Below are 102,248 nucleotides of genomic sequence, written 5' to 3'. Positions count from 1 at the left end.
CACGCCGCGCCCACTACCGTGGGCTAGCTGCCCCCCGAAGGGGCGGTTTCCCCTTGGGGCGGCCCGGCGGGGAAACGGTGAGCCCCCACGCCGCGCCCACTACCGTGGGCTAGCTGCCCCCCGAAGGGGCGGTTTCCCCTTGGGGCGGCCCGGCGGGGAAACGCTTTAATGCCTGGTCCGCAAAGAAAAAGCCCCTTGAGCGATCAAGGGGCTTTTTTCCATCAGAACGCTCGCCGGCGACGGTTACTTGTCGGCGGCGTTGGTGATGGCGTTACCGGCCTTGGACATGTCCTTGCCCATGCCCGCGACGGTGTTGCAACCGGCGAGGACAAAGCCGAACACGACGAAGGCGGTCAGCACGATCTTGCTGCGCATGCTGGCGCTCCTGTAGTGATAAAAACGGATCCGGCCCGTACTTTAGACGATTTCGACGCGAAGTTCGCCCAGCCCTTCGACGCCGCCGGTGATGACGTCCCCCTGCAACACCGCGCCCACGCCTTCGGGCGTGCCGGTGAAGATGATGTCGCCGGGCTGCAGTTCGAACAGGCCGGACAGGTAGGAAATGCTCTCCGGCACATTCCACAGCATTTGCGAAATGTCACTGGACTGCTTGCGTTGGCCGTTCACGTCCAGCCAGATGGCGCCCTTGTCCAGGGTGCCGACCACGCTGCGCGGGTGGATCGGACCCAGCGGCGCGGACAGGTCGAACGCCTTGCCGATTTCCCAGGGACGCCCCTGCTTCTTCATTTCGCCCTGCAGGTCGCGGCGGGTCATGTCCAGGCCCAGCGCATAGCCCCACACGCATTCGTTGGCCTCTTCGACCGGAATGTCGCGGCCGCCCTTGCCCAGCACCACGACGAGTTCCATCTCGTAGTGCAGGTTGGAGGTCTTGGGCGGATACGGCATCTTGCCGGTTTCGCCGTCGGCCACATGAAGCACCGCGTCGGCGGGCTTGCAGAAGAAGAACGGGTCTTCACGGCCGGTGAAGCCCATTTCCTTGGCGTGTTCGGCGTAGTTGCGGCCGACGCAATAGACGCGGCGCACCGGGAACAGCGCGGCGCTGCCGGCAACGGGAACCGCAACGGGCGGCTGGGGGGGCAATACGTAGTCCATGTTGAATCAACCTATGACGAATACGTGACCGGAAACCGGCAAAAGAGCTGGCTGCCCCCGCCGAGGGGGCAGTTTCGTCCTGGAGCGGCCAGGAGATAAAAACCATTCGCGAGTTTATCCCTTTCCGCGCGGCCAGGCGCGATCGCCGGGCGTTCAGGCGAACGTAGGGATTTCGCCGTCGAACACCACCAGGCGCTCGATGAAGCCGGCCATGTAGGCCTTCATTTCCTGGTGCGCCGCAGACACCTGGTAGCGGTCGTGCGCGGGGCTATCGGCGAATGCCGCCACCACGGCGTGGGTCAGGCCGTCCGAGCGGCTGGCTGCGTTTTGCCGGAAGGCATACCCCGCGACGCCGTCGCACTCCGCCAGGATCCGCTGGCAATAGGCCTGGACGCGGCCGTGGAAACGCGCGTCGGCGGCGTCGGAGAGTTGCAGCATTACGACATGCAAGAACATCAGGATTCCTTTTTTGCTCGGGTAAGGGCCAGCCAGGCTCGCGCGATCAGTCCCATGATGCCGTCGCGGAACAGCAGCACGCACAGAACGAAAATCGCCCCCTGGACGATGAGCACCCAGGATCCCAGCGGCGCCAGGTAATTCTGCAGCGACACGAAGGTGAAGGCGCCGGCCAGCGGGCCGAACACCGTGCCGATGCCGCCCAGCAGCGCCATCAGCACCACCTCGCCGTTGGCGTGCCAGTGCACGTCCGTCAGCGACGCCACGCCGAACACAAGCACCTTCAGGCCCCCGGCCAGCCCCGCCACCGAGGCCGACAGGGTAAACGCCATCAGCTTGTACCGCGACGTGGAGTAGCCCAGGGACCGGGCGCGCTGCTCGTTGTCGCGCACCGAACGGATCACTTCCCCGAAAGGCGAATTCAGCACGCGCAGCACGAAGGCATAGCCCAGCGCGAAGACCAGCAGCGTGAAGTAATACATGGGCATCACACCTTGCAGGTCGAAAATGCCGAACAGCTTGCCGCGCGGCACGCTCTGCAGGCCATCTTCCCCGCCGGTGAAGCCGGCCTGGACCGCGATGAAGTACACCAGTTGCGACAACGCCAGCGTGATCATCGCGAAGTAAATGCCCTGGCGCCGGATGGCGATGGCGCCGAACGCCAGGCCCAGCAGGCCGCCGGTCAACACCCCCGCCAACAGGCCGAGCTCGGGCGTGGCGCTCAACAGCTTCATCACGATGCCGGTCGCGTAGGCGGCCGCGCCGAAGAACGCGGCATGGCCGAACGACAGCAAGCCCACGTAGCCCACCAGCAGGTTGAAAGCCGCCGCGAACAACGCGAAGCACAGCACCTTCATCAGGAAGGTCGGATAGATGAACCAGGGCGCGACGAGCGCCGCGACCGCCAGCGCCGCCATCGCCACGCGCATGCCGCGGCGGCCCAGTTGAACGGGCTCGCGGGTCGCCTCGGCGGCCAGCACGTTCTGCACCTGCAGGGGCTTGCCGAACAGCCCCGCCGGCTTGCACAACAGCACCAGCACCATGATGACGAAGATCGCCAGGTTGGCGGCCTCGGGGTAGAACACCTTGGTCAGGCCTTCGATGATGCCCAGGCCGAAGCCGCTGACGATGGCGCCCATGATGGACCCCATGCCGCCGATCACCACCACCGCGAACACGACCACCACCAGGTTGGAGCCCATCATCGGACTGACCTGGTAGATGGGCGCGGCGATCACGCCCGCCACGGAAGCCAGGGCCACGCCGAGCGCATAGGTCAGCGTGATGAGCAGCGGCACGTTGATGCCGAACGAACGCACCACCGTCGGGTTTTCCGTGGCGGCGCGCAGCATTGCGCCCACGCGGGTCTTCTCGATCAGCACCCAGACGGCCAGGCACAGCACCAGCGACACGGCCACGGCCCAGCCGCGATACCACGGCAGGAACATGAAACCCAGGTTGACGCCGCCCATCAGCGCCTTGGGTATGGTGTAGGGCAGCCCCGACACGCCGTACGCCTGGCGCAGGCCCCCTTCGATCAACAGGGCGATGCCAAAGGTCAGCAGCAACCCGTACAGGTGGTCCATGCGGTAGGTGCGCGAGATCAACGTACGCTCGACCACGATGGCGAACACCGCCATGATGAGCGGCACCAGCACCAGCGCCGCCCAATAATTCACGCCCAGGTAGTTCAGCAGCATCCAGGCCAGGAATGCGCCCGCCGTGTACTGCGCGCCATGGGCGAAATTGATGATGTTCAACAAGCCGAAGATCACCGCCAGCCCGATCGAGAGCAAGGCGTAGAACGAACCGTTGATCAGGCCGAGCAGCAGCTGGCCGAATAGTGCCGTGGACGGCACGCCGAAAATTTCGAACACGTGGATTCTCCCTCAGACACCCAGGCGGCGCATGATCCGCTCGGGATCGTTGCGCGCCTCTTCCGCCGACAGCTGGTCGACCACGCAGCCGTGCTCCATCACATAATGGCGGTCGGCCACTTTGCTCGCGAACCGGAAGTTCTGTTCGACCAGCACGATGGTGAAGCCCCGCTCTTTCAAGGTACGGATGGCATGTCCGATCTGCTGCACGATGACCGGGGCCAGGCCCTCGGTAGGTTCGTCCAGCAGGATGAGCTGGGCGCCTGTGCGCAGGATGCGCGCGATCGCCAGCATCTGCTGCTCGCCGCCGGACAGGTTGCCGCCGGAACTGGCGCTGCGTTCGCGCAGGTTGGGAAACAGGGTGTAGATCTCGTCCAGGGACATGCCGCCGTCGGCCAGACGCGGCGGCAGCATCAGGTTTTCGGTCACGCTCAGGCTGCGGAACACCGCCCGCTCCTCGGGGCAATACACGACGCCCAGCCGTGGAATGCGGTGCGGCGCCATATTCACCGTTTCCCGTCCGTTCAGGAGGATCGAGCCGCGGCGCCTGTCGAGGATGCCCATGATCGCGCGCAGCGTCGTCGTCTTGCCCGCGCCGTTGCGACCCAGGATGGTGACCAGTTCGCCGCGCGTCACTTCCAGGTTCACGCCGTGCAGCACATGCGATTCGCCGTACCAGGCATTGAGGTCTTTGATCGCCAGCATCTCAGTGCGCCTCCTCGTCCGAACCCATGTAGGCCGTGATGACGCGCTCGTCGCGCGACACGGTGGCGTAGTCGCCCTGGGCCAGCACCGCGCCGCGCGCCAGCACCGTGATCGTGTCGGACAGGTCCGCCACCACCGAGAGATTGTGCTCGACCATCAGGATGCTGCGGTTGACCGACACGCTGCGGATCAAGGCGGCGATGCGGGTCACATCCTCCTGGCCCAGCCCCGCCATCGGTTCGTCCAGCAGCATGATTTCCGGTTCCAGCGCCAGGGTCATGGCGATTTCCAGCGCGCGCTTGCGGCCATAGGGCAGCAAGGCGGCGGTGGTGTCCGCCAGCGCGGCCAGGCCGACCGCATCCAGCAATTCCATCGCGCGCCCATTCAGGCGGTCGATGCTGCGGCGGCTGCGCCAGAAGCGCCAGCCGTCGCCATGCTGGCGCATCAGCGCCACGCGCATGTTCTGCAGGACCGTAAGCCCCAGGAACACCGCGGAGATCTGGAAGGAGCGGACGATCCCCAGCCGCGCGATCTGTTCCGGCGCCAGCGACGTGATGTCGCGGCCGCGGTAGTGGATGACGCCCGCATCCGGCGCCAGGAATTTGGTCAGCAGGTTGAAACAGGTGGTTTTGCCTGCGCCATTGGGGCCGATGAGGGCATGGATGGAGCCTTCGCGCAGGGACAGGGTCACGTCGTCGACGGCATTGAAGCCGCCGAACCGCTTGACCAGCCCCCGGGCGGACAGGACCGCTTGGGTATTCATGGAAGCGCTCCTACATGCGGGCCAGCAGGCCGCCGTCGATCGCCAGGACGTGCCCGTTGACGAACGACGCGCCCGGCGACGCCAGATAGACCACCGCCGGCGCGATGTCTTCCGGCGCGGCCCAGCGGCCGACCGGCACCGCCGTGGACAGGAAGGACTGGAACTGTGGGTTGTCTTGCAGACCCTGGGTGAAATCGGTGCGCACGAAGCCCGGAGCCAGCGCATTGCAGGTGATGCCGCTGGCGCCATACTCCACCGCCAGCGCGCGGGTAAAGGCCGCGACCGCGCCCTTGGCCGTCGCGTAGGCCGCGATATTCGGCATGGTTGCCTGCCCCGCCACGGACGACATCAGCACGATACGGCCGAAACCGCGCTTGCCCATGGCGGGCAGCACCGCCCGCGCGCAATGAAACGCGCCATTGACGTGGACGTTCTGCAGCGCCTGCCATTCGGCGGGGCTCATTTCCACCACGGGCTTGCGGTTCTGGTTGCCCGCGTTGCTGACCAGCACGTCGATTGCCAGGCCGGCGGCCTCCAGACCGGCCACGGCCTCGGCCACCGCCTCGCCGTCGGCCACGTCGAACGGCGCGCCGTGGGCCTTGATGCCCTCCTGCGCCAGTCGTTCGCAGGCCGCCGCGCAGGCCTCCGGGGAAAGGTCGTTGACCACCACCTGCGCCCCCGCCCTGCCCAATGCCTGCGCAATGGCATAGCCCAATCCCCGTGCCGAGCCGGTCACCAGCGCGACGCGCCCCGCCAGACCGAACGTCCGGTCCAGATAGTCGTGTTTCAAGCTTGTCTCCTAGATCTTGTATGCGACCGGATCTCTGGGCCCGGCCTGCGTCGAATCCGGCTCTCGTCGTGCGAAAACTTGATTGACATAAATCTCAATATACGCGACTATTTTTAAACACTCAATAACAAGATTTTTTCTTTATCTCTTATAAAGAGTTCTGGCTAGGAGACAATCATGGCCCTCGAAACCCCCGGCTGCCCCGCAGCCAACGCGCTGCCGCCCTTGGCCTCGCGCTTCCTGAAAGTCGCCGACCTGCCGTGGAAGCCCACGCAGGTGGAAGGCATCGATATGAAGATCCTGATGCAGGACAAGGAGTCCGGCCTGCTCACCGCCCTGTTCCGCTGGCAGCCCGGCACCGAGCTCCCACTGCACGAGCACGTCGAAGTCGAACAGACCTATGTGCTGGAAGGCTCGATCGTCGATGCCGAAGGCGAGGTATGCGCGGGCGACTACGTATGGCGCCCGCGCGGCAACCAGCACGTGGCGCGCGCGCCCAACGGCGCGCTGGTGCTCAGCTTTTTCCTGAAACCCAACCTGTTCATCGAAGGCTACGCCGGCCAGACGCTGGAATAAGCCCTTTTTTGCCGTCAGGCCGCTCTAAGGTAAAAAGCGCCCCCTCGGGGGCAGCAAGCCGAAGGCGCGGCGTGAAGGCACTTTTTCGCGCGACCTTCCGGCACAGGGCGGCGCGCTGGAATTGAAGCCCCCGAGGAGACATACCCCATGAAAACCCGTTTGAAGAACAGCCTTGCCGCCTGCGTGCTGGGCGCCCTATCCGTGTCCGCCCAGGCTCAGGTGTCGGATGACGTCGTGAAGATCGGCGTGTTGGGCGACCAGTCCGGCATGATGGCCGACCTGTCCGGCAAGTTCGGCGTCGAAGCCGTGAAAATGGCCGTCGAGGATTTCGGCGGCACCGTGCTCGGCAAACCGATCGAAGTGATCTCGGCGGATCACCAGAACAAGGTGGACATCGGCGTGGCGACCGCGCGCCGCTGGTACGAAAACGACAAGGTCGACCTGATCCTCGACGTGCCCAACTCGGCGATCGCGCTGGCCGTGCAGGACCTGACCCGCCAGATGAAGCGCGTGGTGATCTTCACCAGCGCCGGCTCGGCCGACCTGACCGGCAAGGCCTGCTCGCCCAACGGCATGCACTGGACCTACGACACCTACGCCTACGCCACCGGCGTGGCCAACGGCATCATGGAGGACGGCGGCAAGAGCTGGTACTTCATTACCTCCGACTACGCTTTCGGCCATTCGCTGGAGCGCGACGCGATGGCGGTGGTCAAGTCCAAGGGCGGACAGGTGGTCGGCAGCGTGCGCCACCCGATCGCCAGCGCGGACTTCTCCTCGTTCCTGCTGCAGGCGCAGGCCTCCAAGGCCCAGGTCATCGGCCTGGCCAACGGCAGCGGCGACACCATCAACAGCATCAAGCAGGCATTCGAGTTCGGCATCATGGGCAGCAAGCAGCGCGTGGCGGCGCTCTTCATGAGCATCGTGGACGTGCGCAGCGTGGGATTGGAGTACGCGCAAGGCCTGAACCTGGTGGAACCCTTCTACTGGGACCAGGACGACAAGGCCCGCCAGTGGTCCGAACGCTACTTCAAGCGCACCGGCCGCATGCCGTCGATGGTGCAAGCCAGCAACTACAGCGCGGCCATGCATTACCTGAATGCGATCAAGGCGGCCGGCACCGATGGCTCCGAAGCCGTGCTGAAGAAGATGCATGAAACGCCCATCAATGACTTCATGACCGAGAACGGCCGAATCCGCGAGGACGGCCGCGTCATGCGCGACCTCTATCTGTTCCAGGTCAAGAAACCCTCGGAATCCAAGCGCGATTGGGATTATTACAACCTGGTCCGCAAGATTCCCGCCGAACAGGCCTTCCGCCCGCTCAAGGACGGCGGCTGCTCGCTGGTGAAGCCGTGATGGACGGCACGCCTGGACTGCTGGCCGGCAAGCGCGCCATTGTCACGGGGGGCGCCAACCCCCGGGGCATCGGCGCCGCCATCGTAGAACTGTTCATCGCCCAGGGCGCTACCGTCGCCGTGCTGGACCAGGCCTATCCCGAAGGCGCCGCCGCGGCGCTTGCGGCGGGCCGCTGCAACCTGCATTGCGACGTGTCGCGCACGGCCTCCTGCGAGGCCGCGATCGAGCAGGCCAAAGCCGCGCTCGGCGGAATCGACGTGCTGGTCAACAACGCCGGCATCGTCGCCGCCACGCGCATCTGGGACCTGCCCGAAGACGAATTCCGCCGCATGATCGAAGTGAACCTGACGGGCACGTACAACGTCACGCACGCGGCGCTGCCGGCGCTGCTGGACAGCCCGCGGCAGCCCGCCATCGTCAACCTGGGCTCCACCGCCGCGCTGCGCGGCGGCGGCCTGCTCGGCGGCTCGCACTACGCCGCGTCCAAGGGCGGCGTAATCAGTTTCACGAAGGCGCTGGCCCGCGAACTGGGGCCGCGCGGCGTCCGTGCCAATTGCGTGGCGCCGGGCATCATCGAAACCGACATGACGCTGGGAAAATTCGGCGAAAATTGGGAGCAAGAACTCAAACAGGGCATTCCGCTGCAGCGTTTCGGCTCGCCCGCCGAAGTCGCCCAAGCCATTCTTTTCCTGGCCTCGGACCTGTCCTCCTACTCAACCGGCATCGTGGTCGACGTCAACGGCGGCTTCCACATTCACTAGTCGCGCCCTCCCGCAATGAGCACTCCAGACCGCATGCTGTCCATCCTCGACCTCTTTCGCGACGACACCACCGCCGCGTTCCAGGAAGACGTCATGGCGCATCTGGAGTGTTCGCGCGCCACGGCGTACCGCTATCTGAAGTCCCTGACCGAAAGCGGCCTGCTGGCGCCCACCTCGGGCGGCGCCTACGTGCTTGGATCGCGCATCATCGAGCTGGACCGCCATCTGCGCCAGCACGATCCCTTGATGCGCGCCGCGCGCGACGTCATGCGGGCCACGGGCGACGAGCTGCACGCCAACCTGATGCTGTGCAGCTATTACGGCGACAAGGTCATGTGCGTGGACCGCTACTGGACGGACGACTCTATCGAATCCAGCTACGCCCGCGGCCGCCCCTACACCATGTTCCACGGAGCCACGGCCAAGCCCATCCTGGCCAACCTGCCCCCGTACCAGCTGCGCAACCTGATGCTCTGGCACAGCGCGGAAATCCGCGAAGCCGGGCTGGGCGAGGACTGGGATGAATTCCGCGCCAACCTGAAGCGGCTGCGCACCGCCGGCGTGTATGTTTCGCACGGCGAGATCGACCCCGGGCTGATCGGCATCGGCTCAGCCATTTTCAGCCCCGAACAGAAGGTAGTCGGCAGCCTGGTGTTCATCGCCGCCGAAGCGCGCACCACGGAAGAGCGGCTGGAGATCCTGCAGGCGCGCATCCAGGTCGCGGCCGCGCAGGTGTCGCAGAACCTTCAGGCCCCGCAAAGCAACGGCGCGGCGGCGATCGGCATCATGCCGTCGCGGCCGCGCCGCCTCAAGGCGCCGGCCGGCGTAACGCCGGCACGGCAGAAGAAATAACCCCCACGCTGCAAGTTCGGCACGCAGCCCCCCCAAAAAAAGGGGGCTTACCTACGGGCAGCCGGCGGCAAAAAGCCCGATCAGCCCTTGGTGTAGCGCTCGGCGCTGCGGACGATTTCCTCGTGCGCAGCGTCCAGGCCCTTCCAGCCCTTGACCTTGACCCACTTGCCCTTTTCCAGGTCTTTGTAGTGCTCGAAGAAATGCTGGATGCGGGCGATGTCTTCCGTCGGCAGGTCTTCGTAGGTCTTGATGTTGCGGTACGGGGGGTACAGCTTTTCGATCGGCACGGCCAACAGCTTGGCGTCGCCGCCCGATTCGTCGTCCATTTCCAGCACACCGATGGCGCGGCAGCGCACGACGGCGCCGATCTGGATCGGGAACGGCGTCAGCACCAGCACGTCGGCGGGGTCGCCGTCTTCGGACAGGGTTTGCGGGATGTAGCCATAGTTGCACGGGTAGTGCATGGCGGTCAGCATGAAGCGGTCAACGAAAATCGCGCCCGAGTCCTTGTCGACCTCGTACTTCACCGGGTCGGCGTTCATGGGGATTTCGATAATGACGTTGAAGTCTTCCGGCAGCTTCTTGCCTGGGGAGACGCGATCGAGACTCATGATTCAACCTTGTTGTTTGTCTGAAGGAATATTCAAATCGAGCCGTCGTCCTTGAACGGCGGCTTCGTTGCCGGCACGGGCGCGGCGGCAGGCGCGGGCTTGGGCCCTGCGGGCGAGGCCGGCGCGTATGTGGGCACGGGCTCATCGAAAGCCGCCGCCGGGATCGGGGCGCTGTCGAAGTACTCGTCGATGTCCGAGGTGCTGCCACCCGCCAGCGGCGCGTCCTCGGGCGCAAGCGCGCGCTCGCGCTGCTCTTTGCTGACGCGCGCGTCCGGGTCCAGCACGTAGTCGGACGCGGAGGCCGCCACGGCCGGCGGCAGCGCGGGATAATCGCCGCCGACTTCCGTGTCGTTGTCGGACAGGCCCACTGCGTAGCCGCCTTCGGCGTCCACGCGATAGGGATCCGAGCCCGTGTCCGCGGCCGGCAGCGCGGCGTCCGATGCCAGGACCGGCAGCGCCATGCTGGCCGCCGTCGCGAGGCGCCAGTGGCGCACGGCGTCGGCGGGACGGTCCAGGCGGTCGTACAGGCTGCCCAGCAAGGCATGCGTCTGCGCGTCACTGCGGCGGCTGAGCGCGCGCAGCAGGTAGCGCTCGGCCTGGCCCCAGAGCTGGCCGTTCAGGCACAGCATGCCCAATGCCGTGAGCAGATCGGGATCGGTGGGACGCTGCTGCAGCCAGGTTTCGGCGCGGGCCAGCCGGCGCGAGACCTGCTCGGCCTCGCAGCGGGCGTACGCCGCCACGAGGGCCGGGTTGAACTTCACGGCGATCGCGGCTTCGAGCACGCGGGCCGCTTCATTGGCCTCTCCGGCGGCTTCGAAAGCCGCCGCGCCCGCCAGCGCGATTTCGGGCAGAAGCCGTTCTTCGGCCTTCAGGTCTTTCCAGATGGCGCGCCAGGATTCGCTGCCGGCGACGGCGCGCAGGCGCGCCGCGCCCGAAGCGTCGATCAACGCGTCGGCTTCGGCGCGTGCCAGGGCGTTGCGGCGCACGAGGCCGCGAGCCAGCGTGAAAACCTGATCGTCGTGATGCAGCGCGGTGTGCGCGCGCAACAACAGGCGCATGGTGTGCAGATGGCGCGCGCCGCCGTCAGCCAGGGGCTCCAGCACCGCCAGCGCGCGCTCGGCGCGGCCTTGGTCCAGCAGCATGTCGGCGGAGACCGTGGCGGTGGCTTCGACCAGGCCAGGCTCGGTGCCCGCCTGCTCCTGCGCGGTCGCCAACAGGCGGTCGCGGCGGTCGAATTCGCCCAGGCCGTGCGCGGCGCGGGCAGCGGACAGCGCCGCCAGCACGCGCCGGGTCTGGACCTTGGTCTGCTCGAGCAGCTTGGTCAGGTCCTTTTCGGCGGTCGTGTAGCGGCCTTCCAGCAGGCCGATCCAGCCGCGTTCCAGCAATTCATGGTCGCGCGCCTGCGCGCGCTTGCCGCGCCAGGCCCGCACGCGGTCGGGGATGGCCAGCAGCCACGCCAGCAGGCGCAGGCCCACATACAGCACGATGAAGGCCGCGACGATCAGCAGGACGGCCAGCGTCAGCGACATCCCGATGCGCCACGGCCAGACCAGCAACAGCACGTTGCCGGAATGCGAGCGCAGAACCACCGCCAGGGCGACGGCGACAACAGCCAGCAGCAGAGTCCAGAACCAGGTACGCATAGGCCTCAGTCCTGCTCGCTAGTCTTGAAACCGGCGGCCCGCAGGGCGGCCACGGCGTTCAGGCTGTCGGCCACGTCCGGCAGGCGCACGGCGATGTCGGTCTGGGCCAGTTCGCGCGCCAGCCCCTGGGCGGCGACGGTGTCAGGGGAACGGCTGTCGAAGTACTTGGACAGCGTCGTGCCGACGTTTTCGAGTTCGCTCTTCCAGACGGCGGGCTGGCGCATCAGCATGGCCAACTGGGCGGTCAGCAGGCGCTGGCGCAGCGCGCCGCGCACCAGATCGGCCTGGTCGGGCGACAGCAGCAAGGCCGCCGGCTCGTCCACGCGCTGGATGGTGATCAGGCCGCCCAGCTCATGCGCCAGGGCGGAACCGGCACGGCCGGGCCACGAGGCCATCTCGGCGCGCCAGCGCTGCCACCAGGGCGCGTCGGCGGGCAGGCTGGCCTGCGGGTCGATCTGGGGCGCCAATGCGGTAGCGGGCTGGGCCTCGCCGGCGGGCGTGACTCCCGGAGCGGCGGCGTCAGGCACCAGCAACGGCGCCTTGCCGACCAGCGCGACGAGACGCTCGATACGGCCCGATTGCGCGGGGATGTCCACCGTGGACACCGCGCGCAGGCGGTCCAGGTCGCCGTTGATGGATTGCTGCAGGCTGGAGAAGCGCGGCCGGTCGGCGCGCGCCAGGCGCGATTGCGCGGTCTCGAGCGCGACGATGGCGTTGGAAACGTTGCCGGCCAGGCGCAGTTGCTGGCTGGCGATGGTCAGCAGGCGCTCGATATCGTTGGCCAGCAGTTCGTCGCTGGCGCTGTCGTTGAAGTTCTGCCAGGCCAGTTGCAGTGCGTTGTACTGGCTTTGCGTCTCGCGCACGGTGTCTTCGAGCTCGGCCACGCGGCCCGCCTGGGCCTGCGCCAGGGCCAGCGCTTCGCGCGTGTCCTTGCGGGCCTGCGCCACGTCGGATGACAGCGTATCGAGCCGCGTCGCGACTTCGCGGCCGGCGGACACGAACTGCGTGCGCTGTTTCCACAGCGCATAACCCAGGCCGGCGGCCAGCAGGATGACGATGATCAGGGCGGTGACCAGGGGGCCACTGCCGCGTTTGGCCGGACGGGCCTTGACGGGATCGGTCGGGGCCGATGCGGGCGCGCTTGCGCCCGGGGCGGCCGTCGGAACGACCGGATCGGTAGCGGGAGTCTTATCTGTCATGACGCGATTGTATTCGGTGTCGGTCCGAAGCAACGAATCAAGCAGCAACAAAGGCCTGGAATATCGACTCGTCGTTGGGCAAGCAGATTTTTACCATTGCCGGGGCGCCGGCGTCATGACAGGCGGCCGGCACGCGCCGCGCCAGGGAAGGATGCGTGAGCACGAAGCCGCAGCCCGCCCACCAGGCCGCCAGGCCGGCCTCGTCCAGGCGGGCCCGCACGGCGTCCGCGCCCTCCCCGCTGGTGATCAGCCAGGTGGCGCGCAGCCCGGCGTCGGCCCACCGCCGCAGGCGCTCCAGCTGGCCGGCGTCCCAGGCGGCGGGATGGCGCTGATAGGCCGCATGGCGCGTGACGGCGGCGCCGTGCGCCTCGAGCTTGTCGCCGAGCCAGTCCCTGCCCTGCGTCCCGCGCACGAGCAGCACGCGGGCAGGCAGGCGCGGCAGCCCCTGCAGCACGTCCCACAAGGCCTCGGAATCGTGGCTGGGCGCGCTTTCGGAAGGATGCAGGACTGTTGTATTCGCGCCAAAACTATCGGATTCGCGCAGCGCCTGGGCGCTGGCCGGGCCGACGGTGGCGGCGATGACGCCCGCCGGCCAGGCCGACGGGCCGTCCGCCTGGGTCCATTGGTCCAGGTATTGCCTGGCGGCGTTGCCGCTGACGAATACCACCATGTCGTAGTCGGCCGGACGGGGAAGCATCTGCGATGCGGCCGGCAGCGCCCGGATTTCCAGCGCGGGCAGGATGCAAGGCAGCCAGCCGGCCTCGCGCAGGCGGGCGGCAAGCGCCTCGTTGCGCCCCGCGGGCCGTGTCAGGATGGCGACCCGAGGCGATTCGGCGGCTGCGGACGCCATGGCCATCAGTCCGGCCGGGCGTCGTCTTGCAACAGCTCGCGGAGAATGGCCTGCGCGCCTGCGTCCAGCAGTTCCTGCGCCGCGGCCTCGCCGATGGCCAGCGCATCGGCCACCGGGCCGCTGCGCATCGTGCGGACCATGCGCGCGCCATCGGGCGACGCCACCAGTGCGCGCAGCGACAACGTGTCTGCCACGATCTCGGCATACGCCGCCAGGGGCACCTGGCAGGATCCACCCAGCTTGCGGGACACAGCGCGCTCGGCCACCACACAGGACGTGGTATCCGCGCTGGCCAGCGGAGCCAGCCAGGCGCGCATGTCGTCGCGGTCGTCGCGGATCTCGATGCCCAGGGCGCCCTGCCCGGCGGCTGGCAGGCTGTCGGCCGGATCGAGCAGGCTGCGGATGCGCGCGCCCAGCCCCAGGCGCGCCAGGCCGGCGGCAGCGAGCACGATGGCGTCGTATTCGCCCTTGTCCAGCTTGCCCAGGCGCGTGTCGAGGTTGCCGCGCAACGGCTTGACCGCCAGCTCCGGGTAGCGCGCACGGATCTGCGATTCGCGGCGCAGGCTGGACGTGCCGACGACCGCCCCGGCGGGCAGGTCGGCCAGCGAGCCGTAGTTGTTGGACACGAAGGCATCGCGCGGGTCTGCGCGATCGAGGACGGCGCAAAGCTCGAACGGGGCCTGCAGATCCACCGGCACGTCCTTCAGGGAGTGCACGGCGAGATCGGCGCGCCCGTCGAGCAGCGCGTTTTCGAGCTCCTTGACGAACAGCCCTTTGCCGCCCACCTTGGACAGGGTGCGGTCGAGGATCTGGTCGCCTCGGGTCGTCAGGGTAAGAAGTTCAACCGCGCACGCCGGGTACAGCGTGCGCAGCCGGTCGCGCACATGCTCGGCTTGCCACAGGGCAAGCCGGCTGGCGCGGGTCGCGATGACCAGGCGTTGCGGTAGAGACACGAGACGTCATCAAACGAAGTTGGAGACGATGATCGTCGCGACTACCCCGAGAATGGCCAGCACGAACAGGCCTTGAAGCAGGCTCAGGCCCGATTCGGATTGCTGGGGATCGGTGGATCTACGCAGACTCATGTGCTGATTCCTTGGAAGCGGTTTTGCGGCTTGCCAGCCACCGTCCAAGGACAACAACGAGCAAGGCGCCAATGATTTCTGCGCCGATTTTAACCGCAGCCGGCTGAACGCCGAATTGACGCTCGACAACCACGTCGGTAACCAGCATGCCGCCAGCGATCCAGCCGAGCAGCGCCGCGCCGAAAGTAACGACCAGCGGATAGCGATCGATCAGCTTCAGGACCAGGGTGCTGCCCCAGATGATGATCGGCACACTGACGATCAGGCCGAAGGCGACCAGGCCGATCTGGTGGTCGGCGTGGGCGTTCTGGGCCGCGCCGGCAATGGCGATCACGTTGTCCAGGCTCATCACGAAGTCGGCGATGATGATGGTCTTGATGGCGGCGACGATGGACGTGCCGCCCTTCACATTGCCGTGGGCGTCATCTTCGGGAATCAGGAGTTTGACGCCGATCCACAGCAGCAGCGCGCCGCCCACGACCTTCAGGAAGGGAATCGAGAGGAGCGTCAGGGCGAAGGCGATCAGCACGACGCGCAACAGGATGGCGCCAGCGGTGCCCCACAGGATGCCCTGCATGCGCTGCTTGGGCGCAAGGTTGCGACAAGCCAGTGCGATCACGACAGCGTTGTCGCCGCCGAGCAGGATATCGATGAGGATGATCTGGAATACCGCTGCCCAACTCAGCGTCTGGAAAAACTCAAGCACTATGAACCCCCGAAGAGCATTATGAAAAGAATGGCCGGTCCCGAGCCGGCCAGCCCGCCGCGCACCGCGCGGCGGGATCATTCAGTACAACGTATTAGTATAATTCAGCTTTCAGTCAGCTTTCTGGCGCATCAGCAAAACTTTGCCGATCGTCAGCACCAGCACTGCTCCCAGCACGCCCGTCATCAGTGCGAAGCTGTGCTGTGTCACGCCCAGGGCCGCATCGATGCGCGCCACCGGTTCCTGCAGCGCCGGATCACCCACCAGCAGTTCGCCAGCGATGAAACCCAACAGCGCGGCACCCACCCAGACGATGACCGGGAAGCGCTCGATGACTTTCAGAAGCAGCGTGCTGCCGAAAATGACCAGCGGAATACTAATGGCCAAGCCTACGACCAGCAAGGTCGTGTCGCCCATCGCGGCGGCGGCGACCGCCACCACGTTGTCCAGGCTCATGACCAGGTCGGCGATCATGATCGTGCGGATCGCCGTCAACAGATTGCCCTGCGTCTTGCCCGCGCCGTCTTCGTCGCCTTCCGGCAACAGCAGCGTCACGCCGATGTAGACCAGGAGCAGCGCGCCGATAAGCTTGAGCCACGGCAGCAACAGCAGCTTGGCGGCGACGAGCGTCAGCACGATACGCATGATGATCGCGGCGGCGGAACCGATCACGATCGCTTTCTTCTGTTGCGCCGGGGGCAGCGAACGCGCCGCCAGCGCAATAACCACGGCGTTGTCGCCCGATAGCAGGATGTTGACCCAAATGATCTGGAGCAACGCTATCCAGAATGCCGCTGAACTAAGTTCCATGCCTCTCTTTCCTAGGTGTGATCCCCCTAGGACGAACCAAATGAATGGGTGAATTAAGATGAAAACGTACTGACCGTCTTGGTGCGAGCTCGACGGCATTCTTGCTGGGTACGCGCTGGATTTTCTTTCATTATAGTTTCGTTCAGCTTTCCGTATGTTTTCCCGGCCGCGACATGGACACGGGATTTCCCTAGGATCGCGCAAAAAAAGCCGAAAAAAAAAGCCCGCCGAAGCGGGCTTTTTCTTGCGCGAAACCGTGGTTTACAGCACCGACTTGAGCAGCTTGCCCATTTCGGAGGGGTTGCGCGTGGTGCGAATGCCGCAAGCTTCCATGACTTCCAGCTTGGCGTCGGCCGTGTCGGCGCCGCCGGAGATCAGCGCGCCGGCGTGGCCCATGCGCTTTCCGGGAGGAGCGGTGACACCAGCGATGAAGCCGACGACCGGCTTCTTCATGTTGTCCTTCGCCCATTGCGCGGCGTTGACTTCGTCCGGGCCGCCGATTTCGCCGATCATGATGACGGCGTCGGTGTCGGGATCGTCATTGAACATCTTCAGCACGTCGACGTGCTTCAGGCCGTTGATCGGATCGCCGCCAATGCCGACAGCGCTGGATTGACCCAGGCCCAGCTCGGTGACTTGCGCCACGGCTTCGTACGTCAGGGTGCCCGAACGGCTGACGATGCCGATGCGGCCCTTGCGGTGGATGTGGCCGGGCATGATGCCGATCTTGATTTCGTCCGGCGTGATCAGGCCCGGGCAGTTCGGGCCCAGCAGCAGCGTCTTGCTGCCCTTGGCCTTCATGCGGTTCTTGACTTCCAGCATGTCGCGCACGGGGATGCCTTCGGTGATGCAGATCACCAGGTCCAGCTCGGCTTCGACGGCTTCCCAGATGGCGGCGGCAGCGCCTGCCGGCGGCACGTAGATGACGGACACGGTCGCGCCGGTGTCAGCCTTGGCGTCCTTCACCGAAGCAAAGATCGGCACGCCTTCGAAGTCCTCGCCGGCCTTCTTGGGGTTCACGCCGGCCACGAAGGCAGCTTTGCCATTGGCATACTCACGGCACATGCGGGTGTGGAACTGACCCGTCTTGCCCGTGATGCCCTGGGTGATGACTTTGGTGTCCTTGTTGATCAGAATCGACATTTGTGAATCCTTGGATTTTTCTTTACTTGACGGCGGCTACGACGCGGGTGGCGGCTTCGGCCATCGTGTCGGCGCTGATGATCGGCAGGCCCGAGTCGGCCAGCATCTGCTTGCCGAGTTCTTCGTTGGTGCCCTTCATGCGGACGACCAGCGGCACGTTCAGGTTGACGGCCTTGCACGCGGCGATCACGCCTTCGGCGATGACGTCGCAGCGCATGATGCCGCCGAAGATGTTGACCAGGATGGCCTTCACGCTCTTGTTGCCGAGCATGATCTTGAACGCTTCGGTGACCTTCTCGGCCGTAGCGCCGCCGCCGACGTCCAGGAAGTTGGCCGGCTCGCCGCCGAACAGCTTGATGGTGTCCATGGTGGCCATGGCCAGGCCGGCGCCGTTCACCAGGCAGCCGATGTTGCCGTCGAGCTGGATGTAGGCCAGGTCGAACTTGCTGGCTTCGATTTCGGCGGGGTCTTCTTCGTCCAGGTCGCGGTAGGCGACGATTTCCGGATGACGGAACAGGGCGTTGGAGTCGAAGTTGAACTTGGCGTCCAGGGCGATGATGTTGCCCTTGCTGTCGCGGTTCAGCGGGTTGATTTCGACCAGGGAAGCGTCGGTGTCCATGTAGCACTTGTAGAGCTTCTGGAACACGTCCACGGCCTGGGCGGTGGAATCAGCGGGCAGGCCGATCGCATTGGCGATCTTGGTGGCTTGCTCGGCCGACAGGCCGGTCAGCGGATCGATGTATTCGGTGATGATTTTCTCGGGGGTGGAGTGGGCCACTTCCTCGATGTCCATGCCGCCTTCGCTGGAGGCGATGAACGCAACCTTCTGGGTGGCGCGGTCGGTGACCAGCGACACGTAGTATTCCTTCTGGATGTCGGCGCCGTCTTCGATGTACAGGCGGCGGACCTTCTGGCCTTCCGGGCCGGTCTGATGCGTGATCAGTTGCATGCCCAGGATTTCCGAGGCCAGCTTGCGGACGTCGTCCAGCGAGCGCGCCAGCTTCACGCCGCCGCCCTTGCCGCGGCCGCCCGCGTGGATTTGCGCCTTGACGACCCAAACCGGTCCACCCAGCTTTTCAGCGGCAGCCACGGCCTCGTCGACGGAAAGAGCGGGGATCCCGCGCGGCACGGGGACGCCAAATTGCTTCAGCAGTTCCTTGCCTTGATACTCGTGGATTTTCATGTGTTACCTGTCAGGACGTATGAGTAAGAGAAGGTGAATCGGTAGACGAATCGGCCGATGCCTCAGCGCTACCCCCGGTGTACCACTTGGGATAGTGCTCAGCCACCACCGGGCCGCTGGTGCTGAGCGCATGGCAGCCGTCCAGTTGGAATGGACGCCGGTTCGGGTTGTTTTCCTGCCGCCGGCGGTTGGCCATGGTCTGGACTGCCGCGGTGGGAAGCACCTGCGACAGTTCGGTCATGTGCGTACAGCCCTCCACATGCCCGAACCGCTCTTTGACCTGCCGGCGGAACCCCTTGAGCAGATTCATGCCGATGAGATCAGTGTAAGCCGGCTCGATGGCCATGCAATGCCCGCCGTAGGGCGCGGCATCATAGACGGCCTGCGCCGCCACGATCGAGAAATTCTCGTCGATGGTGATGCGCAGGTGCATATGGTGGATGGGCTGGCCGGCCTTGAACATCTCGCCGTCGCGCTTGGGGAAATCGTACGCCTTGACGTCGATCAGTTCGGCTTCCAGGTCCCATAGCCCGTCATCGCGCGCATACGATTGCACGCGTATGGAACGCGTATGCAGTGGCTGGCGAGGATAGTCCGGCGGGGGCAAGGGCATGCTGAGGGCCTGCGGGGCGAAGATGGCCTGCGCATGGTGCGCGGCAACAAAACCTTCAAAGTATAGCGCAGGCAGCCCTTCATGAACCGCCCCGCCCGGGCTCCGCCGGGTCCGGCCGCAGCGCCGCCGAGGCCCACAGGCCGTCATGGCGCACCTGGCAGGTGATCCTGGCTGCGGCCAGAAACCGCTCCCGTTCCGGGGAATATTCCTCCAGCCCGCGCCGGCATGCCTTCAGGCGCGCTTCCAGCCCGCTCCACGCGCGGGCAAAGACGTCCGCCCGATCCGGCGCCGGACAGGCCGCCAACCCGGCCGCCGCCTCGGGGCCGCAATACAGATGGACGACATCCGCGTCGCCCGGCCCGTCCGCCCCGCCGGCCAGGTCCACGCCGGGCACGCCCAAGCGCGACAGCCCGCAAAGAATATAGGGGCCGCAATAGGAGAACGAACTGCGCCAGCGCGCGCCGGCCGTCATCCACGGCCCCTTGGGCGATTCCGTCCAGCAGGCCTCCTGGCCGCGCCGCGCCAGTTCCCCGGCCAGCCAATCCCGGGCCGCCTGCCGCTGGCGGGCGCGGGCGGCGGCCCGCCGCAGCAACCACAACTCGACCGGGGCGCCCTCCCCGTTCAGGCGCAGCGCCGGGCTCACCGCGGCGTCCACGGTGTGGCCGGACTGCCGATCCAGGCCTGTCCAGCCGGGATGGTTTCGCCCTTGAGCACCAGCGTCAGCGGCCCGAGGCGCGCGCCCGCCTCGACCCGGGTGTCGTAAAGAATGGTGCTGCGCGGCCCGACGTTGACCGCCTTGCCGATCCGCACCATGCCGATTTTCATGACCCGGTCTTCGAACAGGTGGGTCTGGGGGCCCGACCAGGCGTGCAGCACGGCGTCGTCGCCGATCGACACACAGTCGTACTCGGTGACGTCGGTGGTATCCATGAAGACGCGCCTGCCGATCCGGGCGCCCATGCAGCGCAGGGCCAGCGGCAGCCAGGGCGTGGCGCGCAGGAAGTTGAAGAAGTTCGGCACCGCGATGGACTCGTACAGGCTGGTGACGGCCTCGCTCTTCCAGACGAAGGGCGTCCACATTGGCTCTGCGCGGGGCCGGTAGCGTCCGATCAGGGCCCACTTCAGCACCGCCAGGAACAGGAAGGCGCCCACGCCGTACAGCACGCCCGCCAGCATCAGCTCGTCGAAGGCGGCCAGGAACCCTTCCCGCGCGGCGATGGGGATGACCTTCATCACAGTGAGATACCCCGCCGCGATCACCACGGCCAGCGGCAGGATCATGCGCATGCCTTCAACGGCCCCGCGCGCGATCTTGCGGCCCAGGCCGGGCCGGAAGGTCAGGTGCTCGGGGAAGCCGGCAGTCTGTTCGCGCGCGGGCAGCGAGATCGGCGGATTGCCCAGCCAGGTCTGGCCGCTGGCCATGCGGGCGTTGGCGGGCGCGCGGCTCTGCACGCCGATCAGCACATCATCGGGCAGCGCCGAGCCATCGGGCACGTAGGCGCCGTTGCCCACGAAACTGCGGTTGCCGATGACGGTAGGACGCATCGTCATCCAGCCGCGGTCGATTTCCTCATCGCCCAGCATGACGCCGTCGGCGATGAAGCTGTCGCGGCCGAGCGTCAGCATGTCAGGCACGATACCCATGGCGGTGGAGATCTCTGTGCCCCGCCCGACCTTCGCGCCGAGCAGGCGGTACCAGGTGCCCGCGTATATCGACGCATACAGGCCGTGCAGCACGCTGAGGCTGGACTCCTGGATCTGGTTGGTCAGCCAGCGCCGCAGGTAGATCTGTCCGTAGACGGGCCAGCGGCCGCTGGCCAGGCGCGGCAGCAGCGCCCAGCGCAGCATCGCGGAGACGATCACGGTCAGGAGCAGCAGCAAGGCGCTGGCGGGCAACGCCAGCAGCAGGTAGGCCAGGAAGGCCTCGGGCCAGGGCACGCGGGAGCCCATCAGGTCCAGCCAGCGCGCATCGATCCAGTCGATCAGCACGAAACTCGGGAAGACGGGCATGAAGAACAAGGCCGCGATCAGCGCGCCGCCCACCGCGTAGGCCAGTCCGTCGAGCCGGCGCCAGGTGGCGTGGCGGGCGGGACGGGCAGGCAGTTCGGACGGACGCGCCTGCGGGTCGTGGCGGGCCGGCGCCCCCGTCCAGATCTGCCCGGCCGGGACGCGCGTCCCGCCGGGCAGCGAAGACAGCCCTTCGAGGCGGGCGCCCTGCGCCATCGTCACGCCGCCCTGGATCACCGCGTAGGAACCGACGTAGGTGTCGTCCGCCAGCGTGATCGGCGCCACCTCCCATACGCCACCCTGAACCGAGAAATTCTCCAGGTTCACGGAGGCGCCGATGCTGACGCCGTCGCCCACCGACAGCAGGTCCGGCGCGCGCACGGAGATGCGGTTGATGGCGGCATCGCGGCCGATCCGCGCGCCCAGCGCGCGCAGGTACCAGGCCTGGAGCGGCGAACCGGCCAGCAAATGCGCCGGCGGGATGTCCAGGATCCGGTCCACCAGCCACCAGCGATAGAACTTCCACCCGTAAAGCGGATAGCGGCCCGCCTTGAGACGCCCGAGGATGGCCCACTTGCAGGCCACCGCCACGCCGAAGCTCAGCAAATTGCAGGCCAGGTAGCTGGCGATGGACAGGGCTACCGCGCGCCAGACGGAATCCCCTTCGTCACCCGTCCAATAGTGGTAAGTGAAGAACGGCGTCAGCCAGATCAGCATGCGCACGCCGATCAGCAGCGGCAAGGCGGCCAGCTGCGCCAGGCCGCAGGACCAGCGCCGCCATTGCGGCGCTTGCGCCGGCGGCGCCTCGGCCGGGGCCTGCGCGTCCTGCGGGATCGCCAGCGCATCCATCCGCTCCGCCAGCGCCCCCAGCGCCGGGTGCTGGTAGAGCTCGTGCATCGTCAGCAAGGCGTAGCGCGGATGCTTGCGCAGCGACGACACCAGCCGCGCGGCCAGCAGCGAATGGCCGCCCAGGTCGCGAAAGAAATCGCTGGCCAGGCGCAGGGGCTGGCCGGGGAACAAGGGGCGTAGCGCATCGAAGAGCGCCGCCGCGCCCGGCGTGGCCGGCACATCGTCTTCGCCGGCGGGTCCGGCGGCCGCTTCCAGTTCGCGCGCCTTGAGCGCCTTGCGGTCGATCTTGCCCGAGGTCAGGCGCGGCACCTCGGCCGCCGATTCGAAGCGGGCCGGAATCATATAGGCAGGCAAGTCCGCCGCCAGCGCCGCGCGCAGCGCATGCGCGTCCAGCCGCACATCCCCTTCCGGCGCCACGAAAGCGACCAGTTGCTCGATCCCGGCCAGGTCGCGCAGCACCACCGCCGCCGCGCCCACGCCGGGCTGGCGGTACAGCGCCGCCTCGATCTCGCCGAGTTCGACGCGAAAACCCCGCACCTTGACCTGATCGTCGCTGCGGCCCAGGCAGACGATCTGGCCGGACGCGTCGATGCGGGCCAGGTCGCCGCTGCGGTACATCCGCGTGTCGTGCTCCCCCCCAGGACGCGGGTTGGCCAGGAATTTTTCGGCCGTCAGCTCGGGCCGGCCCAGATAGCCGTCCGCCACCCCGGGGCCGGTAATGCACAGCTCGCCCACCTGCCCCTGAGGCAGCACCGAACCGTCTTCGCCGCGGATCAGCATGCCGTAGTTGGGCAAGGGCGCGCCGATCGTCACCGGCTGGCCGGGAAACAGTTCGGCCACGCTCGCGGACACCGTGGTTTCCGTGGGGCCATACGTATTGAACAGCCGGCGCCCCGGCGTCGCCCAACGCCGCGCCAGGAAGTCGGGGCAGGCTTCACCGCCCAGGTTCACGATGCGCAGGCCGGGCACGTCATGCGCAAACAGCGCCAGCAGCGTCGGCACGGCATGCAGCACGCTGACGCCTTCGCGCGCCAACGCCAGCGGCAGCGCTTCCGGGTCCGTCGTCAGCAGCTTCGGCGCAACCCATAGCGAGGCGCCCGCCAGATAGCTGATCCAGATTTCCTCGAACGACATGTCGAAAGCCACGGAAAAACCCTGGTAGACCTTGTCGCCATGGCGTACGCCCAGCACCGCGTTTTCGCTGCGCAGGAAATGGCAGATGCTGGCGTGGCTGATGGGCACGCCCTTGGGCTTGCCGGTGGAGCCGGAGGTATAGATAACATAGGCGGGGTGCCCGGGCAGCAGCCCGTCGCGCATGCGCAATGGCCCGTCCACGGGGTCGGCCAACAGCCAGGGGGGCCAGGTTTCCAGGCCTTCCAGGCGCACGTCGGCCCCGGCGATAAGGCCATCGGCGCCGGCGTCCAGCAGGCAGGCCTGCATGCGGTCGGGCGGCGTATCGGATTCAAACGGCAGCCAGGCCGCGCCGGCCTTGGCGATCGCCGCCTGCATGACCAGCAGTTCCGCTCCGCGTGGCAGGCACAAACCCACGACCTGCCCGGGCCTGACGCCGGCCTCGATCAGGTGATGCGCGGCCAGGTCGGCGCGCTGGCCGAGCATGTCGTAGGTAAGTGTTTGATCCTGCCAATGAATGGCGATGGCGGCGGGATGCCGGCGGATCGTGGCTTCAAGAATATCGGGCAGCGTTTCGGCACGCAGCAGGTCTGCCCGATAAGGGCCGTGGAGAATCATGGGAGCGGCAACGATCCGGCTAAGGGGATTTTTGCCTATGGACCTGCGCCGCGCCATTTCGTTCAGGCAAAAAACGAAAAAAGCCCGCATGGTGTGGGCTTGCTCCGCGAAGAAGCGTTTTTTGTCTGAGGACGGCCCGGAGCCGAAGCTCCGGGCGCATCGGCTTATGCCGCCTGGCGCAGCGCGCGGGCCGCTTGCACCATGCCGATCAGCGCGGCTTCGGTTTCGGGCCAGGCGCGCGTCTTCAGGCCGCAGTCAGGATTTACCCACAGGCGTTCCTTCGGCAGGCGGGCGGCCGCCTTCTCCATCAGGCCGACCATCCAGTCCACCTCGGGCACGTTCGGCGAATGGATGTCGTACACGCCGGGGCCGATGTCGTTCGGGTAGTGGAAATCCTCGAATGCCTTGAGCAGCTCCATGTTGGAGCGCGAGGTTTCGATGGTGATCACGTCCGCGTCCATGGCGGCGATGGACTCGATGATGTCGTTGAACTCCGAATAGCACATATGGGTGTGGATCTGCGTTTCCTCGCGTACGCCGGCGGTGGACAGGCGGAAGCAATCCACGGCCCAGTCCAGGTATGCCTGCCAGTCGGCCCGGCGTAGCGGCAGCCCTTCGCGGATGGCGGGTTCGTCGATCTGGATGACGCTGATGCCGGCGGCCTCCAGGTCCACGACTTCGTCGCGCAGCGCCAGCGCCAGTTGGCGGCAGGTCTGTTCGCGCGGCTGGTCGTCGCGCACGAAGGACCATTGCAGGATGGTGACCGGACCGGTCAGCATGCCCTTGACGGGTTTGTCCGTCAGCGATTGCGCGTACGAAGACCAGCCCACGGTCATCGGCGCCGGGCGGGCCACGTCGCCGAAAATGATCGGCGGCTTGACGCAGCGCGAGCCGTAGCTCTGCACCCAGCCGTTCTTGGTGAAGGCGAAACCGGCCAGCAGTTCGCCGAAGTATTCCACCATGTCGTTGCGCTCGGGTTCTCCGTGCACCAGCACGTCCAGCCCTACCTTTTCCTGGAAGCGGATGACTTCCTCGATTTCCTTGCGGATGGCGGTTTCGTAGGCCGAATCGGTCAGCGCGCCGGCCTTCCAGTCACGGCGCAAGGCGCGGATTTCCGCGGTCTGCGGGAACGAGCCGATCGTGGTGGTCGGGTAGGCGGGCAGGCCCAGCTGCTCCTGCTGGCGGGCGATGCGGCCGGCGAACGGCGCGCGGTCGCGCGACACGCCCGTCGCGCCGGCCATCCGCTGGCCGACCACCGGGTTGTGGATGCGGGCGGACGAGCGGCGGGCAGCCAGCGCGGCGCGCTGCTTGATCAGGCCGTCCTGCACCGTAGGGTCCGTGGCGCTGTCCAGCGCGCGGCCCAGCAGGCTCAGTTCGTCCAGTTTCTGAGCGGCGAAGGACAGCCAGCTCTTGAGTTCGGCGTCGAGTTCGGTTTCGTGCGCCAGGTCCACCGGAACGTGCAACAACGAGCACGACGGCGCCAGCCACAGGCGGTCGCCGAGTTGTTGCTTGATCGGCGCCAGCGTGGCGATGGCGGCATCCAGGTCGGTGCGCCAGATGTTGCGGCCATTGATGACGCCGGCCGAGAACACCTGGTCGGCGCGCAGGCCGGAGACCACTTCAGCCAATTGCTCCGGCGCGCGGACCAGGTCCACGTGCAGGCCGGCCACGGGCAGACCCAGCGCCGTCGGCAGGTTGTCCTTCAGGCCGTCGAAGTAGGTGGCCGCGAGCAGCTTGACCGGGCCGGCCGACAGCGTGGCATAAGCCTCGCGGAAAGCGTCGCGCCAGGCCTTGGGCAGGTCCAGCGCCAGGATCGGTTCGTCGATCTGCACCCACTGCACGCCCAGCTTGGCCAAGCGCGCCAGCACTTCCTGGTAGACGGGCAGCAGCGCGGCGAGCAGCTGCAGCTTGCCTTCGTCGGCAGCGCCTGCGGCGAACGCGTCGCCCTTGCCCAGGTACAGCCAGGTCAAGGGGCCCGGGATGACGGGCTTGACGGCATAGCCCAGCGCCTGCGCTTCCTGGATCTGCTCGAACAACGATTCGCGGGCGATGCGGAAGGTCTGGCCCGGAACCAGTTCCGGCACGATGTAGTGATAGTTGGTATCGAACCACTTGGTCATTTCGCAGGCGGCGGCGGGCTTGCCGGACGGCGCGCGGCCCCGGCCCATGCGGAACAGCGTGTCGAGCGTGACGGGTTCGTTGTCCTTCTGGCCGAAGCGCGCCGGCACGGCGCCCAGCAGCGTGGTCCATTCCAGGATCTGGTCGTACCAGGCGAAATCGCCGGCGGGCACGAACTTCAGGCCGGCGTCGGCCTGCAGCTTCCAATGCCGGGCGCGCAGTTCGCGGCCAATCTGCTCCAGCGCTTCGGCGGTCTGCTTGCCCGCCCAATAGGCCTCGACGGCGCGTTTCAGTTCGCGCTGGGCGCCGATGCGGGGGAACCCCAAATTATGAATAATAGTCATGACATTACCGCCGTAAGACAAAATTTGTTCAAGTGACGGTTATTCTGAGGCCAAATCAACATGAATCAAAATCAATGTCTACATTCATAACATGAGAAAATCTCATAAAATATAAGCTCATTCCAAATACCTGGATTCCCATGCTCGAAATCCGCCATCTAGAAACGCTGACGGCGATCCGCGAAGGCGGCAGCCTGCAAGAGGCCGCCGAACGCCTGCACCTAACCCAATCCGCCCTGTCGCACCAGTTGCGCGACCTCGAAACCCGGCTGGGCACGACCCTGTTGAACCGCCGCACCCGGCCGGCCCGGCTGACCACCGCGGGCCTGCGCGTGCTGGCGCTGGCGGACGAAGTGCTGCCTCGCATCCGCGCGACCGAACGGGAACTCCAGCGGCTGGCGGCTGGCCGCACGGGGCGGCTGCACCTGGCCATCGATTGCCATTCCTGCTTCCAATGGCTGATGCCGGCCCTGGACGCCTTCCGCATCCAGTGGCCAGACGTGGCGCTGGACCTGTCGGCCGCATTCTCGTTCGCCCCCCTGCCAGCGCTGGTGCGCGGCGACCTCGACCTCGTCATCACCTCGGATCCGCAGCCGCTGGAGGCCGTGGAATACCTGCCGCTGTTCAAGTACGAGCTGGTGCTGGCAGTGTCGGACTCCAATCCGCTGTCCGGCAGCAAATTCATCCTGCCAGAGCAGTTGGCCGATCAGACGCTCATCACCTACCCGGTGGACAAGCAGCGCCTGGACATCTTCACAGCCTTCCTGGACCCGGCCGACGTGGAGCCCGCCGCCGTCCGCAAGGCGGAACTGACGCCGATCATCGCGCAACTGGTGGCCAGCAATCGCGGCGTGGCCGCGCTGCCCAACTGGGCGCTGACGGAATACATGAACCAGGGATGGCTGCGCCTGTGCCGGCTGGGCCCGCAAGGCGTGTGGCGCACGCTATACGCCACCGTGCGCAGCGAAGACACGGACGCGTCGTATATCGATGAGTTCCTGAGCATTACCCGCGACGTTTGCTTCAAGACGCTAACCGGGATCAAGTCGGCGAAGTAGCCGCGGCGGCCACGCGCGCCGGCCTGGCAGGCGCGCTCAGTCTTCGTCGCCTTCGCCCAGGATGCGGCGGATCACGTCGTGCGCGAAGCCGCGGCTGGCCAGGAAACGGGCTTGCTTGGCATAGGCCGCGCGGTCTTCCGGCCTGGCGTGGAAGCGCTTCTTCCAGACCTCCAGCGCGCGGTCGTATTCGGTGGCCCGCAACTGGTCGCGCAGTTCGGCGACCTGGTTGTCGTCCACACCATGCTGGCGCAGCTCCTGGACAATGCGCGCCGTGCCCTGGCGCGATGCACGCCGATGCACCAGGCCCTGCGCGAAACGCTCGTTGGACAACCAGCCTTCTTTTTCGAGGGCGTCGAGCACGGCTTCGACCTCAGACGGATCCTCGGCATGGGCGGCCAGCTTGCGGGCCAGTTCGCCGCGGGCGTGCTCGCGCCGCGACAGATAGCCCACGGCGCGCATCTTCAGCGACGGGCCCTTGCGGGCGGGCTTGCCGGCTTCGGCGCCCTCGCTGCCCTCTGGACCCTGCGCGGCTTCGGCGGCGGCCCGGCGGCCACGGCCGGCGGCACGCTCCTCGGAGCTGCGCCGCCACGCTCCCTGCGGATCGGAGGCGGGCTCGTCCTGCTCGCGCCGGGCGTCCGACGTGCGTCGCAGGCCCTGGGGCCTGGCGACGGTTTCGAACTCGTCATCGAGCTTGGCGCGAAGACGGTCAGCTGACGCGAGGGGCGGTTTCCAGCTCATGCGTTTCCTGCTTTGCTATGCATAACGGCAGGCCCGTCCTGGCGCCTGCCGCAAGTTTCCTGGCCTGGCCCGGAAGCGCTGCGCGGGCCAGCTGCGCCGTTGCGCCGCGGGCCCGCCAGCCGAAGGGATTATTCGGCGGTATCTTCCGCCGTGGGCACGAATTCGGCCGCACGGCTGACGATGCCCTGGTTCTCGCGCACGCGGTTCTCGATCTCGATGGCCATTTCCTTGTGCTCTTTCAGGTACTCGCGGACATTGTCCTTGCCCTGGCCGATGCGATTGCCGTTGTAGCTGTACCACGCGCCGGACTTGTCCACCACATTGGCGGCCACGCCCAGGTCGATGATCTCGCCTTCGCGCGAAATGCCGGCGCCGTACATGATGTCGAACTCGGCCTGCTTGAACGGCGGCGCAACCTTGTTCTTCACGACCTTGACGCGGGTTTCGTTGCCGACGACTTCGTCGCCCTTCTTGATCGAGCCGATGCGGCGGATGTCCAGACGCACGGACGCGTAGAACTTGAGCGCATTGCCGCCGGTGGTGGTTTCGGGGTTGCCGAACATCACGCCGATCTTCATGCGGATCTGGTTGATGAAGATGACCATGCAGTTGGTCTTCTTGATGGTGGCGGTCAGCTTGCGCAGCGCCTGGCTCATCAGGCGGGCTTGCAGGCCGGGCAGCGAATCGCCCATCTCGCCTTCGATTTCGGCCTTGGGCACCAGGGCGGCCACCGAGTCGACGACGATGAGGTCAACGGAACCCGAGCGCACCAGCGCGTCGGTGATTTCCAGCGCCTGCTCGCCCGTATCCGGTTGCGAGATCAGCAGATCGGTGAGGTTGACCCCCAGCTTGGAGGCGTATTGCACATCCAGGGCGTGTTCGGCGTCGACGAACGCGCAGGTGCCGCCGATTTTCTGCATTTCGGCGATGACCTGCAGCGTGAGCGTGGTCTTGCCCGAGGATTCCGGACCATAGATCTCGACCACGCGGCCGCGGGGCAGGCCGCCGACGCCCAGCGCGATGTCCAGCCCGAGCGACCCCGTGGAAACCACCTGGATGTCGTGCGAGACCTCGTTGTCGCCGTAGCGCATGATCGAGCCCTTGCCGAACTGCTTTTCGATCTGCGAAAGCGCGGCGGCAAGCGCCTTGGCCTTTTCCGATGCGGCGGCCTTGGTGGTTTTGTCGTCCATGTAGAGTCCTGTCTGTAACGTATCTGGTGTCGAAGGGAGTTGCGGGTCTGGCAGGCCGTTCTGGCGGGTGCTTTGAGCTACGGATCAGATTATGGCATCGGATTGTACTGTACAAAAACCCAGTGTGCCAATGTTTTGCACGTATACCCTGAGTGGCAAGCCGGGCGCCATATGCCAGAATCCCAGGCGAGCCCGGCGTTTCGTCCCCGTACCGCCGCCGGACCGTCCCCAGCCGTAGCGCGTCCCTCAGGGGCGGCAAGCGCGCATGGCGCGCGCGGCGCGGGATTTTCTCCTACTGTAGCCCATGCGTATCCTGATCGCCGAAGACGACAGCATCCTGGCCGACGGCCTGTCCCGCTCGTTGCGCCACAATGGCTACGCCGTGGATGCCGTGCGCGACGGGCTTGCGGCCGATTCGGCCCTGGCGGCCCAGGCCTTCGACCTGCTCATCCTGGACCTCGGCCTGCCGCAGCTGGCCGGCCTGGAAGTGCTGCGCCGCCTGCGCGCCCGCAATTCCGCCCTGCCCGTCCTCATCCTGACGGCCGCCGACAGCATCGAACAGCGCGTCAAGGGCCTGGATCTGGGCGCGGACGACTACATGGCCAAGCCCTTCGCCCTGTCGGAGCTCGAAGCCCGCGTGCGGGCGCTGACGCGGCGCGGCGCCGGCGGCGGCGCGACCCTGCTCAAGCACGGCCGGCTCCTGTTCGACCAGACGGGCCGCGTGGCCATGGTGGACGACCAGACGCTGGACCTGTCGGCCCGCGAAGTCAGCCTGCTCGAAATCCTCCTGACCCGCAGCGGCCGCATGGTCAGCAAGACCCAGCTCGTCGACCACCTCTGCGAATGGGGCGAGGAAGTCAGCACCAACGCCATCGAGGTCTATGTGCACCGCCTTCGCAAGAAGCTCGAGCCCAGCGGCGTGAAGATCGTGACCGTGCGCGGCCTGGGCTACTGTCTTGAGCGGGACCAGGGTGCGGCGTACCTCGCAAGCTGACCCCGCGCATCCGGAAGCGCTCAATCAGGAAGCACTGGATGTCATGCAAGCTGGTTCCAAGGGACCGAGCTTCGCGCCGCCGCAGCGTTCTCTGCTGGGCGAGATCCTGGACTGGATGCTGGCGCCGCTGTTCCTCCTGTGGCCCATGAGCGTCGCCATCACCTACGTGGTCGCGCAGAACATCGCCAACGTGCCCTACGACCGCGCGCTGGCCAACAATCTCCACGTGCTCACCCGCCAGGTCCACGCGCAGGACGGGCGCGCCGTGCTGAAAATGTCCGACGCGGCGCGCGACGTGCTGCACGCCGATGAAACCGACAGCGTCTTCTGGCTGGCGCTGGGCAGCCGCGGCGAATACCTGGGCGGCGACCGGGCCCTGCCCCTGCCTTCCTCCGTGGGCCAGCCCCAGCCCGGCGAAGTGCAGTACGAGGACGCTACCCTGCGCGGTTTCGGCGTCCGGCTGGCATTCACCTGGGTCGACCTGCACCTGCCGAACACCCAACCCGCCTTGCTGATCGCCGCCGAAACGGTCGAAAAACGCACCCAGCTGGCCAACGACATCATCAAGGGCGTGATCATTCCGCAGTTCGTGGTGCTGCCCGTCGCCGTGCTGCTGGTGTGGTTCGGGCTGTCGCGCGGGGTCGCCCCCCTGAACGCGCTGCAGCAGCGCCTGCGCGCGCGCCGGCCCGACGACCTCTCCCCCATCGACGAGCGCGCCGCGCCGTCCGAGATCGCGCCGCTGGTGGCCGCGATGAACGATCTGCTGGACCGGCTTTCTTCCAACGTGCAGGCGCAGCGCCGCTTCGTCGCGGACGCGGCGCACCAGCTGAAAACGCCGCTGGCCGGCCTGCGGACCCAGGCCGAGCTGGCCTTGCGGGACGCCAGCCCCGAGGAAATGCAGTCCAGCCTGCGCCAGCTCGTGACCGGCTCGGAACGCGCCACGCGCCTCGTGAACCAACTGCTCCTGCTGGCCCGCGCCGAGAACCCCAGCGCCATCGGACTGGCCCGCACGGACCTCAACGCCATCGCCTACGAGCAGGCCATGCACTGGGTGCCGCAAGCGCTGTCGCTCAGCACCGACCTGGGCTTCGAAGGCGCGGACGCCCCGGTGGAGATCAATGGCAATCCCCTGCTGCTGGCCGAGCTCCTCAACAACCTGGTCGACAACGCGCTGCGGTACACGCCGCGCGGCGGCCACATCACGGTGCGCGTGCAGGCCCTGCGCGGGCACGCCGTACTCGAGGTGGAAGACTCCGGCCCCGGCATCCCGCCCGATGAGCGCGAACGCGTGTTCGACCGCTTCTACCGCGTGCTGGGCACGATGTCCGATGGCAGCGGCCTGGGGCTGGCCATCGTGCGCGAGATAGCGCAGAAGCACCAGGCCAGCGTCGAAATCCACGACCACCCCACCGCGCATTCGTCCTTGCCCGGCATGCGCGTCCGTGTTGTTTTTCCTCTCTACACGGAATCAGCTTCCTTGCAGGACAGCTAGGACTATCCCTAGCGCCCCCTAGGGAATGAAACATATAGTTTCAATTTTAAGATTCAAGTAAGGATCCCGTCAGAACCTCGTCAGCCTCGCCCCCCAATGTTGCGTATAGCTCTCGATGTCGGTGTCGCCGGCGGAGGGCGGTGCACGGCGGACCACCGCCGGCAACAAAAACGAGGAGACATCATGAGCACAACAACCATGGCAGGCCGCGGCCCCTCCGCGGGTCCGCGCCCGATGACCAAGGATGAGCGCCGCGTCATCTTTGCGTCGTCCCTGGGCACGGTTTTCGAGTGGTACGACTTCTATCTCTACGGCTCGCTCGCAGCCATCATCGCGCAACACTTTTTCTCGGGCGTGAACCCCACCGCGGGCTTCATCTTCGCGCTGCTGGCCTTCGCGGCCGGTTTCGCGGTGCGGCCCTTCGGCGCGCTGGTGTTCGGCCGCCTGGGCGACCTCGTCGGACGCAAGTACACCTTCCTGGTCACGATCGTGATCATGGGCCTGTCGACCTTCCTCGTCGGGGTCTTGCCCAGCTATGCCAGCATCGGCCTGGCGGCGCCGGCCATCCTGATCGGCCTGCGCCTGCTGCAAGGGCTGGCGCTGGGCGGCGAATACGGCGGCGCCGCGACCTACGTCGCCGAGCACGCGCCGCATGGCCGCCGCGGTTTCTACACGTCCTGGATCCAGACCACCGCAACGCTGGGCCTGTTCCTGTCGCTGCTGGTCATCCTCGGCATCCGCACGTTCATGGGCGAAGACGACTTCAAGGCCTGGGGCTGGCGCATTCCGTTCCTGATCTCGGTCGTCCTGCTGGGCATCTCGGTGTGGATCCGCCTGCAACTGAGCGAATCGCCGACCTTCAAGCGCATGAAGGAAGAAGGCAAGGGCTCCAAGGCGCCGATCACCGAATCCTTCGGCCAATGGAAAAACCTGAAGGTCGTGATCCTGGCCTTGCTGGGCCTGACTGCCGGCCAGGCCGTGGTCTGGTACACCGGCCAGTTCTACGCCCTGTTCTTCCTGACGCAGACCCTGAAGGTCGACGCGAACACCGCCAACATCATGATCGCGGTCGCGCTGCTGATCGGCACGCCGTTCTTCGTGATCTTCGGCGCGCTGTCGGACAGGATCGGCCGCAAGCCCATCATTATGGCGGGCTGCCTGATCGCCGCGGTCACCTACTTCCCGATCTTCCAAGGTCTCACGCACTTTGCCAACCCCGCGCTGGAAAAGGCGCAGGCCTCGGCGCCGGTCACCGTGATCGCCGATCCGGCCACCTGCTCGTTCCAGTTCAACCCCGTGGGCACTTCGTCGTTCACCAGCTCCTGCGACGTGGTCAAGTCGTTCATGGCCCGCAACTCGGTGAACTACAAGAACGAAGCCGCGCCGGCAGGCTCGGTCGCCAAGGTCAAGATCGGCAATGACGAGTTCGCCTCGTTCGACGGCAAGACGATGCCGGCGGCCGATTTCAAGGCCAAGGTCGCGGAACTGGACAAGTCGCTGACCAGCGCGATCCGCAGCCACGGCTATCCCGCCAAGGCCGATCCGGCGCAGACCAACAACGTCATGGTCGTCGCGCTGCTGACCATCCTGGTCATCTACGTCACCATGGTGTACGGCCCGATCGCCGCCATGCTGGTGGAAATGTTCCCGACGCGCATCCGCTACACGTCGATGAGCCTGCCCTACCACATCGGCAACGGTTGGTTCGGCGGCTTCCTGCCCCCGGTGGCCTTCGCGGTGGTTGCCGCAACCGGCAACATCTACGACGGCTTGTGGTATCCGATCATCATCGCGGTCATGACTCTCGTCATCGGCACGCTGTTCGTGCGTGAAACCAAGGACAACGACATCAACGCCTGAACGTCCATCCCCCGCCGGACGGGACTGCTGCGCCCGCCCGGCCCTTCAAAGCTCCTTATGGAGCTTTTTTTTTATGTGAGCCCCCCACGCTGCGCGTGCTGCGCACGCTTGCTGCCCCCCCAAGGGCGGCTGTCCCGCCTTGGCGGCCGAGGAGATTGACGGTGCGCGGATGGCAGATTCGACGTATTTCGCCGATTCAGGACCATGTCAGACCGCCGACATTAGACTGAGCGCTCAGATTACGGTCTTGCGCCAGATCAGCCGACGATTGATCCCCCTGTCGGAAGATTGCAGGGCCAGTGTTCTGACACCGATACCGCGTTCCCCGCGAGCCTTTTATGACGCGGTATTGTGTGCTCCCGTACCGGCCCGGCCTTTATTGAGCCGGGCCGCTTTTTTTTTTCGGACCCCGGACGCAAAATGGCGACCGCAACGCAGTCGCCATTCATCGGCCGGCCAGCGGCCCCGGCGCTTCGCTGCAATCAGCGGCGCATGCCCACGCCGATCGCAACCACGCCCGCCACGATGGCCGCGATGCCGGCCCAGGCCGGGATCGCCACCGACTTCTCGGTTTCGGCGGTGGCCTTCACCGATCCGATCTGCAGCACGGTCTCCTCGGATTTGTAGTTGAAGCCTTTGTAGGCCAGGGCGGCGATGCCCAGGACGATCAGGATGACGCCAATGATCTTCATTTGTTATCTCCAATTCGACATTGCTGCCGCGGACATTAGCGCATAGGCCGGCCGATGTCAGTGACAGAAGGTGTCGCAGCCCGCTGTCGTATTGCCGCACTTCGGCAATGTGCCCGCGTCGTATAGAATCTCCCCTTTTGGCCGACGCTCATGTGGTTCAAGAATCTCAAGATTTATCGCCTCTCCTCGCCGTGGACGCTGATCGGCGACCAGCTTGAAGAAACGCTGGCGCGGCATGCCTACCAAGCCGGCAACAACCTGGAAATGCAAAGCCTGGGCTGGGTTCCGCCGCGTGAAAACGGCGGACTGGCCCATGTGATCAATGGCCAGATCCTGCTCAGCCTGCGCGCTGAAAAGAAGCTCCTGCCGGGCACCGTCGTGAACCAGGTCGCCAAGGCGCGCGCCCAGGAGATCGAAGAGCAGCAAGGCTACAAGCCGGGCCGCAAGCAGATGAAGGAAATCAAGGAACGCGTCACGGACGAGCTCCTGCCGCGCGCCTTCAGCGTGTACCGCGACACCCGGGTGTGGATCGACACGCAGAACCACTGGCTCGTCGTCGATGCCGCCGCCTCGGCCAAGGCCGACGAAGTCATCGGTCTGCTGGCCAAGTGCATCGACCCCTTCCCCCTCGAGAACCTGTACGTGGCGCAATCGCCCGCGTCGGCGATGACCGGCTGGCTGGCCGAAGACGAAGCCCCCGTCAACTTTTCCATCGACCAGGACACCGAACTGCGTTCCTCGGGAGAAAGCGGCGCGGCCATCCGCTACGTCAAGCATTCCATCGACGCCGACGACGTGCGCCGCCACATCCAGTCCGGCAAGCAGTGCACCCGCCTGGCCATGACCTGGGCCGACCGCATTTCGTTCGTGCTGACCGAAGGCCTGGACATCAAGCGCGTGGCGCCCCTGGACGTGCTGAAGGAAGGCAACGAAGGCGTGGCAGCCAACGACGACGAGAAGTTCGATTCCGACATGATGCTGATGACGGGCGAAGTGGCCAAAATGATGGCCGAGCTGGTCGACGCGCTGGGCGGCGAAAAGAAGGTGTAAGGCCCTGGCGGCAAGGCATGCGCCCTGCCCCGTCCAGCCCAATGAAAACGCCCCCTCGGGGGCGTTTTCTATGCGGTCTCGCAGCGGTCCCGGCCCGCTTGCTTGGCCCGGTAGAGCGCCTTGTCGGCACGGTCGATGAGATAGGCGTAGTCCGGGTGGCCGTCGAACGTCGCGACACCGATGCTGGCCGTGATGTGCAGCGGGCCGGCCTCGGCAACGGTGAACAGGTGGCGGCGGATCTCGGCGCCCAGCTTCTCCGCCGCGGCCAGCGCCGCTTCCCGCCCGGCGTCCACCAGCACCACCAGGAACTCCTCTCCGCCATAACGGAACACGAAATCGCTCGACCGGCACGACTGGTGCAGCACCTCCGCGAACTGGCGCAGCACCTGGTCGCCGCCGGCGTGGCCGTGTTCGTCGTTGACGGCCTTGAAATGGTCGATGTCCAGCAGCACCACGGAAAACTCGCTGCGCTGCCGGCGCGCAATGGAAATCTCGCGGCCGATCACCGACGGCAGGAACCGGCGGTTCAGCACGTTGGTCAGCGGGTCGCTGCCGCTCTCGATCTCGGCCACCATGTCGAACAGGCCATTGAGCAGATGCTTGATGCGCGCCACCAGCTCCTGCAATTCGCGCACGTGGTCGGGCATGGAGGACGCCTGGCCCGGCGTTTCGTCCCGCATCAGCCGGGGCAACACATCCTGGTCCAGCCGCGCGACCGCTTCGGTGATCTGCTGCAGGGCCGGCGCGCTTTCGAACATCGCGCCGCCCTTGTGCTGCAGCCACAGGCCGAACTCGGACGCCGCCAGGCGCGGCAAGGCCTGCCCTGGCGCGCGGTAATGCAGGCCGATCAGCACGGCCTGGCTCCATTCCAGCAACGCCGCGCGCTGCCGCTCGCGTTCGGTGGAAATGTTCTGCCCAAGGGCAAAGAGCCGGTAGGCTTCGTCGTTGCGGGCGCCGCGGCTGATGTCGCGCATGAACGCGCGGCTCATCTGCTCGACGGCCAGATCGAACAGATTGCATACGTACTGCGTGGCGACGGAGGCGGCCATGCCGTCCAGGTCGCTGGCGCGCAGGCGCTGGGCGATCTCGTTCTTCAGGATGCGGGCGCCGGCCATCACCAGGTGCATGGGGATATGGACGCGGGCATGTACCTCGCCCACTTTTTTCTGGGTGGACATCAGAGCGCTGATGTCGCCCTGATCGCGCACGCACAGCAGCCCCTTGAGCCAGCGGGTCATGCCGCTGTGCAGCCGGGTGGCCACGATTTCGTGCGACAGGCGCGGCCCCGCCTCGGCATCGGCCAGCAAGACGGAATAGAACATATCCACCAATTGCGACACGCTATCGGCCACCACCGCCGCGACCTGGCCGCGGGTATAGGCGTCGACAGACTGGTAGACCGCTTCCCAGGCCTGCTCGTTGGACGCGCTCAGGTAGCACGCCAGGCCGGGCGCATCATCGGACCGGTCAGGAGAAGACGGGATGCCAAGACTGCTTGAAGACATAGATAATCCGCCCGAAGGCTCCAGGGCGCGTCGAGAAAACGACACGCGACAAGCGACAGGAAAAGCTAGCGCGGATTATGCTTGAAAACCCCTGCCCAGGCGGGCCAGGCGGCGCCGCGGCAGGGGGTATTCGGCCCGATGCAGCGTTCAATCCAGGCCGTGGAAGGTCGAATCGTCCGGTCCGACATGGGACGGATGCTGCCACGTCACGTCGCGCAACGAATGCTGGACCAACCCTTCCACGCCCAGCAGCACCGCGAAGATCGCCATGCGGATGGGAATGCCATTGTCCGTCTGGCGGAAGATCGCCAGACGCGGATCGTGGTTCAGGTCGACGCTCAGGTCGTTCGCGCCGGGGCGGCTGTCGCGCGGCAGCGGATGCATCACGATGGTCTCGGGGCTGCAGTAGGCGTCGATGATGGCGCGATTGATCTGAAAGTCCGGCGTGTAGCCCTCGTTCTCTTCGTTGGCGAAGCGCTCTTTCTGCACGCGCGTCGCGTAGATCACGTCCGCGCCGGCCAGCCCTTCGGCCAGCGAACTCTTCTGCTCGATCACGTTACCGTTGCGGCTGGCCTGCTCGATGATGTAGGACGGCATCTCCAGGCCCTTGGGCGACACCAACGAGAACTTCACGTTCTTGTACAGCGCCATCAGCTTGATGAGCGAATGCACCGTGCGGCCGTACTTCAGGTCGCCGACCATGGCGATGTGGGCGCCATCCAGCAGCTTGCCCAGGCGCGAGAACTCGGTGAGGATCGTGTACAGGTCCAGCAAGGCCTGGCTGGGGTGTTCGCCAGGGCCGTCTCCACCGTTGACCACAGGGATGTTGGTGGCGCGGGCGAACTCGGCAACCGAGCCCTGGTCCGGATGGCGGATGACCATGGCATCCACGTAGCCACTCATGACGCGGCTGGTGTCGTAGATGGATTCGCCCTTGGCCATGGACGAAAACGTGAAGCCCGTGGTGTCGCACACCGAGCCGCCCAGGCGGCAGAATGCAGAACCGAAGCTCACTCGGGTACGCGTGCTGGCCTCGAAAAACAGGTTGCCCAGCACGGCGCCTTCCAGCACACGCGAGACTTTCTGGCGGCGCGCGATCGGCTGCATCATGTCGGCCACGCGGAACAGGTCCTCGACGGACTCGCGGGTGAACTGGTCCACCGACAGCAGTTGATGCTTGCCTTCTACGGCAATGCGGTCACGCAGCGGGCCTTCTTGTACGCTTTGCGTATATTTTTCCAGCAAAACGCCGTTCTGCACGATTTCGCTGACGAAGCGCTGCACCACTTCCGGCATCGCCCGGAACTCCTGCGACCCCTCGGGCAGCAGCCAGGTATCCAATGCCCGGCGCTTGACGCCGATGCGGGTGGCGAAAACGTCACGCGTCAGGTTCAGGCGCCGCATGGCGTCGCGCAGGAAGGCTTGCTGGGAGATGGTCATGACGGGCCCCAAAAAGAGGAGGATTTATATACGCAGTGCGCATATTATTCCCAACACAAATGCAAGTCCAACATTTTTGCGCACACGGGTTTACCCTCAAAAATAACGGCCCACATAGGCCGTCATCTGGGGAGGATCCGCCAGCGCCTGCCCAGCGGCCAGCCAGCAGGCCGCGCAGAAGGCCAGCGCGCTCAGCAGGTAGCAAAGCATGGCCAGCAACTGCGCCGGCCAATGGGCGCGCGTCAGGTGTCCGCTGTAGCCTTGGCGCAACAGGCTGACCTGGGCCAGGTAGGCAAACAGCGCCCCCACGCAGCTCGCCAGCAGACCGGCAAGCAGCAGCTCCAGCGGTAGTTGCAGATCGGGCGCGGCGATGTCCCCGCCCACGATGCCGAGTGAAAACCCCGTCAGGACCAGCGCGGCCCCGCCGTTCAGCCAGCCCAGGAAGCGGAACGCCCCGACCAGCAGCGAAAACGACATGGCGCTGGCGCGGATCTGCTGGGAGCGGGCATCCATGGATCAGCCTTCGGCACCCTTGCGGCACATGGGCGTGGCGCTCTGGATGGACGCCTTGGCGGCGGCGATCTCGGCCGCGTCCCACTGGCCCTCGCCCAGCACCGTGACGGTTACCTTGGAGGTGGATGGGGTATCGGTTTCGGCGGAGATCAGCTCCAGCACCTTGGCCGGCTCCGTCACTTTATAGAGTTGCACCTCGTCCGGCGCGCCCTTTTCGCCCTTCACGTGGCGCCAGGCATAGGCCACGTTGTAGGCGTGCTGCACCTGGACATGGCAGACGCGCACGTACTCGCCCGCGCGGCGGAACGCGGCCTCGTAGTTGGTATTGACGCTGAAGGTCTCCTTCACGACGGCATCGGACTCGTAGACCCCTCTGCTCGCGCAGCCGACCAACAAAGTCACGACCGCCATTCCCACCCACACAGACTTGCGCATGACACTTCCCGCTTCAAGATTCGGATTTCCGAGATTATGCCCCAGCCTAAAACGCGCCCTCGCTTCGCGCACCGCGCAACACGGGCAGGCGGCAGCCGCGCCTTCGGCTTGCTGCCCCCAAAGGGGGCGTTTTGGCCTTGGGGCGGCCCGGCGGCAAAAAAAAGCCGCGCGGGAAATGCTGGAGCATTTCACGTGCGGCCTTTGGCCGGGGTCGCGGCTGACGGGGCGCGCCTACTTGGTGGCGGCGCCTTCTATCTTTTCCCCGCCTCGCTGGATGTCCTTGCCGGCGCCCGCAACAGTGTTGCAGCCCGCCGATAGCGCGGCGATCGAAAGCAGCATGACGAGAAAGACCTTATTTTTCATGAACATCTCCTGTCTGGCCGGAAAGGGCGGAATCCAGCATAACGCAAAGGCCCCAGTTTGAGCATCACCCTCCATCCGCGCCTGTCGCGAAATTGCCGGCAATGGATTAGGATGCGCAAATGATCAAGAAACATGTATCGCAGGGCGCCGCTTCCTCTCCTCAAGGCTGGGGCTGGGAACAGCCTCAATGCCGCGGACAAGCGGCTTTGGCGCTGTTCATCGACGATCTGCACCGAATTCTGCAGGCCCACGCTGCCGGCAAGCTCGCGGACAGCAGCACGCTGGCCGACGCCCAGCGCGAGGTGAACGAACTGCTCGCCCGATATAACGAAATCGGCGCCGCGCCGGATATTTTCCTTGGGCAGTCTGTCGAACTCAAAGAGGGCGTGGACCGCAATGGCGTATCCCATACGGTACCGATTTTTTCGGCGCGCCTGAAACAGGCATTAGTGTCGATGCTGGGCCAGGCCGGCTGAAGCGCCGCATACCGTGCCCAGCAGCAGGATCAAGACCAGAATAGCTATAGCAGGAGACCCATAATGAATACCGACAATGTCGTAGAGTTTCTCCGATTGCTGTCGCTGGATGTCACGCTGGGCGCCGCCGCCCAGCACGCCGCTAGCCAAGCTGACGCGCCCCAGGCGTTGGCGCGCCTGGCCACCACGCATGGCCTGCCCTGCAGCGCGGCGGACTGGTCTTCTTTTGCCCGCAGCTGCCTGGACGCGACACACGCGGCCGACGAGGAATCCGGCACGGAAGAGGCCGCCATCTGGCAATTGGTACAGGATCCGGCCCAGGGCACCAGCATCCCGGCCAGCGCCATTACCCGGGTGATCGGCATCATCACGCAGCCCGAGGGCGGCCCACCGGTGGTGGGCCACGTGGTCGGCGACCTGGCGCCGCGCGCGCCTGCGGGCCTGACGCCCTACCCGTCGAGCTCCTGATCCCGGGCCTGGCCCGCGGCCAGGAAATCCATGATACCCAAGGCCGCGACGGCCCCGCTCGCCATGCACGCCGTCAATAGGTAGCCGCCGGTCGGCGCCTCCCAATCCAGCATCTCGCCCGCGCAAAAGACACCGGGCGCCGCGCGCAACATCAGTCCGGGCGACAAGGCATCGAAATGCACCCCGCCCGCGGTGCTGATTGCCTCGTCGATCGGACGGGGCCGCACCAGCTTCAACGGCAGGGCCTTGATCCGCAAACCGAGACGGGCCGGATCGCGGAAATCCTCCACCGCCGCGCATTCGCGCAGCAGCCCCGCCTTGACGCCCTTCAGCCCAAGGCGGCTCTGTAGATGGCTGGACATCGAACGCGCGCCGCGCGGATGCGTCACCGCCGCCATTACCTTTTCCTGGGGCCAGTCCGGCAGCAGATCCAGCACGGCAGTCGCCTCGCCGCTGGCTTCGATCTGGTCGCGCAAGGGCGCCGACAGCGCATAGACCAGGCTGCCTTCGACGCCGGACTCTGAAATGACGAACTCGCCCTGCCGGGCCAGTCTTTGGCCCGCGGCCGTTTCGCAGGCCATGGCCACGGACTTTACGGGCAGCCCCGCGTTGCGCTCGCGAAAATGATCCGACCAGGCCACGTCGAAGCCGCAATTGGCCGGACGCAACGGCGCCACCTCGATGCCATGCGCCCGCAGGCTCGCCATCCAGGCGCCGTCCGATCCCAGCTTGGCCCAGCTTCCGCCGCCCAGCGCCAGGATCACGGCATCGGCGGCGGCATACGCCTGCTCGCCCTCGGGCGAATCGAACCGCAGCGCGGCGGCGCAAGGCCTGGCATCGGCCGGCCATCCCAGCCAGCGGTGCCGCATGTGCAGCCGAACGCCGCGGGCGCGCAGCCGGGCAAGCCAGGCCCGCAGCAGCGGCGCCGCTTTCATTTCCTCGGGGAACACGCGTCCGGACGAGCCCACGAACGTCTGAATGCCGAGCCCGTGCGCCCAGTCTCTCAGGCCGCCGGCGTCCAGCGCCTCCAGCCACCGCGCCACCTGCGCCGCTCGGGTGCCATAGCGGGCCAGGAACGGCCCGGCGGGCTCGCTGTGGGTCAGGTTCAAGCCGCCCCGCCCAGCCATCAGGAATTTGCGGCCGACCGAGGGCATCGCGTCGAACACGTCCACCTGCACGGCGTGTCCGCTCAGCCATTCCGCGGCCATCAGGCCGGCCGGACCGCCGCCGATGACGGCGACGCGCTTGACGGTCGGGCTCATGGCGCCGGCGCCTTCAGGCTGACGGGAGGGACAGGCGAAGCACGGTGCATGGAAGAAGAATCGGGAGGGAAAGCTGGAGAGGACGCGGCGCGGGCAAGAATTGTCGCACAGCACGGCCATGCAGAGCCTGGACGCAACAAACGCCCCGCAGGGCGTTTATTGAGCGTTTCCGCCAAGTCCTTGTTATCTCGGGAGAAAGCGGACATGCACAAGGACTATCCCAAGGCTTGTCCACAATCCCTGTGGGCAACTTCGCCTTGGAAGGCCCACAGCATGCCCCTTTTTGCATCTGCCTGGGATCAGCCCTAGGCGCGGATCGCTGCCTGCATCGGCCCCGACCAAGGTTCGGCGTCAAGCTGGAAACGCAGCTCCTGGTACTCGCCATCTACCGAGACCGAACGCAGCAGCCCCGCATCCAGCGCCTGGCCAAGCGCGCGGCGGCACAGAGTCTCGGGATCATCAGGCAGGGACTGGAAAACACCGTCCGGGATGCGCAGCCGCAGCAGCGCCTGGGGATCGCCGCTCTCGGCGGGGCGGCCGATATGGATATGGGCGGGATAGCCGTGGGGGCACCAGATGCCGACGTGGTACCTGCCTTCAGCGCCGGTGTCGGCAACGTAACCGGGATGATCGTATTTTGCTGTTCCCATGGACCCTCCTCGAATGCGGCAACCTAGCGCGCGTGACCCATCGTAGCGCAGGGCCGACCCCCTGTGCGGCCACGGCGCACCCGGGAAAGCCCGGGCTGGAACAAAGATTTGACCCAAGGCAAGGGAAAGGTGGAGAAAAGGTGCCCCCACGCCGCGCCTTCGGCTTGCTGCCCCCCAAGGGGGCGCTTTTTTGCCTTGGGGCGGCCCGGCGGCAAAAAGGTGCCCCCACGCCGCGCCTTCGGCTTGCTGCCCCCCCCCCCCGAGAGGGCGCTTTTTTTGCCTTGGGGCCCCCGGCGGCAAAAGGTAAAAAAAAAGCCGCGACATGATCGCGGCTTCTTTCGAGGAGTGGCGCGTTTTGGTGCGCCGCCCGGATATCCGGGTCCTGCTTGAAACTGGTTGCGGGGGCAGGATTTGAACCTACGACCTTCGGGTTATGAGCCCGACGAGCTGCCAGACTGCTCCACCCCGCGTCTGATGTGTGAATCATACATCATTTTGAAATCTTGTGCAGCGCACCCAGGGAATTTTTTCGGTTTCCGGCATCTGCAAGGCCGAAAAATGCGGTCGCCCGGCGCAATAACCGGCCTGCCAGGCCCGGCCGCTCCAGGCAGAGCACCTCCGCGTGCCCGATAGCCGTGACCCGCGCCACGCCTCCGTAGGCCAGGCCGTGCCCCTCGCCCGCATTGACGCGCACCGATACCGGGCCAGGCAGGCCGCCCGCGGCTTCCGGGCCGGTCACCGGTTCGTCGATACGCACGCTGCCATCGACGCAGACGACGGTAGCGCCGGCGCGCAGGACGAGTTGGCGGCTGGCGCCGGCGGCCAGCACCAGGCGGCGCGTCTGGGCATCGGGGGCGAAATTCGGATTCATGGTCATCTCCTGTCGGACAACCACAGGCTACGCGCGCCCTGCTATGCGCAACAGCCACACAATTTCGATTTCTGTACCGATGCAGATCCTCGATTTCCTGGCTGTTATGGTGTACTTTGCCCTGATCTGTGCCTACCTACATTCCAACCTCGGGGAGCATGATCGGCACATGGATCCGCAACCGCTCTACCTACGCCTGGCCAACCACTACCGGCGCGCCATCCAGGCGGGTGTCCTGGCGCCGGCGCAGCGCATGCCCTCCGTGCGCACGCTGGTGCGCACCCATCACGTCAGTCTCTCCACCGCGCTGCAGGCCTGCCGCCAGCTGGAAGACGACGGGCTGATCGAAGCCCGCCCCCGCTCCGGATACTTCGTCCTGAAGCCGCGGCGCAGCAGCATTCCGCCCGTCGGCGAGCCCGACATCCGGCAGACACTGGGCGCCGCGCAGTACGTGGGCATCCACGACCGGGTGTCGGACTTCGTGGCCAAGTGCGAGGCGCATCCGGTCAGCGCCAACTTCGCGCTGGCCGCGGCGGTGCCCGAGGCCTATCCCATGGAAGCGCTCAAGCAGGCGATGACGCGCGCCCTGCGCCAGTCGCCGCAGGTGCTGGTCAGCTCCGTCCCCCCGCAGGGCCATCCGGAACTGCGTACCGTGCTCGCGCGCCGGGCGCTGGCCAACGGTATCAATGCAACGCCCGACGACGTCATCGTCACGCACGGCTGCATCGAGGCCCTGAACCTGGCGTTGCGCGCCGTGGCCCGCCCGGGAGACACCATCGCCGTCGAGTCCCCCGCCTACTTCGGCCTGCTGCAAGTCCTGGAAAGCCTGGGCATGCGGGCACTGGAGATCCCGACCAGCCCTCAGCACGGCTTGTCGATCGAGGCGCTGGACCTGGCCTTCCAGACGCACGGCAACATCCGCGCCGTGGTCGTGGTGCCCAATTTCCAGAATCCCCTGGGCTGCGTCATGCCCGAGGCGGAGAAGGCCCGCCTGGTAGCGCTGTGCGAACGCCAGCAAGTGCCGCTGATCGAGGACGACACCTATGGCGCGCTGACCGATGACGACACGCCGCTGCCCGCCGCCAAGTCCTGGGACGCGACCGGCAACGTCATCTACTGTTCATCCATGCACAAGACGCTGGCCCCGGGCATGCGCCTGGGCTGGTTGATCGGCGGTCGCTGGAAGGCCCGCATCGCCATGCTGAAATTCGCCCAGAGCCGGCCCAACGAACCGCTCGCGCAGATCGCCGTGGCGGAATTCATGGGATCCCGCGCCTACGACCGGCACCTGTCGCGGCTGCGCCGGCACCTGAAGGCCCAGCGCGACCAGACCGCCGAAACCATCGCCGCGCATTTCCCGCCGGGCACCCGCTTGAGCGTGCCGCAGGGAGGCATGCTGCTATGGGTCGAAATGCCCGGCGGCCGCTCGGGCATGGACGTCTTCGAGACCGCCCTGCGCGAAGGCATCCGGGTGGCGCCGGGCTCCATGTTCTCGAACGGCACCCGCTACGACCACTTCCTGCGCATCAGCTGCGGCCAGCGCACCACGCCCGACATCACCCAGGCCCTGCAGACGCTGGCGCGCATCGTGGCCGAACGGCCGAAGAAATGAACCCGGCGCTGCATCAGTTCATTGTCGACTACGGCCTGTGGGCGGTGCTGGCCGGCACCTTCCTGGAAGGCGAAAGCGTGGTGGTGCTTGCGGGGTTCCTGGCGCACCAGCGTCTGCTGCACCTACCCGACGTCATGCTGTGCGCGTTCGCCGGTTCATTCGCGGCCGACCAGTTGCTGTTCTATCTGGGGCGGCGCTATCGCGACCGCCGCTACGTCAGGCGGATCCGCGAGCAGCCCGCCTTCGGCAAGGCGCTGGCGCTGGTCGACCGCTATCCTCACAGTTTCATCCTGGCCTTGCGCTTTCTCTACGGGCTGCGCACGGTCGGTCCGGTAGCGCTGGGCGTATCGCGCGTATCGCCGTTGCGGTTCCTCGTGCTCAATGCCATCGCGGCCGCCATCTGGGCGGTGTGTTTCAGCGCGCTGGGCTATGCGTTCGGGCAGACGATCGAATCCATGCTCGGCCGCCTGCATGGGGTCGAAACCAAGCTGGGGGCGGCGGCTGCAATCGGCGCGGCCATCTGGCTGGCGTACCACCTGTACGCCAGGCGCAGGAAGTAAACGCGGGCCGCCTGCGCGGGCCGCGTCAGAACACCAGTTCGCCGTTGGCCCGCAGCACATGGCGGCGCCGAGCCTTGCGGTACCAGGTGCCTATCAACGGCAAGCGCGCCAGGCGGCGCAGGATGGGATGGCGCTGGTCGAAGTCGTGCCAGGCCTTAAAGCCATGGCCCATGCGCTCCCAGCTTTCGCGCGCCGCGGGCGAAAGTTTGCCGGGGTCGAATGCCGCCAGCTTTGCTGCTTCCGAAACGCGTACCGCCATCGATCCGTCCCGGCATTCCAATGAATACTGATTCCGCATGGGGGCGCATATTACCCGGCTTGGGCGCCTCTTGACGATCGCTGTCTCGTGCTGCGGCAATGCGCGCAGGGAGCCGCCTTTGAGCGCCCCGGGCAAGCCTTTGTATTCAAAGGAATTTACGCAGCTATGCCCGCGCTATCCCAAGGCTTGTCCACAGAAGTTGTGGGTAACTTCCCCGCGTTGCCGCGCCTACTCGCGCCTACTTCAAGGCCGCGGTGATCATGTCGCGCACACTCTCGAACCCCGCCACGTACTGCGGATTCTCGGAGCGAGCCAGCAGGCTGGAGTAGTTCTGTTCCAGCTGGGCCTCGATCGCCTCGCGCAGGCCGGGCGACGCCTTGACCAGATGCAGCATCGACAGCAGGGTCGAATTCAGCGCGTCGATACGGCCGCCCTGGTGCGAAATGGTGTGCACGATGACGGCAATTTGTTCCTGGATGTCCATGGGTAAGCCTCCTGGCAATGAAAGTCGGCGCAAATCCTAGCACGCCCTCCCCGCTGGCCGGCGCTAGGCAAGCCCGGCGTGGCGCGCTAGCATGAAAGCGTAGCCGCAAGGGTGCTCCGGCGCACGCCGCCGCCCCTGTTCCGCGGCGCCCGGAACACAACGGAGCGCGCTCATGAAGACGATCCAGAACTATGTTCCCCCGGATGCCCAGTCCCTGCGACGCCTGCAGGACAGGCTGGGATACAGCGACGCGCGCATGACGGAGCTGGCCGGGCTGGACGCGGCCGCGCCCTGGTCCAGCTATATCGGCGGCCCCGAGCCGCGCTCGCTGGGCCGGCAGCGCCTGTTCTTCGTGGCGGCCCGCCTCGCCCTGGACGAAGACGCATGGCAGCGCGTGCTGGCCGCCATGCACGAGTTCGGCGCCCGCTTCGACTACGCGGAACCGCAAGCCGCCGACACGCCGCCCGCCCCGGAACCCACCGCGGACGAAGAGCGCAAGTTCGGCATGCTGCTGGTCAGCCGCAATGGCTCATTCCACGAAATGGAACAACTGCGCGAATTCGCGCATTTCGCGCATGAGCTCGACGTCAGCCGTTTCGTGCACTCGGCCTTCTACGACAGTGATATCGATCTCTGCCGCTTCAGCTTCGCCGACCACGACGGCCTGGACGCCGCGAGCCGCGACCGCATCTTCGATGCCGCGCGCAAGACCATCACCCGCTTCGAGTTCGACGGACGCATCTACCAGGGCGGCATTCCGCCCGAATCGGATGGTTAAGGCGTGTTGACGCGGGCGGGCCGGGGCCTGTACCGTCGGCAATCGCCCTCCTTGCGCCCTGCGCCGCCCAACGCATGAACGAAAGACTCGACGCCATCGACCGGCAACTGCTCAGCCTGCTGCAAGCCAATGCGCGCGAGCCCGCCGCCATCCTGGCGCGCAAGCTCGGGCTGGCCCGCACCACGGTGGTGGCGCGCATCGCCCGGCTGGAACGCGAACACATCGTGGCCGGCTACGGCGTGCGCCTGGGGCGCCTGCTGGAAGAAGCCGCGGTGCGCGCCTATTGCTTCATCAGCGTGCTGCCCAAGACGCCGGCCGCCGTGATCCGCGAACTCGAGAAAATGCCCGAAGTCGAGGAAGTGTCGTCCGTCAGCGGCCCCTACGACTACCTGATCTTCCTGCGGTGCGAAACCCATGAGCAGCTCGACGAGCTGCTCGACCGCATCGGCCTCATCGATGGCGTCAAGCAGACCCAGACCTCCATCGTCCTCAGCCGCAAGGTGGACCGCCGCAGCGCCGTCGGCGCGCCGTGAAATGATGGTGTAATGATGGTTATCGCGATTCCAGGACCCTCCATGCTTGCTCGTCTTGCCCCCGCCGCCGCCGTGCTCACCCTTCTGGCCGCCTGTTCCAGCATGAGCGAGGTCACCTCCGTCGGCAAGGACACCTACAGCGTCACCTACAGTTCAGGCACGCAGCTGCTGACCTGGGTCGAGATCAAGAATCAGACGCTGCAGCGCGCCGAACAATATTGCAAATCCAGCGGACGCAAGCTGCAGAAGCCGAAGATCACCTCCAATCACGCAACCGGCCTGGGCTCCAAGCGCGCCACGGTCACCTTCGAATGCGGCGCCATCGAACCGCCGAAGGAAGACAAGCAGTAACGCCGGGCGGCGCCCGCGAACGGGTGTAGCATTATCGGCATCGCAACCCCGATACCAAGCACCGTGAACACCTCCCTGCCCGTGGGAATCACCATGGGCGATGCCGCCGGCATCGGCCCCGAAATCGTCGTCAAAGCCTGCGCGCAGGGCCTGAGCGCGCCTTGCGTGGTGTATGGCGACGCAGGCGCGCTGCGCCGCGCCGCGGCCCAACTGGGCGCCAGGCTGACGGTGAACGAAATCGCCGACGTCGGCCAGGCCAGCGCCGACGCGGGGCATATCGACGTCATCGCGTGCAGCCCCGCCCTGCCCCCCGACCTGCCGCTTGGGCAGATCAACGCGGCCGCCGGGCGCGCCGCCTACGACTACGTTTGCGCGGCCATCGACGATGCCCAGGAAGGCCGCATCCGCGCGATCGTTACCGCGCCGCTGAACAAGAAATCCATGCACGCCGCCGGCATCGACTACCCCGGCCACACGGAAATCCTGGCAGAACGTTCGGCCACGCGCGACTTCGCAATGATGCTCGCCAACGACGAGTTGCGCGTATTGCTCGTGACCATACACGTCGCGCTGGCCGACGTGATCGCGCGCATCACGCCGGAAGCCGAAATGACGGCCTTGCGGCTGGCCGACAGGGCCTGCAGGCAGATGGGCATCGCGCACCCCCGGATCGCGGTCGCGGGCCTGAACCCGCATGCCGGCGAAGGCGGGAAGTTCGGCCGCGAGGACATCGACATCATCGAACCCGCCGTCGCCGCCGCGCGCGCGCAAGGCATGGACGCCAGCGGCCCCTGGCCCGGCGACACGATCTTCATGCGCGCCCGGCGCGGCGAGTTCGACATCGTGGTGGCGCAGTACCACGACCAAGGCCTCATCCCGGTGAAGTACCTGGGGTTGGACCACGGCGTGAACGTAACGGTGGGGTTGCCTTTCGTGCGCACCAGCGTTGACCACGGCACGGCGTTCGACATCGCCGGCAAGGGCGTGGCCGACCACGCCTCGCTCGTGGCGGCGTTCGACCTCGCGCTGGCAATGACTCCCTGAACGCGGCCGCGCCGCATCCACATCGATATCCGCCCCCGTGACCGGGCCTTTGCGCGGGGCCGACACCTGCCCGTCAGGAATCCGCGCCGCCCCGGGTCTACAATACGCCCCGTTTCCAGCGCCCCGCGGCGCTTTTCGTCCGTCCCCTGATCCTCCAATGTCACGCCTTGTCCGCCTTCTTCCCGACCGCTTCACCCTCTACCTGATCTGCACCGTCATCATCGCCAGCATCCTGCCCGCCCATGGGCAAGGCGTGGTCGTATTCGGATGGATCACCAACATCGCGGTCGGCCTGCTGTTTTTCCTGCACGGGGCGCGGCTGTCCCGCGAAGCGATCATCGCCGGCCTGACGCACTGGAAGCTGCACCTGACCATCTTCTCGGCAACCTTCCTGATGTTTCCCCTGCTGGGCCTGGCGCTCAAGCCGGTGCTGGAGCCGCTGGTCACGCCCGAGCTCTACCTGGGCATCCTGTTCCTGTGCTGCCTGCCGGCCACCGTGCAATCGGCCATCGCCTTCACCTCGATGGCCCGCGGGAACGTGCCAGCCGCCGTGTGCAGCGCTTCCGCTTCCAGCCTGCTGGGCATCTTCCTGACGCCCCTGCTGGTGGGCACGGTCGTGGCCAACGCGGGCAGCGCGCCGATCTCATTCGATGCCGTCGGCAAGATCATGCTGCAGCTGCTGCTGCCCTTCGTGCTGGGCCAGTTCGCCCGCCGCTGGATCGGCGCCTGGGTCCACAAGCGTAAAGCCATGCTGAAGTTCGTCGACCAGGGCTCCATCCTGCTGGTGGTCTACACGGCCTTCTCCGAAGCCATCAACGAAGGGCTATGGAGCTCCACGCCCATCCCCGCCCTGCTGGGGCTGGTCGTGTGCTGCGCCGTGATCCTGGCCCTGGCGCTGGGCCTGTCGGCCCTGGCCGGCAAGGCGCTGGGTTTCAACGTCGAAGACCGCATCACTCTGCTTTTCTGCGGTTCGAAGAAAAGCCTGGCCAGCGGCATCCCGATGGCGCAGGTGCTGTTCGCCGGCCACGCCGTCGGTGCGATCGTGCTGCCCCTGATGCTGTTCCACCAGATCCAGCTGATGGTCTGCGGCGTGCTGGCCGCGCGCTTCGGCAAGCGGCCGGATAGCGATAGCTGATTAGTGCCTGGCACCGAGCCCTGTCGGTCAGTACATGTCCCGCGGCTGCGCGCCCGAGAAATTCAAGAAGCGCGTGCTCGACCCCTGGAAGGTCAGGCGCACCGAACCGATCGGGCCGTTACGCTGCTTGCCGATGATGATCTCGGCGGTGCCCTTGTCCGGCGAATCGGGGTTGTAGACCTCGTCGCGATAGATGAAGAGGATCACGTCCGCGTCCTGTTCGATGGCGCCGGATTCCCGCAGGTCGCTCATCACGGGCCGCTTGTTCGGACGCTGCTCCAGGCTTCGGTTCAGCTGCGACAGCGCGATCAGCGGGCAGTTGAGCTCCTTGGCCAGGCCCTTGAGCGAGCGGCTGATTTCCGACACTTCGGTGGCCCGGTTCTCGCCCGAGCCGTTGCCCGACATGAGCTGCAGGTAGTCGATGATGATCAGGCCGAGCTGGCCGCACTGTCGCGCCAGGCGGCGCGCGCGGGCGCGCACTTCCATGGGGCTGAGCGCCGGGGATTCGTCGATGTAGACCTGGGCGTCCTGCATTAGCTGCACCGCATGGGTCACGCGCGGCCAGTCCTCGGCGATGAGCTTACCGGTACGCATGCGGTGCTGGTCCAGCAGGCCGACCGAGCCCAGCATACGCATGGCCAGCTGCACGGCGCCCATTTCCATGGAGAACACCGCTACGGGCAGCCCTTCCTCGATGGCCACGTGCTCGCCGATGTTCATGGAAAAAGAGGTCTTGCCCATGGACGGGCGGCCGGCCACGATGATCAGGTCGCCGCCCTGCATGCCGGACGTCATCTTGTCCAGGTCGGTGAACCCGGTGGGCACGCCCGTCACGTCGGACGTGCTTTCGCGGTGGTACAGCTCGTCGATGCGCTCGACCACCTGCGTGAGCAGCGGCTGGATCTCCTGGAAGCCCGCGGCGCCGCGCGCGCCCTCCTGGGCGATCTGGAACACCTTGGATTCGGCCTCGTCCAGCAGTTGGCGCGCTTCCTTGCCCTGCGGATTCATGGCCGCCGCGGAGATCTCGTCGGCGATCGACACCAGCTTGCGCAGCATGGCGCGCTCGCGCACGATCTCGCCGTAGCGGCGGATGTTGGCCGCCGAGGGCGTGTTGTGCGCCAGCGCGTTCAGATAGGCCAGGCCGCCGGAATCCTCGACCTTGCCGGCGCTGACCAGCGATTCGTGGACGGTGATGACGTCGGCCGGGCGCGCCAGCCCGATCAGGCGGGCGATATGGTGCCAGATCAGCCGGTGGTCGTGGCGGTAGAAGTCTTCTTCCACCAGCACGTCGGCGATGCGGTCCCAGGCCGCGTTATCGAGCAGCAGGCCGCCCAGAACCGATTGTTCCGCCTCGATGGAATGGGGGGGAACGCGCAGGTATTCGAGCTGGGGATCGGCAGGTGTATTCATGGCTTCAATAGTAACGGCTGCAGGATGTCCGCGACGCGGAAGAACCCTTGGATATCGCGCGAAGGCACGCGCCCCAGCACGGCGCGCAAGGGCGCGGCGGTGCTGCACAGGAGCCGCGCCAGGCGCGTGAGGCGGGCCTTGACCTCGGGATCGGGGTTGTGCTCGAAGTAAACGTCGAGCGCCAGTTTACCCAGCGTCCGGGCCTGGTCGTCCGGCAATTTGCGCAGGGACGCCAGGGAGGCCAGCATCTGGAACAGATCATAGGCCTGAGCGAGCGGACGCGACAGGGTCGAGCCGATGTTCTCTTCGAAATCGATGCGCCACAGCTCGCCGTCCTGCAGTGTGACGTTCCGGATCTGCGCGCCGCCGTGCCACATGCCCCGGGCATGAAAAGCGGCCAGGTCGGCCGCGGCCGCGCGGGCCAGCCACAGCTTCGAGGTCGAATCTTCGTTGCGGATCAGGTCTGCCAGGTCCTCGCCCACGTACTCCAGCACGAGCAGGCCTTGCTCCTGCCACCAAACCTCGGGGACGCGGCTGCCCGCCTTCAGCAACTGGTCGAGCCGCTGCGACTCGTGCGCAAGGCCGTTGCGCAGCAGCACGCCGGGACGCGGGAATTCACCCAGGAACAGCTTGCAGCCCATGCCCAGGAACAGGGCGCGCGCATAGCGCATGACATAGCTGACGCCGCGGCCGATGCTCGGACGGCGCCGCTTGATGATGCAGCGCACGCCATCTATCGTCACATCCCGCACCGACGGTTCACGCGACGCGTCCACGCTGTCGAGCCAGGCTCGCAAGCCGGGAGGGGCGTTGTGATGAACGGGTGGCTGGGTCAAGGAGGCCTCTGAGGAAATACCGCGCCGGATACAAGGCAAAAAAAAGCCGGCGCGCGGGCCGGCTTTTTCTCACTGCCGGTACCGGCTTAGGACAGTTCGCCTTCGACCTGGACCGTGACGTCGACCAGAACGTCGGCGTGCAGGGCGACCTGGACCGGGAACTCGCCGACCGACTTCAGTTGGCCGTTGGGCATACGCACCTGGGCCTTCTCGACGGCTTCGAAACCAGCCTTGCGCAGGCCTTCGGCGACGTCGGCGTTGGTGACCGAGCCGAACAGACGGCCGTCGACGCCAGCCTTCTGGACGATCTTCAGCTGGAAGCCGGACAGGCGCTCGCCCAGGGCTTGGGCAGCGGCCAGCTTTTCAGCCTGGGCCTTTTCCAGTTCAGCGCGGCGGGCTTCGAATTCCTTCATGGCGGCGTCGGTTGCACGACGGGCCTTCTTCTGGGGAATCAGGAAGTTGCGGGCGTAGCCATCACGCACGCGGACGACTTCGCCGAGGTTACCCAGGTTGACGACTTTTTCGAGCAGAATAACTTGCATTTCAGTGCCCCGGATTAGTTGTGGTTGTCGGTGTAAGGCAACAGGGCCAGGAAGCGCGCGCGCTTGATGGCGGTGTCCAGCTGGCGCTGGTAGATTGCCTTGGTGCCGGTCAGGCGAGCCGGGATGATCTTGCCGTTTTCTTGCACGAAGTCGCGCAGGGTGTCCAGATCCTTGTAGTCGATCTCTTCCACACCGGCGGCGGTAAAGCGGCAGAACTTACGACGCTTGAAGAGCGGGTTCTGCTGCGTGAATTTGCGTTTTTCCTTGCGTTTTCCGAAGAAAGCCATGATATGTGCCTCTTTGTTTGAGGGGGCCGGGTTTTACCCGAATCGGGCCCGAATCCCCATAACCTATCCGAATTCAGAAGGCGCTCATCGCGCCTCTTGCTCATTCCCTTCAGGCCACCAGCGGATCGCGTCCTGCGCTGCCGCCGATCTTGCGCGCCTGCTGCAAATGCAGCTTGATCTTCACCGAGTCCTTGCGGGCGGGAGCCAAAAACCCCTGCACCAGCAATTCGGACCCTAACGCGGTGTTCTTCAACAGCAACGCCAGATCACCCAGTGCCACGGCCGTGATCGTCAGTTCAACACGGCGCGGAAGGCCGGCTTCAATGACTTCGGACTCGTGAGCCAGCAGCATTTCCAGCGCTGGCAGTCCGGCGGGAGTGTGGCGCAAAGGCTCGCATTCGAGAACGCGGGCGCTGAGTTCCAGCTTGTTCATCCTGCCAGGCACCGAGGGGACCACATGGGAATAGCTCTGCGTGAGCCCTGCTTACTCGGCCTGAGCCGCGGCCGCTTCCGCCGAAGCCTTGCGGGCTTCTTCGCGCTCGACCGACTTCATCATGATCGAGGGCGTGGTCTGGGCCTTCTTGGTCTTGATGACCAGGTGGCGCAGAACGGCGTCGTTGTAGCGGAACGAGTGTTCCAGCTCATCCAGCGTGGCTTGGCCGCACTCGATGTTCAGGCAGACGTAGTGAGCCTTGACGAGCTTCTGGATCGGGTAGGCCAGTTGACGGCGACCCCAGTCTTCCAGGCGGTGAACCGAGCCGCCTTGGCCCGTGACCAGCGCTTGGTAACGCTCGACCATGGCGGGCACTTGCTCGCTTTGGTCGGGGTGAACGATAAACACCACTTCGTAGTGACGCATGAGTAAAACTCCTTGAGGATGTCTCGCTGGCCTGGCGTCCTGCACCCGCGCTTTCCATCACGGATGTTCGCTGCGGTTTTGGCACGCAACAGGGGGGGGTGACGCCGGCCCGCAAGGGGCAGCCCGCTACCCAAAAACCATGGGCGGTCGAGCAAGAAAGCTCTCGATTATCGCCGATCGGGCTGCCCGATGCAAGCAGCCCCGTCCTGAAAAAATCAGGGACGCGCCATTTCCCCGCCGGCATCCAGGCCCGGGGCCGCGTCGGCCGGCTCGATTTCCCGGGACCGGTTGACCACGCTGACCATCACGTAGCTGATGATCATGAGCAGAAACCAGGAACCCAGCTTGGCGGCGGACACCCACTCCCAGCCGCCGGACTGGTTCGGGTAGCGCCAGGCGTTGGCGAAGGTGCCGATGTTCTCGGCGAACCAGATGAACAGCGCCACCAGGACGAACCCCAGCAACAGGGGCATGCGGCGGTAGTCCCGCCAGATCCGGAAATACACCCAGGTGCGGGCGAACAGAACGGCGGTCAGCGCAAAAAGCGCCAGCCTGAAGTCCGTGATGAAGTGGTGCGCGAAGAAATTCACGTAGATCAGCACGGACAGGAATATCGTGGCCGCCAGCGGCGGATGCGCCCGGAAACGGAAGTCGAACAGGCGCCAGACCCGCGCCAGGTAGCTGCCCACCGCCGCGTACATAAAGCCCGTGAACAGCGGCACGCCGCCGATCCGCAGCACGCTGGCTTCCGGGTAGATCCAGGAGCCCGCCGCAGTCTTGAACAGCTCCATCCCCGTGCCCACGACGTGGAACATCAGGATCACGCGGGCCTCGCTCCAGGTTTCCATGCGCAGCGCCAGCAGCGCCGCCTGAATGCCCAGCGCGGCCAGCGTCAGGAAGTCGTAGCGGGCCAGGACGGCGTCCTTGGGATACCACCAGTGGGTGCCCAGGAGCAGCGCGCACATCAGGCCGCCGAACAGACAGGCCCAGGCCTGCTTCGCGCCGAAACGGAGGAATTCGTAGAACGCGGCGCCCAAACGTCCGCGGCCGGCCAGATTGCTGGCCAGCCGCGATTCCCGATCCTGCAGCCGGGCGATTAGCGGCCAGTCATTGGCCGCCGGATGGCGCACCGAAGGCTCAGCCTTCCACGACGGCGTAGGCCGAGTGGTTGTGGATCGATTCGAAGTTCTCGGCCTCCACGCGATAGCGGGCGATGCCGGGATGCGCGTTCAGGCGGGCCGCCACGTCGCGCACCAGGTCTTCGACGAACTTGGGGTTGTCGTAGGCGCGCTCGGTGACGTACTTTTCGTCGGGGCGCTTCAGCAGGCCCCACAGTTCGCAGGAACCTTCCTCTTCGATCAGGCGGATCACGCTGTCCATGCCGATGTCGCCATTGAGGATGGCCGACACGGTGACATGCGAGCGCTGGTTGTGCGCGCCGTATTCGGAGATGGCCTTGGAACACGGACAGAGGCTGGTGACCGGCACCTGCACGATGAGCTCGAACTCGACCGCTTCGCCCTGGGCGCGCGCGATCCACTGGACTTCGTAGTCGAGCAGGCTCTGCACCCCCGAGATCGGGGCGGACTTGTTGATGAAATACGGGAACGACGCCGTGATGTCGCCGCGTTCAGCATGCAGCAGTGGCAGCATGTCGGCCGCCATGGCGCGGAACAGGGCCGGCGTCATGGGCGTGCTGCGGTATTTTTCGAGCAGCGCCACGAAGCGGGACATATGCGTCCCCTTTTCTTCGGGGGGCAGCGCCACCGTCAGCGTCCAGTTGGCCACGGTGCCTTGGGGCGAACCGTCGCCGCTTTCAACCAGCATGGGGTGGCGCACGCCACGGATACCCACGCGCTGAATCGGGATGTGCCGGGTGTCCGCCGAACTCTGGACGTCGGGCATCACGATGGCGGGGTCGATCGGAGAATTCATTTCGGCTTACCTGTCTAGGCGTTCAGTCGTGGATATGCACGGGCCTAGGAATCTAGAGAAGGGGAGCATTATCGCCCATACTCCGGCAATCGCCAGGGAAAACCCTTTTCTTCGTAGGTTAGCGGGGCCGGAACAGTGTGTTTCATCCATGCGGGCCCGGGCGCGGCGCCCCGGCCTGCATGGAGAGCCGTTCAGCCGAGCAGGCCGGCGTAGCGGGCGCGGATCGAACGCTCGATGCCGGCGGCATCCAGGCCGATGCCGGACAGCAGGGCCGATTGCTCGCCGTGGTCGATGAACTCGTCGGGCAGGCCCAGCTGCAGCACCGGAATCAGCACGCCGGCGGCGGCCAGCGTTTCCAGCACGGCGCTGCCCGCGCCGCCCATGATGGACGCATCTTCCAGCGTGACCAGCGCGTCGTGGCGGGCGGCCAGGTCGAGCACCAGTTCGCGGTCAATCGGCTTGGCAAAGCGCATATCGGCCACGGTCGCGTCCAGTTTTTCGGCGGCGCCGAGAGCGGCCTGGACCAGGGTGCCAAAGCCCAGGATGGCGATCCGGGCGCCTTCGCGGCGCACCACGCCGCGTCCGAGTTCCACCGTATCCAGCCCGGGCGTTTCCGCCGCGCCGCAACCCGCGCCACGCGGATAGCGCACCGACGCGGGGCCGGGATGCTGATAACAGGTGGACAGCAGCAAGCGCGTTTCGTTTTCGTCCGACGGCGTGGCCACCACCATGTTGGGCACGCAGCGCAAGAAGGCGATGTCGTAGTTGCCCGCATGGGTGGCGCCGTCAGCGCCGACGATGCCGGCGCGGTCCAGCGCGAACGTGACGTCCAGGCTCTGCAGCGCGACATCGTGGATGAACTGGTCGTAGCCGCGCTGCAGGAAGGTGGAATAGATCGCGACCACGGGCTTCTGGCCTTCGCAGGCGATGCCGGCGGCGAAGGTCACTGCGTGCTGCTCAGCGATGCCCACATCGAAATACCGTTGCGGGAAGCGCTTTTCGAATTCCACCAGCCCGCTGCCTTCGCGCATGGCCGGGGTGATGCCGACCAGGCGGGTATCCTGCTCGGCCATGTCGCACAGCCACTGGCCGAACACCTGGGTGAACGTGCGCTTGCCCGGCGCCTTGGATTGCTGGATGCCGACGGCGGGGTCGAACTTGCCGGGGCCGTGGTACAGGACTGGGTCGGCCTCGGCCAGTTTGTAGCCCTGCCCTTTCCGCGTCACCACGTGCAGGAACTGCAGGCCCTGCAGCGCCTTCAGGTTCTGCAGGGTGGGCACCAGCGCGTCCAGGTCGTGGCCGTCGATGGGGCCGACGTAGTTGAAACCGAATTCCTCGAACAGCGTGGCCGGCGTGACCATGCCCTTGGCGTGTTCTTCGAAGCGGCGCGCCAATTCCAGCACCGGCGGCACGTGCTGCAGCACCGCGCGGCCGACGTTCTTGGCCGCCGCATAGAAACGGCCCGACATCAGGCGGGCCAGATAGCGGTTCAGCGCCCCCACCGGCGGCGAGATCGACATGTCGTTGTCGTTCAGGATCACCAGCAGATTGATGTTGGGCGTGACGCCCGCGTTGTTCATGGCCTCGAACGCCATGCCGGCGGACATGGCGCCGTCGCCGATGATGGCGATGTGCTGGCGCTGCACGCCGGCGTTGCGCGACGCGACCGCCATGCCGAGCGCGGCCGAGATGGAGGTCGACGAGTGCGCCGTGCCGAAAGCGTCGTACTCGGATTCGCTGCGCTTCGGGAAACCCGAGATGCCGCCCTGCTGCCGCAGTTGGGCCATGCCGGCGCGGCGGCCGGTCAGGATCTTGTGGGGATAGGACTGATGGCCCACGTCCCAGACGATGCGGTCATGGGGCGTATCGAATACCTGGTGAAGGGCCAGCGTGAGCTCGACGGTGCCCAGGTTGGACGACAGGTGCCCGCCCGTTTTGGATACCGATTCCAGCACGAAGCCTCGCAGCTCGTCGGCAAGCTTCTTGAGCTCGCGGCGATCCAGGCGCTTGAGGTCTGCCGGGGATTGAATGCGGTCCAATAAATCTGTCGTCATGCTTTTATATGGTTCGTTGGCCCGGCCTGCATCCAGCCCGGGCTTGTCTCGGCTCAGCGGTCTCGTAGGACGATGAAATCCGCCAGTTCGGCCAGGCGCGAGCCCGCGTCGCCCAGCGGGGCCAGCGCGGCCAGCGCGTCCTCGCGCAGTTCTCCGGCAAACGCCCGCGCCTCGGACAGCCCCAGGAGCGATACGTAGGTGGGTTTGTTCTCGGCCGCGTCCTTGCCCGGCGTCTTGCCCAGGCTGGCGCTGTCGGCGGTCACGTCGAGGATGTCGTCCACGACCTGGAACGCCAGGCCCACCGCTTGCGCATAGGCGTCCAGCGCCTGGCGCGTGGCCGAGCTGGCGCCGGCGACGATTCCGCCCAGGGCCACGCTGCACGCGAGCATGGCGCCCGTCTTCATGCTGTGCATGGTCTGGAGTTCGTCGCGCGACAGCGCGCGGCCGACGCTAAACAGGTCGATAGCCTGGCCGCCCGCCATGCCCTGGCTGCCCGCGGCCCGTGCCAGCGACTGGGTCGCCTGCACGATCAGCGCGGGCGCGATCGGCATGGAGGCCAGCAGATCGAAGGCCAGTGGCTGCAGCGCATCGCCCGCCAGCATGGCGGTGGCTTCGTCGAATTGCACGTGCGCCGTGGGCCGGCCGCGGCGCAGCGTGTCGTCGTCCATGCAGGGCAGGTCGTCGTGCACCAGCGAATAGGCGTGGATCAGCTCCACCGCGGCGGCGGCGCGGTCCAGCGAGGCCTCGACGGCCAGCACGCTGCCGCTGACGGGGCAGGCCTGCCCCGCCGCATAGACCAGCGCCGCCCGCACCCGCTTGCCGCCGCCGAGCACGGCGTACCGCATGGCTTCGTGCAGGCGGGCGGGCAGCGCATCCGCGGAGGGCAGGAGATCGTCCAGGACCTCTTCGACGTGCCGCACGCGTCCCTGCAGCCACTCCGGAAAGGCGAGTTGATTTTGCTTCATCGGGTTCTTATTCGTCATCCAGCGCCGCCGGGTCCAGCGGGCGCAGCAAGTCGCCTTCCAGGACCTTCACCTGCTGCTCAGCCTGCGCCAGGCGATCCTGGCAGACTCGCGTGAGCGCCACGCCGCGCCGGTAGGCAGCCAGCGATTGCTCGAGCGGCAACGATCCGTCTTCCATGGCCGCGACCAGCGATTCGAGTTCGGCCAGCGCCGTTTCGAAATCCTGGGGCAAGGGACGGTCATCGACCTGCGGGTCGGCTTGTGAGGGTTTGGCCAAACGGGTCTCCGAGGACGCTAGGGGTGGATCAATCCGTGAATTGTACGAGATACCCAAGCCCTGCCCCGATGCCCCGCGCGTCTCAGGCCGGCGCCCCCGCAAGTCCCGCGATCGCGGCCCGCAGCAATGGCGCCACGCGCGTCCGCAGCTCGGCCTCGGGCAGCAGGCCGGCGGGCCCTCCGCAGCTCATGACGAACACGCCTTCGCCCGTAACCGACGAAAACGGAACCGCGACGGCATTGATGCCCGATTGCCACTCGCCGATGGCGAAGCAGCAGCCCGACTCGCTCAGCTCGGCGCGAGCGCGCTCGATGGCGGCGCCCGCCGGTGCGGTCTCGCCCAGGCGCGCCAGCGCGTCGTTGCACGCCGGGACAGGCAGGCTCGCCAGGTAGGCCCGGCCCATGGCGCTGTCCAGGCTCGCGCGGTAGCCGACCGGCAGGCGCAGATAGAGCGCCGAAGACCCGTGGATGGCCTCGACATAGGTCATGGCGTCGCCGTCGAAGGCGCCCAGGGCGACCGCGCCGCCCGTGCCGCGGGCCAGTTCGGTCATGGACGCCTTGGCCAGTTCGCGCACTTCCAGGCCGGCCAGCAGGCCGAAGCCCAGCGCCAGGACCCCGTAGCCCGGCGAATACTTGCCCGTGTCCGGGTGATAGCGCAGATAACCCAACTCGGTCAGGGTGAAGGTGATGCGGCTGATCGTGGGCTTGGGCAGGCCGGTCAGCCGCGCCAGATCCAGGTTGCCCAGCGCGGTGACTCCGTGGCGGAAGCAGCGCAGCACGTCCAGTCCGCGCGCCAGCGCGGTAATGAAATCGGGCGAATTGGCGCCCTCTCCGCCGCCGGCCGTGCGCTTGCGGCGCGCGGGCAGGCTGAGTTCGACCTTGCCGTCCGGTTTGGCGGCGGGATGGACGATGCGCTTGGCGTCAGAAAAAGATTGCATTTCTATTCGCTTCGTTTTTATAGTTTATTTCGAATAACAAAATTAAATTCCATTTTGCGGAATTTAAATCATCCGAAGGGAACTGGCAAGAACGCAAACACGGCCAGGCCTGACGATCCACTCCTGTACGCGACATCAAGGGGAACACATGATACGCACGAGCTTCAAACTGCTGGCTACCCTGCTCCTCAGCGCCGCGGCGCTGGGCGCCCAGGCCGACACCTATCCCTCCCGCCCGATCAAGGTCGTCTCGCCCTTCCCGGCCGGCGGCGCCACCGATGTGCTGACGCGGATCCTGGCCGAGCGCATGGCCAAGACGCTGGGCCAGCCCATGATCGTCGAAAACAAGGCAGGCGCCGGCACCTCCATCGGCGCGGCGTTCGTCTCGCGCGAAGCGCCGGACGGCTACACCATCCTGATGGCCACCAACTCCACCCTGGTGACGAACCGCTACCTGTACAAGGAACTGCCCTACGATCCGGACGGCTTCGCCCGGATCGGCATGGTGGGCGTGGGGCCGCTGGTCCTGCTGTCCAGCCCCAAGCGGCCCTTCAATAGCACGCAGGACGTTGTCGCCTATGCCAAGCAGAACCCGGGCAAGCTGACGTTCGCCACGTTCGGCCCCGGCACCTCGTCCCACCTGGCCGGCGAACTCTTCAAAGCGCGCGCGGGCATCGACATCCTGCACGTGCCCTTCAAGGGCGCGACCCAGGCCCTGCCGGCGCTCATCAGCGGCGACGTGGACCTGTTCTTCGACATGGTGGCTACCGGCATGCCGCAGGCCGACGCGGGCAAGGTCAAGGTGTTCGCGATCACCAGCCCCACGCGCCTGGCCACGCAGCCCAAACTGGAAACGCTGGCCGAACAGGGCTACCCCGCGTTCGACCTGACCGCGTGGTTCAGCTTCGTCGCGCCCAAGGGCACGCCCGCCCCGGCGCTGGAGAAGCTGCAGCAGGCGCTGGCCGAAACGCTCCAGGATGAAACGGTGAAAAAGCGCATGCTGGACATGGGCATCGATCCACGGACCGGCACGGCGGCCGAACTGGACAAACAGATCAAGACCGAGCAGCCCATCATCTCGCAGCTAATCAAGCAGGCCAACATCGTCCTGCAATGACGGGCCGCGCCGTTTCGTGACAAGACGTTCGCGAAACGGCGTTAACAGGCCCTAACCGCTGGATACACCAGCCACGCGCTCCCGGCTGCTATGGTGAAACAAACACCAAACCGGGAGTCCGATGCCGTACCTGGAAGAAAGATATGCGCGCCTGGACGCGGCGCGCTGGCTGGCGGCCCTGGCCGTCGTCCTGTTGCACAGCGCGGCCATGATCGTCAGCAACCCCGCCGCCTATGGCGGGGGAGCCTGGCTGGCCGCCAATCTGTACGATTCGGCCGCCCGCTGGTGCGTGCCCGTTTTCGTCATGGTCAGCGGCGCCCTGCTGCTGGATCCCGACAAGCCGCAGGACGCCCGTCAGTTCTACAGCCGGCGCATGGCGCGGATCTGCGCGCCGCTGCTCTTCTGGACGCTTTTCTACCTGGCCTGGCGCACCGCGCTGGATTGGTGGGACGACGGCCGCATCGATTTTTCGTTCTGGCCGCGCAAGGTCGTGCAGGGCGAGCCCTACTACCACCTGTGGTACCTGTACATGATCGTGGGGCTGTACCTGTTCGCCCCGCTGACCCGCCTGCTCTATGCGCGCAGCACGCCGCGCGCGCGCGGGCTGTGGGTCGTCGGCATCCTGGGCGTGGCGATCCTGGACGCGCTGTACCGCCGCGCGCTGGGCGCGCCCGCCGGCTTTTTCCTGACCTGGTTCCTGCCGTATCTGGGCTACTTCGTGGCCGGCCGCCTGATCTTCGACGGCCAGATGCGCGTGCCGCGTCCCGGCCTGATGCTGGCGGCCAGCGTGGCCGCGACCGCGCTGGGCGTCTACACGATGTCCAGCAACCGGACGTTGGATACGTATTTCTATGATTATTTCAGCCTGACCGTGCCGTTCATGTCGTTGGCCGCGTTCCAATGGATCGTTTCCTCGCCGCGCGTCCCGCGGCTGGCTTCGCTGGCGCCCCTGACCTTCGGCGTCTATCTGATCCATCCGCTGTTCCTGGACGTGGCGCGCCGCGCCGGCGCCATGACGGGCGCCCGCAGCGATGCCTGGATGGTGCCTTTGCTGGCCGCGGCGGTCTTCGCGATGTCGGCCGCAAGCAGCTGGCTGCTGAGGCGGCACCCGGCCACCCGCAGGCTCGTCTGACGGCGCCGGCCCGCCCTCTGGCCAGGGCCGCCGCGAGCCCCCTGCCGGACTGAACCCGCTTCGCGCCGGCAACGGCTAAAACCGCTCCGTCACGGCGTCGCCAAGCTTCATGGATCGTCACGGGCGCAGGGGAAGGGCTTGGGGTACAATTCACGGCTTATTTGATCGGCCAGACACCGATTTTTCTTCGCGCCAGAACGGAATTCACCCAGCGGATTTCACTTGGCGGATTTGCCCAGCGGAATTCAAACCGGCGGATTTGGCCAGGCCTTCAAGCCCGGCCGGACAGGTCCCCCTTTGACGCTGGGCAAGGCCACCACGCCAATCTGCTTGGCTAAAAGCTCAACCGTCCTGGCTTTTTTATCCGAGCGGAGGGAATCATGACCGACATCGGTCGGATGGCACATGTAGTGCCAGCTCGCACCCAGCTACCCGTCAGCGCATATTTTGACGAAGCCCTCTTTGCCCGCGAGCAAGAACTCATTTTCAAGCAATCCTCGCAATACGTCGGCCACCAGAAATTGGTGCCCGAAACCGGAGACTGGCGTACGCTGGTCCAGGAAAACGGAGGGCGCGTGCTGGTCCGCAACCAGCAAGGCGTCGAACTCATCTCAAATGTCTGCCGCCACCGGCAGGCATTGATGCTTGGCGGTGAAACCGGCAATGTGGCCGGCAACTGCAACACGGCGGGCAATCTGAAGGCTACCGGCGGCAACATCGTGTGTCCGCTGCACCGTTGGACGTACAACAACCAGGGCGAGTTGTTGGGCGCGCCTCAGTTCGACACCACGCCCTGCATGAATCTGCAGAAGTTCCGGCTGCGCGATTGCCACGGCCTGCTGTTCGAAGGCCCGCGCGACCCGGCCTCCGACATGGCGTCGCTGTTCTCGCGGCCCGAGTTCGACTTCGGCGACTACGTGCTGGACCACGTCGAAGTGCACCAGTGCAACTACAACTGGAAGACCTTCATCGAGGTCTACCTGGAGGACTACCACGTCGGTCCGTTCCATCCCGGCCTGGGCCGCTTCGTCACGTGCGACGACCTGACCTGGGAGTTCAACGACTGGTACAGCCTGCAGCGGGTGGGCGTGCACAATGCGCTGGCGCAGCCGGGCTCGGACGTCTACAAGCAGTGGCATGACCGTCTGCTGGCGTTCCGCGAAGGCGACGCGCCCGATTTCGGCGCGGTCTGGGTCACGTATTTCCCGACCCACATGATCGAGCTCTATCCGCACGTGCTGGTACTCTCGACGCTGTATCCGAAGAGCCCCCAAGAAACGGTGAACGTGGTCGAGTTCTACTACCCCGAGGAAATCGCCGCCTTCGAGCGCGAATTCGTCGAGGCGCAGCGCGCCGCCTACATGGAAACGGCCATCGAGGACGACGAAATCGCCGAACGCATGGACGCCGGCCGCAGGGCCCTGATGCAGCGCGGCGTGAACGAAACCGGCCCCTACCAGTCGCCCATGGAAGACGGCATGCAGCACTTCCACGAATGGTATCGCCGCATCATGCAGGAGAAGCTCTGAAGCGCTGGGCTTCGGCGCCCCACCCCTGTAAAAAAGCCTCGCGAACGCGAGGCTTTTTTTTCCGGCGGAGCACTCCGGATCAGCGGCCCAGCGCGCCCGCGACGGTGCGCTCGCCGATAGCCAGCCCGACCGTCATGCCCACGCCCGAATGCATGACCGCCACCGTCGTGGCCGGATCGACCGGCATTACCGAAAACGGCGCCGGCCCGTGCGCGCCGTAGACGCCCTGCCAGCGCTCGAGCACGCGCAGGCGCGCGCCCAGGGCCTGCGAGGCCAGGTCCAGCATCGCGTCGTCCACCGTTTCGTCATTGAACGGCGGCGCATCCTGGCCATAGCGGTGCGAGTCGCCGATGATCAGTTCGCCATAGGGCGTGGGGCTGATCAGCAGATGGATGCCGTTCTCCAGCAGCATCGGTGTGCGCGCCCGGATTACGTCGCGCAGCGCCAGCGCCGAAGGCAGGTCCGAGAACGCGCCATAGTGCACGCAGGACAGCCCCGTGAGCAGCGGACGGTCCAGCGCGATGGGAGCCGTCTCGAACGCGGCGCGCAGCATCTGCAGGCGCGTGACCTCCAGGTTCAGCGGCGCGAACAATTCGGGCAGCAGGGTCAGGTAATCGTGGCCCGGGCAGACGAACACATGCCCCCCCTGGAATTCGCCCGCCGAGGAGCAGACCAGGCCGCCTTCCACGGCGCGCGCCAGCGTGCCGGTGATGAAGGTGACGCCCAGCGACTCGGCCAGGTAGCGCGTGATCGCCGGCAGCGCCTCGCGCGAGTAGATCTGCAGGTCGTCATGGCCTTGCAGGGCTGCGCAATGGTGCGCCAGCCGGCCGTCGTACAGGCGGGCGACCTCGCGGCCCGACAGCAGTTCGGCGCGGTAGCCTTCCTGCCGCATGCGCGTGTCGGCGAACTCCTGCAGTACGTCCGCCTCGTCGGCGTTGCGCGCCAGCACCAGGGCGCCATTGGCCCGCACGTGGAAGCCTACCTTGGCCGCCAGGTCCAGCCATAGTTCGCGGGCCTGCTGCGCGTGCGACAGCATCGTGCCGGGCGCCTGGCCCGTTACGATGACCTGGCCGAAATTGCGGATCGTGGCGCCATGCGCCTGGCGGCTGCGCTCGATCACGGCCACGGACAGGCCGCGCTTGGCGGCCGCCCAGGCGTGCGCGATGCCGAGCATGCCTGCGCCCACCACGACTACGTCGAAATTTTTCATCTCTGGAACACTGCGATAGGGATTGCGGCGGGGCCGCCCTGTCGGGCGCCCCGCCGGCGAACGGCGGCCGCTGCCGCCGCATCGGCGATTACTTCTTCTTCGGCTCGGACTTGCCGTCGTAACGCTTGGTCCATTCGGCGATGATGCGTTCGCGATTCGTGGCGGCCCACGTGAAATCGTTCTTGATCATGCGCTGAGTCAGGTCCGCGGGCAGGTTGGGGTTGACCGTGGCGACCGAGGGAATCGCCAGCACGGCGAAGTTGGCCTTGTACAGCTCGTTCGCTTCGCGGCTGGCCGAGAAGTCGGCCAGCTTGCGGGCGGCCTCCAGGTTCTTCGTGCCCTTGACGATGGCGGTGGCCTCGACTTCCCAGCCCAGCCCTTCCGACGGGAACACGGCTTCGACCGGCGCGCCATCGGCCTTCAGCTTCGCCGCGCGGTAGTCGAACGACACGCCGATCGGGAACTCGCCCGCGGCGGCCATGTTGCAAGGCTTGGAGCCCGAATGCGTGTACGAACCAATGTTCTTGTGCAGGGCGTCCATGTAGGCCCAGCCCTTGTCTTCGCCGAAGATCTGCAGCCAGGCGCTCACGTCCAGGAAGCCCGTGCCCGAGGACGCCGGGTTCGGCATCACGATCTTGCCGGCGTAGACCGGCTTGGTCAGGTCCTGCCACGAAGTGGGCTTGGGCAGCTTCTGCTTTTCGGCTTCGATGGTGTTGAAGCAGATGGCGGCGGCGTAGCCGTCCATGCCGACCCAGGCCGGCTCGGCCTTGGCGTCGCGCATGTTGGCGGCGATCTGGTCCAGACCCTTGGGCGCGTAGGGCTGCAGCATGCCTTCCTTGTCCATCAGGCCGAGGGCCGTGCCGGCCAGGCCCCAGATCACGTCCGCCTTGGGGTTGTTTTTCTCGGCCAGCAGCTTGGCGGCGATGATGCCGGTGGAGTCGCGCACCCACTGGATCTTGATGTCGGGATTGGCCTTCTCGAACGCGGCCTGGTAGGCCTTGATCTGGTCGGCTTCGAGCGCCGTGTAGACGGTCAGGGTGGTCTCGGCGGAGGCGGCGCCCATCGCGCCCGTCAGGGCGGCGGCCAGTGCAAGCAGCTTGTAGCGATTCATGAAGTACTCCGTGGGTAAGCGGAAAAAAGGCTGAAAAAGGCCTCCGGGGCCGGCCTGAGCCGGTCCCGTATGCGGTGCGTTGGGGTCGGTGAACGGTTAAGGGCGCCGGCCTGCGGACAAGCGGGATTCGACGTCGGCGATCACGGCGGGCAGGTCGGCAACGGTGTCGATCAGGTAGTGCGGCGCGGCGGGCGATAGTTCGGCGCTGGCACGCGAGCGCGCCTCCTGGCGGCCCGCCTCGTCCAGGCTCAGGTATTCGTCCAGCGTCAGGCCGGCGGCATTGCCGGAAAGCAGCAGCCCCACGGTCCACATGCCGGCGCGGCGCCCTTCCTCGATGCCCGGCGCGGTGTCGTCGACCTTGATGCAGGCGGCCACGTCCGACAGGCCCAGCTCCACCACGTTCTTCAGCGCCATGGCCGGCGCGGGACGGGCACGCGGCACATCGTCGCTGGCGACGATGCAATCGGGTTCCAGGCCCTCCGTGGCGGCGCGCTCGATCACGCGGCGCATGACGCTGTCCGGATAGCCGGAGCAGGAGCCAATCTTCAGGCCGCGCTGGCGCAGCGCGCGCAGCAGCTCGGCCACGCCCGGTATCGCCGCCGAATACTGGGCGACCTTCTCCAGCTGCATCGGCAGGAAGCGTTCATAGATGGCGGTCACGTCCTCGTCCGTGGGCAGGCGGCCGAACCGGGCCTGGTACTGGCTGGCGATGTCGGCTTCGTCGCACAGCGCGCGGATGTGATCCCACTTGCCCACGCCCATCGGGCCCCGGGCCTGCGTCAGCGACACCTCCATGCCGAACTGCGCGAATGCGTCGACGAACACTTTGGTGGGCGCGAAGGAACCGAAATCGACCAGCGTTCCGGCCCAATCGAAGATCACCGCCTCCAGGCGGACAGGCAAAGGCGAAACAGTCATGAGGTCATCCTTCAAGAAAATAGGCGGTCATTGCGCGGAGGGGCGGCGCCAGGCCTGGCTGCGCGCCACCAGGGCGCGGCTTGCCAAGTGCAGGACCAGCGCCGCAGCGGCCGAACTGGCCATGATCACGGTGCACATGGCGGCGGCGGGGCCGATGAAGCCGGCGTCGTCCATGTTCAGCACCGCGACCGCGGCCAGCACGGTGGACGGGCTGTACAGGAACACCACGGCGGACACCGTCGTCATGGCGGAAACGAACAGGTAGCGGGCGACGTCCAGCGCGGCTGGCAGGCACATCGGCAGGGTCACGCGCAGGAACGTGGTCAGGCGCGGCACCTTCAGCGACGCGGAAGCCGCTTCGAATTCGGGATCCAGCGCGTTGAGCGCCGTGGAGGCCGTCAGGTGCGCGCTGGTGTAGAAGTGGATGACCGTGCAGAGAACCAGCAGCGGCATGGTTCCGTACAGTACATTCAGCGGATTCATCGGGCTGTTGAAGAAGAAGATGTAGCCCAGCCCCAGCACCAGACCGGGCACGGCCATGGGCATCAGGGCCAGCATGCCGACCACCCCGCGCAGGCCGCGCGCCAGCGCGCTCCGGGCCGGCACCTTCTCCATCATCCAGGCGCCGGCGAAGACCACGGCGGTGCCCACCACAGCAGTGCAGAACGCCAGCTGCAGGCTGTTGCGCCAGGCCAGCCAGCCACCGCCGTCCATATTGTCGAAATCGTAGGACCGCAGCGACATGGACAGGTTGTAGGGCCACATCTTCACGAACGACGCCCACACCGCCACGCCGATGATCAGCAACAGGAACGCAGCCAGCACGCCCGCCAGCGCCAGGAACGCGGCGTCGCGGCGGCCGTTGGGCCCCGCGGCATAGGGCTGGGCGCGGCCGCTCATCTGGGCGCCCTGGCGGGCGCGCAGCCGGCGGTCCAGCGCGAAGGTCAGGATGGCGGGCAAGAGCAGCAACAGGCCGATGGCCGCGCCCTTGGGAAAGTTCTGCTGGCCGACCACGGCCTTGTAGGCCTCCATCGCCAGCACGTTGTAATCGCCGCCCACGACCTTGGGCACGCCGAAGTCCGTCACCGTCAGCGTGAACACCACACAGCAGGCGGAGAACACCGCGTAGCGGGTGCCGGGCAGGGTCACGGTCATGAACGTGCGCAAAGGGCCCGCGCCCATGGCGCGCGCGGCGTCGTAGAGGCGGCCGTCGGCCAGGGCCAGGCCGGTCAGCAGGATCATGAGCGCGTGCGGGAAGGTGTAGAACGCCTCGCCCACGACGATGCCCCAGAAACCGTAGATGGTTGCACCGCCGGTCAGGCCCTTGAGCAGCCCCTGGTTGCCCAGCAGGTAGACCAGGGCGATGCCCGGCAGCAGCGACGGCGCAAGCAGCGGCAGCAAGGCGATGGTGCGCAGCAACCCCTTGCCCGGCAGGCGCGTGCGCGTCAGGCCGTAGGCGAATCCGTAGGCGCAGGGCACGACCAGCAGCATCGTGACGACGCCCACCGCCAGGCTGCGCGCGACCATGCCCAGGAAACCGTCGCCGCCGATGATGCCGGCGACCACCGACAAGCCGGCCCAGTCGCCGTTGCCGTCGGTGACGGATTTGGCCAGGATCGCCACGAGGGGCAGCGCCAGGAACACCAGCAGGCACAGCGCCAGCGCGCCCTGCCCGCCCGCCAGGCCGGCGGCGCCGACCCAGGCAGGCAAGGGGCGGCGGCCCAGCGTTGGCACCGTGGCCGCGGCCGGAGCGGACGCGTTGGATGTCTGGATCATGGCGGGATCAAGCGTAGGCGCGTATCGCATGGCGCGGCAGCTCCACCCAGCAGCGGCTGGCAGCGTGAGGGCCCAGCAGGGCATCTCCGATTTCAGGGGACACGATGGAATGCACGGTAGCGCCGGGCACGCCCTCCAGGCGCAAGGCCAGGCGATAGCCCCGGCCCAGGAACACACCGTCCAGCACATCGGCGAGCATGGCGTTGGGCTGCTCCAGGCGCGACGTGCTGACGCGCACGGCTTCCGGCCGCACGAAGAGCCGGCCGCTGCGGGCGTCCAGCGCCTCGTCCACGGCCAGTTCCTGCCGGCCGACCCGGGCGCGGTGGGCGTCCACGCGCTCGAATGGCAGCCAGTTCGCCTCGCCCACGAAATCGGCGATGAAGGCCGAGCCTGGCTGGCGGTAGAGATCCCTGGGGGTGCCGTACTGTTCGATGACGCCGCCGTTCATGACGGCGATGCGGTCGGCCATCACCATGGCCTCTTCCTGGTCATGCGTCACCATCAGCGTGGTGATGGACAGCCGCTTTTGCAGGGCGCGCAATTCGATGCGCAGGTGTTCGCGCACCCGGGCATCCAGGGCGGACATGGGCTCGTCCAGCAGCAGCAGGGACGGTGAAGGCGCCAGCGCGCGCGCCAGGGCCACGCGCTGCTGCTGCCCGCCGGAGATCTGTCCCGGGTACTTTCCTGCCGCGCCCGCGAGCCCCACCAGCGTCAGCATTTCCTCGACACGGTTGGCGACGTGGTTGCGATGGGCGCGCTTGCCGCTCAGACCGTAGGCCACGTTCTGGGCCACGGTCAGATTGGGGAACAAGGCGTAGGACTGGAACAGGATGCCGTAGTCACGCGCTTGCGGCTCGGCATGGGAAATGTCGCGGCCCGACAGCACGATAGTGCCGCTATCCTGGCGCTCCAGGCCGGCGATGGCGCGCAGCAAGGTGGTCTTGCCGCAGCCCGAGGGGCCCAGCAGGCAGACCAACTCTCCGGCGCGGATGTCCAGCGAGACGTCCGACAGCGCGGTATGGCTGCCGAAGCGCTTCACGAGATGCCTGACGGAGAGAAATGCGTTGTCGCGTTCGGCCATGGGGCCTCCGGTTTGGGAACGCAGGCAGTATGAAAGGCGCGTATTGAGTGTTTATGACACTTCGCGCAAATGCAGTAATAAAAACATCAAATTATTTTGGTGTACTGGCGGTCTTGCGCATTGCGTCCATTTACCGCCCCTCGAACACCGTGCTTGTCGCCGAACTCAAATCCTTCTATGCCGTGGCCCGCTGCGGCACCGTCACCAAGGCCGCCGCCCAGTTGGGTGTCAGCCAGCCCACCGTGACGGGGCAACTGCGCCAGCTGGAATCGCGCTATGGCGTCGAACTGTTCCACCGGCAGGGACGCGGCATGCGGCTGTCGGACGCGGGCCACAGCCTGATGCCCATGGTGGAGAAGCTGGTCCAGCAGGAAACCGAGATCGACTTCCGCCTGCGCGACGCCAGCGACCTGCGCGAGGGCAATCTGCGCATCGGCGCCACCGGCCCCTACTACATCATGGATACGGTGCGCAGCTATAACCAGCGCTATCCGGGCATCGACCTGACCCTCGCGATCGGCAATTCGCAGAGCATGCTGCAGGCCCTGCACGATTACCGCATCGAGATTGCCACCTCATCCTTTCTAATGGATGACAAGCATCTGTACCGGCGGAGGATCGCCGCCGACCCCATCCGCGTGGTGACACACCGCGACCACCCGCTGGCCCGCCGCGGCCAGGTCCGCCTGGCCGACCTGGCCGAGCACGCCCTGCTCCTGCGCGAACCCGGCTCCATGACGCGCCAGCTGACGGAAGACGCCCTGCAGTCGGCCGGCGTGGCCGTGCGCCGCACGCTGGAGATCGGCAGCCGCGAATCGATCCGGCAAGCCATCCTGTGCGGCCTGGGGATCAGCCTGATCCCCTCGCGCGAAATCCCCTCGCACCCCGACCTGGCGGCCCTGGACATCCAGGGCGCCGACATCGTGATGCACGAATACCTGTACTGCCTGCGCGAGCGCCAACCGGTGCAGCTGATCGCGCGCTTTCTGGAGATGGCGCCGGCCGCGGGCTGACCGCGAGCAGCCCCGGCACGCCACCTCCCCTTTGCGGCCACTCTGGAGACAACCATGGCCTTGACCCTGCAAGATATCGAACAGATTTTCCTGGAGCGCGGGCACCGCTCCTATCATGGCGAGTCCGTCAGCCACCTGCGGCACGCGTTGCAGACGGCGGCGCTCGCCGAACGTAACGGCGCCAGCCCGCACCTGATCACGGCGTGCCTGCTGCACGACCTGGGCCACCTCATCGCGGACCGGCCGGGCACGCCGACCCTGCGCGGCATCGACGACAAGCACCAATACTTCGTGCTGCCCTTCCTGCGCGGACTGTTCAGCCCGGCGGTGCTGGATCCGATCCGGCTGCACGTGGAGGCCAAGCGCTACCTCTGCTATGTGGAACCGCAATATGAAGCGTCGCTATCGGAGGATTCGAAGCGCAGCCTGGCGCTGCAGGGGGGGAGTTTCGATGCGGGCCAGGCGGTGGATTTCGCGAGCATGCCGGGCGCGCCGGATGCGATACGGCTGAGGCGCTGGGACGACATGGCCAAGGTGCCCGGGCTGGCGACGCCGTCCCTGGATCACTTCCTGGAAATCGCCGAGAGCGTCTCGGGACGGGTCAAGCTGGCCGCCGTCTGGTAGGCGCTGGCGGGAAAACCGTGATTCCTGGCGGCCCAGACGACCGCCAGCGTCGCCGCCAGCAAGGCCAGCAGGACCGGCGTGAATGCAGCCACGCCCAGGCGTTCGAGCAGCAGGCCTCCGGCGACGCCGCCCGCGGCAATGGCCGTATTCCAGGCGGTGACCAGCATGGATTGCGCCACATCCGCGGCATCGCCGGCCGTCTTGGCCAGCGCGGTCTGGAACAGCGTCGGCGAACCGCCGAATGCCACGCCCCAGATGCCGATGGCCAGATAGACCATGGCCGGCATCCGGCCCGCGATGCCCAGCGCCAGCACGGCCAGGCCGAACAGGGCGATGCTGGCCAGGGTCAGCGCCCGCAGATGGCGGTCGATCAGCGCCCCTGCTCCCCAGATGCCGAGCAGGGAGCTCAGGCCGAACACCAGCAACACCAGATCCGTGCGTCCGCCCATACCCACTGAAGCCAGGAACGGCGCGACGTAGATGTAGAGAATGTTGTGCGCCAGCACGAAAGCCAGCACCGCGAACAGCACCGGACGCACGCCGGGCAGCAGGAAGACGCGCCGCAACGGCAGTTGCCGGCCCTTGGCCTGCCCCGCGTAGTCCGGCACCCGCAGGCGCACCCAGGCCATCAGGATCAACGCCAGCCCGCTCATGATGCCGAAACCCGTGCGCCAGCCCAGCAGCGCGCCCAGAAAGGTCCCTGCCGGAACGCCCAGCGACAGCGCCAGCGGGGTGCCCACCATCGCCACCGAAATCGCGCGGCCCTGCAGATGCGCGGGCACCATGCGTGCGGCGTAGCCTGCCAGCAGTGCCCACAACAGCCCCGCCGACACGCCCGCCAGAAAGCGCGCGGCCAGGATCAGCGCATAACCGGATGACAGCGCCGTCACCGTGTTGGCCAGCACAAACCCCGCGATCGCCGCCAGCAGCAGCGCGCGCCGCCGGATACTGCGGGTGGCGGCGACCAGCGGGATCGCGGCCACCAGCGAACCGATCGCGTAGATCGTGACGGTCTGGCCGATGCTGGCCTCCGATACGCCCAGGCCCTGCGCCATCTGCGGCAGCAGCCCGGCCGGCAGCGCCTCGGTCAGGATCGTGATGAAGGCCGCCATGGCCAGCGCCAGCAAGGAGGCCAGCGGCAGGCGGTCGCGGTCGCGGTCGGCAGCGGCCGGAACATGCGCGGGAGGTGTGCCCGGCCGCGGGGAATGCATGGAATCTGTCATGGTTGGCACCTTGTTGAATCTGAGGTGCCCAGACGATAAAAGCCCCATGATTAAAGAAAAAGTAGGCTACATTTCCTTCTTATACGGACTTTAATGTCCGCAATAGAGGGCAGGAATGGACAGCCTGAATGGTTTTGTCGTGTTTGTGCAGGTTGCCGAAACGCGCAGCTTCGTCGCCGCCGGCCGCCTGCTCGGCGTGTCGGCATCCGCCATCGGCAAGAGCGTCGCGCGGCTGGAAGAAAAGCTGGGCGTGCGCCTATTCCACCGCAGCACGCGCAGCGTCACGCTAACGGCCGAGGGCTCGCTGTTCCTGGACCGCAGCCGCCGCATCCTGGCCGAGATCGAAGCGGCCGAACTGGAGCTGTCGCACGCGGCCGCCGCGCCGCGCGGGCGCTTGCGCGTCAGTCTGCCGCTGGTCAGCGGGCTGGTGCTGCCGGTGCTCGGCGAATTCATGCGCGAATATCCCGAAATCGAACTCGATCTGGACTTCACCGACCGGATGGTCGATGTCATCGAGGAAGGGTTCGACGCCGTGGTGCGCACGGGCGAGCCGGCCGACTCCCGGCTGTCGGCCCGCCGCCTGGGCACCTTCCGGATCCTGCTGGTCGCCTCGCCCGGCTACCTGGCGAGCCGGGGCACGCCCAAGGCGCCGGCCGACCTGCTGCATCACAGCTGCCTGCACTACCGCTTTCCCAGCAGCGGCAAGCTCGAAGGCTGGGCGCTGCGACAAGCGGCCGGCGAGCCTGAACTGCAACTGCCCGTTTCGATGATCTGCAACAACATCGAAACGCGCACCTGCTTCGCGCTGCAAGGGCTGGGAATCGCCTGCCTGCCGGACTTCGCCATCCGCGAACCCTTGGCGGATGGCCGCCTGGTCCAGGTCCTGGCGGGGCAAGCCGAGCGCACCAACGTCTTCCATGTGCTCTGGCCCGCCAGCAAGCACGCCTCACCGAAAGTGCGGGCGCTGGTCGATTTTCTGTGCTCGAGGGTATTCGCGGACGCCAAGGCGCCCAAGCCTGGGCGCCGATCCGGCCGCTAACGGGCGACGCGCTTCGGAGCGGCCCCGGCATGCAAGGCCGCTGCCGCCGCGCCAGGGCGTTGCGCCCTGGCTTCCCGAACCTACGCGCCCTTGGCGACCGGGCGGGACGGATCGCTGCACCACTCGCTCCAGGAACCGGGGTACAGGCGCGAACCGGACAAGCCGGCGATCTCCATGGACAGGAGATTATGGCAGGCCGTAATGCCCGAGCCGCACTGATGCACGATGGATGCGGGGTCGCGGCCGTCCAGCAGGCTGGAAAATTCGGCGCGCAGCTGCTCGGCCGGCTTGAAACGGCCGTCGGCCTGGAGGTTTTCGCCATTGGGGCGGTTCAGCGCGCCCGGGATATGCCCGGCGACGGGATCCATGGGCTCGACCTCGCCACGGTACCGGTTGGCCGCACGCGCGTCGATCACGGTAAATGCCGGACGGGCAATGTTGTCCAGCACCGCCTGGGCGTCCACCGAACCGGCCAGCGAGGGCCCCGGCTCGACCGGATTTCCCGCGGGCACGGCTGCAGCCGGTATGGCCGAGGCCGGCAGCCCGGCGGCGGTCCAGGCCTGCCAGCCGCCATCCAGCACCGCCGCCTGCTCGTGCCCCAGCCAGCGCAGCATCCACCACAAATGGGCGGCATACATGCCGCCGCTGGCGTCGTAGGCCACAACCAGGGTATCGGGCGTCACGCCGTGGGCGGCCATCAGCGCGCCGAACGCCTCGCGGGAAGGCAGCGGGTGGCGGCCGTTCGTGCCCGTGCGCGCCGCGGCCAGCTCGGTTTCGTGGTCCAGGTAGCGGGCGCCAGCAATGTGTCCGGCCTCGTATGCCTGACGGCCCGCCGCGTGGTTGGTCAGGTCGTGGCGCACATCGAAAACTCGGACGCCAGGCGCGCCGAGACGCTCGGCCAGATCGGCGGCGGAAATCAGTGTCATCGTCATTCGGTGTGCTCCTGTGGGGAATAGCGGCGGCCGCGGCTCAGGCCGACTTGGGATCGCGCATGGTGCGCCACACCGACAGCAGACCCGCGGAAATGATCAGGCCCATGCCTGCCCACGCCAGGGTGTCGAGATGATCGCCCCACAAGCCCATGCCGAGCAGGGCCGCGAAAATAATGGTGCTGTATTGCAGGGCCGCGGTCAGCAGCGCGGAGCCCATGCCGAACGCGCGGGTCATGGCCAACTGGCCGAACAGGCCCGCCACGCCCACGCCGATCAGCGAAAGATAGCCCGTCCAGTCGGCATGGCCCCAGCCTTCAAAGGCCAGCCCGGCGAAACTGGACACGCACACGGCCACGGAGAAAAACAGCACGGTGCGCCATTCGGGTTCGCCGATGCGGCCCAGCTGGCGGATCTGCATCATCGCGATGGCCGACATGGCGCCCGCCCCCATGCCCAGCAGGGCGGCCAGCCATTGGTCTTCGTTGATGCTGGGCCGCAGCACGGCGATCACGCCCAGGAAACCCAGTGCCACGGCCACGATGCGCACGGGATCGCGCTGCGCGCCGCCCCAGCCCAGCATCCAGCAGGCGATAAAGAGCGGCGCCGTGTAATTCAGGCTGGTGGCCGTGGCCAGGGGCAGATGGGAAATGGCGAAAAAGCCCAGCCACATCGAGGTAACGCCCGACAGGTTGCGCCACAGATGCAGCTTCCAGCTGGTCGGAATGATGGACTGGCGGCCGGCGCGGGCCCAGATCAGCAGCAGGATGACCGACGGCAAGCCGCGGAAGAGCACCACTTGGGGCAACGACGCGCCATGCTCGGTACCGAGCTTCACGAACGATCCCATAATGGCGAACATGGCGGACGCCAATAACATCCAGAGAGCCTGCATGGGGGATCTGCGCTAAGGGAAAGTGAGGAGGAATAAGGGAAAGCGATACTATACTCTCCGTCACCGGAGCGGTGCCGCCGGCTCGGGGAACTGGCGGGCCGCCGCCATGTCGAACTTCGGCAATTCCCGCTCGCAGAGGAACAAAAAAACATGAAACGCGTCATCCTTTTCGTCATCACCAACCTGGCCGTCATGCTCGTGCTGTCGGCCACGCTGCGCATCCTGGGCGTAGACCGCTACATCACCGCCAACGGCCTGAACCTCAACGCCCTGTTGATCTTCTCGCTGGTGGTCGGCTTCACCGGGTCCTTCATCTCGCTGCTGATCAGCAAGCCCATGGCCAAATGGAGCACCGGCGCGCAGGTGCTGGATCCGAACTCGCCCCGCAACCAGCGCGAGGCCTGGCTGCTCGACACCGTGCACCAGCTCGCCGACCGCGCCGGCATCGGCCGCCCCGAAGTCGCCATCTACGACGGCGCCCCCAATGCCTTCGCCACGGGCGCGTTCAAAAACGACTCGCTGGTCGCCGTGTCGACGGGCCTGCTGGAAAGCATGAGCGAAGAGGAAGTCGCTGCCGTGCTCGCCCACGAAGTGGCGCACATCGCCAATGGCGATATGGTCACGCTGACCCTGATCCAGGGCGTGGTGAACACCTTCGTCGTGTTCCTGGCGCGGGTGGTCGGCTACTTCATCGACCGCGCGGTGTTCAAGAACGAGCGCGGCGTGGGCGCAGGCTACTACATCACGGTGCTGGTCTGTGAAATCATCTTCGGCGTCCTGGCCTCGATCATCGTGGCCTGGTTCTCGCGCCAGCGCGAATACCGCGCCGACGCCGGTTCGGCCCACCTGATGGGCGCCCGTGAACCCATGATCCGCGCGCTGGCCCGCCTGGGCGGCCTGGAACCCGGCGAACTGCCCAAGTCCTTCGAGGCCTCGGGCATCACCGGCAAGGGCGGCCTGGCCGCCATGTTCGCGTCGCACCCGCCGATCCCGGCCCGCATCGCCGCCCTGCAGAATGCCCGCGTGATCTGAACAAGCACGTAGCAAGGGGGGGCGGCCGATTGCCCCGACGCCCTCCGCAAAAATAGCCGCGCCGCCGCCAGGCCGCCCTAAGGCGGCGCAGCCCCTTTGGGGGCAGCAAGCGCGCAAAGCGCGCGGCGTGGGGGCAACACACCCTCAGCACTCGACGATATTCACCGCCAGGCCGCCGCGCGCGGTTTCCTTATACTTGGTCTTCATGTCGGCCCCGGTCTCGCGCATGGTCTTGATGACGGAATCCAGGGACACGTAGTGCTGGCCGTCGCCGCGCAGCGCCATGCGGGCCGCGTTCACGGCCTTGATGGACGCCATGGCGTTGCGCTCGATACAGGGAATCTGCACCAGGCCGCCCACGGGATCGCAGGTCAGGCCCAGGTTGTGCTCCATGCCGATCTCGGCGGCGTTCTCGACCTGTTCCACCGTGCCCCCCAGGGCCGCGGCCAGGCCGCCCGCCGCCATCGAACACGCCACCCCCACTTCTCCCTGGCAGCCGACCTCGGCGCCCGAAAGCGAAGCGTTGTACTTGTACAGCAGCCCCACCGCCGCCGCCGTCAGCAGGAAATCCCGCACGCCGTCGCGGTTGGAGCCGGGCACGAAGCGGTCGTAATAGTGCAGCACGGCCGGGATAATGCCGGCCGCGCCGTTGGTCGGCGCCGTGACTACCCGGCCGCCGGCCGCGTTTTCCTCGTTGACCGCCATCGCGTACAGGTTCACCCAGTCCATGACCGACAGGGGATCGGACAGCGTGCGCTCGGCGCGCTGCGTCAGGTTGCGGTAGAGTTCGGGCGCGCGGCGGCGCACGCGCAGGGGGCCGGGCAGTTCGCCGTCAGCTTCCGGGTAATTGATGCCGCAGCCGCGCGATACGCAGTCCTGCATAACCTGCCAGATGCGGTCCAGGCCGGCGTGCACCTCGGCCTCGTCGCGCCAGGTCAGCTCGTTCTTCATCATGAGCTGGGCGACCGACAGCCCGCTGTCGCGGCACATGGACAGCAATTCGCGGCCCATCCGGAACGGATAGGGCAATTGGTCATGCGCGGCGATGACCTGGCTGTTCGATGCGCCCGCCGTCACGACGAAGCCGCCGCCCACCGACAGGTAGCGGGACTCGCGCAGCGTCTCGCCCTCGGCGTCGAACGCGTGAAACTTCATGCCGTTAGGATGCTCCGCCATGGCCTCACGGCGGTAGAACATCATATGTTCCTTTTCCACGAACGGGACGGGGTAGCGCCCGAGCAGGGGCAGTTGGCGGCTGGCCCGCACCGACGCGATCATGCCGGCAATGGCGGCGGGATCCACGGTGTCGGGCGCCTCGCCCATCAGTCCCAGCAACACGCCCTTGTCGGTACCGTGACCCTTGCCCGTCGCGCCCAGCGACCCGTAAAGCTCGGCGCGCACGGTAGCCACGCGCGGCATAAGGCCGTCGCGCTCCAGGCCCTGGGCGAACAACAGGGCCGCCCGCATGGGCCCCACCGTATGGGAGCTAGACGGGCCTATGCCAATCTTGAACAGGTCGAATACGGAAACCGCCACGCAAAACTCCAGTACATCTGACGAATGGTCAGGCAATGATACGCGCTGCCCATGCCGCGCGCAGCAAAGCCCCGGCGGGCGTATGCTGTATTGCGGGGACAGGTTCCCCAGCCTTGGCCGCGCATGCGATCATTACAGAAATATTTCTTGTCATAAATGAATGGAAACACCCCAGGATGTCCGGACTGATCACGCTGCTTGACTTTGCGGGCTACGTCGCCCTCCTCCTTTGGGGCGTGCACATGGTCCAAACGGGCGTGCAGCGCGCCTTCGGGGCCGCGCTGGGCGCGGCGCTGGGCAGGGCCCTTGGCACGCGGCTGCGGGCCTTCGCCGCCGGGCTGGGCATCACCGCTGCGCTGCAGAGCAGCACCGCCACGGGGCTGATGATCACCGGCTTCGCGGCCGGCGGCGTCGTGAGCCTGGTGCCGGCCCTGGCCGCCATGCTGGGCGCCAACGTGGGCACCACACTCATCGTCCAACTGCTGTCGTTCGACCTGACCTCGCTCGCCCCGATCCTGATCCTGGCGGGCGTCTGGATGTTCCGCCGCTATCCGCCGGGGCGCACGCGCGACCTGGGCCGCGTCTTCATCGGCCTGGGGCTCCTGCTGCTGTCCTTGCACCAGCTGGTGGAACTGTTCCAGCCGTTCCAGACCGCGCCCATGCTGGGCATGATCCTGGACGCGCTGTCCACGCAGCCGGTGGCCGCCGTGCTGCTGTCGGCCGCCTTCACCTGGGCGGCGCACTCCAGCGTGGCCGTGGTCGTGCTGGTGATGTCGCTGGCCACCCATCACATGGTGGCGCCGCACGTCGCGTTCGCGCTGGTGCTGGGCGCCAATCTGGGCACCGCCATCAATCCCATGATCGAGGGCGTGACCGGCGACGATCCCGCCGCGCGCCGCCTGCCGCTGGGCAACCTGCTCACCCGCGTGATCGGCGTGCTGGCCGGCCTGATCCTGCTGCCCTACCTGCAGCCGCTGATGAGCGACCTGGCGAACGACCCTGCCCGCGCCGTGGCCAACTTCCACACGCTGTTCAACGCCGTCATCGCGCTCGTGTTCCTGCCGATCCTGACGCCCTACGCCGCCCTGCTCACGCGCTGGCTGCCCAAGCGCGCCGACCCGAACGATCCGTCCCGCCCCCAATACCTGGACGAATGGGCCCATGACGTGCCCGCCGTGGCCCTGGGCAACGCCGCGCGGGAAGGCCTGCGCATGGCCGACATGCTGCAAACCCTGCTGCTTTACGCGCGCGCAGGCTTCAAGCGCGACAACCGCCACCGCATGGTGCAGGCGCGCCAGCTGGACACCGCCCTGGACAAGCTGGAGAACGCGATCACGACCTACCTGGCCACGCTGGACCAAGAGAACATGACGCGCGAAGACCTGCAGCGCCTGGACGACATCCTGGCCTTCATCAGCAACGTCGGCCATGCGGGCGACCTCGCCCACCACGGCCTGCTCAGCCACGTCGCCAAGCTGCGCAAGCAGGGTTGGACCTTCTCGCCGGAACAGCGCGCGAGCCTGGACGAAACACTGGGCCAACTGATCGCCAATCAGCGCACGGCCGCCGCCCTGTTCGTCAACGACGACCTGCGCCAGGCCCGTTCGCTGGCGGGCGAAAAGGCGCGCTTCCGCACGATCGAGACCACCGCAGCGGACACGCACCTGCAGAAGATCAAGGCCGGCGAAGTCGACGCCGCCGAAGTCGGCGCCCTCTATCTGGATATCCTGCGCGACATGAAGGGCATCAACTCCCACCTGGTAGGCGCCGCGGCGTATCCCTTGCTGGCCCGTCACGGAGAGCTGCTTCCCAGCCGCCTGCGCGAAGCGGGGAATTGAGACCCCCACGCCGCGCACGCTGCGCGCGCTTGCTGCCCCCAAAGGGGGCTGGCCCGCCTTGGGGCGGCCCGGCGGCGGGCCGGCCATTCTTGCGGAGGCGTGGATGCGCCCCCCATGCCGCGCACGCTAGGCGTGCTTGCTGCCCCCAAGGGGGCTGCGCCGCCTTAGGGCGGCCTGGCGGCGGCGCGGGCCCTCACGCTGCGAGCCGAGAGTAGTGTCTGACACCCGTACGAGATGCTCGTCCAGGCTGGGAGCGGTGTTCCCGGGTGTCAGACACCCCACGAGACACGTGCACTACAGATAGCGCTTGAACCAGTCCAGCATGCGCTGCCAGCCGTCCTTTGCCGCCTCGGCCTTGTAGCTGGGCCGGTAATCTGCCAGGAAGGCGTGGTCGGCTTCGGGGTACACCACGAACTCCGAGCGCTTGGCGTTGTCGTTGCCGGCGGCCAGCCTGGTTTTCATGGATTCGACATCGGCCAGCGGAATGCTGGCGTCCTTGGCGCCGTACAGTCCCAGGACCGGCGCGTGCAGCTCGTTCACCACGTCGAAAGCCACGCGCTTGATCAGCGGGCCGTGGCCCACGCTGAGCTTGCCGTACCAGGCCACGGCCGCCTTCACGTCCGGATTGTGCGCCGCGTACATCCAGGTCAGGCGTCCGCCCCAGCAGAAACCCGTCACCGCCACCCGCTTGGGATCGCCGCCCTGTCCGGCGGCCCAGGCCACGCTGGCATCCAGGTCGGCGTACACCTGTTCGTCCGGCACCTTGCTGACCAGTTCCGAGATGAGCTTGGGAATGTCGGTATAGGCCGAGGCATCGCCCTGCCGTTCGTACAGGTTCGCCGACACGGCCAGGTAGCCGGCCTTGGCGACCCGGCGGCACAGGTCCTTGATGTGCTCGTGCACGCCGAAGATCTCCTGCACGACCAACACGATGGGCAGGTCGCGCTTGCCTTCGGGCGCGGCGTAGTAGGCGTCGATCGTGCCGTCGGCCACGGGCAGCTTGAAATCCCCGTGGGCGAGTCCCTGGGTGTCCGTATGGATAACGGTGGGCGCGACATTGCCGGCTGCGGCGGAAAAACTCATGGAGAACTCCTGTGTTGGGTCGACAAAACCGGGATATCGGGTCGCCCTAGTGCCGGTGGACGTGCTCCGCCTGCGGCGCGCCATGGCCGGCTTCGGCGCCATGGTCATGCCCGTGGTGCATGAGCGTCGTTACGCTGTAGATCAGCACCACGCCCACCCCGACCAGCAGCAATTGCGGGACGGCATCGGAAAGGGATACCCGTTCGTGCATCTGCGGCATCAGGTCGGCCACCGAGATATAGAGGAAGCTGCTTGCCGCAACCACCAGAATATAGGGTACCCAACCCTGCGCCTGCTGCAGCACGAAGTACCCTATTATGCCGCCCAAGGCTGAACACAAGCTGGTGAACAAGATCAGGGCGAATGCGCGCTTGCGCTGCAGGCCGGCGTTGATCAGCACGACGAAATCGCCGAGCTTGTGCGGCACTTCATGGATGATGATAGACGCGGCGGTCAGCACGCCCAGCAGCGGATCGGTCAGGAAAGCCGCCGCCACCAGAACGCCGTCGCACAGATTGTGCAGCGAACTGCCGATCAGGATCAGGACGCCGCCCCGGCCCGCCTCGTGGCGGTCATGCCCCGTGTGGTGGTGATGGCCATCGCCTTCGTGGTGGTGGCTGTGCCGGAGCAGCGCGATCTTCTCCAGCACGAAAAAGCCGATCAAGGACGCCAGCATCAGCCCGAAGAGCACGTGAGCGTCGGCCACGCCCGCCTCGAAGGCTTCAGGCAGGAGATGCAGCAGGGCCACCGACAGCAGCACCCCCACCGACAGGCTCACCATGTGGTGCAGGTACTGCGCGAACACCTTGTAGGCCAGCCAGCTGGCGACAAGTACCGCGATGAGCCCGCCGGTGATGGTGGCGAGCAGAACCCAGAGCAGCAACATTTGGGGGACGTATTTATAGGCAGGGAAGCGCAACATTATATTGTTGCAATCCCAAAAGCGGAAATGGGCCGCCCACCGGGGCGGCCCATCGGTTACGCGGGCGCAACAGCGGCCTGCCCTAGTGGGCCTGCTCCCAGTTCTTGCCCACGCCCACCTCGGCGACAAGCGGCACGCGCAGAGCCGCCACGTCGCACATCAGGCTGGGCAGCGTGCGCTTGACCAGCTCCAGCTCGGCGTCCGGCGCTTCCAGCACCAGTTCGTCGTGCACCTGCATGATCATGCGCGTCTGCAGGTTTTCGGCCTCCAGCCAGTTCTGCACCGCAACCATGGCCATCTTGATCAGGTCGGCCGCCGTACCCTGCATGGGCGCGTTGATGGCCGCCCGCTCGGCCGCCTGGCGGCGCGGGCCGGAACCGCCACGGATCTCCGGCAGCTGCAGGCGGCGGCCGAAAACGGTTTCCACGTAGCCCTGCTCGCGCGCGCGCCGGCGGGTATCGTCCATGTACATCGCCACGCCGGGATAGCGGGCGAAGTAGCGGTCGATGTAGGCCTGCGCGGCATCGCGCGTGATGCCCAGGTTGGACGCCAGGCCGAACACCCCCATGCCGTAGATCAGGCCGAAGTTGATCGCCTTGGCCGCGCGGCGCTGCTCCGTGGACACGTCGGCCAGCGGCACGCCGAATACCTCCGAGGCCGTGGCGCGGTGGATGTCCTCGCCCGCGGCGAAGGCGCGCTGCAGGTTGGCGTCATCGGAGACGTGCGCCATGATGCGCAGTTCGATCTGCGAATAGTCGGCCGACAGCAGCATGCCCTGTTCGGCCACAAAGGCCTCGCGCACGCGCCGGCCCGCCTCGGTGCGCACCGGGATGTTCTGCAGGTTGGGATCGGACGACGCCAGGCGGCCCGTGATCACGGCGGCCTGCGAATAATGCGTGTGCACCCGCCCCGTGTCCGGATTGATCATGCGCGGCAGCTTGTCCGTGTAGGTGGACTTCAGCTTGGCCAGGCCGCGGTATTCCAGCAGGACCTGCGGCAGCGGATAGTCTTGCGCCAGCTTGCTCAGCACCTCCTCGTCGGTGGACGGCGCGCCGCCGGCGGTCTTGCGCACCACCGGCAGTTGCATACGGCCGAACAGGATTTCGCCCAGCTGCTTGGGAGAATTCAGGTTGAAAGGCTGGCCCGCCAGTTCATAGGCCTTTTGTTCGAGCTGGAGCATTTCCTGGCCCAGCTTGTGGCTCTGGCGCCCAAGCTCGGCGGCGTCCACCTTGACGCCGTTGCGTTCGATCGTGGTCAGTACGGCCGACACTTGCATCTCCAGAAGGTAGATGCGGTTCAGCCCTTCGTCGGCCGCCACCACCGGGCGCAGCACCTGATGCAGTTGCAGCGTGAAATCGGCATCCTCGGCGGCATAGTGGCCGGCCTTGTCGACCGCCACTTCGTCGAAGCCGATCTGCTTGGCGCCCTTGCCGCACAGGTCCTCGTAGGACACGCCGCTGCGGCCCAGGTAGCGCTGGGCCAGGTCGTTCAGGCCCACGCCGCGGTGCGACTCCAGCACGTAGGCCTGGAGCATGGTGTCTTCGGTCACCCCCGACAGCCGGATGCCTTCATTGGCGAAAACGTGCGTATCGTATTTCGCGTGATGCAGCAGCTTGGCGCGCGATGCGTCCTCCAGCCAGGGCTTCAGGCGCGCCAGCACCTCGTCCTTGGGCAATTGGGTAGCGCCGTCCGGGCCGCGGTGAGCGACCGGGATGTAACACGCCACGCCGGGCGCCACCGCCAGCGACATGCCCACCAGGCGGGCCTGCATTTCATCGAGCGAGGTGGTCTCGGTGTCCAGCGCGACCAGGGACGCGCCTTCCAGCTTCTCCATCCAGGCGTCGAAGCCCGCCCAATCCGAAAGGATCTGGTAGTCCAGTTCCGTGGGCGCGGCCGGCGCGTCGTGGGTGATGCGGGCGTCGCCCGCGGGCACGCGCTCGACGTCGCCGGTCAGCTCGCGCAGCCAGGTGCGAAAGCCATAGCGTTCGTAGATGTCGGTCAGCGCCGCGTTGTCGCGCGGGCGCGGCGCCAGGTCGTCGACGCTGTCGACGTGGCCCGCCAGGTCGCAGTCGCACTTCACGGTCAGCAACTGGCGCGTGAGCGGGAACTTCGGAATGGCGTCGCGCAGGTTGCTGCCCGCCACGCCCTTGATCCCGTCCGCGCCTTCGACCAGCTTATCGATGGAGCCGAATTCCGTAATCCATTTGGCGGCCGTCTTCGGGCCCACCTTGGTCACGCCCGGGACGTTGTCGACCGTATCGCCCACCAGCATCAGGTAGTCGACGATGCGGTCGGGCGGCACGCCGAACTTGTTCACCACGCCGGCCTCGTCCAGCACTTCGCCGCTCATGGTGTTGACCAGGGTGACGTGGCTGTTGACCAGCTGCGCCAGGTCTTTGTCGCCCGTGGACACGATGGTGTGCACGTCGTGCTCGGCGGCCCGCTGGGCCAGGGTGCCGATCACGTCGTCGGCCTCGACCCCCTCGATGGCCAGCACCGGCCAGCCCAGCGCGCGCACCGCGCGGTGGATGGGCTCGATCTGCGCCGCCAGGTCTTCCGGCATGGGGGGGCGATGCGACTTGTATTCCGGGTAGATATCGTCCCGGAACGTCTTGCCGCGAGCGTCGAAGATGCATGCGGCATACTCTGCCTTATGATCAGATACAAGCTTGCGCAGCATATTGACCACGCCGTAGAGCGCACCCGTGGGTTCGCCTTGCGCGTTGCGCAAATCAGGCATAGCGTGGAAAGCGCGGTACAAGTAACTTGAACCGTCGACCAGTAATAAGGTTTTTTTCATGGTTACAAAGGCAGATATGGCAATAGCCGCGGAAACACCCGCCAACAAACAAATTCCGCTGATTATGTCAGAGATACGGACGGCGGCAGACAAGCTCGCGAACATCGGGCCTGCGGTCAGTGTCTTCGGCAGTGCACGAGTCAGTCGCAATTCCCCCCACTATGAGACCACCGTCGCGATCTCGGCCGCCCTGGCCGAGGCCGGATTTGCGGTGATCGCCGGCGGTGGTCCCGGCATCATGGAGGCAGCCAACAAAGGCGCATTCGAAGCAGGCGGCACCAGCATCGGCCTGAACATCAGCCTGCCGCACGAAGCCCACAACAACGAATACCAGACCATAAGCCTTTCTTTCGAGTACTTTTTCTCGCGCAAGGCAACCTTCTTCATGCACAGCTTCGCCTATGTGGCGATGCCGGGCGGTTTCGGCACCCTGGACGAACTCTTCGAAGCGTTGACGCTCATCCAGACGGGCAAGGTCCCGCCGGCCCCCATCGTACTGGTTGGCAGCGAATACTGGTATGGCCTGGTCGAATGGCTGGGCGGCCAGGTGCTGGCCAACGGCATGATCGGCGCGCACGACCTGGATCTTTTCATCATCGAAGACGATCCGATCAAAGTGGTGCGCAAGGTGGTGGAATTCCACGCGAAGGTCAACTCGGACGCGCAATACGCGCCGTCCCTGCCGGCCTGAACCGGACAACGGCCATCCCCCGGGATGGCCGCGTCACGCTCACATGAACGAGTGCGGTGCCTGCGCAGCGAAGTGTCTGCGCATGAGCGTGCTCGACACGCTTACGAGGCGCTCGTTCAAGCTGAGGCTAGCGCTCCCGGGTATCTGACACCACCTTCGGTTCATGGTCCGCCAGCCACGCCGGCGGCCTGTTGGGGCTTACGCGGGGGGCGCTGTCCGCAACACGGTCGTGGTTGCTCAGTGTCAGACACCCGGGAGCATCGGTTTCAGCTTGGGCGGTCGTCTCGTAAGGGTGTCAGACACTTGTACGATCCAGAGCATGGCGCAGTGCGAGACACCCGACTTAGTGCCTGACACGCCATGCAAGGCCTCGGTGCCTGACACGCAATACAAGGCCTCAGTGTCTGACACCCTTACGCGAGGGTCGCCCAGCTTAACGCCGGTGCCCCCGGGTGTCTGACACCGGTTTCGGTGCTATGCCCCCCCTTTCTCCTACCCCTTCCGCATGAACGACGGCAGCACGTCCGCCGGAATCGGACAGACATACGGCCGCCCGCGCCGGGTTTCCATCAGCTCGGCCTTAGCGCGTGCCAGTTCCTGCGGGCGGGAGTACAGATCGGCGGCGGTCGCCGCGATGATCTTGGCCGCATGCACCATGCCCTTGTGCGCCATGGACATCTTGCCCTGCGCCACCATCTGCCAGGAATGGAAAGGCGTGCCGTAGGCATAGCATGCGCCCCAGCACTGCGCCGTGGGCGTAACCCAGCTCACGTCGCCGACGTCGGTAGATCCGTAGGTGATCTCGGTCTTGCCCGGCTCGTAAGGCGCCACGCCCTGGAATAGCGGCGTGGGGTTGCGCAGCACCGCGCCCAGATTCTTGCCGGCATTGTCGATGTCGTCCCCGGAAATCACGTCCCACATACGGCGCGCGGCCTGCTGCTCGCCATCCGAGTAGGCGGGGCCCTGCAAGGCCTGCATGTTGGCGTACATGACCTCGTTGAGCACGCCGTTCGGGATGTAGTTCGAGCAGGCCTTGTCGAAGACGATTTCGAGTTCGCAGCCCGTCATCAGCGCCGCGCCGCGCGCCACATTCTGCACGCGCTCGTACAGCTCGGCCGCCTGGGAATTGATGGGCGCGCGCACCAGATACAGCACTTCCGCGCGAGCCTGCACCACATTAGGAGAAATGCCGCCGCTGTTGGTCACGGCGTAGTGCACCCGCGCATCCGGCACCATGTGCTCGCGCAGGTAGTTCACGCCCACGTTCATCAGTTCGACCGCGTCGAGCGCGCTGCGGCCCAGGTGCGGCGAGTTCGCCGCATGCGCGGCAATGCCGCGGAAACGGAAATAGGCCTGGATGTTGGCCAGCGAAGACTGGTGGAAAATCCCCGTGTGCGAGGCGGGATGCCAGGTCAGCGCCGCGTCCAGGTCGTCGAACAGGCCCGCCCGCGCCATGAACGTCTTGCCGGAACCGCCCTCTTCCGCCGGACAGCCATAGAAGCGGATGGTGCCCGGGAGCCCGTTGGCCTCCAGGAACTCCTTCACCGCCACCGCCGCGAAATGCGCGGCCGTGCCCAGCAGGTGGTGGCCGCAGCCGTGGCCGTTGCCGCTCGGCGTTTCCGGCGAAGGCAGGCAAGCGTACGCGCCGCTTTCCTGGCTCAGCCCGGACAGCGCGTCGTACTCGCCCAGGATGCCGATCACGGGGCCGCCGTTGCCGGCTTCGGCCACGAACGCCGTAGGAATGCCGGCGGCATCCCGCGTGACGCAGAAACCCGCCTCCTCCAGCATCGCGATATGCAGCTCGGCGGACTTGTGCTCGTCGTAGCGCAATTCCGCCAGGCTCCAGATGCGGTCGCTCAGTTCCGCGTAACGCTCGCTGCGCGCGTCGATGAACGGCGCAAGTTTGTCGATGGCACCCATGGTTTCTCCAGTGGCTGGGGTCGTGTGAGCCGGCTCGCCGCAGGCAAGCACCCGCGCCGCGCCGCAAGGCGCCGGGCCCCTCGGGGCGGCCCGGCGGAAAACGCCGCTTACTCGTCGAGCTTGATTCCGGCAGTTTCAATGATTTTCCGGTTGGCGGCCAGCGTCTGCGCGATGCGCTCGGCGAACGCCTGCGGCGAGCCCACGTCAGGTTGCGCGCCCAGGGTTGCCAGGCGCTGCACCAGCGCCGGGTCGGCCAGCGCACGATCCACGGCCTGGTTCAAGCGCTGCACCACGGCATCGGGCGTCCCGGCGGGCGCGACCAGTCCAAACCAGGTCTGGCCCAGCGCGTTCAACTGCGGATAACCCAGTTCCGCCAAGGTGGGCAGCGCCGGCATGCCGGCCAGCCGTCCGGGCGCGGACACCGCGATCGCGCGCAGCTTGCCGGCCTTGATCAGCGATTGCGCCGACGCGTACTGGTCCTGCTGCACCTGCACCTCCCCGCCCACCGCCGCGGTCAGCGCCGGCCCCATGCCGCGGTAGGGCACGTGCAGCACGTCCACCTTCAGGTCGGCGTTCATGGCCGCCAGGTTCAGGTGCCCCAGCGAACCCACGCCCGGCGAGCCGAAGGAATACTTACCGGGATGGGTCCGCAGTTCGGCCACGAACTGCGCGAAATCCTGCGCCGGGAACGCCGGGTTCACCATCCACACGACGGGCACGGTCGCCACCGATGCCACCGGCTTCAATTGCGTCTCGGGGTCGACCCGTTTGGTGCCGTACAGCAGCGGGTTGACGGCCATGGTGCTGACGGTCGCCATGCCCAGCGTGTAGCCGTCCGCGTCGGCCCGCGCCACAGCCTCGGTGCCGATCAGGCCGCCCGCGCCCGCGCGGTTTTCCACCACCACGCTCTGGCCCAGCTCCTTGCGCAGGCCGTCGGCCACCGCGCGCGCCAGCACGTCCGTGGATCCGCCCGGGGCGAACGGCACGATAAGGCGCACGGGCTGGGACGGATATCCGCCCTGGGCGGCCGCCAGGGAAGACGCGCCGAGCATCACGGCGCAAACAAGGGCATGCAGCAGGCGGTACTTCATGAACGAACCACTCCTTGGGAGAAGGAAGCAATGACAGGAATTGCCGCATTGTGGCCAGGGCATATCCTTATTTCAAATACATTTATGGCCTCGTATATTCAAAATTTGAATACCTTGGATCGACCTTCATGGACATTGCCCCCGCCACGCTCCTGGCCCGCCTGCTTGCCAAGGGCCGCTTGCGCCACCTGCAGTTGCTGGCGGGCATTGCCGACCTCGGCAGCATCCAGCAGGCGGCCAGCCACATCGGCATGAGCCAGCCCGCCGCCACGCACGCCCTGGCCGATATCGAAGACCTGTTGGGCGTGCGCCTGTTCGAACGCCATGCGCGCGGCATGCGGCCCACGCGCAGCGGCCAGCTCATGGCGGAATGCGCCCGGGGCATGCTGACGACCCTGCGCGCCTCCACCGACTCCGTCACCGCCCTGCGCCAGGGCGCCACCGGCTACCTGCGGCTGGGGGCCATTCCGGCCGCCAGCGGCGGCCTGCTGGCCGAACGCCTGCCGGCCTACATGACGGCGCACCCCGGGCTGCAGGTGGAAATCGTGGAGGGCAGCCGCGAGCAGCTGTTGCCGCAGGCCGCCAACGGCAACCTGGACATGCTGCTGTGCCGGCTGCCCGACGCGGTGCCGACGGGGCTGGAATTCGCGCCGCTGCAACAGGACGAAGCCGTGATCGTGGCGGCGGCGGGCCATCCGCTGCTGGCGCCGGACAGCGCGCCCACGCCGGCTCAGATCGCCAGCCAGCTCTGGATCGAGCCTCGGCCGGAACTGGCCATCCACGCGGTCTTCAAGGCCTTCTTCGAGCGCGCGGGCATCGTTCCCCGCCTGTGCAGGCTGGCCAGCGCCGCCCCGCCCATGCCGCTGCTCATCGCGGTCATGCAGGCCCAGCAGGCCTTGGCGATGGTGCCGCAGACCCTGGCCAACTGGTACCTGCAGCACGGGCACTTCCAACGCTTGCGGATTGCCTCTCCGGGCGCGTTCCAGCCGATAGGCGCGGTCGTTCCCGAGCGGGGACCCGGCCGCGACTTCCTGGAGTGGCTAAGCCGCTAGGGCGAAAAAAAACCGCACCCCCGTAGGGATGCGGCCTTGTTCCTGCGATCAAGGGGGCAAAGCCCCCCCGCCGTGCTTAGACGGCGGCTTCGCGCGCGGCGCGCTTGCGCTCGTTTTCGAGCAGGTAGCGCTTGCGCAGGCGGATCGACTTGGGGGTGATTTCCACCAGTTCGTCGTCGTCGATGAATTCCACCGCATATTCCAGCGACATCTGGATCGGCGGAACCAGGCGCACGGCTTCGTCGGTGCCCGAGGCGCGCACGTTGGTCAGCTGCTTGCCCTTGATGGGGTTCACGACCAGGTCGTTGTCACGGCTGTGGATGCCGATGATCATGCCTTCGTACAGCGCGTCGCCCGGGCTGACGAACATGCGGCCGCGATCCTGCAGCTTCCACAGGGCGTAGGCCACGGCATCGCCATGATCCTGGCTGATCAGCACGCCGTTGCGGCGCTCGCCGATCGAACCTTCCTTGATGGGCGCATATTCGTGGAAGATGTGGCTCATCAGGCCGGTGCCGCGCGTCAACGTCAGGAATTCGTTCTGGAAGCCGATCAGGCCGCGGGCCGGGATCAGGTATTCCAGGCGGGTACGGCCGCGGCCGTCCGGCTGCATATCCTGCAGGTCGCCCTTGCGGCGGCCCAGCTCTTCCATCACGCCGCCCTGGTGGGCGTCTTCCACGTCGATGGTCAGCGATTCGAACGGCTCGCACTTCACGCCGTCGATGTCCTTGAACACCACGCGCGGCCGCGACACGGCCAGCTCGTAGCCTTCGCGGCGCATCGTTTCCAGCAGGATGGTCAGGTGCAGTTCGCCACGGCCCGACACTTCGAACACCGTGTCGTCGCCCGTGTCGCGCACGCGCAGCGCCACGTTGGACTTCAGCTCGCGGTCCAGGCGGTCGCGCAGCTGGCGGCTGGTCACGAACTTGCCTTCGCGGCCGGCCAGCGGCGACGTGTTCACCATGAAGTTCATGGTCAGGGTGGGCTCGTCGATGCGCAGCATCGGCAGCGCTTCCTGCGTCACCGGATCCATCACGGTGCAGCCGATGCCCAGTTCTTCGATACCGTTGACCAGCACGATGTCGCCGGCTTCGGCTTCATCCACCACCACGCGCTCCAGGCCGTGGAACTTCAGCACCTGGTTGATACGGCCGCGGCCGCCCTGGCCGTCGGGACCGAACTTGTAGGCCACTTCCATGCCGGGGCGCATGCGGCCACGGTTGACGCGGCCCACGCCGATCTTGCCGACGTAGCTGTTGTAGTCCAGCGAGATGATCTGCATCTGCAGCGGACCGTTGGGATCGTCGTCGCGCTGCGGCACGTGTTCGAGGATCGCTTCGAACAGGGGGCGCATATCGCCTTCGCGCACGTCGGGGTTCAAGCCGGCGTAGCCCGACAGGCCCGAGGCGTACACCACCGGGAAGTCCAGCTGTTCATCGGTGGCGCCCAGCTTGTCGAACAGGTCGAACGTAGCGTTGATGACGAAATCGGTGCGGGCGCCGGGGCGGTCCACCTTGTTGACCACGACGATGGGCTTCAGGCCGAGGGCCAGCGCCTTGCGGGTCACGAAGATAGTCTGGGGCATGGGGCCTTCGACCGCGTCCACCAGCAGCAGCACGCCGTCGACCATGGACAGCACGCGCTCGACTTCGCCGCCAAAGTCCGCGTGTCCCGGGGTGTCGATGATGTTGATGTGCGTGCCTTCGTATTCGACGGCACAGTTCTTGGCCAAAATCGTAATGCCGCGTTCTTTTTCCAGATCGTTCGAGTCCATGACCCGTTCGGTCAGCGCCTGGTTTTCGCGGAAGGTGCCGGATTGGCGCAGCAGCTGGTCGACCAGGGTGGTTTTACCGTGGTCCACGTGGGCGATGATGGCGACGTTGCGCAAGGCGCGAGTCATAGCGAGTCCTTTAAGGTCAGGGTGGAGGGCAGCAAGCCCTCCGGCAATTCGTTCAGTGCAAGCAATGCCTGCTTCGGGTCTGGCATGGCCTGCAAGGCTTCCAGCGCAACGGCGCGTTCCAGGGAAAATGGCCCGACGTGCGTGCGCCGCAGCGCCGTCAGGTGGGCGTAACAGCCCAGCACGCGCCCGATGTCCTGGGCCAGTGTCCGGATGTATGTGCCTTTACTGCATGCCACATCGATCTCGGCTTCGGTCCCGTTCAGGGACAGCAGTTCGATGCGGTAAATCGTGATCTGGCGCGGCGGCCGTTCCAGCTCGATGCCGGCGCGCGCGTACTCGTACAAGGGCTTGCCGTCGCGCTTGAGCGCCGAATACATCGGCGGAATCTGCTCAATCGTGCCCGAGAAACGTGACAGCGCTTCGCGCAGGGCCTGCTCGTCCACCGCGAAGCCCGGCTCGGCCGTGGACACCACGTTGCCGGTCAGGTCGCCAGAGTCGGTTTCCGACCCAAATTGCAGCGTAGCGCGATATGCCTTGTCGGCGTTCAGCATCGCGCCGGAAATTTTCGTTGCCTTGCCCATACAGCACACCAGCAGGCCGGTGGCGAAGGGATCCAGGGTGCCGGTATGGCCGGCTTTCGCCGCGTCCATGGCACGTTTGGCGCGCTGCAGCGCGTGGTTGCTCGACAAACCTACAGGTTTGTCGAGCAACAGCACACCGTCGAGCGCAAGCCCGCGTCGTTTAGCCATCGTCGGAATCCGGTAATGAAGCAGTGACGACAGCCCGATCAGGACTGGTCTTCAGGTTCGTCGGGCACGCCCGAGTGCGGGCCGGGCCGATTTGCGCGGTCGATCAGGATCGACATTTCGATGCCACGGGCAATCTGCTCGTCGTGGATGAAACGCAAAGTGGGGACAGTGTGAATGTGCAACAGCTTGTAGAGCTGGGAGTGCAGCCAGCCGGCCTTCTCGTTCAGCAAGGCGGTCGCGGCTTCGGGCTCGGCGCCCAAAACCGTGAAGTACACCTTGGCATGCGCGTAGTCGGTCGACAGTTCCACACCAGAGAGCGTGATCAAGCCAGCGCGGGTCGTGTCGATCTCGCGCTGGATGATCCCGGCCAGATCCTTCTGGATCTGGTCGGCCAGCCGCAGATTGCGGCCGGGGATGGCTTTGGACTTGTGACGGCTCATTGGAAGCAATGCCTGGCGGACGCTTTACAGCGTACGCGCGATTTCCTTGATTTCAAAGACTTCCAGCTGGTCGCCCACCTGGATGTCGTTGTTGCCGCGCAGCGTAAGGCCGCAGTCGAAACCCGACTTGACTTCCTTGACGTCGTCCTTGAAGCGGCGCAGCGAATCGAGCTGGCCGGTCCAGTGGACCACGTTGTTGCGCAGCAGGCGGACCTGCGAATCGCGACGCACGATGCCGTCGAGCACCATACAACCGGCGATGTTGCCGATGCGGGAGATGCTGTAGACCTCGCGGATCTCGACCAGGCCGATGACCTCTTCCTTCTTCTCGGGCGCCAGCATGCCCGACATGGCTGCCTTCACTTCATCCACGGCGTCGTAAATGATGTTGTAGTAGCGCACGTCGATGCCGTTGGACTCGGCCAGCTTCTTGGCGCTGGCTTCGGCCCGGACGTTGAAGCCGATCACGACGGCGTTCGAGGCGATGGCCAGGTTGATGTCGCTTTCCGAGATGCCGCCCACGGCGGCGTGCACGACCTGCACGCGCACTTCGTCGGTCGACAGCTTGGTCAGCGATTGCACCAGCGCTTCCTGCGAACCCTGGACGTCCGTCTTCACGATCAATGCCAGGGTCTGCGTGCCTTCGCCCAGGTTGTCGAACATGGACTCCAGCTTCGCAGCCTGCTGGCGGGCCAGCTTGACGTCGCGGAACTTGCCTTGGCGGAACAGGGCGATTTCACGCGCCTTGCGTTCGTCGGACAGCACCATCAGTTCGTCGCCGGCCGCCGGCACTTCGGTCAGGCCCTGGATTTCGACGGGGATCGACGGACCGGCTTCCTGGATCGGCTTGCCGTTCTCGTCGAGCATGGCGCGCACGCGGCCGAAGCTCGCGCCGGCCAGCACCACGTCGCCACGGTGCAGCGTGCCGCTTTGCACCAGGATGGTCGCGACCGGGCCGCGGCCCTTGTCGAGGCGGGCTTCGATCACCAGGCCCTTGGCGGGCGCCTCGACCGGCGCCTTCAGTTCCAGCAGTTCGGCTTGCAGCAGCACGTTCTCGAGCAGGGCGTCGATGCCCTCGCCGGTCTTGGCCGACACCGGCACGAACGGCACGTCGCCGCCGTATTCTTCCGGCACCACCTCCTCGGCAACCAGTTCCTGCTTGACGCGGTCCGGGTTGGCGCTGGGCTTGTCGATCTTGGTCATGGCCACGACCATGGGAACGCCAGCCGCCTTGGCGTGGTGGATGGCTTCACGCGTCTGCGGCATCACGCCGTCGTCGGCCGCGCAGACCAGGATAACGATGTCGGTGGCCTTGGCGCCGCGGGCACGCATGGCGGTGAACGCCTCGTGGCCCGGGGTATCCAGGAAGGTCACCATGCCACGCTCGGTTTGAACGTGGTAGGCGCCGATGTGCTGCGTAATGCCGCCGGCTTCGCCCGCGGCAACCTTGGCGCGGCGGATGTAGTCCAGCAGCGAGGTCTTGCCGTGGTCGACGTGGCCCATGACGGTAACGACCGGGGCGCGCGGCAGCATTTCGGCTTCGGTGCCGGCGGCCGTTTCGTCCAGGAAGGCTTCCGGATCGTCGAGCTTGGCGGCGATGGCGATGTGGCCCAGTTCCTCGACCACGATCATGGCCGTTTCCTGGTCCAGAACCTGGTTGATGGTGACCATCTGGCCCAGCTTCATCAATTGCTTGATGACTTCGGCGGCCTTGACGGACATTTTGTGGGCCAGGTCGGCCACGCTGATGGTTTCCGGCACGTGGACTTCACGTGCGATGAATTCCTGCGGCGCCGGCTCGTTGCGGCGGTCGTTCTGCTGGTTGCGGCCACCACGGCCGCCGCCCTTGCCGCCCTTGCCGCCGGCGCGCCAGCCGTCGCGACTGGCCGGAGCGGCGGGCTTGTCCGCGGGCTTCTTGCGCGAGGCGTCGTCGGACCAGGTCGAAGCGACTTCGGCCGTCTTGATGGTCTTCTTGCTGCCGGGAGCGGCGGGCTTGGCGTCTTTCTTCGCGCCAGGAGCGGCGCCGGGCTTGCCGGCCGGCTTGTGCAGCGTGCCCGAAATCGGCGCGGCGGCAGGCGCCTCCGGTTCGGGAGCGCGCAGCACCTTGCGCGGACGGTTCAGCATCTCGCGCAGGGCAGCGGCTTCGGCCTCGGCGGCACGGCGGGCCTCATCGCGGGCCGTCGGCGTGGCGGAGGCGGCAAGCGGCGGCGCGGCGCGGCGGTTGTCGGCACGGTTGCCGACCTTCGCGGCGGGCGCGGCGGCCTTGACGGGTTCGGACTTCGCGGCAGGCTGGGCCTGCGCGGCAGGCGCGGCGGCCTGGGAGGTAGATGGTTCGGACTTATTGGCTAGCACAACGGGTTCCGGCTTGGCTTCTTCAGCCTTGGGCTCGGTGGTTTCAGTCTTGACTTCGGGCTTGGCCTCTTGGGCCACGGGCTCGGCAGGAGCAGGCGCCGGCGTCGGTTCGGGTTCAGGTTGGGCCTGGACCTCGGCGGGTTTCGCCTCGACGGGGGCGGGCACTTCGGCCGCGACGGATTCAACGGGCGCGGGCGCTTCTACCGGCGCGGGCGCTTCTACAGCAACGGGCTCTTCCGCCTTGGCGGGGGCCTCGGCCTCCGCCTGGACGACGGGCGCGGCCTCGCGAGGCTCGGCCACGGCAGGCGCCTCGGGAGCAGCCGGCGCGGACACCTGCTGCGCCTCTTCGACGGAGGCTTCATCTTCGGCGCGCGCGGACGCGGCCTGTTCCAGGGCGATTTCGGAGGGATCACGCTTGACGAACACGCGCTTCTTGCGCACTTCGACCTGGATCGTACGCGAGCGGCCGGTGGCGTCAGCCTGCCGGATCTCGGACGTCTGGCGGCGCGTCAGGGTGATCTTCTTGCCTTCGGTCGCGCCGTGAGCGCGGCGCAGCGATTCGAGCAATTTCGCCTTGTCGCTGTCGGTGACGGCATCGTCCACCGATTTGAGGTCAACGCCGGCCGAGCGCAGCTGATCCAGCAGCACATTGGCAGGCATTTTCAGCTCGGTAGCGAACTGGGCGACGGTGTTACTCGACATTAGGCTCTCTCTTCCCTATATGCAGCTATTACAAACAACGTGAACTTGCGGGAGGATGGAACGCATCCATCCACCGCAGACCCGTGTCCTTTTGGTTATTCTTCGTCGAACCAATGGGCGCGGGCACGCATGATGAGGTCGCTGGCGTCCTGCTCGGTCAAGCCAGCGATTTCCGCCAGTTCGTCCGTCGCCAATTCGGCCAGATCGTCACGCGTATGCACTTGACGCTCGGCCAGCTTGGCGGCCAGTTCGGGCGTCATGCCTTCGAGTTCAAGCAAATCCTGTGCGGTCTCAAGGCGCTCTTCCTGGGCGATCGCCTCGGTCAGCAGCGCATTGCGGGCACGGGCGCGCAACTCATTGATGGTGTCTTCGTCAAACGCCTCGATTTCCAGCAATTCCTGCATGGGAACGTAAGCGATTTCCTCGATACCGGTGAAACCCTCGTCAATCAGGATGTCGGCGACTTCCTCGTCGACGTCCAGCTTGCTCATGAACGTGGCGCGCAGGCCCGAACGCTCGACTTCCTGGCGGTTCAGGCTTTCTTCCGGCGTCATGATGTTGATCTGCCAGCCGGTCAGCTCGGAAGCCAGGCGCACGTTCTGCCCCTTGGCGCCAATGGCCTTGGGCAGGTTTTCCTCGTCCACCACGACGTCCATCGCGTGCTTGTCTTCGTCAACGACGATGGACTCGACGTTGGCCGGCGCCAGGGCGCCGATGACAAACTGCGCGGGATCTTCCGACCACAGCACGATGTCGACCTGCTCGCCGCCCAGCTCATTGCGAACGGCGGTCACGCGCGAACCGCGCATGCCCACACACGTGCCGATCGGATCGATACGCTTATCGTATGCCACCACGGCGATCTTCGCACGCACCCCGGCGTCGCGGGCGGCGGCCTTGATCTCCAGCAGGCCTTGCTCGATTTCGGGAACTTCGTTCTCGAACAGCTGGCGGATGAACTCGGGCGACGTACGCGACAAGATCACCTGCTGGCCGCGCGCGGCGTGGTCGACACGCAACACAAAGGCGCGGACGCGGTCGGCCACCCGGAGGTTTTCCTTCGGAATCATTTCGGAGCGCGGCAGGCGCGCTTCGATCTTGCCGGTTTCGATGATGGCGTCGCCCTTGTCCATGCGCTTGATCGTGCCGGACACGATGGTTTCGCCACGCTCGAGGAAGTCGTTCAGCACCTGTTCGCGTTCCGCGTCGCGGATCTTCTGCAGGATGGCCTGCTTGGCCGCCTGCGCGCCGATGCGGCCGAACTCGATGGGTTCGAGCGGCTCTTCGATGTACTCGCCTTCCTTGATGCCAGGAACGATTTCCAGCGCGTCCGACAGCATTTCCTGCTTGTCGGGCTCTTGCAGGCCTGCCTCGTCGGGCACGACCAGCCAGCGGCGGAAGCCTTCGTGATCGCCCGTATCCCTATCGATGGCGACACGGATGTCCGCATCATCTTTGAAGCGTTTTTTCATCGCCGAGGCCAGCGCGCTTTCAAGCGCGCCGAACACGACGTCGCGCGTGACGTTCTTTTCACGCGCCAAGGCATCGACCAACAGAAGAATTTCGCGACTCATCGCTTTTTGCCCTTGAAATCCAGAACGGGATCCAGTTTTGCACGTTCGACATCCTCGACCGTGAAATTCAACACCTGGACTTCGTTCTTTTTTGCCTCAAATTCGAGACCGAACACGGTCTTGTGCACCCCAGCAGCCGCGTCGGAGGCCGCGGCGCCGTCTTCGGGCACGGTCAACGTGCCGGAAAAGACCTTGCGTCCGTCCAATGCCTCGCGCAGCTTGATTTCGATGCGCTCGCCTGCGAACCGGCGGAAATCGGCCTCGTTGCGCAGCGGGCGGTCCACGCCCGGCGAACCGACTTCCAGCCGCTTGTAGTCGATGTTCTCGACTTCAAACACCCGCGACAACTGGCGGGATACCTGCTCGCAGTCTTCGATGCGCACACCGCCGACCCGATCGATCGTGACGCGCAAAAGGCCCAGGGCGGCACGCTCGACGTCTACGAGTTCGACGTCCATGCCGGCCAGAGCCTCTTTGGTCAATGCGAATAAATCAGCCATATACTCAAAAAAAATGGGCTGCACGCCCAGCCCACCGTATTGCACAGCGCCCAGCCGCTTCCCTACAACACGTAAGGAGCAATGCTGGGCAGTGCCCTATATTGCGACCTAAATTTTGGCTTGCGCCGCCCGGCCCGCCGTCTGCATCGCCGGCTCGCGCCCGCTGCTTTCCAGCTGGCCACCGGGTTGACGACCGTATCGGTAACCCCATGCGCCGGCACTTTACGAGAAAGCGCACAGCGCCGCTCAACCGGATCGCCGCCTATCTTGCCTGCCTGCCTACCCTGTATTGCCGGGCTTACCCATCCAACTGGCGTCGGGCAAGGGAAAGACGCGAAGCCATGAAAACCATTGATTTTACCAGATAAACTGGAAAAACGCCTGATTCGTCACGGGCTTACGTTTATATGGGACACATCGGGCCCAGCAGCGCGGCCAGCGCGCCGCTTCGCAGCCGTCAACGACCCCGATGGCTGCGCCCGCCCATCACGCCAAGGCGGGACTCATGCGCCGACGCGCCCCGGGGCTGCCAGTCGTCGCCGCGCGGCGCGGCACTACGCGGCGCCCGCGGCTTGCCGCCAGCACCCGGCCCTTTGTTGCCGCCAGAACGCGCACCCTCGGCCTTGTTTCCGCCACGCCCGCCGGCTGCCGGCTTGCCCGTGCGGCCGGCGGCGTTGCCGCCGCGCGCGCCTGCCGGCTTGCCGCCCGGTTTACCGCCGCCAGCGGCCTTGCGGCCGGCGCCTGCCGGTGCCTCGGCTACGTTGCCGGTCGCGGCATTGCCCGACGGACCGTTCGCCGACGCGGCGCGGGGACCTCGCCCCTTCCCGCCCGACTTGCCGCCGGGTTTGCCACCCGCTTTGCCGCCCGCGGCCGACGGACGTCCGCCGGCGGGCTTGCCGCCCTTGCGGTTGCCCCCTTCGCCAGCCAGTGGATGGCCATTGGCATAGCCGCCCGCGATCATCAGCCCGGTCCCGAAAGGATCGGACGGACAAGCCTGCGCCTGCCCCGCGCTGCCCTGGCGGCCGCCCTGCAGCTTGCCGCGGCGGCCGATGCGGGCGCCGTTCATGCCGTTGCGATCCATCGTGCCGAAGCCCGGCGGCAGAGCGCTGTCATGGGATTGAGGCTGCTTGGACCGGCGGCGGTTACCGCCGGATTCGTCGTCTTCACGCAACAGTCCCAGCTGAACCATCAGCGCGCTGACCAGCGACGGATCCAACTCGTCCCAGCGGCCCCGGCGCAACGTGCGCGGCAGGACGATATCGCCGAAACGCGTACGAATCAGCCGGCTGACGGTGACGCCGACCGCCTCGAACATGCGACGGACTTCGCGGTTGCGGCCTTCCTGCAGGGTGACGCGGTACCAGCGATTGCTGCCGTCGCCGCCCAGGTAATCCAGGGAACCGAATGCCGCCAGGCCGTCGTCCAGCTGGATGCCGTCGACCAGGGACTGGCGCTGCGCCTCGTCCATTTCGCCCAGCACGCGAACCGCGTACTCGCGCTCCGTGCCGTAGCGCGGGTGCATGATGCGGTTGGCCATGTCGCCGGAGGTCGTGAAGATCAGCAGACCTTCAGTGTTCAGGTCCAGGCGGCCGACCGACAGCCACTTGCCGGTGCGCAGCTTGGGCAGACGCGCGAAGACGCTTGCTCGGCCGCCCGGGTCGTCATGGCTGACGATTTCGCCCGCGGGCTTGTGATACAGGATCACGCGCGGCGGCTTCTTGGTATTCGTCCGCATGATGGGCTTGCCATTGACGCGGACCTGGTCGTTGGGCGCAACACGCTGGCCGATGTGCGCCGGTTCGCCGTTGACCGACACACGGCCCGCAACGATCAGCTCTTCCATTTCGCGGCGCGATCCGATGCCTGCGTCTGCCAGCACCTTGTGCAGCTTGGGCATGACCGCTTCGCTGTTCAGGTACTTGCCCAGCCGCTGCTCCATGCGGTCTGCGGTATCCAGGTACGACAAAGCCTGCTCGGCTTCCTGCTCCGTGCCACGGGAGTCCGGGGACTCGACCGGGGCGGCGGCGGACTCGGCCGCTGCGGGCTGGCCCTCGCTGGCGGGCGCCTGCTCGGCCGCGGCATCGCCGCGACGGCGGCGGAAAGGCGTCCTCAGCTTGCGTCCGCGCCCGCGGGCGCCGGCTTCGCCTTCGGCCGCCGGCTCACGCGCGGCGGAGGATTCGGGCTGGCCGCTCGAAGCGGCATCATCCGAACGGGGATTGTCGTCCTGCATTGTTGTATTCGTTGTCACTGGGACAGCTCCGAATTTCAAACTTGGGTGGGCCTGCCGGGGGCAGGCTCGTCATCATCTGGGGACGCCGACTCTCGGTCGGCCTCGGGCCGCTCGAGGCCTGCCTCGTCCGGTTCCGGGGAGGCGGCATCCGGGCCAGGCCGAACAGGATCGGCAAAACCGGAAGCGGGCTCATGCCCGGCAGCGGCAGGCGCCGCGGTATCGGTCTCGTCAATCGGGTCGGTCGGTTCCGCGTGTTTTGCGTTCTCGACGCTTTCCTTTGCAGCACCGGCCTCTGGGGCATCGGCGGCCATATCGGAAATGTCGCTGCCAACCTCGCCGTCGGGAAAACCGGGCGCGGCTGGCGTATCGGACAAGCCTTCGGCTTGCTCCCGGACGGTGGATTCGTCTGCGGGATCCGCGCCTTCTTCTGTGCGCGAAAGCCGGAATTCTACGCTATCGACCGGGTCTGTGGGTATATCCTGTTCCGAAACAGACAATTCCGCAACCGGGATAGCGGCCGAGGGCACCTCGGATTCGCCCATCACCTGCTGCACCTCGCCCAGATCCAGGCCGGCCAGCGCGGCAGCGGCCTGCGCGGACTCCAGCGCGGGCAATTCGTCCAGCGCGCGCAGGCCCAGGTCATCGAGGAACTGCCGCGTCGTGCCGAACAGGGCGGGGCGCCCCGGCGCGTCGCGGTGGCCAATGACCTCGATCCAGCCCCGGTCCTCCAGGGCCTTCACGATCTGCGACGACACGGTCACCCCGCGGATGTCTTCGATATCGCCCCGCGTCACCGGCTGGCGCCAGGCCACAATGGCCAGCGTTTCCATCACAGCGCGGGAGTATTTGGGCGGCTTCTCGGGATTGAGCCTTTCAAGGTAGCGCTGCATGCGCGGCCGGCTCTGGAAGCGCCACCCCGTCGCCAGCTGCACCAATTCCAGGCCGCCATCGGCCCAGTTGCTCTGGAGCGTCTCCAGCAGCGCGCGCAGCGCGCTATTGTCGAATAGTTCATCGTCCCCGAATAGCTTGCGCATTTCGGACAGTTGCATCGGCTGCGCCGCGCACAGAAGCGCGGTTTCCAGCACGATTATTGCCTCGCTATCGTTCATCGACATTCAAATTCAAAAGGGCTAACTTGCGCTAGGTTGAAAATAAGGCTACTATTCATTTCTCAGACGCGGGGTGGAGCAGTCTGGCAGCTCGTCGGGCTCATAACCCGAAGGTCGTAGGTTCAAATCCTGCCCCCGCAACCAAATTGATCGAGGCCTGGCGAATTCGCCGGGCCTTTTTCATTTGTGCGGCGCCTGCCGGCACACAGGCAAAACGAGCGCCAAGCACCACGCAACCCGCCGCCCGGCACTCGGCCTCAATGGCGAGCCAGCAACAGACAGCGTTGGTTTGCGAAGTTCTCACTGGATTCCTGTGTATACCGCCACCCGCTTCGGTCATGCGCCGGAACGGCCGCGTCAATCGAATCTGAGCGGAATGCCCGCCACGACCGTGCGCGGCAAACACCTTAAGCAATTTCTGGAAAAGCTGGCACAAATCGCCAACTAGACTGCGGAATGCGCCGGCAACCCGGCGCCACCTTCCGCGGCATCGATATCAAGGACCTGAATCGCCAGGCACCTGGCGCCACGGCGCGGCGGACAAACCGCCACCATCCGGAAGCCCGATGCGCCTCCCCTCGTGCACCCGGAAACCGGCTCCGCGATGCTGCGGCTCTTCCCCGAGCCGAAACTACGATTCTTAGATGTTTTCCAAGACTACATGACGGCGGACATCAGCCTGCCGCGCAACGGCCTTCGGGGAGAAGTTCCGGCCAACCTCGCCGGGCCCACTGAAGCCGTCGCCAAATTATACCGTCAACTACCCTGCCCTCAAGCGCCCGGACCTTTCGGCGCGTCCCGCACGGTTACGCCCCGGGCTTGTCCCAAGGCGTGGATTCCAGCCGCTCGACCAGGAAATCCAGCATCGAGCGCAGGATCAGCGGCATCTGGCGGCGCGAGGCATAGATGCCGTAAATGCCCAGCTCCTGGGGTTTGCTCTGCGCCAGGATAGCCCGCAGGCGGCCGGCCGCGACGTACTCAGAAGCGTAGTAGGTCGGCAGCATGGCAATGCCCGCGCCCTCCAGGGCCGCGCGCGTCAGGACCGACACCTCGTTC

Annotated in this window: 98 protein-coding genes and 2 tRNA genes (1 of these 100 running past the window's edge); 30 read left to right on the top strand and 70 right to left on the bottom strand. The window is 66.4% G+C overall.

Annotated features, from left to right (window positions below; all coding sequences use genetic code 11):
* Positions 1-243: 243 nt before the first annotated feature.
* The 7 genes from AGI3411_RS17610 to AGI3411_RS17580 all read right to left on the bottom strand — a co-directional run bounded on the left by AGI3411_RS17610 (position 244) and on the right by AGI3411_RS17580 (position 5,704).
* The gene (locus AGI3411_RS17610) at positions 244-375 is read right to left on the bottom strand and encodes an entericidin A/B family lipoprotein (protein ID WP_042792660.1); all 132 of its coding nucleotides are present in this window, start codon (positions 373-375) and stop codon (positions 244-246) included.
* A gap of 42 nt (positions 376-417) precedes the next feature.
* Positions 418-1,113 carry a fumarylacetoacetate hydrolase family protein gene (locus tag AGI3411_RS17605; RefSeq protein WP_129528649.1) on the bottom strand — a complete coding sequence of 232 codons (696 nt, stop codon included), beginning with the start codon at positions 1,111-1,113 and terminating at the stop codon, positions 418-420.
* 153 nt (positions 1,114-1,266) lie between these two features.
* Positions 1,267-1,569: a Dabb family protein gene (locus AGI3411_RS17600; protein WP_129528648.1), complete on the bottom strand. Its 303-nt coding sequence runs from the start codon at positions 1,567-1,569 to the stop codon at positions 1,267-1,269.
* Positions 1,569-3,446 carry an ABC transporter permease gene (locus tag AGI3411_RS17595; RefSeq protein WP_129528647.1) on the bottom strand — a complete coding sequence of 626 codons (1,878 nt, stop codon included), beginning with the start codon at positions 3,444-3,446 and terminating at the stop codon, positions 1,569-1,571. Before AGI3411_RS17595 ends, AGI3411_RS17600 begins: the two co-directional genes overlap by 1 nt.
* A 12-nt stretch (positions 3,447-3,458) precedes the next feature.
* Positions 3,459-4,151: an ABC transporter ATP-binding protein gene (locus AGI3411_RS17590; protein WP_129528646.1), complete on the bottom strand. Its 693-nt coding sequence runs from the start codon at positions 4,149-4,151 to the stop codon at positions 3,459-3,461.
* Position 4,152: 1 nt separating this feature from the next.
* Positions 4,153-4,914 (bottom strand): ABC transporter ATP-binding protein, encoded by a 762-nt coding sequence (locus tag AGI3411_RS17585; RefSeq protein WP_129528645.1) that lies wholly within the window; start codon positions 4,912-4,914, stop codon positions 4,153-4,155.
* Positions 4,915-4,924: 10 nt separating this feature from the next.
* Positions 4,925-5,704, bottom strand: a complete 780-nt coding sequence (locus AGI3411_RS17580; RefSeq protein ID WP_129528644.1) for an SDR family NAD(P)-dependent oxidoreductase — start codon at positions 5,702-5,704, stop codon at positions 4,925-4,927.
* Between the two features lie 177 nt (positions 5,705-5,881).
* On the opposite strand from AGI3411_RS17580, the gene AGI3411_RS17575 reads away from it, so the two are divergent.
* The 4 genes from AGI3411_RS17575 (at position 5,882) to AGI3411_RS17560 (ending at position 9,252) form a co-directional block, all read left to right on the top strand.
* A complete protein-coding gene (locus AGI3411_RS17575; RefSeq protein WP_129528643.1) occupies positions 5,882-6,280 on the top strand; it encodes a cupin domain-containing protein in 399 nt (132 codons plus the stop codon).
* Positions 6,281-6,427: 147 nt separating this feature from the next.
* Positions 6,428-7,639 carry an ABC transporter substrate-binding protein gene (locus tag AGI3411_RS17570; RefSeq protein ID WP_129528642.1) on the top strand — a complete coding sequence of 404 codons (1,212 nt, stop codon included), beginning with the start codon at positions 6,428-6,430 and terminating at the stop codon, positions 7,637-7,639.
* Complete coding sequence (locus tag AGI3411_RS17565) at positions 7,639-8,400, top strand: SDR family NAD(P)-dependent oxidoreductase (RefSeq protein ID WP_129528641.1); 762 nt, start codon at positions 7,639-7,641, stop codon at positions 8,398-8,400. The genes AGI3411_RS17570 and AGI3411_RS17565 overlap by 1 nt, the downstream gene beginning before the upstream one ends.
* 15 nt (positions 8,401-8,415) lie before the next feature.
* Entirely contained in the window at positions 8,416-9,252 is an 837-nt protein-coding gene (locus AGI3411_RS17560) for an IclR family transcriptional regulator (RefSeq protein ID WP_129528640.1), read from the top strand.
* Positions 9,253-9,332: 80 nt separating this feature from the next.
* On the opposite strand, the gene ppa is transcribed toward AGI3411_RS17560, so the two are convergent.
* The 14 genes from ppa to metE form a co-directional block, all read right to left on the bottom strand.
* On the bottom strand, positions 9,333-9,863 hold the full coding sequence (gene ppa / locus AGI3411_RS17555) for an inorganic diphosphatase (protein ID WP_129528639.1): 531 nt from the start codon (positions 9,861-9,863) through the stop codon (positions 9,333-9,335).
* A 32-nt stretch (positions 9,864-9,895) separates the two neighbouring features.
* Positions 9,896-11,506, bottom strand: coding sequence for a heme biosynthesis HemY N-terminal domain-containing protein (locus AGI3411_RS17550; protein WP_129528638.1), 1,611 nt, complete (start codon positions 11,504-11,506; stop codon positions 9,896-9,898).
* 5 nt (positions 11,507-11,511) lie between these two features.
* Positions 11,512-12,705 carry a uroporphyrinogen-III C-methyltransferase gene (locus AGI3411_RS17545; RefSeq protein WP_129528637.1) on the bottom strand — a complete coding sequence of 398 codons (1,194 nt, stop codon included), beginning with the start codon at positions 12,703-12,705 and terminating at the stop codon, positions 11,512-11,514.
* 37 nt (positions 12,706-12,742) lie between these two features.
* Entirely contained in the window at positions 12,743-13,561 is an 819-nt protein-coding gene (locus AGI3411_RS17540) for a uroporphyrinogen-III synthase (RefSeq protein WP_129528636.1), read from the bottom strand.
* Entirely contained in the window at positions 13,561-14,508 is a 948-nt protein-coding gene (hemC, locus tag AGI3411_RS17535; RefSeq protein ID WP_129528635.1) for a hydroxymethylbilane synthase, read from the bottom strand. The genes AGI3411_RS17540 and hemC overlap by 1 nt, the downstream gene beginning before the upstream one ends.
* 9 nt (positions 14,509-14,517) lie before the next feature.
* Entirely contained in the window at positions 14,518-14,640 is a 123-nt protein-coding gene (locus tag AGI3411_RS30535; protein WP_255357201.1) for a hypothetical protein, read from the bottom strand.
* Positions 14,627-15,346 (bottom strand): TerC family protein, encoded by a 720-nt coding sequence (locus tag AGI3411_RS17530; RefSeq protein ID WP_129528634.1) that lies wholly within the window; start codon positions 15,344-15,346, stop codon positions 14,627-14,629. The genes AGI3411_RS30535 and AGI3411_RS17530 overlap by 14 nt, the downstream gene beginning before the upstream one ends.
* 111 nt (positions 15,347-15,457) lie before the next feature.
* On the bottom strand, positions 15,458-16,156 hold the full coding sequence (locus AGI3411_RS17525) for a TerC family protein (RefSeq protein ID WP_129528633.1): 699 nt from the start codon (positions 16,154-16,156) through the stop codon (positions 15,458-15,460).
* A 261-nt stretch (positions 16,157-16,417) separates the two neighbouring features.
* A complete protein-coding gene (gene sucD / locus AGI3411_RS17520; RefSeq protein ID WP_006388410.1) occupies positions 16,418-17,299 on the bottom strand; it encodes a succinate--CoA ligase subunit alpha in 882 nt (293 codons plus the stop codon).
* 22 nt (positions 17,300-17,321) lie between these two features.
* The gene (sucC, locus tag AGI3411_RS17515) at positions 17,322-18,482 is read right to left on the bottom strand and encodes an ADP-forming succinate--CoA ligase subunit beta (RefSeq protein ID WP_129528632.1); all 1,161 of its coding nucleotides are present in this window, start codon (positions 18,480-18,482) and stop codon (positions 17,322-17,324) included.
* A gap of 10 nt (positions 18,483-18,492) precedes the next feature.
* A complete protein-coding gene (locus AGI3411_RS17510) occupies positions 18,493-19,095 on the bottom strand; it encodes a DUF2889 domain-containing protein (RefSeq protein WP_129528631.1) in 603 nt (200 codons plus the stop codon).
* 79 nt (positions 19,096-19,174) lie between these two features.
* Entirely contained in the window at positions 19,175-19,750 is a 576-nt protein-coding gene (locus AGI3411_RS17505) for a 4'-phosphopantetheinyl transferase family protein (RefSeq protein ID WP_244240377.1), read from the bottom strand.
* Positions 19,735-23,700: a Pls/PosA family non-ribosomal peptide synthetase gene (locus tag AGI3411_RS17500; RefSeq protein WP_129528630.1), complete on the bottom strand. Its 3,966-nt coding sequence runs from the start codon at positions 23,698-23,700 to the stop codon at positions 19,735-19,737. The genes AGI3411_RS17505 and AGI3411_RS17500 overlap by 16 nt, the downstream gene beginning before the upstream one ends.
* Before the next feature lie 164 nt (positions 23,701-23,864).
* Positions 23,865-26,162, bottom strand: coding sequence for a 5-methyltetrahydropteroyltriglutamate--homocysteine S-methyltransferase (metE, locus tag AGI3411_RS17495; protein ID WP_129528629.1), 2,298 nt, complete (start codon positions 26,160-26,162; stop codon positions 23,865-23,867).
* Between the two features lie 140 nt (positions 26,163-26,302).
* Between metE and AGI3411_RS17490 the strand changes: the two genes are divergently transcribed.
* The gene (locus AGI3411_RS17490) at positions 26,303-27,220 is read left to right on the top strand and encodes a LysR family transcriptional regulator (RefSeq protein WP_129528628.1); all 918 of its coding nucleotides are present in this window, start codon (positions 26,303-26,305) and stop codon (positions 27,218-27,220) included.
* A gap of 36 nt (positions 27,221-27,256) precedes the next feature.
* On the opposite strand, the gene recX is transcribed toward AGI3411_RS17490, so the two are convergent.
* The gene (gene recX, locus AGI3411_RS17485; RefSeq protein WP_129528627.1) at positions 27,257-27,958 is read right to left on the bottom strand and encodes a recombination regulator RecX; all 702 of its coding nucleotides are present in this window, start codon (positions 27,956-27,958) and stop codon (positions 27,257-27,259) included.
* Between the two features lie 128 nt (positions 27,959-28,086).
* Positions 28,087-29,148, bottom strand: coding sequence for a recombinase RecA (gene recA / locus AGI3411_RS17480; RefSeq protein WP_129528626.1), 1,062 nt, complete (start codon positions 29,146-29,148; stop codon positions 28,087-28,089).
* Between the two features lie 304 nt (positions 29,149-29,452).
* On the opposite strand from recA, the gene AGI3411_RS17475 reads away from it, so the two are divergent.
* From AGI3411_RS17475 to AGI3411_RS17465, 3 genes are all read left to right on the top strand, one after another.
* Entirely contained in the window at positions 29,453-30,142 is a 690-nt protein-coding gene (locus AGI3411_RS17475; protein ID WP_062684519.1) for a response regulator transcription factor, read from the top strand.
* 115 nt (positions 30,143-30,257) lie between these two features.
* Positions 30,258-31,634 carry a sensor histidine kinase gene (locus AGI3411_RS17470; RefSeq protein WP_129528655.1) on the top strand — a complete coding sequence of 459 codons (1,377 nt, stop codon included), beginning with the start codon at positions 30,258-30,260 and terminating at the stop codon, positions 31,632-31,634.
* A 198-nt stretch (positions 31,635-31,832) separates the two neighbouring features.
* On the top strand, positions 31,833-33,494 hold the full coding sequence (locus tag AGI3411_RS17465) for an MFS transporter (RefSeq protein WP_165359199.1): 1,662 nt from the start codon (positions 31,833-31,835) through the stop codon (positions 33,492-33,494).
* A gap of 482 nt (positions 33,495-33,976) precedes the next feature.
* Here AGI3411_RS17465 and AGI3411_RS17460 read toward each other — a convergent pair whose 3' ends face one another.
* Entirely contained in the window at positions 33,977-34,186 is a 210-nt protein-coding gene (locus AGI3411_RS17460) for a hypothetical protein (protein WP_129528624.1), read from the bottom strand.
* A gap of 150 nt (positions 34,187-34,336) precedes the next feature.
* On the opposite strand from AGI3411_RS17460, the gene AGI3411_RS17455 reads away from it, so the two are divergent.
* A complete protein-coding gene (locus AGI3411_RS17455) occupies positions 34,337-35,236 on the top strand; it encodes a recombination-associated protein RdgC (RefSeq protein WP_129528623.1) in 900 nt (299 codons plus the stop codon).
* A 68-nt stretch (positions 35,237-35,304) separates the two neighbouring features.
* Here the strand turns inward: AGI3411_RS17455 and AGI3411_RS17450 are convergent, their stop codons facing one another.
* The 5 genes from AGI3411_RS17450 to AGI3411_RS17430 form a co-directional block, all read right to left on the bottom strand.
* Positions 35,305-36,741, bottom strand: a complete 1,437-nt coding sequence (locus AGI3411_RS17450) for a diguanylate cyclase (protein WP_129528622.1) — start codon at positions 36,739-36,741, stop codon at positions 35,305-35,307.
* Positions 36,742-36,888: 147 nt separating this feature from the next.
* Positions 36,889-38,181: an aspartate carbamoyltransferase gene (locus AGI3411_RS17445; RefSeq protein WP_129528621.1), complete on the bottom strand. Its 1,293-nt coding sequence runs from the start codon at positions 38,179-38,181 to the stop codon at positions 36,889-36,891.
* A 96-nt stretch (positions 38,182-38,277) separates the two neighbouring features.
* Positions 38,278-38,694 (bottom strand): hypothetical protein, encoded by a 417-nt coding sequence (locus AGI3411_RS17440; protein ID WP_129528620.1) that lies wholly within the window; start codon positions 38,692-38,694, stop codon positions 38,278-38,280.
* A 3-nt stretch (positions 38,695-38,697) separates the two neighbouring features.
* Positions 38,698-39,129 carry a BPTD_2524 family lipoprotein gene (locus AGI3411_RS17435; RefSeq protein ID WP_129528619.1) on the bottom strand — a complete coding sequence of 144 codons (432 nt, stop codon included), beginning with the start codon at positions 39,127-39,129 and terminating at the stop codon, positions 38,698-38,700.
* Positions 39,130-39,360: 231 nt separating this feature from the next.
* The gene (locus AGI3411_RS17430; RefSeq protein WP_042792633.1) at positions 39,361-39,492 is read right to left on the bottom strand and encodes an entericidin A/B family lipoprotein; all 132 of its coding nucleotides are present in this window, start codon (positions 39,490-39,492) and stop codon (positions 39,361-39,363) included.
* Positions 39,493-39,698: 206 nt separating this feature from the next.
* Between AGI3411_RS17430 and AGI3411_RS17425 the strand changes: the two genes are divergently transcribed.
* The gene (locus tag AGI3411_RS17425; RefSeq protein ID WP_244240376.1) at positions 39,699-39,968 is read left to right on the top strand and encodes a hypothetical protein; all 270 of its coding nucleotides are present in this window, start codon (positions 39,699-39,701) and stop codon (positions 39,966-39,968) included.
* A gap of 63 nt (positions 39,969-40,031) precedes the next feature.
* Complete coding sequence (locus AGI3411_RS17420) at positions 40,032-40,436, top strand: hypothetical protein (protein WP_129528617.1); 405 nt, start codon at positions 40,032-40,034, stop codon at positions 40,434-40,436.
* Here AGI3411_RS17420 and AGI3411_RS17415 read toward each other — a convergent pair.
* The 4 genes from AGI3411_RS17415 to AGI3411_RS17400 form a co-directional block, all read right to left on the bottom strand.
* Positions 40,418-41,698: a TIGR03862 family flavoprotein gene (locus tag AGI3411_RS17415; RefSeq protein WP_129528616.1), complete on the bottom strand. Its 1,281-nt coding sequence runs from the start codon at positions 41,696-41,698 to the stop codon at positions 40,418-40,420. The genes AGI3411_RS17420 and AGI3411_RS17415 overlap by 19 nt on opposite strands.
* A 305-nt stretch (positions 41,699-42,003) precedes the next feature.
* A complete protein-coding gene (locus tag AGI3411_RS17410) occupies positions 42,004-42,348 on the bottom strand; it encodes a hypothetical protein (protein WP_129528615.1) in 345 nt (114 codons plus the stop codon).
* A 393-nt stretch (positions 42,349-42,741) separates the two neighbouring features.
* Positions 42,742-42,818, bottom strand: a tRNA-Met gene (locus AGI3411_RS17405).
* A 20-nt stretch (positions 42,819-42,838) separates the two neighbouring features.
* Positions 42,839-43,219 (bottom strand): hypothetical protein, encoded by a 381-nt coding sequence (locus AGI3411_RS17400; protein WP_129528614.1) that lies wholly within the window; start codon positions 43,217-43,219, stop codon positions 42,839-42,841.
* Positions 43,220-43,388: 169 nt separating this feature from the next.
* On the opposite strand from AGI3411_RS17400, the gene AGI3411_RS17395 reads away from it, so the two are divergent.
* Together AGI3411_RS17395 and AGI3411_RS17390 are read left to right on the top strand one after the other, a co-directional pair.
* Positions 43,389-44,831, top strand: a complete 1,443-nt coding sequence (locus AGI3411_RS17395; RefSeq protein WP_129528613.1) for an aminotransferase-like domain-containing protein — start codon at positions 43,389-43,391, stop codon at positions 44,829-44,831.
* On the top strand, positions 44,828-45,391 hold the full coding sequence (locus tag AGI3411_RS17390; protein WP_129528612.1) for a DedA family protein: 564 nt from the start codon (positions 44,828-44,830) through the stop codon (positions 45,389-45,391). The genes AGI3411_RS17395 and AGI3411_RS17390 overlap by 4 nt, the downstream gene beginning before the upstream one ends.
* Before the next feature lie 25 nt (positions 45,392-45,416).
* Here AGI3411_RS17390 and AGI3411_RS17385 read toward each other — a convergent pair whose 3' ends face one another.
* Positions 45,417-45,650 carry a hypothetical protein gene (locus tag AGI3411_RS17385; protein WP_129528611.1) on the bottom strand — a complete coding sequence of 78 codons (234 nt, stop codon included), beginning with the start codon at positions 45,648-45,650 and terminating at the stop codon, positions 45,417-45,419.
* A 238-nt stretch (positions 45,651-45,888) separates the two neighbouring features.
* Entirely contained in the window at positions 45,889-46,134 is a 246-nt protein-coding gene (locus tag AGI3411_RS17380; RefSeq protein WP_129528610.1) for a hypothetical protein, read from the bottom strand.
* Positions 46,135-46,306: 172 nt separating this feature from the next.
* On the opposite strand from AGI3411_RS17380, the gene AGI3411_RS17375 reads away from it, so the two are divergent.
* The 5 genes from AGI3411_RS17375 (at position 46,307) to AGI3411_RS17355 (ending at position 49,975) form a co-directional block, all read left to right on the top strand.
* Positions 46,307-46,912 (top strand): hypothetical protein, encoded by a 606-nt coding sequence (locus AGI3411_RS17375; protein WP_129528609.1) that lies wholly within the window; start codon positions 46,307-46,309, stop codon positions 46,910-46,912.
* Between the two features lie 74 nt (positions 46,913-46,986).
* Positions 46,987-47,445, top strand: a complete 459-nt coding sequence (locus AGI3411_RS17370) for an Lrp/AsnC family transcriptional regulator (RefSeq protein ID WP_008164247.1) — start codon at positions 46,987-46,989, stop codon at positions 47,443-47,445.
* Positions 47,446-47,487: 42 nt separating this feature from the next.
* Positions 47,488-47,796 carry a hypothetical protein gene (locus AGI3411_RS17365; RefSeq protein WP_129528608.1) on the top strand — a complete coding sequence of 103 codons (309 nt, stop codon included), beginning with the start codon at positions 47,488-47,490 and terminating at the stop codon, positions 47,794-47,796.
* A gap of 63 nt (positions 47,797-47,859) precedes the next feature.
* On the top strand, positions 47,860-48,840 hold the full coding sequence (gene pdxA / locus AGI3411_RS17360; protein ID WP_129528607.1) for a 4-hydroxythreonine-4-phosphate dehydrogenase PdxA: 981 nt from the start codon (positions 47,860-47,862) through the stop codon (positions 48,838-48,840).
* 157 nt (positions 48,841-48,997) lie between these two features.
* The gene (locus AGI3411_RS17355) at positions 48,998-49,975 is read left to right on the top strand and encodes a bile acid:sodium symporter family protein (RefSeq protein ID WP_129528606.1); all 978 of its coding nucleotides are present in this window, start codon (positions 48,998-49,000) and stop codon (positions 49,973-49,975) included.
* Between the two features lie 27 nt (positions 49,976-50,002).
* Here AGI3411_RS17355 and AGI3411_RS17350 read toward each other — a convergent pair whose 3' ends face one another.
* The 12 genes from AGI3411_RS17350 to AGI3411_RS17295 all read right to left on the bottom strand — a co-directional run bounded on the left by AGI3411_RS17350 (position 50,003) and on the right by AGI3411_RS17295 (position 60,074).
* Positions 50,003-51,385: a replicative DNA helicase gene (locus AGI3411_RS17350; RefSeq protein ID WP_129528605.1), complete on the bottom strand. Its 1,383-nt coding sequence runs from the start codon at positions 51,383-51,385 to the stop codon at positions 50,003-50,005.
* Positions 51,382-52,221, bottom strand: a complete 840-nt coding sequence (locus AGI3411_RS17345) for a BUD32 family EKC/KEOPS complex subunit (RefSeq protein WP_129528604.1) — start codon at positions 52,219-52,221, stop codon at positions 51,382-51,384. The genes AGI3411_RS17350 and AGI3411_RS17345 overlap by 4 nt, the downstream gene beginning before the upstream one ends.
* Positions 52,222-52,307: 86 nt before the next feature.
* On the bottom strand, positions 52,308-52,763 hold the full coding sequence (rplI, locus tag AGI3411_RS17340; RefSeq protein ID WP_129528603.1) for a 50S ribosomal protein L9: 456 nt from the start codon (positions 52,761-52,763) through the stop codon (positions 52,308-52,310).
* 14 nt (positions 52,764-52,777) lie between these two features.
* On the bottom strand, positions 52,778-53,050 hold the full coding sequence (rpsR, locus tag AGI3411_RS17335; RefSeq protein WP_006218308.1) for a 30S ribosomal protein S18: 273 nt from the start codon (positions 53,048-53,050) through the stop codon (positions 52,778-52,780).
* A gap of 109 nt (positions 53,051-53,159) precedes the next feature.
* Entirely contained in the window at positions 53,160-53,483 is a 324-nt protein-coding gene (gene priB / locus AGI3411_RS17330; protein ID WP_129528602.1) for a primosomal replication protein N, read from the bottom strand.
* Between the two features lie 51 nt (positions 53,484-53,534).
* Positions 53,535-53,909 carry a 30S ribosomal protein S6 gene (gene rpsF, locus AGI3411_RS17325; protein ID WP_129242709.1) on the bottom strand — a complete coding sequence of 125 codons (375 nt, stop codon included), beginning with the start codon at positions 53,907-53,909 and terminating at the stop codon, positions 53,535-53,537.
* Between the two features lie 215 nt (positions 53,910-54,124).
* Positions 54,125-55,039 (bottom strand): DUF817 domain-containing protein, encoded by a 915-nt coding sequence (locus AGI3411_RS17320; RefSeq protein ID WP_129528601.1) that lies wholly within the window; start codon positions 55,037-55,039, stop codon positions 54,125-54,127.
* Between the two features lie 7 nt (positions 55,040-55,046).
* Positions 55,047-55,844: a GTP cyclohydrolase FolE2 gene (folE2, locus tag AGI3411_RS17315; RefSeq protein ID WP_129528600.1), complete on the bottom strand. Its 798-nt coding sequence runs from the start codon at positions 55,842-55,844 to the stop codon at positions 55,047-55,049.
* 191 nt (positions 55,845-56,035) lie between these two features.
* Positions 56,036-57,898 carry a 1-deoxy-D-xylulose-5-phosphate synthase gene (dxs, locus tag AGI3411_RS17310; protein ID WP_129528599.1) on the bottom strand — a complete coding sequence of 621 codons (1,863 nt, stop codon included), beginning with the start codon at positions 57,896-57,898 and terminating at the stop codon, positions 56,036-56,038.
* A gap of 53 nt (positions 57,899-57,951) precedes the next feature.
* The gene (locus AGI3411_RS17305; RefSeq protein WP_129528598.1) at positions 57,952-58,863 is read right to left on the bottom strand and encodes a polyprenyl synthetase family protein; all 912 of its coding nucleotides are present in this window, start codon (positions 58,861-58,863) and stop codon (positions 57,952-57,954) included.
* Positions 58,864-58,870: 7 nt separating this feature from the next.
* A complete protein-coding gene (locus AGI3411_RS17300; RefSeq protein WP_129242699.1) occupies positions 58,871-59,137 on the bottom strand; it encodes an exodeoxyribonuclease VII small subunit in 267 nt (88 codons plus the stop codon).
* Between the two features lie 82 nt (positions 59,138-59,219).
* Positions 59,220-60,074 carry an IclR family transcriptional regulator gene (locus AGI3411_RS17295; RefSeq protein ID WP_129528597.1) on the bottom strand — a complete coding sequence of 285 codons (855 nt, stop codon included), beginning with the start codon at positions 60,072-60,074 and terminating at the stop codon, positions 59,220-59,222.
* A gap of 148 nt (positions 60,075-60,222) precedes the next feature.
* Between AGI3411_RS17295 and AGI3411_RS17290 the strand changes: the two genes are divergently transcribed.
* The 3 genes from AGI3411_RS17290 (at position 60,223) to AGI3411_RS17280 (ending at position 63,852) form a co-directional block, all read left to right on the top strand.
* On the top strand, positions 60,223-61,191 hold the full coding sequence (locus AGI3411_RS17290) for a Bug family tripartite tricarboxylate transporter substrate binding protein (RefSeq protein WP_129528596.1): 969 nt from the start codon (positions 60,223-60,225) through the stop codon (positions 61,189-61,191).
* Positions 61,192-61,312: 121 nt separating this feature from the next.
* Positions 61,313-62,323: an acyltransferase gene (locus AGI3411_RS17285; RefSeq protein WP_129528595.1), complete on the top strand. Its 1,011-nt coding sequence runs from the start codon at positions 61,313-61,315 to the stop codon at positions 62,321-62,323.
* 380 nt (positions 62,324-62,703) lie between these two features.
* Entirely contained in the window at positions 62,704-63,852 is a 1,149-nt protein-coding gene (locus AGI3411_RS17280) for an aromatic ring-hydroxylating oxygenase subunit alpha (RefSeq protein ID WP_129528594.1), read from the top strand.
* Positions 63,853-63,931: 79 nt separating this feature from the next.
* On the opposite strand, the gene AGI3411_RS17275 is transcribed toward AGI3411_RS17280, so the two are convergent.
* The 5 genes from AGI3411_RS17275 to AGI3411_RS17255 form a co-directional block, all read right to left on the bottom strand.
* Complete coding sequence (locus AGI3411_RS17275) at positions 63,932-65,062, bottom strand: TIGR03364 family FAD-dependent oxidoreductase (RefSeq protein WP_129528593.1); 1,131 nt, start codon at positions 65,060-65,062, stop codon at positions 63,932-63,934.
* Positions 65,063-65,150: 88 nt separating this feature from the next.
* Complete coding sequence (locus AGI3411_RS17270) at positions 65,151-66,173, bottom strand: putative 2-aminoethylphosphonate ABC transporter substrate-binding protein (protein ID WP_129528592.1); 1,023 nt, start codon at positions 66,171-66,173, stop codon at positions 65,151-65,153.
* Between the two features lie 96 nt (positions 66,174-66,269).
* Positions 66,270-67,091: a phosphonoacetaldehyde hydrolase gene (gene phnX, locus AGI3411_RS17265; RefSeq protein WP_129528591.1), complete on the bottom strand. Its 822-nt coding sequence runs from the start codon at positions 67,089-67,091 to the stop codon at positions 66,270-66,272.
* Between the two features lie 27 nt (positions 67,092-67,118).
* Positions 67,119-68,867, bottom strand: a complete 1,749-nt coding sequence (locus AGI3411_RS17260; protein ID WP_129528590.1) for a putative 2-aminoethylphosphonate ABC transporter permease subunit — start codon at positions 68,865-68,867, stop codon at positions 67,119-67,121.
* A 7-nt stretch (positions 68,868-68,874) separates the two neighbouring features.
* Positions 68,875-69,948, bottom strand: coding sequence for a putative 2-aminoethylphosphonate ABC transporter ATP-binding protein (locus tag AGI3411_RS17255; protein WP_129528589.1), 1,074 nt, complete (start codon positions 69,946-69,948; stop codon positions 68,875-68,877).
* A 149-nt stretch (positions 69,949-70,097) separates the two neighbouring features.
* Between AGI3411_RS17255 and AGI3411_RS17250 the strand changes: the two genes are divergently transcribed.
* Entirely contained in the window at positions 70,098-70,961 is an 864-nt protein-coding gene (locus AGI3411_RS17250) for a LysR family transcriptional regulator (protein WP_129528588.1), read from the top strand.
* Positions 70,962-71,015: 54 nt separating this feature from the next.
* Positions 71,016-71,585: a phosphonate degradation HD-domain oxygenase gene (locus tag AGI3411_RS17245; RefSeq protein WP_129528587.1), complete on the top strand. Its 570-nt coding sequence runs from the start codon at positions 71,016-71,018 to the stop codon at positions 71,583-71,585.
* Here AGI3411_RS17245 and AGI3411_RS17240 read toward each other — a convergent pair.
* Positions 71,525-72,796, bottom strand: a complete 1,272-nt coding sequence (locus AGI3411_RS17240; protein ID WP_129528654.1) for an MFS transporter — start codon at positions 72,794-72,796, stop codon at positions 71,525-71,527. The genes AGI3411_RS17245 and AGI3411_RS17240 overlap by 61 nt on opposite strands.
* A gap of 127 nt (positions 72,797-72,923) precedes the next feature.
* On the opposite strand from AGI3411_RS17240, the gene AGI3411_RS17235 reads away from it, so the two are divergent.
* The gene (locus AGI3411_RS17235) at positions 72,924-73,847 is read left to right on the top strand and encodes a LysR family transcriptional regulator (protein ID WP_129528586.1); all 924 of its coding nucleotides are present in this window, start codon (positions 72,924-72,926) and stop codon (positions 73,845-73,847) included.
* Between the two features lie 80 nt (positions 73,848-73,927).
* Here the strand turns inward: AGI3411_RS17235 and AGI3411_RS17230 are convergent, their stop codons facing one another.
* Together AGI3411_RS17230 and AGI3411_RS17225 are read right to left on the bottom strand one after the other, a co-directional pair.
* A complete protein-coding gene (locus AGI3411_RS17230; RefSeq protein WP_129528585.1) occupies positions 73,928-74,779 on the bottom strand; it encodes a sulfurtransferase in 852 nt (283 codons plus the stop codon).
* Positions 74,780-74,816: 37 nt separating this feature from the next.
* Positions 74,817-75,671 (bottom strand): DMT family transporter, encoded by an 855-nt coding sequence (locus tag AGI3411_RS17225; RefSeq protein ID WP_129528584.1) that lies wholly within the window; start codon positions 75,669-75,671, stop codon positions 74,817-74,819.
* A gap of 150 nt (positions 75,672-75,821) precedes the next feature.
* Here AGI3411_RS17225 and htpX point away from each other — a divergent pair, with 150 nt between their 5' ends.
* On the top strand, positions 75,822-76,703 hold the full coding sequence (gene htpX / locus AGI3411_RS17220; protein ID WP_129528583.1) for a protease HtpX: 882 nt from the start codon (positions 75,822-75,824) through the stop codon (positions 76,701-76,703).
* Positions 76,704-76,847: 144 nt separating this feature from the next.
* On the opposite strand, the gene AGI3411_RS17215 is transcribed toward htpX, so the two are convergent.
* Positions 76,848-78,239 carry an L-serine ammonia-lyase gene (locus AGI3411_RS17215; protein ID WP_129528582.1) on the bottom strand — a complete coding sequence of 464 codons (1,392 nt, stop codon included), beginning with the start codon at positions 78,237-78,239 and terminating at the stop codon, positions 76,848-76,850.
* A gap of 176 nt (positions 78,240-78,415) precedes the next feature.
* Here AGI3411_RS17215 and AGI3411_RS17210 point away from each other — a divergent pair, with 176 nt between their 5' ends.
* On the top strand, positions 78,416-80,077 hold the full coding sequence (locus AGI3411_RS17210; RefSeq protein WP_129528581.1) for a Na/Pi cotransporter family protein: 1,662 nt from the start codon (positions 78,416-78,418) through the stop codon (positions 80,075-80,077).
* 294 nt (positions 80,078-80,371) lie between these two features.
* On the opposite strand, the gene AGI3411_RS17205 is transcribed toward AGI3411_RS17210, so the two are convergent.
* From AGI3411_RS17205 to polA, 3 genes are all read right to left on the bottom strand, one after another.
* A complete protein-coding gene (locus AGI3411_RS17205; RefSeq protein WP_129528580.1) occupies positions 80,372-81,160 on the bottom strand; it encodes a dienelactone hydrolase family protein in 789 nt (262 codons plus the stop codon).
* Between the two features lie 46 nt (positions 81,161-81,206).
* Complete coding sequence (locus tag AGI3411_RS17200; RefSeq protein ID WP_129528579.1) at positions 81,207-82,046, bottom strand: ZIP family metal transporter; 840 nt, start codon at positions 82,044-82,046, stop codon at positions 81,207-81,209.
* Between the two features lie 118 nt (positions 82,047-82,164).
* A complete protein-coding gene (polA, locus tag AGI3411_RS17195) occupies positions 82,165-84,882 on the bottom strand; it encodes a DNA polymerase I (RefSeq protein WP_129528578.1) in 2,718 nt (905 codons plus the stop codon).
* Between polA and AGI3411_RS17190 the strand changes: the two genes are divergently transcribed.
* Positions 84,881-85,573: an LOG family protein gene (locus AGI3411_RS17190; protein ID WP_482752467.1), complete on the top strand. Its 693-nt coding sequence runs from the start codon at positions 84,881-84,883 to the stop codon at positions 85,571-85,573. The genes polA and AGI3411_RS17190 overlap by 2 nt on opposite strands.
* Positions 85,574-86,065: 492 nt before the next feature.
* Here AGI3411_RS17190 and AGI3411_RS17185 read toward each other — a convergent pair whose 3' ends face one another.
* Together AGI3411_RS17185 and AGI3411_RS17180 are read right to left on the bottom strand one after the other, a co-directional pair.
* Positions 86,066-87,493, bottom strand: a complete 1,428-nt coding sequence (locus AGI3411_RS17185) for a M20 family metallopeptidase (protein WP_129528577.1) — start codon at positions 87,491-87,493, stop codon at positions 86,066-86,068.
* 107 nt (positions 87,494-87,600) lie between these two features.
* Positions 87,601-88,584, bottom strand: coding sequence for a Bug family tripartite tricarboxylate transporter substrate binding protein (locus AGI3411_RS17180; protein WP_129528576.1), 984 nt, complete (start codon positions 88,582-88,584; stop codon positions 87,601-87,603).
* 128 nt (positions 88,585-88,712) lie between these two features.
* Between AGI3411_RS17180 and AGI3411_RS17175 the strand changes: the two genes are divergently transcribed.
* A complete protein-coding gene (locus AGI3411_RS17175) occupies positions 88,713-89,636 on the top strand; it encodes a LysR family transcriptional regulator (protein WP_129528575.1) in 924 nt (307 codons plus the stop codon).
* Positions 89,637-89,712: 76 nt separating this feature from the next.
* Here the strand turns inward: AGI3411_RS17175 and typA are convergent, their stop codons facing one another.
* The 8 genes from typA to scpB form a co-directional block, all read right to left on the bottom strand.
* Complete coding sequence (typA, locus tag AGI3411_RS17170; protein ID WP_129528574.1) at positions 89,713-91,536, bottom strand: translational GTPase TypA; 1,824 nt, start codon at positions 91,534-91,536, stop codon at positions 89,713-89,715.
* Entirely contained in the window at positions 91,533-92,285 is a 753-nt protein-coding gene (gene truB, locus AGI3411_RS17165) for a tRNA pseudouridine(55) synthase TruB (RefSeq protein ID WP_129528573.1), read from the bottom strand. The genes typA and truB overlap by 4 nt, the downstream gene beginning before the upstream one ends.
* A 38-nt stretch (positions 92,286-92,323) precedes the next feature.
* Positions 92,324-92,725 (bottom strand): 30S ribosome-binding factor RbfA, encoded by a 402-nt coding sequence (gene rbfA / locus AGI3411_RS17160; protein WP_102774817.1) that lies wholly within the window; start codon positions 92,723-92,725, stop codon positions 92,324-92,326.
* A gap of 24 nt (positions 92,726-92,749) precedes the next feature.
* Positions 92,750-95,779: a translation initiation factor IF-2 gene (gene infB / locus AGI3411_RS17155; protein ID WP_129528572.1), complete on the bottom strand. Its 3,030-nt coding sequence runs from the start codon at positions 95,777-95,779 to the stop codon at positions 92,750-92,752.
* Positions 95,780-95,874: 95 nt separating this feature from the next.
* Positions 95,875-97,353 carry a transcription termination factor NusA gene (gene nusA, locus AGI3411_RS17150; RefSeq protein WP_129528571.1) on the bottom strand — a complete coding sequence of 493 codons (1,479 nt, stop codon included), beginning with the start codon at positions 97,351-97,353 and terminating at the stop codon, positions 95,875-95,877.
* Positions 97,350-97,853: a ribosome maturation factor RimP gene (gene rimP / locus AGI3411_RS17145; RefSeq protein ID WP_129528570.1), complete on the bottom strand. Its 504-nt coding sequence runs from the start codon at positions 97,851-97,853 to the stop codon at positions 97,350-97,352. The genes nusA and rimP overlap by 4 nt, the downstream gene beginning before the upstream one ends.
* A 457-nt stretch (positions 97,854-98,310) precedes the next feature.
* The gene (gene rluB / locus AGI3411_RS17140) at positions 98,311-100,083 is read right to left on the bottom strand and encodes a 23S rRNA pseudouridine(2605) synthase RluB (RefSeq protein ID WP_165359198.1); all 1,773 of its coding nucleotides are present in this window, start codon (positions 100,081-100,083) and stop codon (positions 98,311-98,313) included.
* Between the two features lie 35 nt (positions 100,084-100,118).
* On the bottom strand, positions 100,119-101,198 hold the full coding sequence (gene scpB, locus AGI3411_RS17135; RefSeq protein ID WP_129528568.1) for an SMC-Scp complex subunit ScpB: 1,080 nt from the start codon (positions 101,196-101,198) through the stop codon (positions 100,119-100,121).
* A 61-nt stretch (positions 101,199-101,259) separates the two neighbouring features.
* Here scpB and AGI3411_RS17130 point away from each other — a divergent pair.
* Together AGI3411_RS17130 and AGI3411_RS30530 are read left to right on the top strand one after the other, a co-directional pair.
* Positions 101,260-101,336, top strand: a tRNA-Met gene (locus tag AGI3411_RS17130).
* 169 nt (positions 101,337-101,505) lie between these two features.
* A complete protein-coding gene (locus AGI3411_RS30530) occupies positions 101,506-101,640 on the top strand; it encodes a hypothetical protein (protein WP_279638351.1) in 135 nt (44 codons plus the stop codon).
* A 358-nt stretch (positions 101,641-101,998) separates the two neighbouring features.
* On the opposite strand, the gene AGI3411_RS17125 is transcribed toward AGI3411_RS30530, so the two are convergent.
* Positions 101,999-102,248 carry the end of a LysR family transcriptional regulator gene (locus AGI3411_RS17125; protein ID WP_129528567.1) on the bottom strand. 656 nt of this gene lie beyond the right edge of the window, so only the last 250 of its 906 coding nucleotides appear in the window; its start codon lies off the right edge, out of view — the gene reads right to left on this strand; its stop codon occupies positions 101,999-102,001.

This window comes from Achromobacter agilis (assembly GCF_900496965.1).
GTDB lineage: Bacteria > Pseudomonadota > Gammaproteobacteria > Burkholderiales > Burkholderiaceae_B > Achromobacter > Achromobacter agilis.
The sequence above is the reverse complement of the archived record's forward strand: the minus strand, read 5'-3'. Positions and strand labels throughout refer to the sequence as shown.

Bases quoted from the DNA above. Each gene is read 5' to 3' on its own strand.
- AGI3411_RS17610 (WP_042792660.1), bottom strand. From the start codon at position 375: ATGCGCAGCAAGATCGTGCTGACCGCCTTCGTCGTGTTCGGCTTTGTC.
- AGI3411_RS17605 (WP_129528649.1), bottom strand. From the start codon at position 1,113: ATGGACTACGTATTGCCCCCCCAGCCGCCCGTTGCGGTTCCCGTTGCC.
- AGI3411_RS17600 (WP_129528648.1), bottom strand. From the start codon at position 1,569: ATGTTCTTGCATGTCGTAATGCTGCAACTCTCCGACGCCGCCGACGCG.
- AGI3411_RS17590 (WP_129528646.1), bottom strand. From the start codon at position 4,151: ATGCTGGCGATCAAAGACCTCAATGCCTGGTACGGCGAATCGCATGTG.
- AGI3411_RS17585 (WP_129528645.1), bottom strand. From the start codon at position 4,914: ATGAATACCCAAGCGGTCCTGTCCGCCCGGGGGCTGGTCAAGCGGTTC.
- AGI3411_RS17575 (WP_129528643.1), top strand. From the start codon at position 5,882: ATGGCCCTCGAAACCCCCGGCTGCCCCGCAGCCAACGCGCTGCCGCCC.
- AGI3411_RS17570 (WP_129528642.1), top strand. From the start codon at position 6,428: ATGAAAACCCGTTTGAAGAACAGCCTTGCCGCCTGCGTGCTGGGCGCC.
- AGI3411_RS17565 (WP_129528641.1), top strand. From the start codon at position 7,639: ATGGACGGCACGCCTGGACTGCTGGCCGGCAAGCGCGCCATTGTCACG.
- AGI3411_RS17560 (WP_129528640.1), top strand. From the start codon at position 8,416: ATGAGCACTCCAGACCGCATGCTGTCCATCCTCGACCTCTTTCGCGAC.
- ppa (WP_129528639.1), bottom strand. From the start codon at position 9,863: ATGAGTCTCGATCGCGTCTCCCCAGGCAAGAAGCTGCCGGAAGACTTC.
- AGI3411_RS17550 (WP_129528638.1), bottom strand. From the start codon at position 11,506: ATGCGTACCTGGTTCTGGACTCTGCTGCTGGCTGTTGTCGCCGTCGCC.
- AGI3411_RS17545 (WP_129528637.1), bottom strand. From the start codon at position 12,705: ATGACAGATAAGACTCCCGCTACCGATCCGGTCGTTCCGACGGCCGCC.
- AGI3411_RS17540 (WP_129528636.1), bottom strand. From the start codon at position 13,561: ATGGCCATGGCGTCCGCAGCCGCCGAATCGCCTCGGGTCGCCATCCTG.
- AGI3411_RS30535 (WP_255357201.1), bottom strand. From the start codon at position 14,640: ATGAGTCTGCGTAGATCCACCGATCCCCAGCAATCCGAATCGGGCCTG.
- AGI3411_RS17525 (WP_129528633.1), bottom strand. From the start codon at position 16,156: ATGGAACTTAGTTCAGCGGCATTCTGGATAGCGTTGCTCCAGATCATT.
- sucD (WP_006388410.1), bottom strand. From the start codon at position 17,299: ATGTCGATTCTGATCAACAAGGACACCAAAGTCATCACCCAGGGCATC.
- sucC (WP_129528632.1), bottom strand. From the start codon at position 18,482: ATGAAAATCCACGAGTATCAAGGCAAGGAACTGCTGAAGCAATTTGGC.
- AGI3411_RS17510 (WP_129528631.1), bottom strand. From the start codon at position 19,095: ATGCCCTTGCCCCCGCCGGACTATCCTCGCCAGCCACTGCATACGCGT.
- AGI3411_RS17500 (WP_129528630.1), bottom strand. From the start codon at position 23,700: ATGATTCTCCACGGCCCTTATCGGGCAGACCTGCTGCGTGCCGAAACG.
- metE (WP_129528629.1), bottom strand. From the start codon at position 26,162: ATGACTATTATTCATAATTTGGGGTTCCCCCGCATCGGCGCCCAGCGC.
- AGI3411_RS17490 (WP_129528628.1), top strand. From the start codon at position 26,303: ATGCTCGAAATCCGCCATCTAGAAACGCTGACGGCGATCCGCGAAGGC.
- recX (WP_129528627.1), bottom strand. From the start codon at position 27,958: ATGAGCTGGAAACCGCCCCTCGCGTCAGCTGACCGTCTTCGCGCCAAG.
- recA (WP_129528626.1), bottom strand. From the start codon at position 29,148: ATGGACGACAAAACCACCAAGGCCGCCGCATCGGAAAAGGCCAAGGCG.
- AGI3411_RS17475 (WP_062684519.1), top strand. From the start codon at position 29,453: ATGCGTATCCTGATCGCCGAAGACGACAGCATCCTGGCCGACGGCCTG.
- AGI3411_RS17470 (WP_129528655.1), top strand. From the start codon at position 30,258: ATGCTGGCGCCGCTGTTCCTCCTGTGGCCCATGAGCGTCGCCATCACC.
- AGI3411_RS17465 (WP_165359199.1), top strand. From the start codon at position 31,833: ATGGCAGGCCGCGGCCCCTCCGCGGGTCCGCGCCCGATGACCAAGGAT.
- AGI3411_RS17460 (WP_129528624.1), bottom strand. From the start codon at position 34,186: ATGAAGATCATTGGCGTCATCCTGATCGTCCTGGGCATCGCCGCCCTG.
- AGI3411_RS17455 (WP_129528623.1), top strand. From the start codon at position 34,337: ATGTGGTTCAAGAATCTCAAGATTTATCGCCTCTCCTCGCCGTGGACG.
- AGI3411_RS17450 (WP_129528622.1), bottom strand. From the start codon at position 36,741: ATGTCTTCAAGCAGTCTTGGCATCCCGTCTTCTCCTGACCGGTCCGAT.
- AGI3411_RS17445 (WP_129528621.1), bottom strand. From the start codon at position 38,181: ATGACCATCTCCCAGCAAGCCTTCCTGCGCGACGCCATGCGGCGCCTG.
- AGI3411_RS17440 (WP_129528620.1), bottom strand. From the start codon at position 38,694: ATGGATGCCCGCTCCCAGCAGATCCGCGCCAGCGCCATGTCGTTTTCG.
- AGI3411_RS17435 (WP_129528619.1), bottom strand. From the start codon at position 39,129: ATGCGCAAGTCTGTGTGGGTGGGAATGGCGGTCGTGACTTTGTTGGTC.
- AGI3411_RS17430 (WP_042792633.1), bottom strand. From the start codon at position 39,492: ATGAAAAATAAGGTCTTTCTCGTCATGCTGCTTTCGATCGCCGCGCTA.
- AGI3411_RS17420 (WP_129528617.1), top strand. From the start codon at position 40,032: ATGAATACCGACAATGTCGTAGAGTTTCTCCGATTGCTGTCGCTGGAT.
- AGI3411_RS17415 (WP_129528616.1), bottom strand. From the start codon at position 41,698: ATGAGCCCGACCGTCAAGCGCGTCGCCGTCATCGGCGGCGGTCCGGCC.
- AGI3411_RS17410 (WP_129528615.1), bottom strand. From the start codon at position 42,348: ATGGGAACAGCAAAATACGATCATCCCGGTTACGTTGCCGACACCGGC.
- AGI3411_RS17400 (WP_129528614.1), bottom strand. From the start codon at position 43,219: ATGAATCCGAATTTCGCCCCCGATGCCCAGACGCGCCGCCTGGTGCTG.
- AGI3411_RS17395 (WP_129528613.1), top strand. From the start codon at position 43,389: ATGGATCCGCAACCGCTCTACCTACGCCTGGCCAACCACTACCGGCGC.
- AGI3411_RS17390 (WP_129528612.1), top strand. From the start codon at position 44,828: ATGAACCCGGCGCTGCATCAGTTCATTGTCGACTACGGCCTGTGGGCG.
- AGI3411_RS17385 (WP_129528611.1), bottom strand. From the start codon at position 45,650: ATGGCGGTACGCGTTTCGGAAGCAGCAAAGCTGGCGGCATTCGACCCC.
- AGI3411_RS17380 (WP_129528610.1), bottom strand. From the start codon at position 46,134: ATGGACATCCAGGAACAAATTGCCGTCATCGTGCACACCATTTCGCAC.
- AGI3411_RS17375 (WP_129528609.1), top strand. From the start codon at position 46,307: ATGAAGACGATCCAGAACTATGTTCCCCCGGATGCCCAGTCCCTGCGA.
- AGI3411_RS17370 (WP_008164247.1), top strand. From the start codon at position 46,987: ATGAACGAAAGACTCGACGCCATCGACCGGCAACTGCTCAGCCTGCTG.
- AGI3411_RS17365 (WP_129528608.1), top strand. From the start codon at position 47,488: ATGCTTGCTCGTCTTGCCCCCGCCGCCGCCGTGCTCACCCTTCTGGCC.
- AGI3411_RS17355 (WP_129528606.1), top strand. From the start codon at position 48,998: ATGTCACGCCTTGTCCGCCTTCTTCCCGACCGCTTCACCCTCTACCTG.
- AGI3411_RS17350 (WP_129528605.1), bottom strand. From the start codon at position 51,385: ATGAATACACCTGCCGATCCCCAGCTCGAATACCTGCGCGTTCCCCCC.
- rplI (WP_129528603.1), bottom strand. From the start codon at position 52,763: ATGCAAGTTATTCTGCTCGAAAAAGTCGTCAACCTGGGTAACCTCGGC.
- rpsR (WP_006218308.1), bottom strand. From the start codon at position 53,050: ATGGCTTTCTTCGGAAAACGCAAGGAAAAACGCAAATTCACGCAGCAG.
- priB (WP_129528602.1), bottom strand. From the start codon at position 53,483: ATGAACAAGCTGGAACTCAGCGCCCGCGTTCTCGAATGCGAGCCTTTG.
- rpsF (WP_129242709.1), bottom strand. From the start codon at position 53,909: ATGCGTCACTACGAAGTGGTGTTTATCGTTCACCCCGACCAAAGCGAG.
- folE2 (WP_129528600.1), bottom strand. From the start codon at position 55,844: ATGAATTCTCCGATCGACCCCGCCATCGTGATGCCCGACGTCCAGAGT.
- dxs (WP_129528599.1), bottom strand. From the start codon at position 57,898: ATGACGACAGATTTATTGGACCGCATTCAATCCCCGGCAGACCTCAAG.
- AGI3411_RS17305 (WP_129528598.1), bottom strand. From the start codon at position 58,863: ATGAAGCAAAATCAACTCGCCTTTCCGGAGTGGCTGCAGGGACGCGTG.
- AGI3411_RS17295 (WP_129528597.1), bottom strand. From the start codon at position 60,074: ATGCAATCTTTTTCTGACGCCAAGCGCATCGTCCATCCCGCCGCCAAA.
- AGI3411_RS17290 (WP_129528596.1), top strand. From the start codon at position 60,223: ATGATACGCACGAGCTTCAAACTGCTGGCTACCCTGCTCCTCAGCGCC.
- AGI3411_RS17285 (WP_129528595.1), top strand. From the start codon at position 61,313: ATGCCGTACCTGGAAGAAAGATATGCGCGCCTGGACGCGGCGCGCTGG.
- AGI3411_RS17280 (WP_129528594.1), top strand. From the start codon at position 62,704: ATGACCGACATCGGTCGGATGGCACATGTAGTGCCAGCTCGCACCCAG.
- AGI3411_RS17275 (WP_129528593.1), bottom strand. From the start codon at position 65,062: ATGAAAAATTTCGACGTAGTCGTGGTGGGCGCAGGCATGCTCGGCATC.
- AGI3411_RS17270 (WP_129528592.1), bottom strand. From the start codon at position 66,173: ATGAATCGCTACAAGCTGCTTGCACTGGCCGCCGCCCTGACGGGCGCG.
- phnX (WP_129528591.1), bottom strand. From the start codon at position 67,091: ATGACTGTTTCGCCTTTGCCTGTCCGCCTGGAGGCGGTGATCTTCGAT.
- AGI3411_RS17260 (WP_129528590.1), bottom strand. From the start codon at position 68,867: ATGATCCAGACATCCAACGCGTCCGCTCCGGCCGCGGCCACGGTGCCA.
- AGI3411_RS17255 (WP_129528589.1), bottom strand. From the start codon at position 69,948: ATGGCCGAACGCGACAACGCATTTCTCTCCGTCAGGCATCTCGTGAAG.
- AGI3411_RS17245 (WP_129528587.1), top strand. From the start codon at position 71,016: ATGGCCTTGACCCTGCAAGATATCGAACAGATTTTCCTGGAGCGCGGG.
- AGI3411_RS17240 (WP_129528654.1), bottom strand. From the start codon at position 72,796: ATGCATTCCCCGCGGCCGGGCACACCTCCCGCGCATGTTCCGGCCGCT.
- AGI3411_RS17235 (WP_129528586.1), top strand. From the start codon at position 72,924: ATGGACAGCCTGAATGGTTTTGTCGTGTTTGTGCAGGTTGCCGAAACG.
- AGI3411_RS17230 (WP_129528585.1), bottom strand. From the start codon at position 74,779: ATGACGATGACACTGATTTCCGCCGCCGATCTGGCCGAGCGTCTCGGC.
- AGI3411_RS17225 (WP_129528584.1), bottom strand. From the start codon at position 75,671: ATGCAGGCTCTCTGGATGTTATTGGCGTCCGCCATGTTCGCCATTATG.
- htpX (WP_129528583.1), top strand. From the start codon at position 75,822: ATGAAACGCGTCATCCTTTTCGTCATCACCAACCTGGCCGTCATGCTC.
- AGI3411_RS17210 (WP_129528581.1), top strand. From the start codon at position 78,416: ATGTCCGGACTGATCACGCTGCTTGACTTTGCGGGCTACGTCGCCCTC.
- AGI3411_RS17205 (WP_129528580.1), bottom strand. From the start codon at position 81,160: ATGAGTTTTTCCGCCGCAGCCGGCAATGTCGCGCCCACCGTTATCCAT.
- AGI3411_RS17200 (WP_129528579.1), bottom strand. From the start codon at position 82,046: ATGTTGCTGCTCTGGGTTCTGCTCGCCACCATCACCGGCGGGCTCATC.
- AGI3411_RS17190 (WP_482752467.1), top strand. From the start codon at position 84,881: ATGGTTACAAAGGCAGATATGGCAATAGCCGCGGAAACACCCGCCAAC.
- polA (WP_129528578.1), bottom strand. From the start codon at position 84,882: ATGAAAAAAACCTTATTACTGGTCGACGGTTCAAGTTACTTGTACCGC.
- AGI3411_RS17185 (WP_129528577.1), bottom strand. From the start codon at position 87,493: ATGGGTGCCATCGACAAACTTGCGCCGTTCATCGACGCGCGCAGCGAG.
- AGI3411_RS17180 (WP_129528576.1), bottom strand. From the start codon at position 88,584: ATGAAGTACCGCCTGCTGCATGCCCTTGTTTGCGCCGTGATGCTCGGC.
- AGI3411_RS17175 (WP_129528575.1), top strand. From the start codon at position 88,713: ATGGACATTGCCCCCGCCACGCTCCTGGCCCGCCTGCTTGCCAAGGGC.
- typA (WP_129528574.1), bottom strand. From the start codon at position 91,536: ATGACTCGCGCCTTGCGCAACGTCGCCATCATCGCCCACGTGGACCAC.
- truB (WP_129528573.1), bottom strand. From the start codon at position 92,285: ATGGCTAAACGACGCGGGCTTGCGCTCGACGGTGTGCTGTTGCTCGAC.
- rbfA (WP_102774817.1), bottom strand. From the start codon at position 92,725: ATGAGCCGTCACAAGTCCAAAGCCATCCCCGGCCGCAATCTGCGGCTG.
- infB (WP_129528572.1), bottom strand. From the start codon at position 95,779: ATGTCGAGTAACACCGTCGCCCAGTTCGCTACCGAGCTGAAAATGCCT.
- nusA (WP_129528571.1), bottom strand. From the start codon at position 97,353: ATGAGTCGCGAAATTCTTCTGTTGGTCGATGCCTTGGCGCGTGAAAAG.
- rimP (WP_129528570.1), bottom strand. From the start codon at position 97,853: ATGGCTGATTTATTCGCATTGACCAAAGAGGCTCTGGCCGGCATGGAC.
- rluB (WP_165359198.1), bottom strand. From the start codon at position 100,083: ATGCAGGACGACAATCCCCGTTCGGATGATGCCGCTTCGAGCGGCCAG.
- scpB (WP_129528568.1), bottom strand. From the start codon at position 101,198: ATGTCGATGAACGATAGCGAGGCAATAATCGTGCTGGAAACCGCGCTT.